This is a genomic window from Roseomonas elaeocarpi (assembly GCF_042433915.1).
In the GTDB taxonomy this organism is placed as follows: Bacteria; Pseudomonadota; Alphaproteobacteria; order Acetobacterales; family Acetobacteraceae; genus Roseomonas; species Roseomonas elaeocarpi.
Genome location: NZ_JBHLUN010000015.1, coordinates 165,520 through 266,872, shown reverse-complemented (window position 1 = coordinate 266,872; position 101,353 = coordinate 165,520). Strand labels below are relative to the sequence as shown.

Sequence of the window (101,353 nt, the reverse complement as noted above, 5' to 3'; positions counted from 1 at the left end):
CCGACACTTCGATGCGCGTCACACCGGCGGTGCGGCTGTTCTGCGCCGCCTCGGCAATGATCTGGCGCGCGCGGTCCGTCAGGTCCGAACGATCCCAGTCAAAGAACACGAGGTAGGTGCGGGCAGTCTGCTGCGGCGCGGCCTGCATCGGGGCAACCGGCGGAGCGGCGGCCACGACCGGCGGGGTGTACAGGGCGTAGCGCAGGCCCAGCATCGCCGAGTGGTTGTTGCCCGAGTCAACTTCGAACTTGCCGCGGCTGACCGTCTGGTTGGTCGGCGTGCGGACCTCGCCGTCGAAGTAGCGCTGCAGCGTGCCGAGGTAGCGGTACTCAACCGTGAGCGACAGGCCGGGGACCTGCGGGATCGGGAAGGCCAGACCGGCGATGCCCTGGTAGGCGAAGGAACCGCGCGTGTCGTCCAGCATCACCGAGTTGCCGTTCGGGTAGCGCGAGCCGCCCACGCCGTGCAGGTCGGTCCAGACGTAGCCGACGCCGCCACCGACGTAGGGAACGACGGGGATCGGCATCTGCGGGAACCAGGCCGGCAGCTGGAAGTCGTAATAGCCATTGGCCATCACGCCGTACTGCTCCTGCTGGCCGGTCGCGTCGTTGAACGCACCGTTCACGCCAGCGCGCGGAGCCTTGGAGGACCAGCCACCGACATGGCTGGCGACGTTGCGGCGGTAGTTGCCCTCGACCTCGGCGCGCAGGCCGTTGCCGAAGCCCCAACCCACGGCGACCTGGCCGCCCCAGCCTTCGCTGAACTCGACGTCGCCCTGACGGTTGTTCACCGTGTTGTCGAAGTAGGTGGCGTTGGCGCCCTTGGCGGTCAGGTTACGCTTGCTGGAGTGGTTCCAGCCGGCGCCGCCGGACACGTACAGGCCGGTCACCGGCTGCGCGACGGGGGTGGCCAGCCAGCTCGGCGGGGTCCACCAGGCGGACTGCGCCTGCGCGCCCGAGGCGACGAACGGGGTGGCAAGAAGCGTCGTGGCGAGCAACGCGTGACGGAACTTCATAATCGGGTCCTTCATCGGGGGGACGAATGAGTGTCAAAATGCACGCCCCGGTTTTTCGCGAAATTCACCAGCTTGCGAGGCAGACTTGCGGTCGGGCTGTTGGGGGGCACTGTTGCTGCCGAGCCACAACATAGGCCCGGAATCCGGCACAAAGAGGCCTGGGCGCGGTGATGGTGGGCTTGCGGGGCGCCGTATTCCCGTTTCCGCGCCCCGTTCGAATCGTCCGCGGCCGGCGCCGCGGACATTCTGTCGCAGTTCGTTCCGGCTTGTCCCGCGAATCCTAAGGCTTCAACCCGCTTTCGCGATTCGGCCCGCCGCGTCGATCTGCAGGGGCACGTCGAACCAGGTCACGCCTTCCGCCACGAGGTCGATGACCCAGCCCGTCGCATTGTGGCGATCCAGCTCGAACTCGACCTGCAGCGCCTCGCCGGGCGCGACCTCGTGCTGGCTCAGCCGCACGCGGCGGTAATCGCGCTCGGTGCCGCCTTCCGTCACGCGGCCGACGCCGAGGTTGACGCCGCCAGGGCCGCTGCCGCCCGGGAGCCAGCGATGTCCCCCGAGGTTGCGGACCGCGACCGTCAGCGCGAGCCTTTCGTTCCGGATCGATGCGGCGGTGAGCGAGAGCGCAGCCAGTGGCTTACCCTCGGCCTTGGCCGCCGCGATCTCCCGGCTGTCGGGCGTGCCGAAGGGCCGCGTCAGCGAAATGCAGCGCGTACCTTTGCCGATCGCCTGCTGCACGGAAGCGGCCAGGGCGCCGGGCAGCGGCTCACCACTGCCGGCGCGGTTGAAGGCCTCGATGTCCAGCGGCGCGAGCTCGGCCATGACCGGCAGAACCTGGCCGCCGGTGAAGCCGGCCTCGCGCGCAGCCTGCCACAGGTCCTCCAGCGGGACCTCGTGCTCGGCCAGGCCCGCCGCCCGCATCCTGGCCTGCGCCCCGGGTGCGCGGGAATGACCCGCCGCCTCGGCCACGAGCACCGCGATGCCGCCTTCCGTCAGGACCCGGAACATCTCCCGCAGGAGAGCGGCCTGATCGGCCACCTGGTGCAGCGACTGGAAGGCGATCACGCGGTCCACGGACTGGTCGGGCAGGGGAAGGCGCGGCCCGTCCAGCCTTGACAGCCGCACCAGCTTTGCCAGCTGCGGCTGATGCACCGCCAGGAAGGCCAGCCCCTTGTCGATCGCCCGCTGCGACGGATCGAGGCCGGTGACTTCCAGCCCCTGCTGCGCCAGCAGGCGTGACAGCCAGCCATTGCCGCAGCCGTAGTCCAGCACGCGCTGACCCGGTGCGGCCTGCAGGAGCTGCATCGCAGCGCTCAGCGCCGGCAGCGTGGCGCGCGTCGTGGCGGGATCGGCGAAGGGCAGGCGGAAGCTGCGGTCGCTCAGCGGCACGCCGTCGTGCAGGGCGTCGTGGCGCGCCGTGGCGCTCGCCCCGTCGGTGGCCGCCGCGAGCCGCGCTGGATCGATCAGCCCGTCGGCTCCCACGAAGGCTTCCGCTTCCTGCGACTGCCAGACGACCATGCCTGCTTCTCCGTTGCTGACCGGCCCGCATGGTGACGTTCCCCTGCTCAATCCGCAACGTCCCGCGACGTTGCCCGTTCGCGCGCGGGAGATGGCACGGATCGCCTCGCAACCTTGTTGCGCGAAGCGCCGCAGGAACGCTCGTTTCCGCAATGATGGCGTGTTCCCGCGCCCGCGAGGACGGGCTATGGTTGCGGGTGGATGAACCCGTTGTTCCTTAAACAGCCGACAGGAACCGAAAGGCAGCGTGACGGATGGTTGAGAGGGTCCGACCGTGGCGGGCGGCTACCGGCCCCCGGACGCCATGGACTGCTCCGGCGCCGCACGCCCCTGTCAGCCTGCTGACCGCCGCGTTGCGAGTTTCCTCCTTCAACCCACCCCGCGTTCCTCCCGCCGTTCCGCGGCAGCCGGAGGAGCGCCTGGCCCTGCGCGGGCCCGCCGGAGCCATAGCGTGAGTGCCCGCATCCTGGTGGTGGACGACATCGCCACCAACCTCCACCTCCTCGAAGCACGGCTGCGCGCCGAGTATTACGAGGTCGCCTCTGCCACTTCCGGGCCGGCAGCCCTGCAGCTGCTGGCAAGCTGGCGCCCCGACGTCGTGCTGCTGGACGTGATGATGCCGGGCATGGACGGCTACGAGGTCTGCGCCCGCATCAAGGGGGATCCCGCCACCAGCCACATCCCGGTGGTGATGATCACCGCGATGACCGAGGCCACCGAGCGCGTCCGCGGCCTCCAGGCAGGGGCGGACGACTTCCTGAGCAAGCCCGTGGACCACGCGACCCTGTTCGCGCGGCTGCGCGCGCTGCTGCGCACCAAGCAGGCGCAGGACGCGCTGCGGATCCGCGGCGCCACGGCCGGGGAGTTCGGGCTGAGCGTGCCGGCGCATCCCGGCAACGACGTGTCCGGAACCCGCGCGCTCGTGGTGACCGAGAGCCGCGACGAGGCGCGGGAGATCGACGACGCCCTGGCGGCTGACGGCGTGCAGGTGACGATAGCGCTGGAGCCTGCCGCCGCCTGGCGCAAGGCGGTGGAGGGCGGCTTCGACCTCGTGGTGCTCAGCCTGTCCTTCGATGCGGGGGATGGCTTGCGCTTCGCGTCGCGGCTGCGCGCCAACGAACCGACGCGGGAACTGCCGGTGGTGCTGATCGCCGACCTCGACCAGCGCAACCAGGTGCTGCGCGGCTTCGACCTGGGCGCCAACGACCACGCCCTGCGGCCGCTCGACCCGAACGAGCTGCGTGCCCGCGCCCGCAACCAGCTCCGCCGCAAGCTCTACCAGGACCGGCTGCGCGAGGAGCTGCAACGCTCCCTCGAGGAAGCGGTGACGGACGGGCTCACTGGCCTGCGCAACCGGCGCTACGCCGACCGGCACCTGGAGATGCTGCTGCAGAACGGCGACATCACCGTGCTGCTGCTCGACATCGACCACTTCAAGCAGGTCAACGACACGCACGGCCATGCCTGCGGCGACGCCGTGCTGAAGGAGGTGGCGCAGCGCCTGCGCAACGGCGTGCGCACGGCCGACGTGGTGGCGCGCTACGGCGGCGAGGAATTCCTGGTGATCATGCCCGACCGCGTGCTGCCTGACCTTCGCACCGTGGCGGAGCGTTTGCGGCAGGTCGTGTGCGACCGGCCCGTCTGGCTGCCGACCGGACCGGTCAGCGTGACCATCAGCATCGGCGGCGCGCGCAGCGGGCAGGACCGCAGCGCCGAGAACCTGGTGCGCCGGGCCGATGAGGCTCTCTATGAGGCAAAGCGCGCGGGACGGAACCGCTTCGCGGCCGGCAGGCTGGAGGCCGGCACCTGAGCGGGTGCCCGGGGCAGGAACGCCCCGGGTCGGCGGCGGAGTCGCCGCCTCGGGCAGGCCGGCGCGGGGCTGACGGGCGCGCGGGCCGCCGCCAGCCGGTGTCTGGGACCGTACCTGCCCGGTTTTCGGTTACTTGATCTTCGACTCGCGGAAAACGACGTGCTTGCGCGCGACCGGGTCGTACTTCTTGAGCTCGAGCTTGCCCTGGGCGTTCCGGGTGTTCTTCTTCGTGACGTAGAAGTAGCCGGTTTCGGCCGAGCTCACGAGCTTGATCTGGATGGTGTTGGACTTGGCCATGTTTCTATATCCGCAGCAGGCCCCGCGGGCAGGGCCCGGGCCGTTGAACGGCGCAACCTAGTCAGGGCCGCCCCGCCGTCAAGCCCTTGTTTCGCACGGCACCCCGACGAGGAGCCGGGCCGGCGGTTTTCTCAGCGCGGCAGGGCCGCCCGATAGGCTTCGGGGTGGTCCAGCAGCGCCGTGGCCACCTGGAGGTCGCTTTCACGCGCTTCCGCCGGCGGGCAGCTGTCGCGCAGCGCCACCACTTCGCTGGCTAGCACGGGGGCGCGCGCCGCGCGCAGGCGCTTGAGCACCGCGCCCATGGGGGCCTCGCCCCGTTCCAGCCGTTCCAGCGCGAGGCTGGTGTTCTCGGCGCCCAGGCTGGTGCACAGGGCCGGGATCACGCCCAGGGACTGCACGGGCCAGCCGTCGGGCGCCAGCACGCGTGACCAGGACAGCGACAGCTCCCCGCCGTTGGGCAGCGGCATCAGCACCTGGATCAAACCCTTGCCCATGGTGGCGCTGCCGATCACCACGCCGCGCCCGCGATCGCTGAGCGCGGCCGCGACGATCTCGGCCGAGGAGGCGGTGCGCCCGTCCACCAGCACGGCAATCGGCCGGTCCTGCGCCAGGTCGTCGCCGCGCCCCTCGAAACGGCGGCGGGCATCCGGGTGTCGGCCGTCGGTGCTTACCAGCAGGCCGCTGGGCACCAGCTCCTCCAGCACGGCCACGGCCTCGCGCAGGAGGCCGCCTCGATTTCCGCGCAGGTCCAGCACGACGCCGCGGAGGCTGTTGCGCGCGAGGCCCGTCGTCAGCGCCTCGGCCAGCTGCCCCGCGGTGTCGGCGGAAAAGGCGGTGATCCGCAGCAGCAGCAGGTCGCCCTGCTGCTCCGCCCGGACCGTGACCGGCGCGACCTGGGCCCGGCGGAGCAGCGCTGTCCTTGCCTGCCGCCCGCGGCGATAGTTCAGCCGCACCGAGCTGCCCGCGGCGCCGTCCAGCAAGGCCGAGACGGCCTCGCTGTCGGCGCTGCGCAGGGAGCGGCGATTGAGGCCGGTCAGAAGGTCGCCGGCCCGCAACCCCGCCGCCAGAGCCGGGCTGTCGGGCAGGACCTCGGCCACGCGAACGCCGTCGTCGCCGTTTTCCAGCACGAGGCCGACGCCCACCGTGCCCATGCGGCGGTCGCGCGCGGTGTCGGCGGTGTTGGCGGAGAGGTAGCGGCTGTAGGGGTCGAGGTGGTTGAAGATCTCGTCGAAGGTCGCTTCCAGCAGCCCGTCGGAGCCCGCCTGACGGACCGGGGGCGACACGTCCCAGGCCGCGCCGAACAGCCAGACCAGCGCTTCCGCGGCGCCGGCGCTGCCGTTGCCGATGGCGCGCCGCGCCACCTCCCGCCCGTTGCGGACGAGGCGCACCGCGTCGCCCTGCAACTCGACGTCCAGGGTGGGGTCCAGCGCCACGAGGCCACGGGCGCCCCAGAGCGCGAGATCGGCGGGGGCCGCTGCTTCGAGGTGCCGCTCCTCCACCGCGTTGAACCCCGCCTGCAGCGTGGCGAGCAGCAGGGTGCGCGGGAAGAAGGCTTCCGGCCGCGCCTGGGCCGCCACCGCCGGATCGGCCTGCGCGGAGGCCGGCGGCGGAAGCGTCAGCGCCGCGAGGAGTGCGACGCCCCCGATCGCGAAGCCGCGGAGCGCGACGCGGCCGACCGCGAAGCGCCTGACCGTGAAGCCCCCGACCGTGAAGCCACGGAGCGTGCCCCGCGCGGCCTCGCCCGCCCGCCGGGCGGGATCGGGCTGCCTTGCAGGAGGTGGAAGAACAGGCTTCCGGTCAGGGGAATGGCTTCCGCCAGCTGAAGCTCGACAGGCTGTGCCAGGGAGAAGACGAGGCCGGTATGCCGCCCCACCAAGCGCTGTGCGCCCGCATCGTGCTCCCATCGGTCATCCGGAAGTGAGCGCAGCGGGACGATTCCGCTGGCGCCGTTCTCATCAAGGGTGACGAACAAGCCCGAGCGTGTCACCCCGGAAACCCGCCCTTCGAATGTAGCGCCTACGTGATCGGCCATGAAGGCCGCGAGGTAGCGGTCCACCGCGTCGCGTTCCGCCGCGGCGGCGCGGCGCTCGGTGCGGGTGATCGCTTCCGCCGTGTCGGGCAGCGCCTCGGCCTCGGCGGGTGTGATGCCGTCACGCCCCAGCCGCAGCCCGGCGATGACGGCCCGGTGCACCACGAGGTCGGCGTAGCGGCGGATCGGGCTGGTGAAATGCGCGTAGCGGCTCAGCGCCAGGCCGAAATGGCCGATGTTGTCCGCGCTGTATTCCGCCTGCGACTGCGCGCGCAGCACGGTCTCGTCGACCAGCCGTTCCTCGGGCCGGTCGCGCACGGCGTCGAGGATGCGTGCGAAGTCGCGGGGCCGCAGCGCGTTGCCGGGAGGCAGCTCCAGCTCGAAGGCTTGGAGGAACTGCCGCAGCGCTTCCAGCTTCATGTCGGCGGGGCGATCGTGGACGCGGTAGAGGCAGGGCTGGTGCAGGCGCTCCAGCTCCTCCGCCGCGCAGACATTGGCGGCCACCATGAACTCCTCGATCAACCGGTGGCTGTCGAGGCGCGCCCGCGGCCGCACCGCCTCCACCCGTCCTTCGGCGTCGAGGAAGACGCGGCGTTCCGGCAAGTCGAGGTCCAGCGTGCCGCGCCGGTCGCGCTCGGCCGTGAGCGCCGCGAAGGCACCGTAGAGCGCGGCGAAGCGGTCCTCGCCGGCGTCGCGCGAGGCCTGCACCGCCTCGTAGGTCATCCGCGCGTGCGAGCGCATGATGCCGCGCCCGACGCGATGCGCGCGCTTCGTGCCGGCGGTGTCGAACTCCATCCGCACGAAGAGGCAGCCGCGATCCTCGTCGGGCTTGAGCGAGCACCAGCCGTTGCTCAGCGCCTCGGGCAGCATCGGCACCACGCGGTCGGGAAAGTACACGCTGTTGCCGCGCGCCCGCGCGGTGCGGTCCAGCGCGGAGCCAGGCCGGACGTAGTGCGCCACGTCGGCGATGGCGACGGTGACGGCCCAGCCATCCCCGGTCGCCTCGGCATGAACGGCATCGTCGAAGTCGCGCGCGTCCTCGCCGTCGATGGTGATCAGCGGCAGGTTCCGCAGGTCCTCGCGCCCTTCCGCGGTCACGGCGCGCGCGGCCTCAGCCTCGGCGATCGTGTCCGCATCGAAGCGGTCAGGGATGTTGTGCAGGTGGATGCAGACCAGCGACACCGCGCGCGGTCCACCCATCGGGCCCAGCCGTTCCACCACCCGCGCGGGGCGCAGGCCCAGCCGGTAGGAGGGCAGGGGTTCGGCCAGCACCAGCTCCCCGTTCGCGGCGTCGAGGCTCTCGCCTTCCGGTACGGTCCACTCGGCGCGGGCGCGGCGGTCCACCGGCAGGATGCGGCCGTCCTGGAAGACGCCGAGCACGCGGGAGGCGCTCTCGGCCGGCAATCGCTTGACGGTGCGGCCCTCGTAGCGGTCGCGGCCGATCGGCTTCAGCCGCGCCAGCACGCGCTCACCCGGCGCCAGGGCGGGCTGACCCTTGCGCTCCGGGTGCATGTAGATGATCGGGCGGCTCTCGCCCTGCCAGTTCACTGGGCGGGCGAGGGGATCGCCGTCGGGATCGGTGCCGAAGACCTCCACCACCGCGGTTTCCGGCAGGCTGGCCGCGTGGCGCAGCGAGCGGCGCCCGGCCGGGGCGGCCGTGCCTTCCCGCCGCAGCACGCGAAGCATTTCCCGCAAGGCGGGGCGCTGGTCCACATGGAGGCGGAAGTGGCGCACCAGCTCGCTCTTGCCGACCTTGCCGCCCGCGCCGCGGAGGTAGTCGCGCAGCTGCGCCTGCGTGGGCATCGGGGCAGGCTGGCCTGCGGTTCCGCCGGCGGTGTCCGGGGGAACCGGGACACCGTTGCCGATCCCGCCCGCCGCATCCGCCGCCACGCCGCCCGCCGGAACGAGCGGCGGCGCGCCGAGGGGCCGGTAGCGCAGGCGGTAGGGTCGCAACGGCGTCCTCAGCCCCCAGTCTTCGCGGGAGCCTTCCGGGCCTTGGCCGCCGCGGCCGGCTTGCGCGCCGGTGCCTTCTTGGCGGCCGTCGTGCTCTTGGCAGCGGCGGTCTTCTTGGCCGCCGTGGCCCGCGCCGGGGCCTTGCGGGCGGCGGGCTTCGGCGCTTCCGCCTCGGCGGCGGCCGCCTTGCGCGCGGGTGCCTTACGGGCGGCGGTGCGACCCTTGGCGCCACGCGGCGGAAGCTGCTTGCCCTTCTCGGCCAGCAGGGCCACCGCCTGTTCCAGCGTGAAGTCCTCGACCTCGACACCGCGCGGCAGGCTGGCGACCGTCTGCCCGTGCTGGGCATAGGGGCCGAAGCGGCCGCGGCGGATTTCCACCGGCGCCTTGTCCTTCGGGTGCTCGCCCAGCGGGACAGCGCTGGGCTTGGCGCCGGCCAGCAGCGTCACCGCGCGGTTGAGGCCCACCGTCAGCACGTCGTCGTCGCGGTCGAGCGACTTCGAGATCGTGCCCATCTTCAGGTAGGGGCCGAAGCGCCCGAGATTGGCGGTGATCTCCTCGCCGGTTTCCGGGTGGAGGCCCACGATGCGCGGCATCGACAGCAGCGCCACCGCGCGCTCCAGCGTCACGCCGTCGGGCTCCATCCCGCGGGGCAGGCTGGCGCGGCGCGGCTTGGTGGGCTTGCCCTTGCTGTCGGTGCCGCCCTCGCCGAGCTGCACGTAGACGCCGTAGGGGCCGCGCCGCATGGTCACCTGCTGACCATCGGGCGCTGCGCCCAGCTCGCGCACGCCATCGGCGAAGCCGCCGGCCTCCTCCGCGCCCTCGGCGCCCGGCGCCACCAGCGCGCGGGTGTAGCGGCATTCCGGGTAGTTCGAGCAGCCGATAAAGGCACCCGTCCGACCCAGCCGCAGCCCGAGCCGGCCGGTATGGCAGTTCGGGCAAAGACGCGGATCGCTGCCGTCATCGGCAGGCGGAAAGAAGTGCGGCCCCAGGTCCTCGTCCAGCGCGTCGATCACGTCGCTGATCTTGAGGTCCTTGGTGGCGGCCACGGCCTTGGAGAAGGCATCCCAGAACTGCGCCATGACCTCTCGCCAGTCAGCACGGCCACCACTGATGTCGTCGAGCTGTTCTTCCAGCGAGGCGGTGAAGCCGGTGTCCACGTAGCGCTCGAAGAAGCTCACCAGGAAGGCGGTGACGAGTCGCCCGCGGTCCTCCGGCTGGAAGCGCCGCTTCTCCAGCCTCACGTAGTCGCGGTCCTGCAGCGTTTGCAGGATCGAGGCGTAGGTGGAGGGGCGGCCGATGCCGAGCTCCTCCATCTTCTTGACCAGCGAGGCCTCGGAGTAGCGCGGCGGCGGCTGGGTGAAGTGCTGCTCGGGTGTCACCGGGCCGCGCTTGAGCGGGTCGCGCTCGGCCATGGGCGGCAGCACGCGGCTGTCCTCGTCGTCGCCCATCCCCGCCGGGGAATGCGCCGGCGCGTCGTCCACGTCCTCGCGATACAGCTTCAGAAAGCCGTCGAAGGCGATCACGGAGCCGGTGGCGCGCAGCCGCACCTTGTTGGGCGCGTCGGCAATGTCCACCGTGGTCTGGTCGAGCTCGGCCGAGGCCATCTGCGAGGCCACCGCGCGCTTCCACACCAGCTCGTACAGGCGGCGCTGCTCGGGGTTCAGGTAGCGCGCGACCGAGCCCGGCGTGCGACGAACGTCGGTGGGGCGGATCGCCTCGTGCGCTTCCTGGGCGTTCTTGGCCTTGGAGGTGTATTCGCGCGCCGAGGGCGGCAGGTAGTTGTTGCCGAATTCCTCGCGCACATGGCCGCGGATGGCGTCGATCGCTTCGCGCGACATCTGCACGCCGTCGGTTCGCATGTAGGTGATGAGACCCACGGTCTCGCCGCCGATCTCCACGCCCTCGTACAGCTGCTGGGCCAGGCGCATCGTCGCCTGTGCGCCGAAGCCCAGCTTGCGCGAGGATTCCTGCTGCAGCGTCGAGGTGGTGAAGGGCGCCTGCGGGTTGCGGCGGACGCGCTTCTTCTCGACCGAGGCGACCGTGAAGGACCCGGCCTCCACCGCCGCGACGGCGCGCTTGGCCGCGGCCTCGTCCGGCAGGTCGAACTGTTCGAGGCGCTTGCCGTCGAGATGCGTCAGCCGCGCGGTGAACTGCGCGCCGATCGGGGTGGCGAAGCGTGCCTCCACCGTCCAGTACTCGCGCGTCTTGAAGGCCTCGATCTCGGCCTCGCGCTCGCAGATCAGGCGCAGCGCCACGGACTGCACGCGCCCCGCCGAGCGCGAGCCCGGCAGCTTGCGCCACAGCACGGGCGACAGGGTGAAGCCCACCAGGTAGTCCAGCGCGCGGCGCGCCAGGTAGGCGTCGATCAGCGGCGTGTCGAGGTCGCGCGGGTGGTCGATGGCGTACTGCACCGCGCGCTTGGTGATCTCGTTGAAGGTGATGCGGTGGACCTCGACGCCCTTGAGCAGGCGCTTCTTGTCCAGCATCTCGCGCACGTGCCAGGAGATCGCCTCGCCCTCGCGATCCGGGTCGGTGGCGAGGAAGAGGCGCTTGGCCCCCTTCAGCGCGGCGGCGATCTCGCGCACCTGGCGCTCGCCCCGGTCTTCCGAGGTCCAGTCCATCGCGAAGTTCTCTTCCGGACGGACGCTGCCGTCCTTGGCCGGCAGGTCGCGGACATGGCCGAAGGACGCGATGACCTTGTAGCCGCCGCCGAGATACTTGTTGATGGTCTTCGCCTTGGCGGGCGATTCCACGACGACGACGTCGGTCATGTTGGCTCTTGGATACCCTCTCGGTCGCCCGCGGCGGACCGGACGATGCGGTTCCCGGGCAGCACCTCGACCTGCCCCGAGAGTTCGAGGTCGAGGAGAAGGGCTTGCGCGGCGGAAGGCGAGAGGTGGCAGCGGCGCAGCACTTCGTCAACCGCCACTGGCGAAGGCCCAAGAAGTTCAAGAAGTTGCGCCGCGTCACCGGTGGCTTCCGGCGCCCTTGCCGCCCGCTGGGCCAGCGTGGGCGGCGCCGGACGGGCCTCGAAGAGCGGTCCCGCAGCCCCCGCGCGGGGCGCCTCGGGCAGGTTGTTCAGCACGTCGGCCGCCGTTTCGCACAGGGTTGCGCCCTGCCGCAGCAGGTCGTTCGAGCCGCGGCAGCGCGGGTCGAGCGGGCTGCCCGGCACCGCGAAGACGTCGCGCCCCATCTCGGCCGCCAGCCGCGCGGTGATCAGCGTGCCGGAGCCCAGCGCCGCCTCCACCAGCACCACGCCCAGGCTGAGGCCGGCCACGATGCGGTTGCGGCGCGGAAAGTGCCGCTGCGTCGGCTGGGCCCGCAGCGGCGCCTCGGAGACGATGGCGCCACCCTCGGCGATGCGGGCCTGGAGCGCGGCGTTCTCGGGCGGGTAGGTCACGTCGAGGCCGCCCGGCAGCACCGCTACCGTGGAGGCGCCGCCGGGCTTCGCGGCCCGCAGCGCGCCTTCGTGCGCCGCGGCGTCCACCCCACGTGCCAGGCCAGAGGTGACCACCACGCCGGCCTTTGCCAATGCCTCCGCCAGTTCCCCGGCGATCCGCAGGCCACCGGCCGACGCGTTGCGGGCGCCCACCACGGCCACCTGCCGGCGCAGGAGCAGCGCCGGGTCGCCCAGCACCGCCAACACGGTCGGCGGGTCGTCGATGGTGCCCAGCAGCGGCGGGTAGCCGGGCTCATCCCAGTGGAGGAAGGTACCGCCGGCGCCCAGCACCGTGTCGTATTCCCGCCGGACCTCGGCGGGCGAGGGCGGGTGGAAGGGCTTGTTGCGCTTCGCCGCCCAGGCGGGCAGAGCCTGGAGGGCCGCCTCGGCGCTGCCGTCGAAATGCGCCAGCAGGTCGCGGAAGCGGACCGGGCCGATGCCGTCGGTGCGGGCGAGCCGCAACCGCGCGAGAGCCTCGGCCTCGCGCACCCCTAGAGTTGCCCCTCCGGCCCGGCGGCCGGCGTCTTGCCTTCGCCGATGCGCGGCTCGGTGCCGTTGAGCAGGCGGCGGATGTTGGAATGGTGGCGGGCGTAGACGTAGAGGGTGATGATCGTCACCGCGATCGCCACGGCCTCGGGCGCCAGCGCCCAGGCGGCCACGAGACCAACGGCCATGCCACCCAACGCGCCGGCCGAGGAGATGCGTGACAGCTTGGCCACGACGAGCCAGGCGAGCGCCGTGATCACGAAGATCGGCCAGCTCAGCGCCAGGAAGACGCCGAGCGAGGTCGCCACGCCCTTGCCGCCGCGGAAGCCCAGCCAGACCGGGTGGCAGTGGCCGAGCACCGCGCCCACCGCCGCGGCGGCCCCCACCGCCAGCAGACCCGAGGGGTCCAGGAGCAGCGGCGCGACCCAGACCGCCACGGCGCCCTTGAGGGCGTCGAGGAGCAGCGTCGCCGCCGCCACCTTCTTGTTGCCGGTGCGGAGCACATTGGTGGCGCCGATATTGCCGGAGCCGATGGTCCGGATGTCACCCATCCCGGCGGCACGGGTCAGGATCAGCCCGAAGGGAATGGAGCCGAGCAGGTAGCCCAGCAGCAGTGCCAGCAGCAGGATCACGGAAGGCTGCATCAGCCGAACACCCTCCGCCCCGCTTTCCAGGTTCCCAGCACCCGGCCTTCCAGCGCCCGCCCGTCGAAGGGGGAGTTCTGCGCCTTGCCCGGCAGCTTGCCGGCCTCGACCTTCCAGGCGCGTTCCAGCGCGAAGAGCACGAGGTCGGCCGGGGCGCCCGCCGCGAGCCGGCCGCAGGGCAGGCCGAGCAGGTCGGCCGGGTTGGAGCACAGCAGCGCCAGCGCCCGGAGCAGCGGCAGGTCGCCCGCGTGGACCCGCGCCAGCGTGACGCCCAGCAAGGTGGCGAGACCCGCGCCCCCGGCCTCGGCCTGGGCGAAGGGCAGGCGCTTGTCGTCGGCATCGCGCGGCTGGTGGTCGGAGGCGATGGCATCCACCGTGCCGTCCCTCAGCGCCGCCACCACCGCGAGCCGGTCGGACTCGGGCCGCAGCGGCGGGTTCAGCTTGGCGTAGGTGCGATAGTCGCCCACCGCCGTCTCGTTCAGGTCGAAGTAGGGCGGCGCGGTGTCGCAGGTGACGCGCAGCCCTTCGGCCTTGGCGCCGCGGATCAACTCCAGTGCCTCGGCGGTCGAGACGTGGGCGAAGTGGACGTGGCCGCGGGTGAGGCGGGCCAGCGCGATGTCCTGCGCCACCTGCATCGCTTCCGCCGCCGCCGGGACGCCCGGCAGGCCGAGGCGGGTGGCGAGTTCGCCCTCGGTCGCGGCGCCGCCGCGCGCCAGGCTGGGCTGGGCCGGGTGCTGCACCACGAAGGCGCCGAAGGTGCGGGCGTAGCTGAGGGCGAGGCGCATGGTGCGCGCATCGCCGATCGCGTGGTTGCCGTCGGTGAAGGCCACGGCGCCGGCCTCCCGCAGCAGGCCGAACTCGGTCATCTCCTTGCCCTGGCAGCCGCGCGTGGCGGCGCCGTAGGGCAGGATCGAGAGGCTGCCCGTCGCCTCGCCGCGGCGGAGCACGAACTGCAGCAGCGCCGGGTCGTCGAGCGCCGGCTCGCTGTCCGGCAGGGCGCAAAGGGTGGTGATGCCGCCCGCCGCCGCCGCGACGGCAACGCTGCTGATGGTTTCGCGGTGCTCGGCCCCGGGCTCACCCAGCGCGGCGCGCAGGTCCACGAGGCCGGGCGCCAGGCAGTCGCCGCCCAGGCGCAACACCTCGGCGCCTTCAGGAATGCCGGCGGGGCCGGACTGCACCACGTCGGCGATCAGGCCGTCGCGGATCAGCAGCGAGCCGGCAGTGTCCAGGCCGGTGGCGGGGTCGAGGAGGCGGGCCTCCGTGAGGACGGTGGTGCTCATCAACGGTTGCTCCGCCCCGGCACGCGCGACAGCGTGTCGAGCACCGCCATGCGCACCGCGACCCCCATCTCCACCTGTTCCCCGATCACGCTGCGGGCCGGGTCGTCGGCCACGGCGCTGTCGATCTCCACGCCACGGTTCATCGGGCCCGGGTGCATCACGATGGCGTCCGGCTTGGCGTGGCTCAGCTTCTCGGCATCCAGGCCGTAGAAGCGGAAGAACTCGCGCGCCGAGGGGACGAGGCCGCCCGCCATGCGCTCCCGCTGGAGGCGCAGCATCATCACCACGTCGGCGTCCTTCAGCCCTTCGCGCATGTCGTAGTGCACCTCGGGCCCCAGCCGCTCGGCCGCGGCCGGGATCAGCGTCGGCGGGCCCACGATCCGGACGCGGCAGTTCATGGCGCTCAGCAGGTGGATGTTGGAGCGGGCGACGCGCGAATGCAGCACGTCACCGCAGATCGCCACCGTCAGCCCTTCGAGCGTGCCCTTGTGGCGGCGGATCGTCAGCGCATCCAGCAGCGCCTGGGTCGGATGCTCATGCGTGCCGTCGCCGGCGTTGATGACAGCGGCATCGACCTTCTGGCTGAGCAGCGCCGGCGCGCCGGACTGGGCGTGGCGGATCACCAGCAGGTCGGTCTTCATGGCGTTCAGCGTGGCCGCGGTATCGAGCAGCGTTTCACCCTTGTTCACGCTGCTGTTGGACACCGACATGTTGATCACGTCGGCGCCCAGCCGCTTGCCCGCCAGTTCGAAGGAGGTGCGGGTGCGGGTCGAGTCCTCGAAGAACAGGTTGATCAGCGTTTGCCCGCGCAGCACGTCGCGCGGGGCCTTCCCGGTGCGGTTCAGCAGCGCGTAGTTTTCGGCCAGATCCAGCAGGTTGCCGATGTAGAGCGGGTGCAGCCCCTCGATGGCGAGAAGGTGTCGGGACGGGAAAGCGACCATGCCGGCGGAGGTTCCTTTTCGCGGCGGACCATAGGGGCGGGGAGGACGGGGCGCCAGAGTGGCCGCGCCGCCGGGCGAGGCGAAGGCTCGCAGGAGACGAGGGCCGGCGCCTCAGCCGGGCGCCTCGGGCCGGGTGGCGTCCAGGGCGGACTGCAGCATGTAGGCCGCGGCGGCCGCGTCCACCGCCTTGGCCCGCTTGCCGCGGCTGAGATCGGCCTCCGACACCAGCATCCGGTTCACCGCCGAGGAGCTGAGCCGCTCATCCCACAGCGCCGCCGGCAGGCCGGTCGCCTCGGACACGGCGGCGGCCCAGTCCTTGGAGGCCTGCGCCGCCGGGCCGAAGGAACCGTCGAGGCCGAGCGGCAGGCCGACCACCAGCCCACCGGCCCCTTCCTTGCGGGCGAGAGCCAGGATCTCGGCCGCGTTGGCGGCCAGCTTGCCGCGCGCGATGCCGCCCACCGGCGAGGCCAGCATCAGCAGCACGTCGGAAATCGCCACGCCCACGGTGCGGCGCCCGGGGTCGAGGCCGATCAGCCGGGCGTCGCGGCGGAGACTCGCGCGCAGCTCAGGCAGGGGAAGCAAGGGCATGGGCCGCCCATGGCGCCGCGCGGGCCACCCCGTCAAGCGTGACGACGACGGCTGCCGGCGCGGGCGAGGGCGAGGGCGAGGGCAGCGGAGCGTAAGCCATGCTCCGCCGCCACGCCTGGTGCCGCTACTGCGTGTTGCCCAGGGCGCTGGGCGGGGGCGAGGCCTTCCGCGCGCCCGAGCCGCCCTCGGTCAGGGCCGGCACCGCCGGTTCCTGGTCCTCGCGCAGCCGGGGCTCGGGCCGCGACAGGATGACGCCCTGCGACGGCACCGCGATCTGGATGCCTTCCTCCTGGAAGCGCATCTTGATCCGCCGGTTGAACTCGCGCTGCACGCCCCAGCGGCCGGTATCCTTGCACTTCATCTGGCCCAGCACCGTGGCGGTGGCGCCGTCCACCTTGTCCACGCCCCAGAGCGCGAAGTCGTCCAGGATGCTGTCGCGGAAGGCCGGGTCGGTGCGCAAGGCGGCGCCGATCTCCTTCAGCACCTCGCCCACCCGGTCGGTGTCCTCGTGATAGGCGACCGTCACGGACACGGCGGCATTGCCGACGCCGCGGTTGGTGTTGGTCACCGTGGTGACGGCGCTGAACGGCACCACGTGGACCGAGCCGTCGCCGGCGCGCAGTCGGATGGTGCGGATCGACAGCGCCTCCACCGAGCCCGACAGGCCCGAGACCGTCACCCAGTCACCCACCTGCATGGTGTTCTCCAGCAGCAGGAACATGCCGGTGATCACGTCCTGCACCAGCTTCTGCGAGCCGAAGCCCAGGGCCACGCCGATGATCGAGGCGCCCGCCAGCAGCGGCGCGATGTTCACGCCCAGCTGGCTCAGCGCGGTGAAGCCCACCACCACCAGGATCAGCGTCAGCAGCGTCGAGCGCAGCAGCGGCAGCAGGGTGCGCAGCCGGGCGGAACGGGCGAACTCGCCGCGCGCCACCATGCCGCTGATCTCGCGCTCGACCCAGCCATTGGCCAGTTCCCAGATCGCCAGCGCCACGGCCGCCGCGATCAGCACCACCAGCACCGAGCCCGCGACGCGCTCGCCCAGGCGGCCGTCCTGGAACCAGGCCAGGGCGTCGATGCCCCAGACCTGCAGCACGGCCAGGATGCTGATCACCGTCAGCAGCGTCGACACGAGGCGCCGCAGCAGCGGGTAGTAGCGGTTGGCCCGCGCTTCCAGGAAGGGCAGCTTTTCCGCCATCTCGGGCTGGATGCGGAACACGCGGTCCAGCAGCCCGATCACGCCGATGCCCACCAGCCGCGCTACCACCAGCACCAGGATCGTGGCGCCGAAGTAGCGCAGCAGCAGGCTGTAGCCGTTCTGGATCTCGACGGCCCAGACGAACCACAGCGCCAGCAGCAGGAAGACCGCCGCGATGTGCCAGACCGAGGCCAGGCGGTTGCGCACCCGCGGCCAGACGCCCGTGGCGCCGTGCGGTGCCGCGATGGCCTCGGCCACGCCGCGGCGGCACTGCAGCACCACCACGGCCATCAGCAGGTGGTTCACCAGCACCACCAGCCGGGTCGCGGCGATGTAGGCCGCCTCGTAGAGGCCGAGCACGCGGGCGATCTGCAGCACCGCGAAGCCGTAGATCGCGACGCGGCTGATGCGGGCGAGCCAGACCTCGGAATAGGCGGCCGTCTCGTCGGTCATGCGGAACAGCCGCAGCTCGTGGCAGTCCGGCGACACCAGCATCCGCCCGAAGGCCATGATCACGTGCTGGATGACGTAGGCGTTCACCGCCGCCAAAATCACCAGCGGCACCGTCCAGCCGTCGTTCAGAGGCGTCGCGAGCAGCAGGTTCCCTACGGCCGCGAAGACCGCGATGGGGATCAGCTCCAGGACCAGGCGCAGGATCGCCAGCGGAAAGCGGCGCAGGAAGCGCAGCTCCGCGCGGCTGGCCATGCTGTTCGCGTCGGGCACGACGCCGTCGTTCAGCGCCTTGATCCGCTGCCGTTCCTCCGCCTTGCCCCGTGCGCGTCTGATCAGCGCCGCCATCGGGCGCCGCAGGGCGCGCGAGGTGAGGCGCCGGGCGGTCCAGGCCAGCAGCAGCACCAGCGCCAGGCGCCAGCCCACGTTCAGCACCGTGCTCTGCGCGAAGGGGTTGGTGGCGGTCCGCACCACCCAGTCCCAGATCAGCGGAACATTGCTCAGTGCCCGCCCGGCCGCCGCCATCTGCGCGGAGATCGCGGTCAGCCAGCCCGACATGGCCAGCAGCAGCTGCGCCAGCAGGCCGTCGGCCCTCAGCGACACCTTGTCGGGATCCGCAGCGGCCGGGGCAGCGGCTGCTCCGGCCGCGGGCGCCGCTGCCGCGGGGGAAGGGGCGCCCGTCCCCGGCGCGGCGGCTGGTGTGCCGGCGGTCGGAGCCGCCGCACCCGCTGTTCCGGATGCGGTGGCAGGCGAGCTTGCCGCCGGGGCACTGGTTCCCCCGCTGGCTGGCGCGGTCTGGGCGATGGCCCGCAGCGCGTCGATGACCTCGCGCCGGCGGGCGTCGTTCTGCAGGACGTCGAGGGCACGACGGGCCTGATCGGCGGTCATGTTGCCGTTCTCGGCGGTCTGGGCCGGTGCGGCGGCCGGATGGGCGCTTTCCTGCGCCACGGAGAAGCGCGGAGGGACCAGCAGGACGAGGCTCAGCACCAGGAAAAACGATACCAGCCGGCGCGGGCGCGAAGCGGGCAAGGAACGCGCGTCGACGGTTGTATCGTTGTTTGGCTGCATGCAGATCGTCATCCTGAACGTTGAAATAGCTTGGTCGCCATCAGGTGCGGCAACGCAGCAAGGTCCAGAATGGGTGCTTCCCCCATCTGATGCGACCCGCAAATGCGCGAGCGTTACCTTTAGATGCCGCTTCGGTGCAGTGGCGGACGTTCTGGCCGGGCGAGGGACCGCGACCCGGACCTCCGCTGCCCGGGCCCCCGGCCATGCCGCTTCCCGCCGCCGGCCGGCTTCGGCCCGGCGGGTGGCCCAAGCGGATGGTCGCAGCGGATTGCCATCGCGGATGGCTCCGGCGGATGGCAGGGGCCTTGACTTCCGGCCTCCGCCTGGGCTCCTGAGGACTTCCGCGCGTTGTGCTATCTCTGTTTGAACTGGGGTTGTTTCCCGAACATGTCGCTCGATACCGCCACCGTCCGGCGCGTCGCGTCGCTCGCCCGCATCCACCTGGAGGAGGACGAGGTGTCGCGCCTGCAAGGGGAGCTCAACGGCATCCTGGCCTGGGTCGAGCAGCTTCAGGCCGTGGACACCACCGGGGTCGAGCCGATGGCCGGCGGCGGCATCGCGGCGCTGCGCATGCGCGACGACGTGGTGACCGACGGCGGCTACCCCGAGAAGGTCCTGGCCAATGCGCCGGACCGCGAAGGCTCCTTCTTCACCGTGCCCAAGGTCGTCGAATAATGCGCCCCACTGATTTCACGCTGCGCGGCGCCGTCGACGCGCTGAACGAGGGCGCGATCACCAGCGAGGAGCTGACTCGCTCGCACCTCGAAGCCATCGAGGCGCTGAACCCGCGCCTGAACGCCTTCCTGACCGTGACCGCCGATGCTGCGATGGAGGCCGCGAAGGCGTCCGACGCCAAGCGCCGGCGCGGCGAGGCCGGGCCGATCGAGGGCGTGCCGCTGGCGATCAAGGACCTGTTCTGCACCGCCGGCGTCCGCACCACGGCGGCCAGCAAGATCTTGGGCAACTTCGTGCCGCCTTATGAGAGCACCGTCACCGCCAACCTGTTGCGCGACGGCGCCGTGTTCCTGGGCAAGGTGAACCTCGACGAGTTCGCGATGGGGTCGTCCAACGCGACCTCTGCCTATGGCGGCGTGGAGAACCCGTGGACGCGCTCCAACGATCCGGACACGGCGCTGGTGCCGGGCGGTTCCTCTGGCGGCTCGGCCGCGGCGGTGGCCGCGCGGCTGGCGCTGGGCGCGACCGCGACCGACACCGGCGGCTCGATCCGCCAGCCCGCAGCCTTCTGCGGCATCGCCGGCATCAAGCCGACCTATGGCCGCTGTTCGCGCTGGGGGACGTTGGCCTTCGCGTCCTCGCTGGATCAGGCCGGGCCGGTGGCGCGCACCGTCGAGGACTGCGCGATCCTGCTCCGCTCCATGTCCGGGTTCGATCCTAAGGACTCCACCTCGGCCGACATTGCCGTGCCGGACTTCGCCGCCGCCTGCGCGCGGGGCGTGAAGGGCCTGCGCATCGGCGTGCCGCGCGAGTACCGCCTGGACGGCATGCCGCAGGAGATCGAGGCGCTGTGGCAGCAGGGCTTGGACTGGCTGCGTCAGGCGGGGGCGGAGATCGTCGATATCTCCCTGCCGCACACCAAGTACGCGCTGCCGACCTACTACATCGTGGCGCCGGCCGAGGCGTCCTCCAACCTCGCGCGCTACGACGGCGTGCGCTACGGCGAGCGCGTGGACGCGGGCGGCGACCTGAAGGACCTTTATGAGCGCACCCGAGCCGCGGGCTTCGGGGCCGAGGTCAAGCGCCGCATCATGATCGGCACCTACGTGCTGAGCGCCGGCTACTACGACGCCTACTACGTCAAGGCGCAGCAGGTGCGGGCGCTGATCAAGCGCGACTTCGACGAGGCCTGGGGCAAGGTCGACGCGATCCTGACGCCGGCCACGCCGTCGGCCGCCTTCGCGGCCAACGAGAAGCAGGACGATCCGGTGGCGATGTACCTGAACGACGTGTTCACCGTGACGGCGAACCTCGCGGGCCTGCCGGGCCTCGCGGTGCCGGCCGGGCTGGACGCGCGCGGACTGCCGCTGGGGTTGCAGGTGATCGGCAAGCCGTTCGACGAGGAAACCGTGTTCGCGGTGGGAACCGCCATCGAGCAGGCCGCAAACTTCACGGCGCTGCCGGGCGTGAGGGCTGGCGCGGCGTGACATGGCCGTTGATCTGACCAGCAAAAGCCTCGGCGACTTGCAGCAGATCATCGCCAATGCGGAAACGCGAGGCATGACGAGCCACCCTCTGTACCTTGCCGCTCAGGAAGAACTTGGGCGGCGGAGAGAGGGTGGCGACAAGCTCAATCTCGAACGGACGCGGGAAGCCGTGTTAGCGGCAGCCAAGCGCGAAGAGTTCCTGAGCTACCGGGATGTGGCTCATGCCAGCGGTCTCGAGTGGGGTGCATCGGTGCGTTCCCGTATGAAGGACCATCTGGGGGAACTCTGCCTGATATCTCACCGTCAAGGGCTGCCGCTGCTCTCGGCCATCGTGGTGAAGATGGAAGAAGTGCCCACAGGTAGTCTCAGCGGTCCGGCGCTCGAAGGCTTCCTTTCCCTTGCCAGGCGTCTCGGGTTCGAAACCGGCGCCACGGCTGCTGAAAACGAACGCTTCCTCAGAGCGGAACAGAAGAAGGTCTTCGCCTGGGCGAAGAAGGAAAGTCGATGACCTACACGATCGAGGGCCGTACCGGCCCGTGGGAACTGGTGATCGGGCTGGAAGTCCACGCCCAGGTCACCTCCGAGGCCAAGCTCTTCTCGGGCGCGGCGACCGCCTTCGGGGCCGAGCCCAACAGCCAGGTGTCCTTCGTGGATGCCGGGATGCCGGGCATGCTGCCGGTGATCAACCGGGAATGCGTGGCGCAGGCAGTGCGCACGGGGCTTGGCCTCAAGGCGCAGGTGAACCCGTGGTCGCGCTTCGACCGCAAGAACTACTTCTACGCCGACCTGCCGACCGGCTATCAGATCAGCCAGTTCCAGTTCCCGATCGTGGGCGAGGGCAAGCTCCAGATCGAGCTTTCCGACGGCTCCACCAAGGAGATCGGCATCACGCGCCTCCACCTGGAGCAGGATGCCGGCAAGTCGCTGCACGACCAGGACCCGTCGCGCTCGTTCATCGACCTCAACCGCGCCGGCGTGGCGCTGATGGAGATCGTGAGCGAGCCCGACCTGCGTTCGCCTGAGGAGGCCGGCGCCTACGTCACCAAGCTGCGGCAGATCCTGCGCTACCTCGGGACCTGCGACGGCAACATGGAGGAAGGCTCGCTCCGCGCCGACGTGAACGTGTCGGTCCGCAAGGCGGGCGAGGGCTTCCGCACCCGCTGCGAGGTCAAGAACGTCAACTCCATCCGCTTCGTGATGCAGGCGGTCGAGGCCGAGGCGCGCCGCCAGATCGAGGTCTGGGAGGACGGCGGTGAGGTCGTGCAGGAAACCCGCCTGTTCGACACGCAGCGTGGCGTGACGCGCTCCATGCGCTCCAAGGAGGACGCGCACGACTACCGCTACTTCCCCGATCCGGACCTGCCGCCGCTAGTGCTGGAGCCGGGCTGGATCGAGGAGCTGCGCTCGAAGCTTCCGGAACTGCCGGACGAGCGCCGCGCCCGCTACGTCAACGAGTACGGGCTGACGCCCTACGACGCGCACGTGCTGGTGCTGGAGAAGGAAACGGCGGCTTTCTACGAGGAAGTGGCGCGCGGCCGCGATGCCAAGCAGGCGGCGAACTGGGTGACCGGCGACTTCTTCGCGGCACTCAACCGCACCAAGCGCGACATCTCGGACTCGCCGGTCTCGGCGGGTGATCTGGGCGCGCTGCTGGACCTGATCGCGGACAAGACCTTGTCGGGCAAGCTCGCCAAGGAAGTGCTCGAGATCATGGTCGAGACCGGCAAGGCGCCCGGCGTGATCGTCGAGGAGCGCGGCATGCGCCAGGTCACCGACACCGGCGCTATCGAGGCGGCGGTGGACGATGTGATGAGCAAGAACGCCGATAAGGTCGCCGAATACCGCGGCGGCAAGGACAAGCTGTTCGGCTTCTTCGTGGGTCAGACCATGAAGGCCATGCAGGGCAAAGGGAACCCGGCCCTGGTGAACGAGGTCGTCAAGGCCAAGCTGGGCTGACCCACGTCCCGCCCCGCGCGTTCCGGCGCGCGGGGTGGGCGCGGCCGGTTCAGCGGCCGAGCAGCGCGATCAGCCGGTTGTTGTGGTCGCGCGTGATGCCGGGGATCAGGAAGGCGTCCACGAAGGCCCAGATCCCCACCACGAAGAAGCCGATCACGCCGACGCCCACGAAGCTCAGCGTGATCGAGACGAGCGTGATCACCAGCTGTGCCACGCCGCTGCCGGTCCGGCCCAGGTAGAAGCGGTGTGCGCCGAACCAGCCCAGAAAGAACCACAGCAGGTAGGCGATCAGCGTGGACTTCTTGTTGGCGTCGTAGCGCATCAGGGCCGTGGCGTCGCTGAGTCCCCCGGGCGCGGATGCGGCCGCCGCGGGCGGTGCCATCGTGGGCGGGACGGTCGTGGCCGGCGGCAGGGCGGCTGGTGGCGGCGTGCCGTTGCTGGTGGACAGGGCGTTCTCTCCTTCTGCCTTCGCGGGCCTCACGCTATCTTTCACGCCCTGCCAAAGCATGAAAGGCCGGCTCGATGATCGAGCTCCACACCTGGAACACGCCCAACGGACGCAAGATCAGCGTGGCCCTGGAGGAGATGGGTCTCCGCTACAGCGTAAAGACCGTGAACATCTCGAAGGACGAGCAGTTCACGCCGGACTTTCTGCGCATCAGCCCCAACAACAAGATCCCCGCCATCATCGACCCGGAGGGGCCAGGCGGCGAGCCGATCACGGTGTTCGAATCGGGCGCGATCCTGCTCTACCTCGGCGAGAAGACGGGCCGCTTCCTGCCGCGCGACCTGCGGGCCCGCGTGCCGGTGCTGGAATGGCTGATGTGGCAGATGGGCGGTTTCGGTCCCATGCCGGGGCAGGTGCATCATTTCCTGACGCAGCCGGAGGGCCCGGCCCGTGACTACGGCGTCGCCCGCTACGGCGCGGAAACCCGCCGCCTTTACGGCGTGCTGGACCGATGCCTCGCGGGCCATGACTTCGTGGCGACCGAGGGTGAGCCGAGCGTGGCCGACTTCGCCATCCTGGGCTGGGCCTGGCGGCACGAGAAGCATTTGGTCGCCTTTGACGCCTTTCCCCATGTCGGCGCCTGGTACGAGCGCATGATGGCGCGCCCCGCCACCCGGCGCGGCTTCGAGGTTGCCCTGTCCTGAGGAGGCGCCGCCGGGCCTGGGAACGGAATGCAGGCTTTCGCGTCCGGACGGTTTGACGGCGGGCGGTGCGCCCGCTAGAAGCAGCCCCGCAACGCCGTGTTGTTTTTCCACTCCTGCGGAGGGGTGGCCGAGTGGCCGAAGGCGGCGGTTTGCTAAACCGTTATAGGATGTCAAGTCCTATCGTGGGTTCGAATCCCATCCCCTCCGCCACTTACCGTTTCAGAGGCGCAGTCAGGACAGCCGAGCGAGTGCTTCCTCGCGTTACTGCGAACTGTCGGTGCCGCTTGACGCCTGTCTTCAGTCTTTTCCCGGCCGTTGAACATTGCTCCGCGGCAGGGTGAGGTTCGCACCTCCCTGCCGGCAAGCGCCGCCCGAGCCGCCCGGTTCGAACCCCGGGTTCCCCACGCCTCCCTTTTGACAGTCATACGCCCGAAGATCGTCAGTTCCTCCGAACGCTAAGGCTCGGAAGTGTTGCCGCCTCGACCCGGTTCGAGCGGATGCAGCTGCCAGGATCACTGCGACCGGCGGCGGCGAGTTCGCCCAGACTGCGGGCTGCAGTGACGCCAATGTCAGGGTACGACACTAGGCGGTATTTTATTGCGTCGTGTCACCTTCAGACTTTCCTGTTCCGCACATGGCAGCCAGAACCACTTGCGGCATCTTTCTCACCCCTTCGCAACTGTGCCCGGTTGTGGCGAGAGGGCAGTTGAGGGATAGGTTCCGCCGAGAAGAGCCGCACGAACAGGGAAGTCGCCAGATGTCCGAAGCCCGTTGGGACAAGTCCCGCCTGCCGAGCCGCCACGTCACGATCGGGCCGGAGCGCGCGCCGCACCGCTCCTACTACTACGCCATGGGCATGACGGCGGAGGAGATCGCGCAGCCGCTGGTGGGTGTCGCCACCTGCTGGAACGAGGCCGCGCCCTGCAACATCGCGCTCAACCGTCAGGCGCAGAGCGTCAAGCGCGGCGTGAAGGAGGCCTACGGCACCCCCCGCGAGTTCACCACGATCACCGTGACCGACGGCATCGCCATGGGTACGCAGGGCATGAAGTCCTCGCTGGCCTCGCGCGACGCCATCGCCGACACGGTGGAGCTGACGGTGCGCGGCCATTCGTACGACGCGCTGGTGGGGCTGGCCGGCTGCGACAAGTCACTGCCGGGCATGATGATGGCGATGGTTCGCCTGAACGTGCCGAGCGTGTTCATGTATGGCGGATCGATCCTGCCCGGGAAGTTCAAGGGCCGCGACGTGACCGTGGTCGACGTGTTCGAGGCGGTGGGCATGCACGCTGCCGGCAACATGTCCGACGACGACCTGCATGAGCTGGAATGCGCCGCCTGCCCCTCGGCCGGTGCCTGCGGCGGGCAGTTCACGGCGAACACCATGGCCACCGTCAGCGAGGCGATCGGCCTGGCGCTGCCGGGTTCCGCCGGCTCGCCCGCACCCTACGAGGAGCGTGACCGCTGGGCCGTGGAGTCGGGCAAGGCGGTGATGGAGCTGATCCGCCGCAACATCCGCCCGCGCGACATCGTGACCCTGAAGTCGCTGGAAAACGCGGCCGTCGTGGTGGGCGCCACGGGTGGTTCCACCAATGCCGGCCTGCATCTGCCGGCGCTGGCGCACGAGGCGGGCATCCGCTTCACCATGGACGACGTGGTGGCGATCATGCGCCGCACGCCCTACATCGCCGACCTCAAGCCGGGCGGAAAGTACGTGGCGCTCGACGTGCACAACGTCGGCGGCATCCCGATCATCATCAAGTCGTTGCTCGACGCCGGGCTGCTGCACGGCGACTGCCTGACGGTCACCGGCAAGACCCTGGCCGAGAACCACAAGGACGTGGTCTTCCCGACCGACCAGGACGTGATCTACCCGGTGTCGAAGGCGATCACGCCCACCGGTGGCGTGGTGGGGCTGAAGGGCAACCTCGCGCCCGACGGCGCCATCGTGAAGGTGGCCGGCATGAAGACGCAGCGCTTCGAGGGCACGGCGCTCTGCTTCGATTGCGAGGAAGACGCCTTCGCCGCGGTGGAGCAGCGCGCCTACAAGGCCGGCGACGTGATCGTCATCCGCTACGAAGGCCCCAAGGGCGGCCCGGGCATGCGCGAGATGCTGAGCACCACCGCCGCGATCTACGGTCAGGGCATGGGTGAGAAGGTGGCGCTGATCACCGACGGGCGCTTCTCCGGCGGCACGCGCGGCTTCTGCATCGGCCATGTGGGCCCCGAAGCGGCCGTGGGCGGCCCGATCGCGCTGATCCGCAACGGCGACCGCATCACCATCGACGCCGAGGCCGGCACCATCGACGTGGCGCTGACGGAAGCGGAGCTGGCCGAGCGCCGCGCCGCCTGGACGCCGCGCAAGACCGACTACAACAGCGGCGCGATCTGGAAGTTCGCGCAGCTGGTGGGTCCGGCGCACCTGGGCGCGGTGACGCATCCGGGTGGGGCGGCGGAAACGCACTCCTACCCCGACCTTTGATGCCGGAGGGCGACGCCGGACCTTCGGGTCCGGTGCCGCCCCGGGCTGCCCAACCGCATGAGGCGGGATGGCCCGGCTTCCACGATGCTGCCGCGTGACCTCCGCCGGCGGCTTGTTGCGCCGGCCCCGCCCGGGTGTCCGCGCCCCTGGCTGGGTCGGCCCCGGACACTTTTGCGATCGCCGCGACGCTGGGCAGCAATGTGGCCGTCGGCGATGTTCATTTCCGCCGCGCCGCGCCCAACTGTGGGGTGTGCAGGACGATTCATCTCCCCTCCCGCTGGCCCTGACCGTGGGCGACCCCGCCGGCATCGGCGGCGAGTTGACGCTGGCCGCCTGGCAGGCCCTGCGCGCCGGGATGGGGGAGGCCACGCGGATCGGCGGGAGGTCCCCGGTTTTCGTGGCGCTGGATGATCCGGATCGGCTGGACGCGCTGGCGCTTTCCCTGGGACGAGCCATTCCGATCGAGGTCGTGGAAAGCCCGGCCGCGGCCACCGCCGTCTTCGCACGCGCCCTGCCGGTGCTGCCCATCCCGCTGACCGCCAGGACAGTTCCCGGCACCCCGGACCCGGCCAACGCGCCAGCGGTGCTGAGCTCGATCGAAACGGCGGTGCGTCTCGCGCGGGCCGGGCAGGTGGGGGGCGTGGTGACCAACCCGATCAGTAAGGCGACGCTCTACCAGAGCGGCTTCCGCTTCCCCGGGCATACGGAATACCTGGGCGCCCTGTGCGACGTGGCCGAGGCGCCGGTGATGATGCTGGCCTCGCCGGAGCTCCGCGTGGTGCCGGTGACGATCCATGTTTCGCTTCGCCGCGCGCTGGCGGAGCTGACGACGGAGGAGATCGTGCGGACCGGCCTCGCCCTGGCGCGCGCCCTGCGGGAGGATTTCGGCGTGGCGCGCCCGCGACTCGCCGTGGCCGGGCTGAACCCCCATGCGGGCGAGAGCGGCAGCATGGGCGAGGAGGACGAGCAGATCGTCGCCCCCGCCGTGGCGGCGCTGCGCCAGGCCGGCGTGGAGGCGAGGGGGCCGCTGCCCTCCGACACCATGTTCACGCCCCGCGCGCGTGCCGGCTACGACGCGGCGCTGTGCATGTACCACGACCAGGCGCTGATCCCGCTCAAGACGCTGGACATGGACGGCGGCGTCAACGTCACCCTGGGATTGCCGATCGTGCGGACCTCGCCCGATCATGGCACCGCCTTCGACATTGCGGGCACGGGGCGGGCCGATCCGGGCTCGCTGCTGGCCGCCCTGCGGATGGCGAACGAGATGGCAACGCGACGCGCCCACCCTGGAGCCTGAAGACCCCATGAACCCGATTCGGCTGGGCGTGAACGTCGATCACGTCGCCACCCTGCGCAACGCCCGCGGCGGCACCCACCCCGATCCGCTGGCGGCGGCGCGCGTGGCGCTGGCGGCAGGGGCCGACAGCATCACCATCCACCTGCGCGAGGACCGCCGGCACATCCGCGACGCGGACCTGGCCACGATGCGGCGCGAGCTGACCGCGCCGATCAACTTGGAGATGGCGGCCACCGAAGAGATGGCGCGTATCGCCGTGGACGCGCGACCCCATGCCGCCTGCATCGTGCCGGAGCGCCGTGCCGAGGTGACCACCGAGGGCGGGCTCGACGCGGCGGGGCTGGAAGCGGTGCTGCGGCCGGTGGTGTCCGCCCTGCGCGGCGTCGGCACGCGGGTGTCGCTGTTCTTGGACCCGGACGCACGCCAGGTCGAGGCGGCCGCCCGGCTGGGTGCCGGAGCGGTGGAGCTGCACACCGGCACCTACTGCGAGCACAGCGGGGCGGCCCGGGCGGAGGAGCATCGCCGTCTGATCGAGGCGGCGCGGCTGGTCCAATCGCTGGGCATGGAATGCCACGCGGGTCACGGGCTGGACTACGATACGGCGGCGGAGCTTGCGCGTTGTTTCGACATCGTGGAGCTGAACATCGGCCACTTCCTGATCGGGCAGGCGGTGTTCGATGGCCTGGCGCCGGTGGTGGCGCGGATGAAGGCCGTGATCGAGGCGGCGCGGCGCGAGTCTGTGGCCGGGTAGCGGCCCGGCGCGGTCGTGCGAGTGACGGGCCGGCGGCACAGGTCGCCGGCGGGCGGACAACCAGGACAGGGACGATGGACGCGAAGGCGATGAGCGGCACGGAATCCGGGCGGGAGCCCGCCGGCGGCCCCGATGGGCAAGCGGCTGGGCAAGCGGCCGGCCCGCGCCACCCCGCGCTGGCCGCCGCTGTCGAAACGATCCGCGCGCAGGGCCATGCCTTCGTGGAACCGGCGGCGCTTCGCGAGGCTGCGGCCGGTCGACTGGAGGGCGAGGCCTGGGCGGCTTTCGCGCGGAGCTGGGACGATCTGCGCCCCGACACCTACATGGCCGATGGCGGGCGCTACCGCCTGCGCCGGCACGCGGCCTTCCACGCCGCCCCGGGCGGTGAGGTCGGGCGGCTGCCGGACCGGCCGCATTACCAGACCTTGCACCACAATCCCCTGAACGGCGGACTTGAGCGGTGGTTCGAGCCGGTGACCGAGGAGGTCGCGGGCGGCGAGGCGCTGAGGGCGCTGCTCGGGACCGCGCGCGCGGTGTTCGATCACCTGTCGCCCGGCGCGGAATGGCTGATCGAGATGCACCAGTTCCGCATCGAAGCGCGTGGCGAGGCCCAGGGCAAGCCGACGCCCGAGGGCATGCACCGCGACGGCGTGGACTACGTGTTGGTGACGCTGATCGGGCGCCACAACGTTCAAGGCGGCGTGACGGGCATCCGGGTGGACGGGCGCGCGGGCGAGGAAAGCTTCACGCTCGAACAGCCACTGGACAGTGTTCTGCTCGACGACCACCGGGTGTGGCACGGGGTGACCCCGGTGCTGCCCCTCGATCCTGCCCAGCCGGGGCACCGGGACGTGCTGGTGCTGACCTTCCGCCGGGAGGGTTGAGGCGGGCCGCGGCCGGGAGGGCGTCAGCGCCTGGCGTTCTGGCCACGCGGTGCCTGCGGCTCCGAAGCCCCGGCGGTGGCACAGCGCCTTGCCGCGGGGCAGGCAATGATGTTGCCGGCGGGGTGACGGGCCCCGTTGCGCCTCAGGTCCGGCGGTTCCGGACCGGAACCTGTTCCAGCTTCAGCTGCGGAACCGTGCCGGACTGCCAGGTATTGGCACCCGCGACCGGCTGCGGCGCGGCGATGTCCTCGCGGTTCTTCCGCTGCGCCATGAAGGACAGGTCGAAGCGCTTATCCCGGTCGTCGAGCATCCCCTGGGTGATCTGGCCATCGGCGGTGAAGCCCATCATCAGCTGCGGAATGCCCATCGGAAAAGCGGGATCGCGGTCGATCTGCCAAGTGTGCCATGTCTTGCCGTAGGTGGTGACGAGGTCCTTCATCAAGGCGTGCTCGGCGATGTCGGGAAGGCCCGGCGCGACGAGCTCGCCGGACCTCACCTCGTAGTCGTGGCTGTGCCAGAGCTTCTTCTCGTCTTCGGGAAGGGAGCGGAACACCTTCTCGCTGACGATGTACTCGATGCCGATCAGCTTCGCGTCGGGCTGGTTCGAGCTGAAGATGACGCACTGGTGGAAGTCTTCCGTCAGGTGCGTGCAGTAGTGGCTGGCCTCCACCTGCCGCCCCATGTCGTCGGCGTAGAAGTGGAAGCCGTTCAGGTAGGCGCTCATCGCGTCGAGCGGCGCCTTGCGCTGGAGCGCGTCGGCGCCGGTGTCGAGCACGTGGCTGCGCGTCGAGAGCGGGTCACCCGGTGGCGGCGCTTCCGGCCTGTTCTGCGCCTTCGCACCGCGGGTGCCGAACAGCGTGGCGAGTGGCGCCGCGACGGCCGTGGCCATCAGCGAGCCGCTGAAGCAGCGGCGGCAGGTCAGGCTGTGAAGCAGCGACATGGTGCGTCCTCCCCGGTGTCTTAACTCGGGGAGGAAGAACTCGCTTCGCGCCGCTGGGTGGTAAAAAAGCTCTGCCCCGGCGCCATGCCTGACCCGAGGCGCGGTGTCTCAGTCCCGCAGGTCGAACAGCACCGGCGCGTGGTCCGAGGGGCTTTCCTCCGACCTGGCTTCCTGATCGACGTGGCAGGCGGTCAGCCGCTCCGCCAGCTCAGCCGAGAGCAGGGCATGGTCGATGCGGAGCCCGCGGTTCTGCTCGAAGGCCGGGCCGTAGTCCCAGTAGGTGTAGAGGCGCTCGCGCGGGTGCAGGGCGCGCATGGCATCCGTCAGCCCGAGATTGGTCAGCCCCCGGAAGGCGGCGCGGCTCTCGGGGCGCACCAGCGCGTCGGTGGGCGACATGCCGCCGGGCGCGAAGTCCTCGTCGGTCGGGCAAACGTTGAAGTCGCCCAGGATCGCCAGCGGCGTGAAGCTGTCGAGGCGTTCCGCCGCCACGGCGCGCAGGCGCTCCATCCAGCGCAGCTTGTAGCGGTAGCCGGCGGCACCGCCGGAATTGCCGTTGGGCAGGTAGATGCCGACCGCGTTCAGCCCGGCCGCGCGGATCTCGATGAAGCGGGCATGGTCGTCGGCGGCCTCGGGCGGCTCCGGCAGTTCGGGCAGTTCCTCGCCCACCACCTCGAAGTCGATGCGGCCCAGCACCGCGACTCCGTTGCGCCCGCCGGGCTGGCCGACGGCGCGGACGCGGTAGCCCATGGCCTCGAACTCGGCCGCCGGGAACTCCTCGGTGCGGCACTTGAGTTCCTGGAGGAAGACGAGGTCGGGTTCGTGCCGCCGGAGCAGCCGGGCGAGATGCGGCGCGCGCTTGCGCGCCGAGTTCACGTTGAAGGTGCAGAGACGCAAGGGTCTGGGCGCCGCTTAACCGACCGAGAAGGAGACGCCGCAGCCGCAGCCCGACACGGCCTGCGGATTGCGCACCGCGAAGTGGGCGCCGATCAGCGCGTCGGTCCAGTCCAGCTCGGCGCCGCCCAGGAACTCCAGCGAAACCGGGTCGATGAAGACCGGTGCGCCGTCTTCCCCGGCGGCGATCACGGTGTCCTCGGCCTCGGGGGCATCGGCCAGCTCGAAGCGGTACTGCATGCCGGAGCAGCCGCCGGCCTCCACCGACAGGCGCAGGCCGGCACCGGGGCGGTTCTCGCGCCGGGCGATGGACGCGATCTCGCGCTGCGCCCGCGGCGTGGCGCGGAAGGCGGGGAGGGTGGGGGTCTGGCTACCGTCCGGCATGGTGTCTGGCACTCCGATCAACCTCGCAGATAGCGATTTCCGCCACCGTTTTCCACCAAGGCCGCGGAACCCGGCGCAGCCGGTGCTGGGCCGCGCCGGGAACATGGCCTGACCAGAGCGCACTTGCCGGCCGCGCGGCGCCGATGCTACGGCCCAACCCCTTTCCCAAGCCCGACGCGAGCAGACACCGTGCAGGACCAGCCAGCCGGGCCCAACCCCGAACATCGAGACGCGGCCGAGGCGGGCCTAACCGCCGGGCGTCAGGAGGGGGCGGGCGGCGTGCCGGCCGCCGCGCCGGCCTCCGGCCTGGCCCCCTGGGCGGTCGATCCGGCGCGCTCGCGCGGGCGGCTCCACCCGGAAGGCGATGGCGGCGCGCGCTCGCCCTATCAGCGCGACCGCGACCGGATCATCCATTCCACCGCCTTCCGACGGCTGCAGTACAAGACGCAGGTCTTCATCTATCACGAGGGCGATGCCTTCCGGACACGGCTGACGCACTCGATCGAGGTGGCGCAGATCGCGCGTTCCATCGCCCGGCAGCTGCGCCTGGACGAGGACCTGGCGGAAGCGCTGGCGCTGGCGCACGACCTGGGCCACCCGCCCTTCGGCCATGCGGGCGAGGAAGCGCTGAGCGGGCTGATGCGCCCCTGGGGCGGCTTCGACCACAATGCCCAGAGCCTGAAGGCCGTCACCACGCTGGAGCACCGCTACAGCCGCTTCGACGGGCTGAACCTGACCTGGGAAACCCTGGAAGGCCTGGCCAAGCACAACGGGCCGCTGCGCAAGCCCGCCGCTTTTATCGCCGAGTACGACGCGATGCATCCGCTGGACCTCACGACCCATGCCAGCGCCGAGGCGCAGGCGGCGGCGATCGCGGACGACATCGCCTACAACAACCACGACCTCGACGACGGGCTGCGCGCCGGGGTCTTCACGCTCGACGAGGTGGCGCAGCTGCCGCTGATCGGCGAGGCGCTGGCGGCGGCGCGGGCGGAGGCGCCGGCCGACGTGTCGCGGGGGCGGCTGGCGGCGGAAACGATCCGCCGCGTGATCAACGCCATGGTGATCGACGTGGTGGCCGAGGCCCGCCGCCGGCTCGACATCCTCAAGCCGCGAAGCGCCGACGACATCCGCAATGCCGGCGGCCCGGTGGTGGTGTTTTCCGCCCGCATGACCGCGCTGAACGAGGAAACGCGAAGCTTCCTGCGGGAGCGCATGTACCGCCACTGGCGCGTCAACCGCACCGCGGGCAAGACCAAGCGCGCCTTGCAGGTGGTGTTCGCCCTGCTGCACGGTGGTCCGGACATGCTGCCGCCCGAATGGCGCGCCCGTGCCGGGGTGCCGGGCAGTGCCGCCACCGCGGCGGTGGTTTGCGACTACATCGCCGGCATGACCGACCGCTTCGCGCTCGAAGAGCATCGTCGCCTGACCGACCCGAACATTCCCGGCTAGAGAAACTTCAAATGTCCCAGGATATCTTCCAGCTTCTGCGCGCCGAGGTGGTGTCGCAGCTCCAGCAGATCCTGCCGGAGCTGCCGGCGGACAGCTTCGCCCGCGTCCTGGTGGAGCCGCCGCGCGACCCCTCGCACGGCGACATGGCGACCAACGCGGCGCTGGTGGTGGCCAAGCTCGCCAAGATGCCGCCGCCGAAGCTGGCGGCCGAGCTGGCGGGGCGCCTCGCGGCTTCGGAGCTGGTGGCGGAGGCGACACCGGCCGGCCCCGGCTTCGTGAACATCCGCCTGCCCGAGGCGGTGATCCGCGCCCAGGTGCCGGCGGTGCTGGCCGCTGGCGAGGGCTACGGCGACAGCACGCTGGGCGGCAAGCGCAAGATCGACGTGGAATACGTCTCCGCCAACCCCACCGGGCCGATGCATGTGGGCCATTGCCGGGGTGCCGTGGTAGGCGACGCGCTGGCGAACCTCCTGCTCAAGAGCGGCTACAACGTCACCAAGGAATACTACGTCAACGACGCGGGCGCGCAGGTGCAGGCGCTCGCCTGGGCGGCCTACTGGCGCTACCTGCAGGCGCTGGGCACCAAGCTTTCGGATGAGGAGTTCGAGGCGCTGGTGCCCGGCGGCCTCCAGTACCGGGGCGAGTACCTGATCCCGGTGGGCGAGGCGATCAAGGCGGCGCACGGCGACGCGCTGGCACCGGGAGCGCTGCCGGCCGACCCGGCGCTGTGGCTGGCCGAGGTGCGCCGCGTCACCATCGAGAGCATGATGGCCGCGATCCGCGAGGACCTGGCGCTGCTCGGCGTCGAGCAGGACGTGTTCGTGAGCGAGGCGGCGCTGGTGCAGGCGGGCGTGGCGGACCGCGCGATCGCCGACCTTGCCGCCAAGGGGCTGGTCTATGAAGGCGTGCTGGAGCCGCCCAAGGGCAAGACGCCGGACGATTGGGAGCCGCGGCCGCAGACGCTGTTCCGCTCCACCCAGTTCGGCGACGACGTGGACCGGCCGCTGCGCAAGTCGGACGGCTCCAACACCTACTTCGCCAACGACATCGGCAACCACGCCGACAAGATCGCGCGCGGCCATGTCGAGCTGGTACAGGTCTGGGGCGCCGACCACGGCGGCTACGTGTCGCGCATGAAGGCGGCCACCGCGGCGCTGTCGGACAGCGCCGTGCCGCTGGACGTGGTGCTGTGCCAGATCGTCAAGGTGATGAAGAACGGCGAGCCGGTGCGCATGAGCAAGCGCGCCGGCACCTTCGTGACGCTGCGCGACCTGCTCGACGAGGTCGGGCGCGACGCGGTGCGCTTCACCATGCTGACGCGCAAGGCCGACGCGCAGATGGAATTCGACCTGGACAAGGTGGTCGAGCAGTCGCGCGACAACCCGGTCTTCTACGTCCAGTACGCCCATGCCCGCTGCCGCTCGGTGCTGCGCGCCGCCGGCGAGCCGGGGGTGGAGACGCTGGCGGCCACCGCGCTCGATGCCCTGCGCGACCCGGCGGAGCTTGGGCTGATCCGGCGCATCATGAGCTGGCCGCGCACGGTGGAGCAGGCCGCCCAGGCGCGCGAGCCGCACCGGATCGCGTTCTACCTGGGTGACTTGGCGGCCGACTTTCACCTATTGTGGAACCGGGGTCGCGATGACACGACTCTGCGCTTCATCCGGGAGGATGACCCGGCCGCCACCGCCGCGAGGCTCGCCCTCGTGGCCGCGACGGCCACGGTGATCCGTTCGGGCCTGCGCGTCATGGGGGTGACGCCAGTCGAGGAGATGCGGTGAGCGAGCTTTCGGCGCCTTCCTATCGCGTTCAGCGTCCGTCCTCGGGGGGCGGGTTCCCGTGGCGTATGACGGTGGTGGCGGCGGCCATCCTTGGGGCCATGGGCGTGGGTGCCCTGGCGGTCTGGGGGCTGACGCGCGCCGTGAGCAGCGGCGTGCCCACGGTCGAGGCCGACACGCGGCCGCTGCGCGTCAAGCCGGAGGACCCGGGGGGACTGCGCGTCGCCAACCAGGGCGAGCGCATCTTCGAAACCCAGAACCAGCCGCAGAGGCGCGGGACCACCCCGGCGGCGCCCGCGCAACCGCAGGTGGCGCCGGAGTTCGAGCGCCCTGACCTGAACGGTTTGCGCCAGGCCACGGTGGCGGCACGCCAGGCGGCACAGGCGCAAGCCCAGATGCAGCCACAGCCGCCGCAGAGCCCGCCGGCGCAGCCGTCGCCCGAGGCGCCCGCCGCAGCGCCCCAGCCCGGAACGGCGCCCGCCGCGCCGCGTGAGGCGGCTCCGGCCGTCAGCGCCCCGCCGCCCGCCGAGGCACCCCGCCCCACTGCGGCCGCCGCCCGCCCGCCCGAACCCGCCTCGCGCGCGGCCGAGGGCAGTGCCGTGGTGCAGCTCGGCGCCCTGGGCAGCGAGGAAGCGGCGCGCGCCGAGTGGGCGCGGCTGAAGGGCCGCCTCGGCGACCTCCTGGCCGATCGCCGTCCGCAGGTGATCCGCTTCGAGCGGGAAGGGCAGCCCACCATGTGGCGGCTGCGCACCGGCGGCTTCCGGGATCACGACGCGGCGCGCGCCTTCTGCGAGGCCGCCAAGACCAAGGGCGCGCCCGCCTGCGCGGCCATCGGCGGATGAGCCGTCCGGGTCTGCCGCCGCGGGCCGCCATCCTGGGGATCGCCGGAACGGAGCTGACGCCCGAGGAGCGCGAGCTCTTCCGGCGCAGCCCGCCGCTGGGCGTCATCCTGTTCGGCCGCAACATCGACCATCCGGCGCAGCTGCGTCGGCTGACCGCCTCGCTGCGTGAGGTGCTGGGCGAGGACGCGCCGATCCTGGTGGACCAGGAAGGCGGCCGGGTGGCGCGGCTGCGGCCGCCGCACTGGCCGGCATTTCCGGCCGCCGGCAGCTTCGGGGACGATCCCGAGGCGGTGGAGCGGAACTACCGCGCGCTCGGCGCCACCTGCCGGGCGGAGGGCTTCGACGTGGTCTGCGCCCCAGTGCTGGACCTGCGGCAGCCCGGTGCGCACGACATCGTGGGTGACCGTGCCTTCGGGGATGATCCGGCAACGGTCGCGCGGCTCGGCGCCCGGGCCGCGGCGGGGTTGCGGGCGGCGGGCTGCGTGCCGGTGCTCAAGCACATGCCGGGACACGGGCGCGCCCTGGCGGACAGCCACCTGACGCTGCCGCGCGTCGCCGCCGGCATTGAGGCGCTGGAGGCCGATTTCGCGCCCTTCCGCGCCCTGTGTGCCGCGGATGGCGGGCAAGGGTTCTGGGGCATGACGGCGCATCTGCTCTACGCCGCGCTCGATGAGCAACGGCCAGCCACGCTGTCGCCGCGCGTGATCAACGGGGTAATCCGGGGTGAGATTGGCTTCCGGGGGCTGCTGCTGACCGACGACCTCGCGATGCGGGCGCTCTACGAGGATGGCGGCGATCCGGCCTCGCTGGCCGTGGCGGCGCTCGACGCCGGCTGCGACGTGGCGCTGCACTGCCCTGGCATCCCGGCCGAGAACGCCGCGGTGCTGTCGGCCTGCCCGCCGGTGAGCGAGCGGGCGCTGGAAGCACTCGCGGCCTCGCGGCAGCGCTTGCGTCCCGCCGTCGCGGCGGGTGCCTGAACGCCATGCCCGACTGGCTTCCCGAGTTCCTGGCCGCGGCAATCGCGGCGATCCTGGCGATCACCCTGCACGAGGCGGCGCACGGCTTCGCGGCGCTCTGGCTCGGCGACGACACGGCGAGGCGCGCCGGGCGGCTCAGCATCAATCCGCTGCGCCACGTCGATCTCGTCGGCACCATCCTGGTGCCCGGCTTCCTGGTGGTGTCGCAGCTGCTGACGATCGGCACGATCCAGGTGATGTTCGGCTGGGCCAAGCCGGTGCCGGTGGATATCCGGCGCCTCAACAACCCGCGCTTCGGCATGGTCGGGGTGGCGGCCGCCGGGCCGCTGGTGAACGTGTTGCTGGCCTTCGTGGCGGCTCTGTTCGGTCACGTGGCGGACGACCTCTCCATGCCGCCCGACCTGGCGCAGTGGGTGTACCGCTTCCTGTCGCTCCTGATCCTGAGCAACCTCGTGCTCGGCTTGTTCAACCTGATCCCGATCCCCCCGATGGACGGGGGGCGCATCCTGGGCGGGCTGCTGCCGCCGCGGGTGGGCATCCCCTTTCTCCGGCTTGAGCGGGCCGGGCTGCTGCTGGTGATGCTGGTTCTTTTCGTGCTGCCGCAGCTGGTGCCCGCCTGGGCGCCGATGGACTGGCTGTTGCGCTTCGCCGTGCAGCCCGCCTTCGGGATTATCATGCGCGCGGCCGGCTACGCATGAGCGCCGCCTCCGCGCCCGTCCTGGTGCCGCAGGCGCTGCCCCCTGCGGCATCGGCCTCCCCACCGTCGCCCAGCGCGCTGCTGCTCCGGCTGGACGGCTACGAGGGGCCGCTCGACCTGCTGCTGGAACTGGCGCGGGCCCAGAAGGTGGACCTCGCCACCATCGACATCCTGGCCCTGGTGGAACAGTTCCTCGCCGTGATTGAGGGCGCCCGCCGCGTCCGGCTGGAACTCGCGGCGGAGTGGCTGGTGATGGCCGCCTGGCTCGCCTGGCTGAAATCGCGGCTGCTGCTGCCCGATCCGGAGCCGGACGAGGATGCGGTGGCGGCCACCACCTCGCTCACCGACCGGTTGATGGAGCTGGAAGCGGTGCGCGCCGGCGCGGCTTGGCTGCGCGCCCGGCCGGGGCTAGGCACCGACGTTTTTGCCCGTGGCGCACCGGAAGCCCTGGTGGAGCGGCGGGACGGGGAGCTCGACGCCGCCCTGCCGGCGCTGCTGCATGCCTGGGCCACCGCGCTGCGCCGTGCCAATGCCCGTCGGCCCTACGTGCCCAAGGTCCGCCGCTTGTGGACGGTGGCCGAGGCCATGGTCCGGCTGCGGCAGCTGCTCGGCGAAATCGGGCCGGACTGGGGGGAGCTGCAGGGCTTCCTGCCGGCAGGCCCGGTGATCGACCCGGTGGAGCGCCGCGCCGCCCTGGCTTCCACGCTGATCGCCAGCCTGGAGCTGGCGCGCCACGGCGGGCTGGAACTGCGGCAGGAACACGGCTTCGGCCCGATCCATCTGCGCGCCACGCGGCTGGGCGGCGCAGGGGATGGAGAACAAGCCCATGGAAACTGATCGCGCGCTGCGCCTCGCCGAGGCCCTGCTCTTCGCCGCGGACCGGCCGGTGACGGTGGCGCAGCTGGCGCAGGCGCTCGGCAATGCCGGCACGGAGGCGGGCGCGGCCGGCGACCTGCTGGACATCGACCCGCGGGCGCTGCTGCAAACGCTGCGCGACCGCTATGCCGGGCGCGGCGTCGAGCTGCGCGAGGTCGCGGGCGGCTGGGCCTTCCGCACCGCGCCCGACCTCGCCCCCGCGCTGACGCGGGTGATCGAAACGCCCAAGCGCCTGCCGCGCTCGGCCATGGAGGCGCTGGCGGCGATCGCCTGGCGCCAGCCGGTCACGCGCGCCGAGATCGAGGAGCTTCGCGGCGCCTCGCTGGGGCAGAACACCCTCGAGGCGCTGCTCGAGGCCGGGCTGATCGCGCCGCGCGGGCGCAAGGAGTCGCCCGGCCGGCCGGTGCTTTGGGGCACCACGCCGCGCTTCCTGGAACAGTTCGGGCTGCGTTCGTTGGCGGAACTGCCCCGGCGCGAGGAACTGGTGGGGATGGACGCGGCGCCGCTCACCCGGGGCTGATCACCTGGGGCTGAGCGGCGTGGTCGCCGCACCCTTGCCTGATCGTACTGGCCGTCTCCCGCCGGGAGGGGCCCTTCCGGCCCGGGGGCCGGCGTCCTAGATGGAAGGGATGTCCGCGCATTGGCGGGCCGGGGCGTTCCTGCTAACGGGGATGGCCCCAAGGGCTTGGCCAGGGCCTCGGCTGGTTCCGGGTCCGATTTGCATGGGGGCTTGAGCGGAGAAGCATGTTCGACCTCGCCTGGTCCGAGATCGCCGTGATCGTCGTCGTCGCGGTGGTGGTCATCGGCCCCAAGGATCTCCCCGACACCATCCGCACCGTCGCCAAGGGCATCGGCAAGCTGCGCCGCATGGCCGGCGAGCTTCAGGGCCACCTCGACGAGGTGGTGCGCGAAGCGAAGCTGGAGGACGTGCGCGACCAGATCCGCGACATCCGCAACTTCGACCTCAAGGGCGAGATCCAGCGCACGGTCGATGCCGACGGTTCGCTGAAGAAGACCTTCGAGGAGAACCCGCTGCGCGACGACCCGTTCCGGGCGCAGCCGCCGACGCCCTCTGCCGATGTGGCGCCCGCCACCCCGGCGGTGCCGGTGGCCGAGGCGCCCGCCGCGGCGGGAACGGACGCGACCGCCGTGGCCGCTGACCCGGACCCGGCGCGCGTCGCCGCCAACCTGCCGACGGAAGCGGCGCAGCCGGCCAGGGGGCTCGATCCGCTCGCGCCCTCGGCCACCGTGCCGTCCACGCCCGTGCCTCCGGCCGCTTCGGTGGCCGCGGCACCGGCGCCGGTTGAACCGGTTTCCGCGCCAGCCACGACGGCGCCGGTTGTTCCCGAAGCGCCATCCGCGGCGGCCTGGTCGCTCCCGCCCCTGGCACCGGAGGAGGTGCAGACCGCCGCCCCGGCCGCGGGTACCGCGCCGGCGCCAGCCGCACCCCCCGCAAGTCCTCCCGCCGCCCCCGCTGGTACGGTTGCGCGCAACCCGGCCAGAGCGGCCGACGACATCCACACCGCCTGAACCATGGGTGGCGAAGCCCGCTTCCCCGCCCCTGATCCGGCCTTCCACCTGACCGCGCCCGCCGTGCCGCCGGCTTCCTCGCCGGCCGCGGCCGCGCCCTAGACACAAAGACCGACAGTGGCCCGCGACCCGGACGATACGATCGACGACAAGCCTATGCCGCTGATCGAGCACCTGCTCGAACTGCGCACCCGGCTGCTCTGGTCACTCGGCGCTTTCCTGATCGCCTTCGCGGTCTGCTACTACTTCTCGGTTCAGATCTACGGCTTCCTGGCGCGGCCGCTGGCCGACATCCTGCAGCACCAGGGTGGCGGTGAGCGGCGGATGATCTTCACCGCGCTCTACGAGGCCTTCTTCACCTACCTGAAGGTTGGCTTCTTCGGCGCGGTGTTCGTCAGCTTCCCCATGTGGGCGACGCAGCTGTGGCTGTTTATCGCGCCCGGCCTCTACAAGAGCGAGAAGCGCACGATTGCGCCTTTCCTGATCGCCTCGCCGATCCTGTTCGTGGCGGGCGCGGCGCTGGCCTACTACTTCATCTTCCCGCTGGCTTGGCGGTTCTTCATCTCCTTCGAGACGCCCACCGGCGCCGGCGGGCTGCCGGTGCAGCTCGAAGCCAAGGTGAGCGAGTACCTTTCGCTCGTGATGCACATGATCCTGGCCTTCGGCGTGGCCTTCCAGCTGCCGGTGGCGCTGACGCTGCTGACCAAGGTCGGTATCGTGTCGGTGGATCAGCTCCGGCGTGGCCGGCGCTACGCCGTGGTGGGCATGTTCATCGCGGCCGCCGTGCTGACGCCGCCCGACGTGATCAGCCAGGTCGGCCTCGCGGTGCCGCTGCTGGCCCTGTACGAGCTTTCGATCGTGGCGTCCGTCTGGATGAACCGCCCGGCCAAGCCCAAGCCGCCCGCTAAGGTCTGATTTCATGCACGACATCCGCGCCGTGCGCGCCGATCCCGCCAGCTTCGACGCCGCCATGGCCCGGCGTGGCCTCCAGCCCGTGGCGGACAGCATCCTCGCGATCGACACGGCTCGCCGCTCCGCCACCACGGCGGTCGAGGAAGCCCGCGCCGTTCGTAACAAGAAGAGCCGCGAGGTTGGGCAGCTCAAGGCCGCCGGGCAGCACGAGGAAGCGGAGCGGATGATCGCGACGCTTGCGGCGACCGACAAGATCGCCGGCGACGCGCTGGCTCGCACCGACGAGGCCCTGCGGAAGGCGCTGGCCGAACTGCCGAACCGCCTGGACGACGACGTTCCCGACGGGACCGACGAATCCGACAACGTGGTGCTGCGCCAGCACGGCGCCCAGCCGAACCTGCCCTTCACGCCCAAGCAGCACTTCGAGTTGGGCGAGGCGCTGGGGATGATGGACTTCGCCACGGCGGCCAAGCTGGCGGGGGCGCGCTTCACGGTGCTGCGCGGCCCGCTGGCGCGGCTGGAGCGTGCGCTCGGGCAGTGGATGCTCTCGGTTCACACGGACCGGCACGGGTACACCGAGACCACCGTGCCGCTGCTGGTGAACGACGAGACGATGTTCGGCACCGGGCAGCTGCCGAAGTTCGAGGAAGACCTGTTCCGCACCACCGACGGGCGCTGGCTGATCCCGACCGCCGAGGTGCCGCTGACCAACACCGTGGCGGGCGAGATCCTGCCCGAGGCGGCGCTCCCCGTGCGGCTCGCCTCGCTCAGCCCGAGCTTCCGCTCCGAGGCCGGCTCGGCCGGGCGGGACACGCGCGGGATGCTGCGGCAGCACCAGTTTCCCAAGGTGGAGATGGTCGCGATCACCCGGCCCGAGGACTCGGATGCCGAGCACGAGCGCATGACGGAATGCGCCGAGCACATCCTGACCGAGCTCGGGCTGGTGTGGCGGCGCGTGGTGCTATGCTCCGGCGATACCGGCTTCTCGGCCGCCAAGACCTTCGACCTGGAGGTCTGGCTGCCGGGGCAGGGGGCGTGGCGGGAGATTTCCTCCTGCTCCAACACCCGCGACTTCCAGGCGCGCCGTATGAACGCCCGCTATCGCCCGCGCGAGGAAGCCGGCGCGAAGAAGCCCGCCGCGCCGGCTTTCGTGCACACCCTCAACGGATCCGGCGTCGCGGTGGGTCGCGCCCTGATCGCGGTGATGGAGATGCACCAGGCGGAGGATGGCTCGATCACCGTGCCCGAGGTGCTGCGCCCCTGGATGGGTGGGATCACCCGCATCGCGGCGGGCTGACCTCGCGGACCGCGGCCCGTCCGTGCGGTGAGACATCTGGCCTGGGCGAGGCAGCTTCGGCCTTAGGCCGGAGCCGGATGTTCAAATCGCAGGAGGTCATCAGGCTGCCCGGCAGCCTTCACGCTGGCACATCACGGGCGTCGCCTCGCAGGCGCGCGGCCTTGCGCGGCGCTCCGGCAGCCCATAGGTTCCGCCGCATCCGGCGCTGCTCGCAGTGTCGGCGCCGTTCCGGCTCGGGGCGTGGCGCAGCCTGGTAGCGCGCCTGTTTTGGGTACAGGAGGTCGTGGGTTCGAGTCCCGCCGCCCCGATTCCGGAAGCACGCGCGCCGCGCGCAGCGAAGCCTTGCCACCGTTTCCACGCCCGCACGGACACCACGCCCCATGAGCAAGGCCCGCATCTTCAACCCGCCCAAGAGCGCGACGCAGTCCGGGCAGTCACGCAGCGACGGCTGGGTGCTGGAGCACGCGCCCAAGGTGCCCAAGCGCATCGATCCGCTGACCGGCTGGTGGGGCAGCACCGACATGAGCCGCGAGGTCAGCCTCCACTTCGAAACGCTGGAGGCCGCGGTCGCCTACGCCAAGGCCGAGGGACTCGACTACGAGGTCGAGGCGCGGCCGCAGGTGCCGGCGATCCAGCCCAAGTCCTATGCCGACAACTTCCGCACCGACCGGCGCCAGAACTGGACGCACTGAAGCGCCGGCTGCGAGCCGTGGGTTTGCTGCGGAAGGTGCAGTTGGCGGCCTGAGGCACGGTCGAGCACGGCGGTTTACCGGGCTGGCCGATCTGCGTTAAAGCTCCGGCGACGGGTCTTCAGCCCGGCCCCGGGCGTCCTTAGCTCAACTGGACAGAGCAACCGGCTTCTACCCGGTTGGTTGGGGGTTCGAGTCCCTCAGGGCGCGCCAGGTCGTTCTCCGCCTCATCGTCGGGAGCCCGGATTTGCCGGACAGCAGCTTGCCGCCCGGCGGCGTTTCCCGTGACGGCAATCGCGCTGGCAACGATCATCCAGGCAATCACCAGCCTGGCGACGATCCCGCGCGCAACAATCAGGCACCGATCCTGATCGGCTCCGAGATCTACCGTGGCTCGACCTATGGCGGAAAGCACCCCCTGGCGATCCCGCGCGTCTCCACCGCACTCGACCTTATCCGCGCCATGGGCTGGCTGGACGAGGCGCGCTATCGCGACAGCCCCCTCGCCACGCCGCAGCAACTCACCCGCTTCCACACCGCTGACTACGTCGCCGCCCTCGAGGCCGCGGAGCGCGACGGGGGCGTGAGCGACGCCGTGCGCGAGCGTCACCACCTGGGCGCCCACGGCAACCCGATCTACCGCGAGGTGTTCCGCCGCCCGGCCACCGGTGCGGGCGGCGCGATCCTGGCCGCCGCCCTGGTGCGCGACGGCGGCGTGGTGCACGTTCCCGGCGCCGGAACCCACCATGCCATGCCGGACCGGGCCAGCGGCTTCTGCTACCTCAACGACGTGGCGCTGGCGCTCTTCGCCCTGGTGGATGCGGGCCTCACGCGGGTCCTCTACGTTGATATCGACGCCCATCACGGCGACGGCGTGGAACATGCCTTCCGCGACGACCCGCGGGTCTTCACGCTTTCGGTGCACGAGGCCGGCCGTTGGCCCCGAACGGGCCTGCTCGACGACCGCGCCGGTGGGTATGCCCGGAACCTGCCGGTGCCCGAGGGCTTCAACGACACCGAGATGGATTGGGTGCTGCGGCACGCCATCCTGCCGGTCGCCCGGCACTTCCGGCCTGAGGCCGTGGTGCTGCAATGCGGCTCCGACGCCGTGGAAGAGGACCCGCTGGCGCGGCTTTCACTGAGCAACAACAGCCACTTCGCGGTGGTGGAGGCGCTGCGAGCGGTCTCGCCCCGCCTGATCGTCACGGGCGGCGGTGGCTATAATCCCTGGACGGTGGCGCGTTGCTGGGCTGGGGTCTGGGCCACGCTGAACAGGCTCCCGATCCCGCCGCGCATTCCACCCGCTGCCGAGGCGGTTCTGCGCGGGCTCGATTGGTTTCGTGCCGCCGGCCGGTCCCCGCCGGAGCACTGGTTCAGCACGATCCGCGATGCGCCTCGGCCGGGTCCCGTTCGGGCGGAGATCCGGCAGATCTGCGCGCGCACTTTGGATGACCTTCCACCAACCAGCTAAGTATTCTAAATAAGGGAACGTATCGTCAGGCAGAATTAAAGCTTCGGTAAGCATTGCCTGTACCTTTGCGACACACCTCACGGGTTTTCTCGCAAAGATTGCAGCTGCCGTAACCTTATCGCTCTACACAGCGTAACTGTAATGATACTGCTACCTCCCACCCCCGTGATGAATGATCCGGGCGGTCGTGTTCAGGGGAAGGTGCGTGTCGTCTCTCATCGATCGGATTGTTCCCAGCGAAACGAATCTCAGCCGACCCGAAACAGATGAGCTGCGACGTCTGGCCGACGTGGCCCGTGACCGCGGCGAGTGGGCGGAAGCAGCCCGCGGCTACGCCGACTACCTTCGTGTGCAGCCGGACGACGCGGCGATCTGGATCCAGCTTGGCCACGCGATGCTGCAGCAGAACCAGTTGAGCGACGCGCGGGACGCTTACCGCCATGCTTCACGGCTGCGGCCGGATGATGCCGACGCTCGTGTCCAGATGGGCCGTGCGCTTCGCCTGACCGGGGCGGAGGCACAGAGCATCCAGGAGTTCCGCCGCGCGCTTCAGCTTGCCCCCTCGAAAGACGCCTACCGGGAGCTTCTCGGCGTCGGAGAGTTGGAGCTTGCCAGGAGCCTGATGGCGCGGTGGGAGGAGGTTGGCTCGTCAGACACCGTGTACCTCGAAGTGAACGACTTATTCTGCTTCCTGCGAGTGCATCGGACGCTTACCGGCATACAGCGCGTTATGGTCAACATTCTTGAGCAGCTGCTGAGTCTGCCGAGTGACGATGGCGCGCGCTTCCGCTTCGTGACCGGCACTGCCGAGGAACCGCTACGCCTGGTCGACGGCGCGTCGCTGGACCGCCTCCTGCGCTACGCCTCGTCGGAGAAGGTGGACCAGGACCATCTTCGCGGTTTGATCGAGAAATGCGAGGCGGGCGCGCAGACGGCGAAGCCCCTGGCAGGCCAAACTTACCTAGCTCTGGGTGCATTCTGGGCAGTTCCCGATTTCCACCTGCGCTGTGCCTGGATGAAGGAGGCGGGTCTGCGGGTCGGCGTTTACCTGTACGACTTGATCCCGATTACGCACCGCGAGTTCTGCGAAGCTTCCCTATCTTGGTATTTCAGCTTGGCACTGGGCGACGCCCTGCTGAACTTCGACTTCGTGCTTGCAATTAGTGAGCATACGGCAGGGGAGGTCCGGACGCTTCTCGATCAGGTTGGCTTGTCCGCCATGCCGGTCAGGACGCTGCCGCTTGCCCACACGCTCAAGCCGCCGCAGCCAGGGGCGCCGCGCTGGTCACCGGCCATCCGCTTTCTTCGCGACACCCGCTTCGTGCTGTCGGTGTCCACGATCGAGGTGCGGAAGAACCACGCCTACCTGTTCCGCGCCTGGCGGGAAATGATCCAGGCCGGCGAGGACGTGCCGGATCTGGTGATCGTCGGCAGGCCCGGCTGGCGCGTGAACGACCTGATGGCGCAGTTCCGTGACACCGACTACCTCGACGGCCGCATCCATGTCCTGCACGGGCTGACGGATGACGATCTGGCAACGCTCTACCGCTCCTGCCTCTTCACCGCCTTCCCGTCCTTCACCGAGGGCTGGGGCCTGCCGGTGGGCGAGAGCCTTGCTTATGGCACCCCTTGCGTCGCGTCCCAGGTGGCTTCGATCCCGGAGGTTGGCGGCGATCTCATTCACTACATCGACCCTCATAACCTCCAGTCAGGGCTGGAAACGATCCGTCGCCTGGTGAGTGAGCCCGAGCACCTCGAGGAAAGCCGCAGGAAGATCGCGCAGAGGTTTCGACCCAGGACCTGGGAGGCGGTCACCACAGAGCTGTTGTCACTGCTGGATGAGCTGACGGGCGACGACTCCACGGTGAACCCGCCCCGCGTTCCTGAACTGATAAGCGCCGAAGTGTTCGAGCCGTCCGAGCTCAGGGCCGGACAGCCACCGCGACGGGACTACCTGCAGCGCCCGCTGCGCGCGATCATGGCGGCGCGCTGGTACGACGCGGAGAACTTCGGCGCCTGGATGCACGGCGAAGAAGGCCGGCTGCGCTTCCGAGCGAGTGGCGTGGGGCGCAAGCCCGTGATCGTCTACCTGCAGATGACCGGGGCGCCGCATGTTGAGGAGCATCATCTGACGGTCTCCGCCTGGGAGCACTCGCACCGGCGCGCGACGGCGAAGGTGGACAATCCCCGCCTGCGCAAGGTGAGGCTCCACCCCAACGCACCGGTCACGATCCGCATTCTGGCCGAGCCAGGGCCGGATGATGTGGTGGACCTGCGGCTGCAGATCGACCGCGAGGTGGGACATTTCCAGCAGGATCCCCGCCGGATGATCGTCGGGCTGATGCGCCTGGGCTGGGCCAGGGCCGACGACGCGGTGGCGCGGCAGGAGGTTACCGAGCGCTTCCTCCTTGATCCCTTGCGGTCCTGACGGGAGCGCGTTGGTTGCCGCCGTCCTTATCCGCCGGGGGTTCCGTGTCCGCGGAAACCCCGATCGCCGTCATGTCCTTCAACCGGCCACAGCTGCTGCGACCGGTGCTCGAAAGCCTGCTGCAGCAGGTGCCGCCACTCGATCCCGTTCGGCTGCACCTGTTCCAGGACGGCGCCTTGCCCACGGCTGACGGAGCGACGGCCGAGGACGCGCCGGTTTCGGAATGCGTGAGCGTCTTCCGGGAACTGGTGCCTGCGGGCACGGTTCACCTGGCCGAGCGGAACCTCGGCGTCGCGTTCAACTTCGATCGGGCCGAGCGATACCTGTTCCAGGACCTCGACTCCGACCTGGGCTACTTCTTCGAGGACGACATGGTGGTGTCGCCCCACTACCTCGCAGCCCTCGACCAGTTGGCAGCCTATGCGCTTACGGAGGAGCGCGTCGGCTATGTCGCGGCCTATGGCAATCATCACGCCACGTTGGAACAGCAGCGGGCCTGGCGTGGCAGGGTGGAGCGGATGCACCACCATTGGGGCTTCGCGCTGCCCCGGCGTCAATGGCTGCGTCAGCGGCCGGTGGTGGACGGGTACCTTCGGCTGATCGCGGATGTTCCTTACCGTTCCCGACCCCATAAGCAGATTAGGGAGTATTACCGGGAACTGGGGATGCCTTTCGCGGTCACCTCACAGGACGGCGCCAAGCAGTTCGCGGGCATGCTGCTCGGCACGGCGCGTATCATGTGCTCTGCCGTCTACGGGCACTATGTTGGTAAGCAGGGCCTCCACTACACTCCGGAGATCTACGATCAGCACGGCTTTGGTGGGACGGTGATATGCCCCGACCCGCCAGCAGTGTTCGACTTTCCCGATGATGAGGCCCTCGCACGTCTCATCGAAGAGGATCGGCAGGAAGCCGCTAAATTCTACGCCACAGTTGTCGGAAAGCCGGTGCCAGTGAATGCCGTGCCGGCAAGTGGTAAACCTGCATCCTTGCTGCCAGATGATGTGATCTCCGCCTTGTACCGAGGTATCCTTGGCCGCGAGCCAGATCCGAATGAGCTGCGCAGTCATTCCGACTCACTGAGTAGCGGCAGGCTTTGGTTGGATCAGATCGTTCGCTCCATGATCGATGGGTCCGAGTTCCGGAAGCGTTGGGCTGAGGCAACAACGGGCAGTGAGAAGCCCGCCAGCCTCGTACCCCACATGCAACCCGTCGAGCTTGCACTATTCCGGCGGGAACTCGGCCGGCCCTGGCGAAACTATCTCGAGTTCGGCATCGGCGGCTCCACCGTGGAGGCGGCGCGCCTGGGACGGGGCGACATCGTCTCGATCGACACCGACGCGAGTTGGATCGAGCGCGTCGCGAAGGACGGCGATGTCGCGGCCGCGCTGGCGGCCGGACGGCTGCGGATGCTCCATGCCGATATCGGTAAGGTCGGCAACTGGGGCCTGCCGTTGAACCCGAACGACCGGGCAGCCCTGGGGAACTACCTTGCCACCATCCTGCCCGTGCTGGAGGGCGCGCAGCCCTTTCCCGACCTGATCCTTGTGGACGGACGCTTCCGGGTGGCGTCCTGCCTCGCAGTGGCGCTGTGCTGGAACGGCAGCGGCCCGCCGCCGCGTGTCATGATGCATGACATGGGGGCGGAGCGTCCGCACTACGCCCCCATCCTGGACCATTTCGAAGTCCGGGACTGTGCCGAGTCGCTGGTGGTGCTGGAACCGCGGCTGCCGAAATCCGCCAGCCTCCTGTCCGCCCTCCTGCAGCATCAGTTCGATCCGCTCTAGCGGAACGAGGTTTGCCGGTGCGGCCAAGAGGAAATGGCAGCCGGAAAGGTCGACTGGGCGAGCCGGGGAGCGACGCTCCCCGGTCCGGCATCCTCAGTCCTCCGGCAGCAGCACCGACACCGCGGCCTGGGCGGCGATGCCCTCGCCACGGCCGGTGAAGCCCAGGCGCTCCGAGGTGGTGGCCTTCACCGACACGCGTCCGAGCGGGATGCCCATCAGCTCCGCCAGCCGGGCGCGCATAGCCGGTGCGTACGGGGTGATCTTGGGGCGCTCGCAGATCAGGGTGACGTCGGCATTGGCGATGATGCCGCCACGCTCCGCCACGCGGGCGGCGGCGTGGCGCAGAAAACGGGCGCTGTCGGCGTCCTTCCACTGGTTTTCGGAGGGCGGGAAATGCCGGCCGATATCGCCGTCGGCCATGGCGCCGTAGATCGCGTCGCACAGGGCGTGGATGCCCACGTCGGCGTCGGAATGCCCGTCGAGGCCGAGCTCGTGCTCGATCGTGACGCCGCACAGGATCATGGGCCGGCCTTCCACCAGCCGGTGCACGTCGTAGCCGGAGCCGCTGCGGGGCAGCAGCGTGGCACGGCGGAGCTGTTCCAGCCGCGCGAGATCCTGGGGAATGGTCACCTTCACGTTCTCCTCGGCGCCGGGAATGATCGCGACCCGCTCGCCTGCCGCTTCCAGCAGCGAGGCGTCGTCGGTGGCCCCGAGGTGGCCGGCGCGGTGCGCCGCCAGCAGCACGGGAAAGCGGAAGGCCTGTGGCGTCTGGGCGCGGTAAAGGCCGTCGCGCGGCACCGTCGCCTCGATGGCGTCGCCGGCGCACCGCTTGAGGGTATCAGTGACGGCGAGAGCCGGGATGGCGCCAGGGGCGCTGTCCAGCGCCGCGATCAGGGCGGCGACGGTGCCGCGCGGCACCACCGGGCGGGCAGCGTCGTGCACCAGCACCAGCCCGGGCGTGTCGGACCTGGCCAGGGCTTCCAGCCCGCGGCGCACGCTGTCCTGGCGGGTATCGCCACCGGCCACCGGCGGGCGGGCGGGCAGGCCAGACAGGATCGCCGCCACGCGCGCCGCGTGCTCCGGGGCGCAAACGGGCTGCAACTCGTCGACCAGCCCTTCCTGCAGCAGCGCCTCGGCCGCGTGCCGAAGCAGCGGCCTGCCGCCGAGGGTGAGAAACTGCTTGGGCTCCGCTGCGCCGAAGCGCTGGCCGCTGCCGGCGGCCAGGAGCAGCGCCGTGACGCGCATCCTGTTGGTCCTCGTCGGGTGATGTTTGGAACCCCATCCTTTAGGACAGATCACGGAGCATCGCACCGGGCCGCCACGGGATTTCCCATCTGCGGATCAGGCTGCTTCCTGCCCGCGGAGAGATCAGAAGCGGTTTGCTTCCCGAGCAGGTCTGCCCTTCGGTTGAGCCACGTTGATGCGAGCCGTGATCCTTGACGCTGCACCTGCACAAGGGTTAGGCATCTACCATGGATGGTTTCTCCCCGATCATGCCGGAGGCCGGGTCACCGCCCGGGCCTGCCCATGCTGAAGGCAGCCGGAGCCCGGCTCCTGTTCAACCCCGGCTGAAGCCGATCGACCTCGGCGGTGTGCGGATCGAATGCCCGGTGATCCTGGCGCCGATGTCAGGGGTCACCGACCTGCCGTTCCGCCGGATGGCGCGCGGGCTCGGCGCCCCCATGGTGGTGAGCGAGATGATCGCGAGCCAGGCCATGGTGCGCGAGAACCGGCAGACGCTGAAGATGGCGGAGGTGGACGGCTTCGGCGGCCCCGCGTCGGTGCAGCTTGCCGGCTGTGACCCGCAGGTGATGGCCGAGGCGGCGCGGCTGGCGGTGGACCATGGTGCCGCGATCGTGGACATCAACTTCGGCTGCCCGGTGAAGAAGGTGGCGCTGGGACAGTCCGCGGGCTCTGCCCTGATGCGGGACGAGGTCGCGGCGGCGCGCATCCTGGAGGCGACCGTGCGGGCGGTGTCGGTGCCGGTGACGCTGAAGATGCGCATGGGCTGGGACCACAAGAGCCTGAACGCTCCGAACCTCGCCCGCATCGCCGAGGCCTCGGGCATCCGTATGGTGACGGTACACGGGCGCACGCGGCAGATGTTCTACACCGGCACGGCCGATTGGGGCTTCGTGGCGCAGGTCAAGGCGGCCACGGCGCTGCCGGTGATCGTGAACGGCGATATCCTCAACGCGGCGGACGCGGCGGAAGCGCTGCGGCTTTCGGGCGCGGACGGGGTGATGATCGGGCGCGGCGCCTACGGGCGCCCCTGGCTGCTCGGGGCCGTGGCCGCGCGCCTCAACGGTCAGGCCCCGGCGCCCGGCGAGATGGTGGCCGAGGAAGAGCCGCCGCTGGCGCGCCGCTACGAAATCCTGTTGCAGCACTACGAGGCGATGCTGAGCTACCACGGGCGCGACCCGGGGATGCGCCTCGCCCGCAAGCACCTCGCCTGGTATTCTTACGGCCTGCCGGGCAGCGCCGAGTTCCGCTCGCAGGTGAACCGCGCCGATACGGAAGAAGCCGCGCGCGAAGCGCTGCGCGCCTTCTGGGAGCCGCTGATCGAGAGCGGCGCACAGCCCAGCAGCGGCCGAATGGTGGCGAACGATGCCGCCGGGCGCGGCGAGGAGGCGGCATGAGCGGCGCGGTTTCCGCCCTGATCCGCAAGGTCACGCCCCGGGCAAACAAGACGGCGCGCGTGGCCGCGGCCCTGCCGCCAGAGGCCACTGTGATCCTGGCCGCGATCCCGGCGCCCGTGGTGGTGCTGGACGAGGCGGACCGCTTCCGCTTCGCTAATCCCGCGGCCGAGCTGTTCTTCCAGCTCTCGGCGCAGTCGCTGTCGCAGATCTCGCTGCGCGACCTCTTGCCCGAGGGAAGCCGGCTGCTGTCGCTGGTGGCGCAGGTGCGGGGGCTGGACGCGCCGGTGGCGGACCACGACCTGCTGCTGGAAAGCCCGCGCCTGCACCGCAGCGACGTGTCTGCCCACGGCGCGCCGCTGCCCGAGGTTCCGGGCGCCGTGGTGCTGACGCTGCAGGATGGTTCGGCGGCGCAACGGCTCGACCGGCAGCTGAACTTCCGCGGCGCCGCGCGCGGTGCATCGGCCATGGCGGCGATGCTGGCGCACGAGGTGAAGAACCCGCTCTCGGGCATCCGCGGCGCGGCGCAGCTGCTGGAACAGGCCGCCAGCGAGGGTGACCGGGAACTCTGCACCCTGATCCAAGACGAGGTGGACCGTATCCGCGACCTGGTGGAGCGGATGGACATGTTCAGCGAGCGGCCGGTGGAGCGCGGCCCGGTGAACATCCACGAGGTGCTGGGCCATGTCCGCCGGGTGGCCGGCACGGGCTTCGCCGCCCACCTGCGCCTGGTGGAGGATTACGACCCCTCGCTGCCGCCGGTCTTCGGCAACCGGGATCTGCTGGTGCAGGTGCTGCTGAACCTCGTGAAGAACGCCGCCGAGGCGGTACACCCGGTTGAGGGCGAGATCGTGCTGTCCACCGCCTATCGCCACGGCGTGCGGATCGCGGTGCCGGGCAGCGAGGAGCGGGTGCACCTGCCGCTGGAAGTCAGCGTCCGCGACAACGGTCCCGGCATTCCCGAGGAAGTCCGGGCAACGCTGTTCGAGCCTTTCATCACCACCAAGCGCGGCGGGCAGGGGCTTGGCCTCGCGCTGGTGGCCAAGCTGGTGGCCGATGCCGGCGGGCTGATCGCCTGCGAGAGCCGCCCCGGCCGCACGGTGTTCCGCCTGGCCTTGCCGATGCCGCCGACCGGCGCGCATGGGGCCGCCAAGCACCCGACGACCCGCTCCGCTCAACCCGGCGATCACCACCCCGGCACTGGGGAAGAGCACGGCGCGAGGAGCCAGGGCCGGAAGGCGCAGGCCCCGTCAGCCGATCACAGCGACAACATTCCTGCCGTCGAGGACAACACCGTATCGTGAGTGAGCAGACCATCCTGATCGCCGACGACGATCGGGCTATCCGTACCGTGCTGTCCCAGGCGCTCGGCCGCGCCGGCTACAATGTCCGCGCCACCTCCTCCGCCTCCACGCTGTGGCGCTGGGTGGAGGACGGCGAGGGCGACCTCGTGATCACCGACGTGGTGATGCCCGACGAGAACGGGCTGGACCTCCTGCCGCGCATCAAGCGCATCCGGCCCGACCTGCGGGTGCTGGTGATGTCGGCGCAGTCCACCTTCACCACCGCCGTGAAGGCCGCCCAGCGCGGCGCCTTCGAGTACCTGCCCAAGCCCTTCGACCTGAAGGAGCTGCTGGCAGTTGTGGGGCGCGCCCTGACCACGCCGCCCCCGGCCGCAGTTCCGACGGAGGAAGGCGAGGGTGAGCGGCTGCCGATCATTGGCCGTTCCGCCGCGATGCAGGAGATCTATCGTACCGTCGCGCGTCTCACGACCACCGACCTGACCGTGATGATCACGGGCGAGTCGGGCACCGGCAAGGAGCTGGTGGCGCGCGCCCTGCACGACTACGGCAAGCGCCGGACCGGGCCCTTTGTGGCGATCAACATGGCGGCGATCCCGCGTGAGCTGATCGAGGCGGAGCTGTTCGGCCATGAGCGCGGCGCCTTCACCGGCGCCCTGGCGCGCGGCGTCGGGCGCTTCGAGCAGGCGGCGGGGGGAACGCTCTTCCTGGATGAGATCGGCGACATGCCGCCCGAGGCGCAGACCCGCCTCCTGCGCGTCCTGCAGGAAGGCGAGTTCACCACGGTGGGTGGACGCCAGCCGATCAAGGCCAATGTCCGCATCATCGCCGCGACCCACCGTGACCTGCGTCAGGCGATCCGCGCGGGATCGTTCCGCGAGGACCTGTTCTACCGCCTGAACGTCGTGCCGATCCGCCTGCCGCCGCTGCGCGAGCGGCTGGAGGACATCCCGTTGCTGGCCCGTCACTTCCTGGAGCGCGCCCGCGCCTCCGGCCTGCCGGGCAAGACGCTGGACGAGGACGCGATGGAGCGCCTGAAGGCGCATTCCTGGCCGGGCAACGCGCGCGAGCTCGAGAACCTGATGCGGCGGCTGGCGGCCCTTTACCCGCAGGAGGTGATCGGCGCCGACGCGGTGGCGGCGGAACTGTCGGAAACCGAGGCCGCGGTCCCCGTGGCTGGCGAGGCCCGGGCGCCCGAAACGCTGGAACAGGCGGTGGAGCGGCACCTGACGAGCTTCCTGGGTGCGCATCGCGACGGCATGCCGGTGCGCGACCTTTACGAGCGCGTGGTGGCCGAGGTGGAGCGTCCGCTGATCCGGCTGGCCCTGGCGGCGACGCGGGGCAACCAGATCAAGGCCGCCGCCATGCTGGGGCTGAACCGCAACACGCTGCGCAAGAAGATCCGGGAACTGGAACTGCCAGTGGTGCGCGGCCTGTCCTGACCGGTCGCTCCTCCGGCGCTGGGGCCGGCGTGCGATCGGGGCATCACAGGCCGGGATGATCCGTTCTAGGATAGCCCGGCATGACCTCCGACCGACCTCGCCGTAACCTCGCCCGGCGCCTGAGCGACGCGCTGCTCGGGCGGGCCATGACCCTGGGACTGGCCCTCGGTGCCCTGCTGCTGGGCATCGGCACCTTCACGCTGCTGTCCGGCGGCAGTCCCTTCGGCCCCACCAAGCCGGGGCAGGTCGCGGCCATGGTGATGGTCAACGCGGCCTTCCTGTTGCTCCTGCTGGCCTCGCTGGCGGCGCGGCTGGTTCGCGTCTGGGTGGAGCGTCGTAAGGGCAGCGCGGGCTCGCGCCTCCACGGGCGGCTGGTGCTGCTGTTCGGCGTGGTGGCCGTGGTGCCGGCCCTGCTGGTCGGCATCTTCGCGGCGGTGTTCTTCAACCTCGGCATCCAGGCCTGGTTCAGTGACCGCGTCCGCTCCACGCTCGAAGCCAGCCTCGTGGCATCGCGCGCCTACCTGGATGAGCATCGCAACGCCATTCGTGCCGACGCACTGGTGATGGCCGCCGACCTGAACCGTGCCAGGGCGACCCTGCAGGACAACCCACAGGCCTTCGCTCGGCTGCTGGCGACCCACACCGCCATGCGCGGGCTGACCGAAGCCGTGGTGTTCGAGCCGGTACTGGGCCAGGTCATCGCCCATGCCGGCTTCACCAGCACGTCGATCGTGCAGCTGCCCGAGGCCTGGGCCATGGAGATGGCGCGCTCCGGTGAGGTGGTGGTGCTGCCCAACGAGGATGACCAGGCGCGGGTGCAGGCGCTGGTGATGCTCGATATCCAGCCCGGCCTCCTGCTGCAGATAGGCCGGCCGGTGGACTCCGGCGTGCTGGAGCACATGCGTGCCACCGAGCGTGCCTTCGCGGCCTATAACCAGCTCGACAGCAACCGGTCCTGGCTGCAGATCACCTTCGCGATGATCTTCGCCATCGCGGGGCTGCTGGTGCTGATGGCGGCGGTGCTGATCGGCCTCGTGATCGCCAACCAGATCGTGCGGCCCATCGCGGGGCTGATCACCGCGGCCGAGCGCGTGCGGGGCGGCGACCTGTCGGTGAAGGTGCAGGAAGGTGAGCACGACGACGAGGTCGCCTCGCTGTCGCGTGCCTTCAACCGCATGACCAACCAGCTGGCGGCGCAGCGCTCCGAGCTGATGGAAGCCTATCGACAGATCGACGAGCGCCGGCGCTTCACTGAGACGGTGCTCTCGGGCGTCTCGGCCGGCGTCGTCGGTCTCGACGCGGAAGGGCGGGTGAACCTGCCCAACCGTTCCGCCTCGGAGCTGCTGGGACAGGATCTTGAGGCCGCGGTGGGCCGGTCGCTGCCGGAGGTCGTGCCCGAGTTCGGCGCGCTGGCAACCGCGGCCGCGGCCGCGCCGGAGCGCCCGCAGACGGCGGAGATCCGGCTCGCCAATTCCCGCCGCACGGTGATCGCCAGGCTGGGGGCGGAGGTGCAGAACGGCGCGGTGGCGGGCTACGTGCTGACCTTCGACGACGTGACGGAACTGCTCTCGGCGCAGCGCAAGGCCGCCTGGGCCGACGTGGCGCGCCGTATCGCCCACGAGATCAAGAACCCGCTGACCCCGATCCAGCTTTCGGCCGAGCGGCTGAAGCGCCGCTACCTCAAGGAAATCTCCTCCGACCCTGACACGTTCCGCATCTGCACGGACACCATCGTGCGGCAGGTGGGCGACCTGCGACGCATGGTGGATGAGTTCTCGGCCTTTGCCCGCATGCCGCAGCCGGTGATCCGGCCGGAGGACCTTTCGCGCGTGGCGCGGGAGGCCGTCGTGCTCCCACGCGATGCCCACCCTGGAATCCACTACCGCACCGAGTTCCCGGAGAGTGGACCGGTGGTGCCATGCGACCGCCGGTTGCTGAACCAGGCCATCATCAACCTGCTCCAGAACGCGGCCGACGCGATCGTGATGAGGCCGGAAGGCGAGGCGGGAGGCGAGATCCGCTTCACCTTGACGCAGCAGGGCGACTGGGCAGCCTTGGTGGTCGAGGACAACGGTGTAGGCTTGCCGTCCGGGGACGAACGGGAACAGCTCACGGAACCGTACGTAACCCACAAGGCGAAAGGAACGGGGCTGGGCCTTGCCATCGTGAAGAAGATCATGGAGGACCATGGTGGCCGGCTGACGCTGGCCGACCGTGCGGAAGGGCAGGGCGCCAAAGCCTCCCTTCTCCTGCCGCTGCAAGTCGCCGGAGAGAAACCGGTGACAGAGCGGCCGGACGCTCCGGCCAGCACGGACAACAACTCCAGGGAAACGGAGATCCTGCGTCATGGCGCATGACATCCTGATCGTGGATGACGAGCCCGACATCCGATCCCTGATCGAGGGCATCCTCTCCGACGAGGGCTACGAGACTCGCTCGGCGCGCAACTCCGACGAGGCGCTGGCCTCGTTCCGGCAGCGGCGGCCGAACATGGTGATCCTAGACATCTGGCTGCAGGGCTCGCGCCTCGACGGCCTCGGCATCCTGCAGGCGATCCACGGCGAGGAGCCGCAGGTGCCGGTGGTGATGATCTCGGGCCACGGCACGATCGAGACCGCGGTGCAGGCGATCCAGGAAGGCGCCTACGACTTCATCGAGAAGCCGTTCCAGTCGGACCGGCTGCTGCTGATCGTATCGCGCGCGCTGGAGGCAGCCCGCCTCAAACGCGAGAACAGCGAGCTGCGGCTGCGCTCCGGCGCCGAGGCCGAGCTGACGGGCGTGTCCTCCGCCATCGCGCAGCTGCGTCAGGGGATCGAGCGCCTGGCGCCGACCGGGTCGCGCGCACTGATCACCGGCCCGGCCGGTTCGGGCAAGGAAGTGGCGGCGCGCATGATCCACGCGCGTTCCCGCCGCGCCGCCGAGCCCTTCGTCGCGCTGAACTGCGCGACGCTGAACCCGGCGCGCTTCGAGGAAGAACTCTTCGGCGTCGAGGGCGGCATCGATCCCGTGACGCAGCCGCGGCGCGCCGGCGTGCTGGAGCGCGCCCACGGCGGCACGCTGCTGCTCGACGAGGTTGCGGACATGCCGCTGGAAACTCAGGGCAAGATCGTTCGTGCCTTGCAGGAACAGGGGTTCGAGCGCGTCGGCGGTTCCACGCGGGTGAAGGTGGACGTGCGCGTGCTGGCCACCACCAACCGTGATCTCACCGCCGAGATCGCCGGCGGCCGCTTCCGCGAGGACCTGTTCTACCGCCTGGCCGTGGTGCCGCTGCGCGTGCCGCCGCTCCGTGAGCGTCGCGAGGACGTGCCGGTGCTGGCGCGCTCGCTGATGGCCCGCTCCGCCGAGGTCGCCGGCATTCCGCCGCGCGAGATCAGCGAGGACGCGATGGCGGCGATGCAGGCCTACGAGTGGCCGGGCAACGTGCGCCAGCTGCGCAACACGGTGGACTGGCTGCTGATCATGGCACCGGGCGGCCCCGGCGAGCCGATCCGGCCCGAGATGTTGCCGCCCGAGATCAACTCCTCCGCGCCCGCCATGCTCAAGCTCGACCGGTCGAGCGAGATCATGACGCTGCCGCTGCGCGAAGCGCGCGAGCTGTTCGAGCGTCAGTACCTGGAAGCACAGCTGCTGCGCTTCTGCGGCAACATCAGCCGCACCGCGAACTTCGTGGGCATGGAACGCTCGGCCCTGCATCGTAAGCTGAAGTTCCTGGGGGTGAGCGCCGACGACCGAGCCGCCGCCACCGCAAACGCTTAAGGACCCCTATGTCGCGCATCGCCTACGTGAACGGCCGCTACGTGCCGCAGTCCCAGGCCACGGTGAACATCGAGGACCGCGGCTACCAGTTCGGGGACGGCATCTACGAGGTGGTGCACATCTTCGACGGCCGCTTCATCGACGAGGACCGGCACCTCGCGCGGCTGGAGCGCTCGCTGCGCGAGATCCGCATCGATATGCCGATGCCGATGACGGCGCTGCGCTCGGTGCTGCGCGAACTCGTACGGCGCAACCGGGTGCGGGAAGGGCTGGTCTACATGCAGGTCACGCGCGGCGTGGCGAAGCGGGACCACGTGTTCCCGAGCACGCCGGTGCCGCCGGCCCTGACCATGACGGTCAAGCGCATCGCCGCTTATCCGAAGAGCGTGGACAGCTGGGGCATGAGCGCGATCACCGCGCCCGACCTCCGCTGGGCGCGGCCCGATATCAAGACGGTGAACCTGCTGCCCAACGTGCTGGCGCGCCAGGACGCGAAGGAGCAGGGCGCCGGCGAGGCGATCCTGTATGACCGCACCACCGGCGAGGTGACGGAAGGCGCCGCCACCAGCTTCTGGATCGTGGACGAGAACGGCGTGATCCGCACGCGCCACCTCGACCAGTCGGTGCTGCCGGGCTGCACCCGCGCGGCCCTGATGGCCGAAATGGCGGAAGCGGGCATCGCGATGGAGGAGCGCGCCTTCACTCGGGACGAACTGCTCCGGGCACGGGAAGCCTTCATCACCTCGGCCACCTCCTTCGTGAAGCCGATCCTGAAGATCGACGGCGCGCCGGTGGGCGATGGGATGCCCGGCCCGATGACGCGCAAGCTGTTTGATCTTTTCGCCCGCCACGTGAAGGGCGGCGTTCCGAACGCGGCCTGAGGGCATTGGAACGATGCCGGGCTGACACCATCTGGCTTGGCTGATGGCGGAAGGCCCGGTTGCGACGCGGATCACGTCCGGGCGCTTCGCGCCGTGCTTCCTCGTTCCATCGATGCTGATGATGAGTCGTTTCCCTGGTTGAAACATGAAGGGTCGGCCGCTACGCCCTTGCATCCGGACGAAGCTTGCGCTGAACCTGCCCGATACTTGCCGCGGACGTTTGGTTCCGCGGCCGCCTTTCAGGCGAGGGGTGGCTCCTGCCGCCCTACCCCAACAAGAAGGATGAGCCGATGGCCGCCGAGAAGTCCCAGAACGTTCAGGATGTCTTCCTGAACCATGTCCGCAAGAGCAAGACGCCCGTAACCGTGTTCCTGGTGAACGGCGTAAAGCTGCAGGGCATCATCACCTGGTTCGACAATTTCTCCATGCTGCTGCGCCGGGATGGGCATACGCAGCTGGTCTACAAGCACGCCATCAGCACCGTGATGCCGGGCGCGCCGATCCAACTCTTCGACGGCACCGCCGCCGGGCAGCAGGCACCTCAGGGCGCCGCACCGGGAATGCCGGAACAGCCCCAGCGCGTGCTGCGCGAAACCACCATGACCTTGCAACGGGAGCCGCAAACTGTCGGCAGCAACGACTGAAACGCGCGGCGGGCCGACGCTCGCCGCCGTTATCCTGCCTTGGGAGAAGCCCGGGCGCGCAGTCCACGAGATGGCGGGCACCACTCGGGCCTCCGACGCCCGCCTGGGCGAGGCTATCGGGCTCGCCGCCTCCATCGGCGTGACCGTGGTCCACAGCGCTGTCCTGCCGCTTCGCGCCCGCCGCCCCAGCACGCTGCTGGGTGAGGGGCAGGTCGAGGGTGTGGCCGAAGCGATCCGCGAGCATCACATCGCCGTCGTGGTGGTGGACGCGGCGCTGACCCCGGTGCAGCAGCGCAACCTTGAGCGCGCCTGGAACTGCAAGGTCATCGACCGTACCGGCCTGATCCTGGAAATCTTCGGTGAGCGCGCCCGCACGCGGGAAGGTTCGCTGCAGGTGGAGCTCGCACATCTCGAGTACCAGCGCACGCGCCTCGTGCGGTCTTGGACCCACCTTGAGCGTCAGCGCGGTGGCTTCGGCTTCCTCGGCGGCCCGGGTGAGTCGCAGATCGAGATCGACCGCCGGCTGATTGGGGAGCGGATCGTCAAGCTCAAGAAGGAGTTGGAACAGGTCCGCCGCACCCGTGGCTTACACCGCCGCGCCCGCGAGAAGGTGCCGCATCCCGTGATCGCCCTCGTGGGCTACACCAATGCCGGCAAGTCGACGCTGTTCAACGCCCTGACCGGCGCCAGCGTCTACGCGCAGAACCAGCTCTTTGCGACGCTGGATCCAACCATGCGGGCCATTGAGCTGCCCAGTGGGCGGACGGTGATCCTGTCCGACACGGTGGGCTTCATCTCGGAACTGCCGACGCAGCTGGTGGAAGCCTTCCGCGCCACCCTGGAAGAGGTGGCTGCGGCCGACGTCATCCTCCATGTCCGCGACGTGGCGCATCCGGATTCCGCGGCGCAGCGGGCCGATGTGCTGAAGGTGCTGGCCGAGATGGCCGAGGGCGCGGATGCGTCGCTCGATCCCGACTGGTCGCTGCGCGTGGTGGAGGTGCTGAACAAGGCCGACCTCCTGGGCGGTCTCGACGAGGCGGCGCAGCGGGGTGCGGGCGAGGCCGTGGCGGTCTCGGCGCTGACGGGTGAGGGGCTGGAACGGCTCCGGCAGGTCCTAGACGCGCGCCTGTCGGCCGATACGGTGACGGTGGACCTGGCGGTTCAGCCCTCGGACGGGGCGGCGCTTGCTTGGCTGTACCAGAACGGTGACGTTATCGCCCGCCAGGACGAGGAGGAGGCAATCCGTCTCAAGGTCCGGCTGACCGAGGCCAATCTGGGCCGTTTCGAGGGGCGTTCATGAACCTTTCCGCCAATGCCGCCGGGGGCATCGCGCAACTCCTGCGGGATGCCGCCCGGGCCGAGATCATGCCGCGTTTCCGTCGCCTTGCGGCGGGCGACGTACGGACCAAGACCGGTCCGCTCGATATCGTGACCGAGGCGGACGAGGCGGCGGAGCGGCAAATCACCCGCGAACTCCAGGCGCGCTTCCCGGGTTGCGTCGTGGTGGGGGAGGAAGCGACGGCGGCCGATCCCGGCCTGCTGGACCGGCTGGCGGATGCGGATCTGGCCTTCGTGGTGGACCCGGTGGACGGGACCTCGAACTTCGCGGCCGGCCTGCCGCTGTTCGGCACCATGGCCGCGGCCTTCCGCCGGGGCGAGGTGATCGGCGCCTGGATCCATGATCCGCTGGGCGACGACACCGCCGTGGCGCTGCGGGGCGAGGGGGCGTGGATCGAGGGTCCCGACGGTGCGCGGGGTCAGGCAATGCAGGTCGCTGCCCCGGTCGAGGTCGAGCGGATGGTGGCCTCCGTGTCTTGGACCTACCTGCCAGGCGAGATGCGCGCCGTCGTCGCGACGCGGCTGCCGCGCTTCGCCTCGATCACCCAGTTCCGCTGCGCCGCGCACGACTACCGCCTGCTGGCCACCGGGCACATCGACCTCAGCTTCTACAACCGGCTGATGCCCTGGGATCACGCCCCCGGCTGGCTGCTGCACCGGGAGGCGGGCGGCTACTCGGCACAGTTCGACGGACGGGCCTACGATCCGGCCCGGGTGCGCGACGGCGGGCTGATCAACGCACCGGACCGGGCTTCCTGGGAAGCCGCGCGCGAGGCCCTGATCGGCGCTGCCTGAGAGCAGCCCGTGGCGGGTCAGCCTTCGTGCCGATCCCGTTCTGACGGGCCTGACTCGCTCTTCTCGGCACGCTTCGCGGCCTGCCAGAGCTCCTCCATCTCCGTCAGTGTCGCATCTGCAGGGGAACGGCCTGACTCGGCCAGACCCTGCTCGATGGCACCGAAGCGCCGGCGGAACTTGCGATTGCTGCCGCGCAGGCATTGCTCCGGATCAAGGTCGAGCTTCCGGGCCAGGTTGGCCAGCACGAAGAGCATGTCACCGACCTCATCGGCCAGGCGCGCCGGGTCGGCCGCGGGCAGTTCGGCGCGCAGCTCGGCGACTTCCTCATCCAGCTTCTGTAGTACCGAGTCAGCATCCGGCCAGTCGAAGCCGACCCGGCCGGCGCGGCGGGTTAGCTTAGCCGCCTCGGTCAGGGCGGGCAGGTTGCCGGGAACGCCGGCAAGGGTACCGGTCTCGCCGCGGGCCGCACGTTCGGCTGCCTTACGGCGCTCCCAGGCCTCGGTCTGGGCTGCCGCGTCGCGGATCTCGCCGGACGCGAAGACGTGGGGATGCCGGGCCAGCATCTTGTTGCCGATGGTCTCGGCCACGTCGCTGAAGCGAAAATGGCCGGCTTCCTCGGCCATCCGCGAGTGGTAGACCACCTGGAACAGCAGGTCGCCGAGCTCGTCCCGCAGGTCCACCCAGTTGCCGCGGTTAATCGCGTCCTCGACCTCGTAGGCTTCCTCGATCGTGTAGGGCGCGATGGAGCGGAAATCCTGCACCTGATCCCAGGGGCAACCGTCGGGGGCGCGCAGCCGCACCATGATCCCGAGAAGGCGGGCGAGGCTCGCCGTCTCATCATGTCTGGGCTCGGAGGAGGCGTCGGCAGGAGGGGTCACGCGCTCAGATCCTCAAACTCGATAATATATATTATGTAAAATAAACTCAGGGGCAGAGGAGCCGCATCCCGTCATGGGCCGCCTCGATCCCGTCCGGCAGGTTCGCCGCCATCCAGGCCCAGTCGAGGTCGGTTCCCATATGCGTCAGCACCGTGCGACGCGGCCGCAGGCGCTCCACCCACCCCGCCACCATCTCGACATGCGCGTGCACCGGATGCGGGCTGCGGCTGAAACAGCCGACCACCCAGGTGTCGAGGCCGTGCAGCTGCTCCAGGCTCTGCTCCGAGAAAGCCACCACGTCGGTGGAATACGCGAAGTCTCCGATCCGCAGGCCCAGGGTCTCGGTCACCTTGTGATCCTGCGGAAACAGCTGGATGTCGACGCCCAGGATCTCCAGCCGGTCCGTCGAGCGCACGGTGGTCGGCGTCAGCGCCGGGCGGAAGAAGCCTGGCGTGGGTTCCCGGAACGCGTAGTCGAAGCGGCGCTGCACGTCGGCCAGGGTCGCCTCGGCCCCGAGGCACGGGATCGCATGGCCCTGCAGCCGGTTAAGCTGCCGCACATCGTCCAGGCCCATGACGTGATCCGCATGGGCGTGAGTCAGCAGGATGGCATCGACCGAGGCGATGCCGCAGGCCAGGAGCTGTTCCCGCAGGTCCGGTCCGGCATCCACCAGCAGCCGCCGGCCGTCCGGCGCTTCCACGGCGATGCTGGAACGGCTGCGGCGGTTGCGCGGCTCACGGGGGTCGCAGCGGCCCCATTCGCCCTGCCCGTCCGCACCGCCAATCAACGGAACCCCGCCCGAGCTGCCGCATCCGAGTATGGTGACCTGCAGCAAGGCGGCGCTCCTTCAGCGGATCTTGGGGAAAAGTCGGTCCACGTTGCGCGAGGTCAGCGCCGCGAGCTCTTCCAGCGACAGGTTGCGGACCTTGGCCAGGGCCTCCGCCGTGTAGGCGACGAAGGCAGGTTCGCACCGCTTGCCGCGCCTGGGAACCGGCGCGAGGTACGGTGAATCCGTTTCCACCAGGATGCGCTCCGCCGGCAGCGCCGCCGCGACCTCTCGGATATCGTTGCTCTTCGGGAATGTCAGGATGCCCGAGAAGGACACGTAGCCGCCATCCGCCACGACCTCTTCCGCCAGGGCGCGACCGGACGAGAAACAGTGCAGCAGTGCCGTGAAAGCGCCGCCCGACTCACGCTCCTCGCGCAGGATCCGGGCCGTGTCGGCGTCAGCGTCGCGGGTGTGGACGGCAACCGGCAAACCGGTCCGCTGCGCGGCACGAATATGATTGCGGAAGCTTTCGGCCTGCTTGGCCGCGTGCTCGGCATCGTAGTGGTAGTCGAGGCCGGTCTCGCCGATCGCCACCACACGAGGGTGACGAGTCAGGGCGACGATCTCCTCCACCGAGGCGACCGGCGCGTCCTTGACGCTGAGCGGATGGACGCCGACGGTTCCCCAGACATCCGGAAAGCGCTCAGCCAGGGCCTGGACCTTCTGCGCTTGCGCGACCTGGGTGCCGATCGTGATCATGCGGCTCACCCCCGCCGCGCGGGCGCGGGCGACGACCTCCTCGATCTCCCCATCCTCGAAGTAGTCGAGGTGGCAATGGCTGTCGGTCAGCATCGGCTCAGGCGTCGGCCTCGATCTTGCGGAACAGCGGCGTCGGCGGCGGCAGCGGCGTGCCGTCCGGCAGGGCCTTGAGGGTCGAGAGCGTCCGCTCCCCCTCGCCCACGCCGAGCTGGTCCAGCATCGCGCCCATGGTGGCGGGCATGAAGGGCTGCAGCACGGTGGCCAGCATCCTCAGCGTGGTGTGAAGAACGCGCAGCACGGCGTTCATCCGCTCAGGATCGGTCTTCTTCAGCGACCAGGGCTTCTGGGCATCGATCCAGCTGTTGCCCAGCCGCACCACGACCCAGATGCGCTCCAGAGCCTCGTGGAAGGCCTGACGGTCGAGCGCCTCGCCCACGCTTTGCGGCAGGCTGGCCATCGCTTCCAGGATTTCGCGGTCATCCTCGGTAGGCGGGGTCAGCGCCGGCAGACGCCCCTCGCAGTTGCGCTGGATCAGCGACAGCGTGCGCTGCGCCAGGTTCCCAAGATCGTTTGCCAACTCATTGTTCAGGCGGGAGATCAACGCGCGCCGGCTGAAGTCACCATCGTTGCCGAAGGGAACCTCGCGCAGTAGGAAAAAGCGCACGGGGTCGAGGCTGAACTCCTCCACCAGGGCGACCGGGTCGATGACGTTGCCCAGCGACTTCGAGATCTTCCGCCCTTCGTTGGTCCACCAGCCATGGGCGAAGACGCGCCGGGGCGGCGGCAGGTCAGCCGCCATCAGGAAGGCCGGCCAGTAGATCGCGTGGAAGCGCAGGATGTCCTTGCCCACGAGGTGCAGGTCGGCCGGCCACCAGGGCGCCGCGTCCGGATACCCGGCGGCCGTCAGGTAGTTGGTGAGCGCGTCGAGCCAGACATACATCACGTGGCTCTCGTCGCCCGGCACCGGCACGCCCCAGCGGAACGAGGTGCGCGAGATCGACAGGTCCTGCAGCCCGGCGCGGACGAAGCTCAGCACCTCGTTCCGGCGGGACTGCGGCGCGATGAAGTCCGGGTTGGCCTCGTAGAAAGCCAGGAGCTTCTCGCCCCATTCGCCCAGGCGGAAGAAGTAGGACGGCTCCTGCGTCCACTCGACCGGCGCGCCGGAGGCGATGGCGAAGCGGCCGCCATCGCGTTCCTCGATCTCGTCGGGACCGTAGAAGGCCTCGTCGCGAACGGCGTACCAGCCCTCATAGTGGCCGAGGTAGATCTGCCCCTTCTCCACCAGCCGCTGCCAGAGGGCGGCGCAGGCGCGCTTGTGGCGCTCCTCGGTGGTGCGGATGAAGTCGTTGTTGCTGAGGCCGTCAAGCTTCGTGAGGTCGCGGAAGGCCTCCGACACGCGGTCGGTGAAGCGCTGGGGGTCCTCGCCGGCGGTCTCGGCCGCCTTCTCGACCTTCTGGCCGTGCTCGTCGGTTCCGGTGAGGAACAGGACGTCGTAGCCCGACATGCGCTTCCAGCGCGCCAGCACGTCGGCGGCGATGCCGGTATAGGCATGGCCGATATGCGGCTTATCGTTCACGTAGTAGATCGGGGTGGTCACAAAGAAGCGCTGCGCTTCGCTCATCCGTCGCGTTCCCGTTGCTCGCGCTGCGTCAGGGCGGCGGGCACGGAGCGCCGCATCGCGTCAGCGGGGTGCGTCCGAACCGGCCAGCGCGCCAAGACCCACCAGGATCGCCTGCTTGCGATCGAGGTTCAGGGCCTCCGTCTCATCCGCCGTTCGGCCCAGGGTGTCCCACAGCGTGGCCCAGTCCGCAAGCGGTCGGGCGCCGAGCCAGGCCGGCGCCGGGCCCCCTCGCCCGGCCTGCCGGATGGCGCCGGCGATGGCAGCGCGCAGCAGCGCCAGGAAGGTGGTGAAGCTGCTGCCATCGCGCTTCGCCGCCAAGCGATCCGCCAGGCCGTGCAGCCCGCGCGGCGACGGGTTCGGCAGGCTGTTGAGAAAGGCCTCGACCTCGGCTTGTAGGGCCAGCGCTTCCCCTTCCACGAGGCGCAGCGCGCGGCCCGGTGAGCCGGCGGCCATGGTGCGCAGGGTCGCGCGTTCCGCCTCGGGCATCTCCGGCCACCAGCGGGCCAGCAGCGGGTCCATCGCCTCGTCGGTTAGGGGCACGAGGTCCAAGCGGCGACACCGCGAGCGCACCGTGGGCAGCAGCCGATCCGGGGCCTCGGTGGCCAGCAGCAGCACGGCGCGGGCGGGCGGCTCCTCCAGCGTCTTAAGTAACGCGTTCTGCGCCTCGGTGTTCAGCGCGTGCGCCTCGTCCACCACGACCACGCGCCAGCCACCCTCAGCCGGCGTCATGGACAGGAAGCGCGGCACGGCGCGCGCTTCGTCCACCGAGATCTGCCGCTTGACCTTGCCCTCGGCGACCTCGGGCGACAGCGTCCGCAGGTCGGCATGGGCGCCGTTGGCCACGCGGGAGAACACCGGGTCAGCGGGGGCGAGTTCCAGAGGCACCCGGGCCTCCGGCGCACCGGCCAGCAGCCAGCGGGCGTAGCGGAAGGCCAGCGTCGCCTTGCCCACGCCCTGGGGCCCAGCCAGCAGCCAGGCGTGGTGCGGCCGCCCGGCGCCGGTGGCATCGCGCAGCGCGAGGGCCGCCCCCTCCTGCCCGACCAGCTCCGGGTTGGCACGGGGCTCGGGAGGCTGACTCATGACGCCTGCAACAGGCGGTCCAGTGCCACGCGAGCCTGTTCCAGCACCTCCTCGACCGGGCGGGAGGCATCGATCACGGTGCAGCGCCCGGGCTCATCCGCGGCGATCCGCAGGAAGGCCTGCCGGACACGCTCGTGAAAACCCAGCGGCTTGTCCTCGAAGCGGTTGGTCTCGCCGCGCTGCCGGGCGCGGGCGGCGCCGAGCTCCACCGGCAGGTCCAGGATCAGCGTCAGATCGGGCCGGACCTGCCCCAAGGCCAGTGAGGTCAGCAGCCGGCAGCGTTCCGCGCCCACTCCCTCGGCATCGCCCTGGTACGCCATGGTGCTGTCGGCGAAGCGATCCGAGATCACCCAGCGCCCGCCATCCAGCGCGGGCTCGATGGTCTTGCGCAGGTGCTCGCGACGGGCGGCCGACATCAGCATGGCCTCGGCCAGCGGGTCCCAGCCGCCGCGGCCCAGCACCAGCTCCCGGATCGCTTCCGCACCCGGGGAACCCCCGGGCTCGCGGGTGCGCAGCACGGTGTGGCCGGCCTGCTCCAAAATGGTGGCAAGACCGCGCGACAGCGTGGTCTTGCCGGCACCTTCGCCGCCTTCCAGCGTGATGAAGCGACCGCGTGCTGTCATGCCCAGGGCCTGGCCGGGTGGTGACTCAGGACCCCGAGACCCAGTGACTGATCACCGCCGGGATGCGCGACACGATGTTCATGCGCCCCACATCGGCGCCGGCGATCAGCGGCAGCGTCATCTCCGGCACGCCCTGCCCGGACACGTTGATGCGGCCGACCTCCGCCCCCTTGGCGACCGGCGCCTTGAGGGGCGAGTCATAGCTGACCTTGACCTCCAGATTGCGGCGCCAGGAGCGTGGCAACGTCAGGATCAGGTCGCGCCCGCCCACCAGCGGCACCGTCGGGCTGTCACCCAGGTAAACGGGCGCGCTTTCCACCGTATCGGCGGCGCGGAACAACGCGACGTTGTCGAACTCGCGGAAGCCCCATTCCAGCAGGCGCTCGCCTTCCTCGCCGCGCGACTTCATGGTCGGCAACCCGTTGACCACCAGCAACAGCCGGCGGTCACCGCGCTTGACCGTCCCCACGAGGCCGTAGCCGCCGTCCTCGGTGTGGCCGGTCTTGAGGCCATCGGCACCCGCCATGCGCGACAACAGCGGGTTGCGGTTCTCCTGGTTAATGCCGTTCCACTTGAAGGAACGCTCGTTGTAGTACTGCGCTTCCTGCGGGAAGTCGTTCAGGAGCTGCCGCGCCACGATCGTGATGTCGCGGGCGGTCATGTAGTGGTCCGCATCCGGCCAGCCGGAGGAGTTGCGGAAGTTGGAGCCCTTGAGGCCGAACTTCTTGCCATAGTCGTTCATCAGCGAGGCGAACTGCTCCTCGCTGCCCGAAATCGCCTCGGCAAAGACCACGCAGGCGTCGTTGCCGGACTGCACGATCACGCCTTGGATCAGGTTCTCGACCGAAACCTGCGAACCCAGCTCCACGAACATCTTGGAGCCGCCCATCCGCCAGGCGCGCTCGCTGACCGGCAGCGTCTGATCCAGCTTCAGGCGGCCCTGCTTGAGCATGTCGAAGACGATGTAGGCCGTCATCAGCTTGGTCATGGAGGACGGCGTCATGCGCTCGTCCGCGTTCTTGTCCAGCAGCGTCGCGCCGGTGGTCGTGTCGATCAGGATCGCCTGCTTCGCGATCGTGTCCACCGGGCCGAGCGGGGTGGAGGCCGGCGAGGTCGGGACCGGCGGCGGGGCCGGGGCACGGTGCGCCGGAGCGCGCCGCTGTGCCAGCGCATCGCCGGCATGGACCGTCAGCCCCATCAGGGCCACGGCACCGAGTAGTTCGCGGCGGTTCGGCATGATTTCTGGTCCCCCAAAGCCCGGCGCCCCCCGCCGGGATGTGCCGGTCCTCAGTCGACCAGCACGCGTGCCTCCGATACGCCGGACCGTAGCACCTGCTCAAGGGCACGGTCGGTCGATGTTGCATCCGGAAACGGACCGAGGCGCACGCGCCATTCGGGGCGGCGGCCGGGACCGAAGGGTTCCGCCCTCGCAGCGGGCACGCGCGCAGCCTGCCGGCGCGCCGCGTCCGGGGCGGCGAAGGTGCCGAGCTGGATAAACAATCGCCCCGGCATGGCCAGCCCCTGCGTCACCTGTTCCGGCAGCCTCGGCGGCGGTGGCGGCGCCTCGGCCCGGATCGCCACGGCGGGCGCCGCCGCGCTGAGGGCCGGACCGGCGGTGCCACGGGCGCCGGGCGGCGGCGGCAGGCTTTCGCGGCCCACGGCGGCGGTCTGCACCGTGGCGATCTGCATGGCCGGCGCTTCCCCCGCCGCCTGCGGCAGCGAGGCCGCCAGGGCGCGGGAGGGCTCCGCCTCGACCTGAACCCGGACCTGTGCCGTGCCGTTCTCGGCGATGCCCAGCAGCGCCGCCGCGCGACGCGACAGCCCCACCACGCGCCCCGGGTTTTCCGGCCCCCGGTCGTTGGCGCGCACCAGCAGGCTCCGGCCGTTTTCCAGGTTGGTCACGCGCAGGATGGCCGGCAGCTGCACCGTGCGGTGGGAGGCCATCAGCACGGCGGGGTCGAAGACCTCGTCATCCGTGGTGCGCCGGCCCACCTTGTTGTCGGCGATCACCGCGGCCAAGCCGGTCTCGTCCAGACCGTAGTTCTCGCGCGGATAGTACCACAGCGCGCCGAGCCGGTAGGGCTGGCCCACCAGCTGCTTCGGCTGGGCGGCGGGCGGCGGGGGCGGCTTGGGCGCGCAGGACGCCAGCACCAGCGCGAGCATCGCCCCGCAGGCCGCGGCCGGAAGGACCCGGGCCGGCGACCGTATCGCCCGCCGGCCTGCCGCGCCGCCCACGGCTCCGCCGCGCCCCCGGCTCACGCCACGCGGTCCGCGAGCATCCCCACCGCCAGGGCGTAGAAGTCGGACGGGTTGTAGCGGCGGATGGCACCGAAGTTCTGGTACACCACGAAAGCCTGACCGTTGCCGCCGCTGGGCACCACGATGGCGGCTGGCTGGTCATACATCGGCAGCGGTGAGCCGTCGGCTTCGCGCACGCCCATGCGGGCCCATTCGCCCAGCGGGCGCTTCACGTCGCGGCCCAGCCCTCCGGTGTCCATGGAGGCCGGTAGCAGCACCTCCCTGCCCCAGCGCTCACCGCCCTGCCAGCCGCTCTTGCTGAGGTAGTTGGCAATCGAGGCCAGGGCGTCGGCGCGGTCGTCCCAGATGTCCTTGCGGCCGTCGCCGTCGAAATCCACCGCGAGGCGGTTGAAGCTCGACGGCATGAACTGCGGCTGGCCCATGGCGCCGGCGTAGGAGCCGCGCATGCGCTCGAAGCTGACATGGCCGGCATCGAGCACCTTCAGCGCCGCGATCAGCTCACCCCGGAAGAACTTGGCGCGCCGACCCTCCCAGGCGAGCGTCGCCAGGGCCTCGATCACGTTGAAGTTGCCGGTGAAGGCGCCGTAGTTGGTTTCCAGCCCCCAGATCGCCACCACCACGCGGGCGCTGACGTTGTAGCGGGACTCGATCTGCTGCAGCAGCGGCAGGTTCTCGGCCACCAGCTGGCGACCGCGGTTGATGCGCGTGTCGCTGAGGCGCCCGTCCCGGTACTGCGCCCAGGTCAGCGTGAACTCGGGCTGCTTGCGGTCGAGTTCGACCACCTTGTCGTTGGGCCGCAGCCCGTTCAACGCGGTGTTGAGCGTCCCGTCCGACACGCCAGCACGGCGCGCCTCGGCCCGCAGGCCCGATAGGAAGGAGGGGAAGCTTTCCTGCGCCCGGGCGAAGGAAGCGGGAAGCCCGGCGGCGGCCAGGGCTGAGAGGAGGATACGACGTGTGGCCGGCATGACCGCAGAGGTGGCACGCGGCGCCGTACTCGGCAACGCATTGCCAGCAACCGGCTTGGTAACATTCCAGCCCGCTGACGACCGGATGGGTGGCTTGCCTCCGCGCCCGTGCCGGAGCATGGAGAAACCCCTGGACGGGTGGCCGAGTGGTTTAAGGCAGCGGTCTTGAAAACCGCCGTAGGTGTAAGCCTACCGTGGGTTCGAATCCCACCCCGTCCGCTCCCGATCGCGGTGGCGGCTCAGAGCCCCGCGAGGGTCCGCTGCAACTGCTCGATCAACGCCACGAAAGCCGCGCCGGTGATGGGCTTGCCGGCTGCCTGTGCGGTCGCGATGCGCAGTGCCAGGTCCGCCGTATGGCCCGATTCGTGCGCCAGAAGGGGCGAGGACCGCGCTGCCCGCGGCTCAGGAACCGGCGACGGCGGAGCCGACACAACGGGCTCAGCCGTCGGGGTGGCAATCTTCCGCGCGCGGCGCGTGCGTGCGGGTCTCGCGGCGGCTGCCGTGTCAGTGTCCGTGCCATCGTCCCGTGCCATTGTCTCCTGCGCGACAGCCGGCGCCGGGGACTGTTCAACAGGCACGTCAGGCGGTGCCACGGTGGGCGACGGCGAAGCGCTGGCATCCCGCGACGCCTCGTTCCCTGCAGCCTCGCCCGGCGGCGCGCCTTCCTGCGCCGCAGCCTCGTGCTCGAACCGGGCGATCAGCTGCGCCAGCGTGCCCGCGGTTTCCTGGAAGCCGGTGGAGCGGCGGGCAATGAAAGGCTGCTCATCGATCCAGAAGATCCGCCGCTGCATCGAAAGGCGCTGGACCTCGCTGGCGGAGGCGGGCTCGAACTGCGAACCGCCCCGCTGGGCGGCCGAGACTTGCTGAGGCGAAAGCTTCAAGGAACGGGACTCGGGCAAAAGCGGCGAGGAGACGGTTCCTGACCAGTGGCCAGGAACAGGAGCCTCGGACCGGAACGGGCTGCCCCGTCCGCGGCCCTCGGCCGGAACGCTTAGTTCTCGTCGTCTTCCTCGCTGTCGACGATCGGCACCAGGAACACGATCACCGAGCTTTCGCCCTCCTCGTCTTCCTCGTCCTCGAGATCGTCGTCCTCGAATTCCTCGGTCTCGTCCTCGACCTGGTTGAACTCGTCGATCTCGGCCTGGGTGGCGGGGCGGACGGTCAGGGCTGCCACACCGTCCCAGAGTGGGCCGTCCTCGCTTTCCAGGCGCGCCAGGTCGGAACGGAACTCTTCACCGTCCAGGAGGCGCTTGGCCTCATCCTCGGAGGCATCGGTGACGGCGATCGCTTTGCCGCCGATCTCGAAGGTGAACATCGTGAAGCCTCTCGGTGTTGCTGGCCCCGGAACTGCGCGGCTCCCGCGCCGGGGCCAGCGGCGGGTGCCCTGTGAAGCGGCGGTATAGAGGGAGCAAGCGTCAGTGTCAGCCTCGGGTTGCGCGAAGGTCTCGCGAGGCGAAAACCTGCCTCGGTCACGCCGTTCCCGCCGGGCAAGGCGGGGGAGACTTCCCGCGGCCCGGCAAGGCGGTCTAATCGCGCATGCAGGCCCAGCGGACAGCGTCGCCCGGCGCTTCCTCCGCACGGAGGGCCGATCCAGGGAAGAATCCATGCGCCGCATCGCCATCTATCCGGACCTCGCCGGCAAGAGCGTTTTCATCACCGGGGGTGGCAGCGGCATCGGCGCCGCGCTGGTGGAGGCATTCGTGGCGCAGGGTAGCCGGGTCGGTTTCGTGGACATCGCCGAAGCCCCGAGCCGCGCCCTGGTGGAGCGCCTGTCCGAAAGGGCCGACCACGCGCCGCTGTTCATCCCCTGCGACATCCGCGACATCGCAGCGCTCCGCCGCGCCGTGGCCGAGGCCGCGGAGCGCAACGGCGAAATCGGCGCCCTGCTGAACAATGCAGCCAACGACCAACGGCACGATCCGGACACCGTGACGCCGGAATACTGGGACGACCGCATGGCCATCAACCAGCGGCCCATGTTCTTCGCGGCGCAGGCGATCTGGCCGATGATGCGGCGGCTGGGCGGCGGCTCGATCGTGAACTTCGGCTCCGTGTCCTGGCGCGTCGCACAGGGCGGGATGCCGGCCTACACCATGGCCAAGGCTTCGGTGCACGGCCTGACCCGCGGGCTGGCGCGCGACCTCGGGCCCAGCAACATCCGGGTGAACACCCTGCTTCCCGGCTGGGTGATGACGGAGCGCCAGGTCGAGCTGTGGCTGACGCCTGAGGCCGAGGCGCAGCTGCGCAAGGACCAGTGCCTGCCGGACAAGGTCATGCCGGGCGACATCGCCGACATGGCGCTGTTCCTGTGCTCCGACAGCAGCGCCCGCTGCACGGCGCAGGAGTTCATCGTCGACGGCGGCTGGGCGCACTGAGCCAACGGTCGGACCGATCCGCCGAGAACGTGCGCCGGATGATCGCATCGCCAAGGGGTGTCCCGAGGGAGCGCCTCGGCCGGCATCCTGTGGAACAGCAGGCGGGCAGCGCTGCTTTCCTGCCCGTTCAGGCGCTTCCGGCGTTTTCCCGGGGCTTCGCATCACCTAGATTGAGCTCGTGAACATCCTTGTCCCTCCGCGCGCGCGCCTGCCGGTCGACGTGGTCTTCGACCTGGTGTGCCCCTGGTGCTTCCTGGGCGTGCGCCGGCTGCAGCGTGCCCTGCGGATGCGGCCGGACTTCCTGGTCGAGATCTCCTGGCGACCCTTCCTGCTGAACCCGGAGGTCGGCAGCACCACGCGCGGCGAGCATCTCGGGCGGCGCTTCGGCGGCGAGGAGCGGACGCGACGCCTCCATGCCACGCTGACCGAGCTCGGCCGGGTCGAGGGTATCGAGTTCCGCCTCGACCTCCTGCGCCGGGTCCCGTCCTCGCTGGATGCCCACCGGCTCGTCAGGCTGGCGGCGCGCGAAGGCCGGGCGGACGCGGCGGTGGACCTCCTGTTCGAGAGCTACTTCTCGCGCGGCCTCGACATCAGCTCCGACGAAACGCTTGTCGCGCTGGGCACCTCGCTCGGCCTCGACCCGCTGGTCACCCGCCGTTTCCTGGCGAGTGGCGCCGAGGTCGAGGCCATTCACGCCGAGAACCTGCGCGCCCACCGCCTCGGCATCAACGGCGTGCCCTGCTTCGTGGTGGCGGAACGCCATGCCATCGCCGGCGCGCAGGAGCCGGAGGTGCTGGAGCGGCTGCTCGACGTGGCGCTGGCGGAAAGCGCCGCCGCCTACTGACGGGGCCGCCGGCGTCAGGCGGCGCCGGCACGATGGCCGCTCACCGCCGCGGCGGCGTCCCGGCGCAGGCCGAAGCCGTCCACCAGCCCCGCCAGGGTCAGCAGCGCGGTGAACAGGAAGGCCAGGCGGAAATCGGACAGCATCGGCTGGTCGTGGCCATGGATCATCTGCCCGAGCCGCAGCACGATGGCACCCAGCGCGATGCCCACGCCCACGGCCATCTGCTGGAGCATGCTGAACAGGCTGTTGGCCCCGCTCATCTGCGCCGGTGGGACCTCGGCGAAGGCCAGCGTGTTCAGCACCGTGAACACCATCGAGCGCGCCAGCCCGCTGACGAAGAGCACCACCACCATCACGGGCACGGGCGTCGCGGGCGTGAAGAAGGCGCAGGCGAAGTAGCAGCAGGCCGCCACGGTGGCGCTGCCCAGCAGCACCGTGCGGAAGCCGAAGCCCCGCAGGATCGGCATGGAGACCGGCTTCATCAGGATGTTGCCCGCGAACACCGCCAGCACCAGCAGGCCGGCGTTGAAGGCATCCAGCCCGAAGCCCAGCTGAAACAGCAGCGGCAGCAGAAAGGGCGTCGCGCTGATCGCCGCCCGGGTCACCGAGCCGCCCGCCAGGGTCACCCGGAAGGTCTGGATGCGCAGCGCCGAGAAGTCGAGCATCGGCCGCTCCGTCCGCCGGGCGTGCCAGACCGCGACCAGCCCCACCCCGAAGCTGAGCAGCAGGAGCAGCGCACCCAGGCCAAGCGCCCCCTCGCCCTGCCCTACCAGCTCCAGCCCGTACATCAGCGAGAAGGCGGCAAGGCCGGTCAGCAGGAAACCCGGCGCATCGAAGGGCCGCCGCTCCGTCCCCCCGCCCGGCACCAGGCGCCACGCCATCACGAGCGCCACGAGGCCCAGCGGCAGGTTGAGAATGAAGATCCACCGCCAGTCGGCGTAGGTGGTGATGAAGCCGCCCAGCGGCGGCCCCAGCACCGGCGCGGCGAGGCCGGGCCAGGTGATGGTGGCGATGCGCCGCACGAGGTCTTTCTTCTCGGTGTTGCGCAGGACGGCCAGTCGCCCCACCGGCACCATCATGGCACCGCCGATGCCCTGGAAGACGCGCGCGGCGGTGAAGCTCCAAAGGCCGTCGGCCAGCGCGCAGAGGGCCGAGGCCAAGGTGAAGATCGCGATCGCCAGGGTGAAGACATTGCGCGCGCCGTAGCGGTCGGCGAGCCAGCCGCTGCCCGGGATCAGCACCGCCAGCGTCAGCAGGTAGGCCGACATGCCGATGTTGAGGTCCACCGCCGCCACGCCGAAGGACTGCGCCATCTGCGGCAGGGCGGTCGCGATCACGGTGCCGTCCAGGTTCTCCATGAAGAAGGTGCCGGCCACCAGCAAGGCGACCAGCAGAGAACGGCGTGCGTCGATCGACATGTCTTTGAGGGTCCCCCGCCACCGCAGGCTAGGCCCGCCCGGCGCAACGGGGAACCCGTCAGAACCTCAGGCGGCCGGGATCTCCGCCACCACCTTGGCCAGCCCGAGCAGGATGCCGCGCGCCGCCTTGACCCGGGCGCTGAGCTCCATCTCCCGCACCAGGGCCAGCTTGTGGTCGGGGCGCAGCTTGATGGTGCCCTTCTGCGCCGCCACCCAGTTCACCAGCCCGCCCGGGTTGCTGAAGCGGTTGCGGCGGAAGGTGACCACCACCCCCTTGGGCCCGGCATCGAGCTTCTCCACGCCGGTCTCGCGGCACAGGCGCTTGAGCGAGACGACCTGGAGGAGGTTGTCCACCTCCTCGGGCAGCGGGCCGAAGCGGTCCACCAGCTCCGCCGCCATCGCCTCGACCTCCGCCTCGGAGGCCAAGCCGCCGATGCGGCGGTACAGGCCCAGCCGCACCGGCAGGTCCTGGACGTAGTTGTCGGGGATCAGCACCGGCAGGCCCAGGTTGATGTTGGGCGTCCAGTCGCGGTCCTCCTCGGCCTCGCGGCGCCGGCGGCCCTTGTTGCGGTTGCGGACCTCCTGCACCGCGTCTTCCAGCATCTGCTGGTAGAGCTCGATGCCGACCTCGCGGATCTGGCCCGACTGTTCCTGGCCCAGCAGGTTGCCGGCGCCGCGGATGTCGAGGTCGTGGCTCGCCAGCGTGAAGCCGGCGCCCAGGTTGTCCAGCGTGTTCATCACCTCCAGCCGCTTCTGCGAGGCGGCGGACAGGCGATGCGCCGCGGGCCAGGTGAGATAGGCGTAGCCACGCTGCTTGCCGCGTCCCACCCGCCCGCGCAGCTGATAGAGCTGCGCCAGCCCGAACATGTCGGCGCGGTACACGATCAGGGTGTTGACCGCCGGCATGTCGAGGCCGGACTCGACGATGTTGGTGGCCAACAGGATGTCGTACTTGCCGTCGCCGAACTCGGTCATCACGCGCTCGAGCTCGGTGGGCGAGAGGCGGCCATGCGCTTCCACCGTGCGCGCCTCGGGCACGATTTCCTTGAGGCGCTCCGCCATCTTCGGCATGTCTTCCAAGCGCGGCACCACGCAGAAGATCTGGCCGCCGCGGAAGCGCTCGCGCTGGATGGCCTCGCGGATCACCACACTGTCGAAGGGCGAGATAAAGGTCCGCACCGCGAGACGGTCCACCGGCGGCGTGGCGATCACGCTCATCTCCCGCACGCCCGACAGCGCCAGCTGCAGCGTGCGCGGGATCGGCGTCGCGGTCAGCGTCAGCATGTGGACGTCGGTCTTGAGCGCCTTCAGCCGCTCCTTGTGGGCGACGCCGAAGTGCTGCTCCTCGTCCACGATCACGAGGCCGAGGTCGGCGAACTCCACCCCCTTGGCCAGCAGCGCGTGGGTGCCGACCACGATGTTGACGGTGCCGTCCTTGAGGCCGGCACGGGTCTGGTTGGCCTCCTTGGGCGTGGCGAGGCGGGAGAGCTGCGCCACGTTGACCGGCAGCCCCTCGAAGCGCTTGGAGAAGGTGCGGAAGTGCTGACGGGCGAGAAGCGTGGTCGGCACCACCACCGCGACCTGGGCGCCGGTCATGGCCACCAGGAAGGCGGCACGCAGCGCCACCTCGGTCTTGCCGAAGCCCACGTCGCCGCAGATGAGGCGGTCCATCGGGCGGCCTGAGGCCAGGTCCTCCACGATGTCGGCGATGGCGCGCTGCTGGTCCTCGGTCTCGGCGAAGGGGAAGCGGGCGGCGAACTCGTCCCAGGCGCCCTCGGGCGGCACGGCGGCCCTGCCCTCCTGCACCTTGCGCTCGGCGGCGGTGCGGATCAGCTCGCCCGCCATGTCACGGATGCGCTGCTTGGCCTTGGCCTTGCGGTTCTGCCAGGAGGCGCCGCCCAGCTTGTCCAGCGACACGCCCGCAGTTTCGGAGCCGAAGCGGGTGAGGACCTCGATGTTCTCGACCGGCAGGAAAAGCCGGTCGTTGCCATCGTAGAGCAGCCGCAGGCAGTCATGCGGAGCGCCGTTGACCTCGATGGTCACCAGCCCGTCGTAGCGGCCGATGCCGTGATCGGCATGCACCACGAGGTCGCCTTCCGCGATCTCGGTGGCGTCGGCGATGAACTGGTCGGCACGCTTGCGCCGCCGCGGCGGCCGGGCGATGCGCTCGCCCAGCAGGTCCTGCTCGCCGGTGACGACGATCCCCGCATCCTTGCGCAAGCCCGTGGTGCCGACGCCGCCCACGGCCGGGCCGGTGAAGCCTCGCTCGATCCCCATGATCGCCAGCGCCACCGCGCCGGGCGCCAGCTTCTGCGCCGCCCCCCAATGTTCCACCGGCTCAGCGGCGACGTTGTTCTCGCGCAGGAGGTTGGCCAGCCGCTCGCGCGAGCCGCGGGTCCAGGCGGCCACCACCGGCCGGCGCCCCTGCCCCGCCAGCGCCTCGGCATATTCCTTGTAGGCGGCGAAGACGTTGCCACCGGAGGTGCGGACGTCGCTGAACAGCTTGCCCGGGCGCCCGCCTGCGTCGGGGCCGTCCTCACCCGCGAAGGGCGAGAAGTGCGCCAGCGGCCCGCGCGACAGCATCCGGTTCCAGCCGGCCCGATCAAGGAAGAGGGTGCGCGGCGGCGCCGGGCGATAGGGCGTCTCACCCTCGCGTGGCGGCAGGCGGCGGGCCTCGTAGTGGTCCTGGATCATCTCCAGCCGGGCGTCGAGGACGTCCTCCGCCTGATGATCGAGGCTGACCTCGGCACCGGGCAGGTAGTCGAGGAGGACGGCCATCTCCTCCTGGAACAGCCCGGCCCAGTGCTCCATCCCAGGATGCCGCCGACCGGCGGAGATGCTGACGTAGAGCGGGTCCTCGGTCGCGGCCATGCCGAACAGGTCGAGGTATTCCGCCCGGAAATGCGCGATGGCGTCGGCGTCGAGGCAGACCTCGCCCACCGGGCGCAAGGTCAGGCCCTTGAGCGTGTCGGAAGAACGCTGCGTCTCGGGGTCGAAGTGGCGGAGGCTCTCGATCTCGTCGCCGAACAGGTCGAGGCGCACCGGCTGCGCCTCGCCGGCCGGGTAGAGGTCCACGATGCCGCCGCGCACCGCGTATTCGCCCGGCTCCATCACCGTGCCGGTGCGGCCGTAGCCGTTGGCCTCCAGGAACTCCGTTAGCTTGGCGGGCGACACGCGGCCGCCCTTGCGCAGCTCCAGCGTCGCGCCGTCGAAGACCGAGCGCGGCGGCACCTTCTGCACCAGGGCGTTCACGGTGGTCAGCACGATGCGGGGCTTCGCGTCGGGCTCGATGAGGCGCGCCAGCGTGGCCACGCGCTCGGCCACGATCTCCGGATTCGGGGAGACGCGGTCGTAGGGCAGGCTGTCCCAGGCCGGGAAGCGCAGCACCTCGACGCCGGGGGCAAAGAAGCTCAGCGCCTCGGCCATTCGGGCCATGCGCGCGTCGTCGCGGCAGGCATGGAGGAGCGGCTTGTCGATCTCGGCCCGGCGCCGGGCCAGCAGCAGCGCGTCGAAGCCTTCCGGGGCGCCGTAAACCGTGGCGCCGACGAGTTCGCGTTCCGCGACGGCGCTCAAGCGCCACGCTCCGGCGTTCGCAGTTCCGTGGGCAGGCCGGCACCGCTCTGGGCGCACTCGCGCGCCATCCAGTCCAGCATGGGGCTGCAGTGGGCCTCCGGGATGGGACGGCGGCCGGACAGCCATTCCTGCATGTCCACGTCCAGGTGCTCCAGCACGGTTTCGAGCTCGTCCAACTGGTCCTCGGTGAAGGCGGCGATGTGACGGGCCACGAAGTGTCCGACCATGAGGTCGGTTTCCTTGGTGCCGCGGTGCCAGGCGCGGAACAGCAGCCGCTTGCGGCGCGGCGGCAGTTCCTCAGGCGTGGAGGAGGTCTGGTTCGATGGGGCGTCGGACATATGGGGCACACCGGCTCAGGCGCGGCCGGCGGGCGGCCAGGGAAGCGGGCGGAGGGGGGTTCGCCCTTCGTTCGTGTTGCCATATAGAGCCGGCCTTCCCCCATGTCAGCCCAACCCATCCCCACGGCAGTTCCCTTGGCCGATTCCCTGCTTTCGCCGCTGGAAACCCTGCCCGGCCTGGGCGAGAAGGCCGGCCGCCTGGCCGAGGCCGTGGGCGGCGGCCGGGTGATCGACCTGCTGTTCCACATCCCCGAGCGCTACGTGGACCGGCAGCGGGTGCTCTCGCTGCGCGAGGCCAATGATGGCGACGTGGCGACGATCCCGGTGGAGATCGACAGCATCTCCTCGCCCGGCACGCCGTCGCGCCCCTGGGTGGTGCGCTGCCGCTCCGAGGGCTGGGAGGTGGAAATCCCCTACTTCCTGCGCGCCCGCTGGGTCGGCCCCTGGCTGGCGCGCAGCTTTCCCGAGGGCGCCGAGCGCACCCTGTCCGGCCGGGTGCGGCGCAACGGCAACCGCTGGCGGATGGAGCCGCCCGAGTTCATCAGCCCGCCCGACGAGATCCCGCCCCTCCAGGCGGTGTGGCCACTGGTGAAGGGGCTGTCGGGCAAGGACGTGGGCAAGGCCATGGCCGCGGCGCTGCCGCTGCTGAGCGGTGTCGGCGAATGGGGCGACCGGACGCTGCTGCAACGCCGCCGCTGGCCGGGCTTCACCGAAGCGTTGCGGCTGCTTCAGGCGCCGGAGGTGATCCCCGGGCACGAGCCGCTGGACCGGCTGGCCTATGACGAGCTGCTGGCCGGGCAGCTGGCGATCGGCCTCGTGCGCCGGGCGGCGCAGACGCGGCCCGGGCGGTCGCTGCTGGGCGACAACAGCCTGCGCGAGGTGGCCATGGCTGCCTTCGGGCACCAGCCCACCGGCGCCCAGGCGCACGCCATCGCGGAGATTGACGCCGACCTCGCGGCGCCGCACCGGATGCTCCGGCTGCTGCAGGGCGACGTGGGCTCGGGCAAGACGCTGGTGGCGCTGATGGCCATGCTGCGCGCGGTGGAGGCCGGAACCCAGGCCGCGATCATGGCGCCCACCGAGATCCTGGCGCGCCAGCACCTGCGCACCTTCGCCAAGCTCGCCGGCGCCGCCGGGGTCGAGGTCGCGCTGCTGGCCGGCAGCGTGAAGGGCAAGGAACGCAAGCGGGTGCTGCTGGGCCTCGCCAGCGGCTCGATCCCGCTGGTGGTGGGCACGCACGCCCTGTTCCAGGAAAAGGTGGCCTTCCGCGACCTCGGCCTCGTGGTGGTGGATGAGCAGCACCGCTTCGGCGTGGCGCAGCGCCTGGCACTCGCCGGCAAGGGCGCCGACACCGACATGCTGGTGATGACCGCGACGCCGATCCCGCGCACCCTGCTGCTGACCCAGTGGGGCGAGATGGCGGTGTCCCGCCTGGCCGAGCGGCCGGCCGGGCGCAAGCCGATCGTGACCCGCATCGTGTCGCGGGAACGGCGGGAGGAGGTTCTGGACGCCCTGCGCCGCGCCTTTGCCCGCGGTGACCGCGCCTACTGGGTGGTGCGCGCCGTCGAGGAAGGCGAGCAGCACGACAATGTCGCCGCCGAAACCACCTTCGCCGCGCTGCGTGAGATCTTCGGCGAGGAGGTGCGACTCGCCCACGGCGCCCAGGCGCTCGACGTGCGGGAAGCCTCGCTGAAGGACTTCGCCGCCGGCCGCGCCAAGCTACTGGTGGCCACCACCGTGGTCGAGGTGGGCGTGGACGTGCCCGAGGCCACGATCATGATCATCGAGCAGGCGGAGCGCTTCGGTCTTGCCGCCCTGCACCAGCTGCGCGGCCGTGTGGGCCGGGGCGACGCGCAATCCTACTGCCTGCTGATGCCCTCGGCCGACCTGAACGATGGCGAGAAGCGGCGCCTCGCCGTGCTGCGCGACACCGAGGACGGCTTCGTGATTGCCGACGAGGACCTGAACCACCGCGGCGGCGGCGACGCGCTGGGCACCCGGCAGGCCGGGCTGCTCGGGCGTCGGCTGGCGGACCCGCAGCGGCACGGGCCACTGGTGCGGATGGCGCACCAGGATGCGACGCTGCTGCTGGAAAAGGACCCGCACCTCGACGCGACGGAGCGCGGCCGGGCGGCGGCGCGCTGGCTGCTGCCCTTCTTCGGGCACGACACCAGCCTGGAGCTTCTGCACGCGGGCTGACGGCGACGGCCTGAGACTATCACGGGCGCTTCAAGGCCGAGCCTGATGCGCCGCAGCGCGACGGGGGTTTGCCTGCTGCCTCGTGATCTGGCGCACCGCTTCGCGGCAGGACTTCGAGCGCCGCTTCACGGCGGCGGCGGGATAGAGGATGGTGCGCCCGTCATCATCCCCGGGGGAGCCAACGGTGAAGCAGGCCTATGCCGCGACGGTCGTATTCAACACCCTGGAGGGCGTCGAGGAGGTTGAGCGCTTCGCCCTGTCGATCATCATCGACATCAACCCGAAGAAGGCGGAGCAGCGCGCGATCCAGACGGTTCAGCGCAACGAGAACAACCCGCGCATCCGCAACGTCATCCTCCTGCCGCTCGACATTCCGCGCATCCAGCAGGAACTCGCCAAGCCCTGACTGAACCGGGCCCTGACCGGATCAGGCCGGCCGGAATGAGCCGTCCGGACCGGGGCATCCGAAACGCAGCTTGCGCCGATGTCACACTCCGGAACGGGCGCGGGTCTTGCCTTGCGGCGGGCGGCGGCTAAACCCGGAAGCGCCTGACTGGAACGGGGACCGGCGTTGCCGAGCGAGACCTCCGCGCTGATCGAGATCGATCGGCTGACCAAGCAATTCGGCACCTTCACCGCGGTGGACGACGTGTCGTTCCGGGTCGATCGGGGTGAGGTCGTGGGCTTCCTGGGCCCCAACGGTGCCGGCAAGTCCACCACCATGAAGATGCTGGCGGGCTTCGTGACGCCCACCGCCGGCACGGCGCGCATCCTGGGTGAGGACGTGGTGGACCGCCCCGTGGCTGCCAAGCGCCACCTGGGTTTCCTGCCCGAGGGCGCGCCCACCTATCCCGAGATGACGGTGGAAGGCTTTCTCGGCTTCATCGCCAAGATCCGCGGCTTCCGGGGTGCCGAGCGGCGCGACCGCGTGGCGCGCGCGCTGGACCTGACCACGCTGCACGGCGTGCGGCTGCAGCCGATCGAGACCCTGTCCAAGGGCTTCAAGCGCCGCGTCGGCCTGGCGCAGTCGCTGCTGCACGACCCGCCGGTGCTGGTGCTCGACGAGCCGACCGACGGCCTCGACCCCAACCAGAAGCGCGAGGTCCGCGACCTCCTCACCCGCATGGCGCCGGAAAAGGCCATCGTGATCTCGACCCACCTGCTGGAGGAGGTTTCGGCCATTTGCACCAGGGCGGTGGTGATCGCCCAGGGCCGCGTCGTGGCCGACGAGACGCCGGCGCAGCTCGCGGCGCGGGGGCCGAACCTTGATGCGGTGTTCCGCGACCTGACCCTTCCCGCCGCTGAGGCCGCCTGATGCGCAACATCCTCGCCGTCGCCGGGCGCGAGCTCGGCGGCTACTTCGCCACGCCCGTGGCCTACGTGTTTATCGTGATCTTCCTGGTACTATCGGGCACGCTGACCTTCTCGCTCGGCGGCTTCTTCGCGCGCGGCACGGCAGACCTCACGCCCTTCTTCCAGTTCGTGCCCTGGCTGTTCCTGTTCCTGGTGCCGGCCATCACCATGCGCCTCTGGGCCGAGGAGCGTCGGCTGGGCACGATCGAGCTGCTGCTGACGCTGCCGATCGCGCAGTGGCAGGCGGTGCTGGGCAAGTTCCTGGCGGCCTGGGCCTTCTGCGCCATCGCACTCGCCCTCACCTTCCCGCTGGTGATCACCGTCAACGTTCTGGGGTCCCCCGACAACGGCGTGATCGCGGCGGGCTATCTCGGCTGCCTCTTCGTGGCCGGCGCCTACCTCGCGGTCGGCTCGGCGCTGAGTGCCGCGACCAAGAACCAGGTGATCGCCTTCGTGCTCGCGGTGGCGGTGTGCTTCCTGTTCGCGGCCGCCGGGTCGCAGATCGTGGGCGACTTCCTGGACCGCAACCTGCCCGCCCTGTCCGAGGTCGCGCGCGGCGTTTCGGTCACCGACCGTCTCGCGGGCTTCTCGCGCGGCGTCATTTCCGCCCGCGACGTGATTTTCTTCCTGAGCTTCATGGGCTTCTGGCTCTTCGCCAACAGCCTCATCGTCGACAACCGCAAGGCGGCCTGAGGGGAGCATGTCCGTGGTGAACGAACCCGCCTCCCCCGACACCCGACCGGCCCCGAGGCCGGCGCCGCGACGCGCCTGGCTCGCCGCCGGTGCCATCGTGGCGGCGCTGGCACTCGCCGTCGGCGTGAACATGATCGCCGACCGCACCCTGTCGCGCGCCCGCGTCGACCTGACGCAGCAGCACCTCTACACGCTGAGCAGCGGCACCCGCAGCGTGCTGGCCAAGCTGCGCGACCCGATCACGCTGCGGCTGTTTTATTCCCGCTCGCTCGGCGCCAGCGTTCCGGTCTTCGGTGCCTATGCCGACCGCGTGCGGGAGATGCTTCAGGAATACGCCGCGCTGTCGAACGGCAAGCTGAAGCTGGAATTCCTGGATCCCGAGCCCTTCAGCGAGACCGAGGACCGCGCCGTGGCCTACGGCCTCCAGGGCGTTCCCGTGGATCAGGGTGGGGAACCGGTGTATTTCGGCTTGGCCGGCGTGAACCTGCTCGATGACGAGCGCACGGTGCCCTTCTTCCAGCCGGACCGGGAACGCTTCCTCGAATACGACCTGACGCGCCTGATCTACGAGCTGTCGAACCCGCAGCGCCCCGTGGTGGGCGTGATGTCCTCGCTGCCGCTGAACGGCGACCCGCGCGCGATGATGATGCGCATCCCCGGTGCCGGGCAGCCCTACGCCGCGATGAACCAGCTGCGGCAGTTCTTCTCGGTGCGCGACGTGCCGACCGACGCCACCGCCATCGACCCGGCGGTGCAGGTGCTGATCGTGGCGCAGGCACAGGAGCTGAGCGAGAACACGCTCTACGCCATCGACCAGTTCGTGATGCGCGGCGGCAAGCTCTTCGCCATGACCGACCCCTACAGCGAGAGCCAGGTCGGCCATCCCGATCCCGGCGGCCGGCCGCCGGCCAGCACCTCCTCCACCCTGTCGCGCCTGCTGGACGCCTGGGGCGTGGAAGCGCCGTCGGACAAGGTGGTGCTCGACCTGCGTGGCGCCTGGCGGGTGCGCGCCAGCCCCAACGACCGGGTGCAGGCGGTGGACTACGCCGCCTGGTACAACCTCCAGGGTGACAGCCTGAACCGCACCGACGTGGCCACGGCCGACCTCAACCAGGTGACGGTCGCCTCCGCCGGTGAGCTCCGCCAGAAGCCCGGCAGCGGCATCGAGTTCACGCCGCTGCTGACATCCTCGGACCAGTCGATGCTGGCCGACGTCGCCGCGGTGCGCGACAACCCGAACCCGGCCGCGATCCTGGCCGGCTTCAAGCCCGACGGGCAGCGCCACGTGCTGATGGCCCGGGTGCGCGGCGTGCTGCACAGCGCCTTCTCCGGCCCGCCGCCGCTGGCGGCCGGTCAGGCGAGGCCCGCCGACTTCCCGGCCTACCGCGCGCAGACCGACGGTCCGGTGAACCTCGTGGTGGCCAACGACGCCGACATCCTGGAGGACCGCTTCTGGGTCCGGCAGCAGGACTTCTTCGGACAGTCCGTGGCGACACCCTTCAGCGACAACGGCGCGCTGGTGACCAACCTCGCCGACACGCTGGCCGGCGGGGATGAGCTGATCTCGCTCCGCTCACGCGGCGAGTCGATCCGCCCCTTCACCGTGGTGGATGACATGCAGGCCCAGGCCGAAACGCGCTACCGGCAAACCGAGCGCGACCTGCAGAGCCGCCTCGATGCCACCGAGCGTCGCCTGCGCGAGCTGCGCCAAGGCGGTGCCGGCGGCCCGCAGGCGCCGGGCACCGAGCGCAACACCCAGACCATCATCACGCCCGAGCAGCGCGCCGAGATCGACAAGGCCCGCGCCGAGATCGTTGCCACCCGCGGGCAGCTGCGCGCCGTACAGCTCGACCTCCGGCGCGAGATCGAGGGGCTGGAAACCTGGCTGCGCGTGCTGAACATCGTGGCCGTGCCGGTGGTGGTGACCGTGGTGGCGGGGCTGCTGGCCCTGCTGCGTGCCCGCCGCCGCAACGCGGCCCGGGCCTGAGGGGGGACGGGAACGATGAACCGACGCGCCCTCCTGGGCCTCAGCCTGCTGGCCGTGGCGGCGGTGGGCGGCGGCGTGCTGCTGACACCGCGCGACGCCGCCCCGCCCGATCCTGACCAAGCCGGGCTCGCCTTCCCGAACCTTGCGCCCCGCCTCGCCGCCGCGGCCCGCATCGAGATCCGCCACGGCGACGACACGCTGACGCTCCAACGTGGCGCCGGGGAAGCCTGGGTCCTGCCCGCAAAGTCCGGCTATCCCGCCCGCGCCGACCGCGTGCGGGAAGTCCTGGTGGGGCTGACCGAGCTTCGCTTGGTGGAACGCCGCACCGCCAATCCGGAGCTTTTCGCGCGGCTGGGCGTCGAGGACCCCGCCACCCCCGGCGGAACCGCCTACGGCATCCGCGTGCTCGACGCCGGCGGCATCCCGATCGCCGAGCTGATCACCGGTCACCGACGGGTCCGCACCCAGGGCGACCGGCCGGAAAGCATTTATGTCCGCAGACCGGGCGAGGATCTGGCCTGGCTGGCCGAGGGCCGGCTGAACATCGACAGCGACGTGCAGCTCTGGATCGACCGGGACGTGGCCAACCTGCCGCATGACCGCGTGCTGGCCGTGACGATCCGGCGCGACGATCAGGTGACCGAGTTCCGTCGCAGCGGCGATCCGGACGGGGTCCTGACCGTCACCGCCCCGGCGGATGCCGGCACCCTCGACCCCAACGCGGTGGAGGATATCGGCCGCGGCTTCGAGTTCCTGACCTTCACCGACGTGCTGCCCGAAGCGCAGCTCACCGCCGAACCCGTGGGCGAGGCGAGCTTCACGTTGACCGAGGGGCTGGTCATCACGGTGCGGACCGGCCGCAAGGACGAGAACATCTGGGTCCGGCTCGGCGCCACCGGCAGCGACGAGGCGAAGCGCCTCGACGCCCGCTGGCACGGCTGGGCCTATCAGGTCGGCGCCTGGAAGGAGAAAGCCTTCGCGCCGCGCCTGGTGGACCTGCGGGAACAGCCCGCCGCGACGCAGCAGCCCGGCGAGCGGCCGCCGGTGCTGCCGCCCGGCGCACCGGCCCCGCCGCCGTGACGCCCTCCCGATGACGGAACGGCACTATCCCGAGCGGCCCTGGGTCGGCATCGGCTGCGTGGTGCTCCGCGGCGAGGACGTGCTGCTGGTCCGCCGGGCAAGGCCGCCGCTGCAAGGGAGCTGGACCATTCCCGGCGGTGCTCAGTCCCTGGGCGAAACCATGGAGGAGACCGCGCGGCGGGAGCTGCGCGAGGAGGCCGGGATCGAGGTGGGTCCCCTTTCCCTCGCCGTGGTGGTGGACGTCATCGACCGCGACGAGGCCGGCCGCATCCGCTTCCAGTACAGCATCGTCGACTTCTGCGCGCGCTGGCTCTCGGGCGCGCTCGTCGCGGGCGACGACGCCTCCGAGGCCCGCTTCTTCAGCCCCGCCGAACTGGAGTCACTGGAACTCTGGAACGAAACCCGCCGCGCCATCGCGGTGGCCCGCCAGCGCCTCGCGGAACGCTGACGGGACGCCGGGCGCGGCGCCTCAGGCGTAGAGGCGCTCGTTCTGCAGGTTGGTGTAGAGGCTGGCCACGGTGTCGCCGTAGCCGTTGAAGATCTGCGTCGGCACGCGCTCGCCGCTACCCAACAGGCGCTCCGTGGCCTGGGACCAGCGAGGGTGTGGTACGGCCGGGTTCACGTTGGCCCAGAAACCGTACTCGCTGTCCTGCAACTGCTGCCAGAAGGATACCGGGCGCTTGTCGGTGAAGGTGACCTTCACCACCGACTTGCCGGACTTGAAGCCGTACTTCCACGGAAACAGGATGCGGATCGGACCACCGTTCTGCGGCGGCAGCGGCTTGCCGTACATGCCGGTGGCCACGAAGCCGAGCTCGTTGCCCGCCTCCTCGATGGTGCAGCCCTCGATATAGGGCCAGGAATACCAGATCGCCCGCAGCCCCGGCATGTTACCCGGCTGCTGCGCCGTCTCGAACACCACGTACTTCGCACCCGCTTTCGGGGCGCCGAGCCGCACCAGCTCCGACAAGGGGAAGCCGGTCCAGGGCACCGTCATGGCCCAGGCCTCGACGCAGCGGTGCCGCAGCACGCGCTCCTCCAGCTTGACCTGGCGGAGGATGTCCTCGAGCCCCATCTCGCGCGGCTGGTCGGTCATGCCCTCGAAGCGGACGGACCAGGGATCCATCTTCAGCTTCTGGGCTGCCGGATAGATGCCCTTGCTGTCACCGAATTCGTAGAAGTTGTTGTAGGTCGTGGCGTCCTTCTCGGGCGTCACGTCACGGCCGGGCTGGAAGCGCGGGTTGCGGGCGACCGCGCCGTCGGGCGCCTGGGCCAGGGCGGGGCTCAGCACGGATCCCCCGATCAGCCCTGCCCCGAGGCCGGCCATCAGCCCCAGGCCCTTTCGGCGGTTCATCACCAGGGATTCCGCCGTCGCCGCGCTTTCGGGCAGCTCCCAGCTACGGCGGATCTTGATGAGCATCGAAACGTCCTCCTGCGACCCTGCACATCTCCGACCGATCCCTCGATCCTTCAAGGGCGTGTTGGTTTCGGTAACATGACGGCTGCGCCGACGGGCGGCGCCGTGACCCGGTAAAGCCGGTAAAGCTCCGCCTCCACACCGCCGCGACTACGGGCCACGAGGCCCGGCAGCTCCTGCGCACCCGGCCACGGCGGCGGCCCGTCGCCGCGCCGCGTGCTGCGGACCAGCAGGCCGGTTCCTGCAACGGGTGCCGCCGGCAGGTCGAAGAGGCCCCAGCGGTCGCCGATCGCCACCACCGGCGCCTCGGCCGGAAGGCGGAAGCCCAGCTCGCTCGCCAACCCGTACTCCTCGCTCGCCACGAAGGTGGCGCCGTACTGCCGCCGGGCGAACTCCACCGCGGTGGCGAAGCCGTCCCAGCCGCCCAGGCGCGCCAGCGTCGGGTCGTTGCGGCGCGGCAGCGGAAACGGCGCGGCCGCCGCCTGCAACAGCACCAGTCCCGACATCACCACGCCGAGCGCCAGGGCGGGACGCTGCCAGCGAAGCCACCGGCCACCGAGGCAGGCCGCTGCGACCGCCGCCGTCGGGTACAGGATCGCGGGCCAGTTGGCCTGAACCCGGCTGCCGGTCGCCTGGAACAGGAACAGCAGTGCCGCCGGCACCGTGAGCGTCACCAGCAGCCCGGCTGCGGCATCACGCCTGCGCAGCCATGCCGCCACCGCCAGCGCCACGCCCAGGACGCAGAGCAGGAAGATCAGCGGCGTGGCAAGGCCGAGCTGCCCGCCGAGCAGTTCCCCCAGGTAGCGGAGCGTGAAGCCGCCCTCCCGCGTCCCGGCGCGGCCGCCCTGCTTGGCGAAGGAGGCCCAGCCGTGTTCGGCGTTCCACCACACGGTGGGCGAAAAGATCGCCGCGGCCAGCACGCCGCCGGCCCAGAGGCGCCAATCGCGCAGCCAACGCCGCGCCGAAGGCTCCAGCACCAGCCAGAGCACCAGCCCCGCGCCGAACAGGGCGGCCGTGTACTTGGACAACAGCGCCGCCCCGGCGAAGATCCCGGTCGCGAGCCACCACCAGCCGTTGTTGCGCGCCCGCGCCTCGGCCACGGTCCAGAGCGCCAGGCACCAGAACACCAGCAGCGGCGTGTCGGGCGTGATCAGCACCGCCCCCGCGTTGACCATCAGGGTCGCGTTGAACAGCGCCGCCGCCGTCAGCCCGGGCCTGCGCGCCGGGAACAGCAGATTGGCCGCCCGCACCAGCGCCAGCGTTGCCGCCACCAGCCCCAGGACCGCCAGCAGGCGCAGGCCCAACGGTGTTTCGCCCAGCAGCAGCGTGCCGGCCCGGATCCAGAGCGCCACCATGGGTGGGTGGTCGTAGTAGCCCGGCGCCAGGCTGTGCGACCAAACCCAGTAATAGGCCTCGTCCGGGGAAACCGGGATTGCCGCCGCGGCGATCAGGCGTGCCGCGGTCAGGGCGAGGAAGGCCGCGATCCAGACCCTCACCGGGCGCGCCACACGAGCGTCGAGGACATGGCATAGTTCCAAACTGCCGTGATCAGGGCGCCCGCCGCGCCCGCCAGCCCCCAGGCCAGCCCCTCCTCGCGCAGCAGGAGGCGCGCGACGCCGACATTGGCAGCCGCACCGATGCCGCAGACCAGGTAGAAGAGCAGCAACCCGCGGCGCAGCGCCGGCCCCCGTAGCCGCACGTCGCGATAGGTGACGCGGTTGTTCAGGAAGAAGTTCACGGTCATCGCCCCGAAGGTGGCGATCCATTGGGAGGTAGCGAAGCCCAGCTGCCCGGCCTCGGCCAGGATGGCCAGGATGCCCAGGTGCACCGCGATGCCAATCAGTCCCACGGCGAGGAACGACAGGAAGCGCCAGGGCAGCACGCCGCCCAGGGCCTTGTCCATCAGCAGGCCCAGGAACTCCATCATCACCGTGGCGTCGAGCTTGGATTCCCCCGCTTCGCGCGGTCGGAACCGGTAGGCGAACTCCTCCACCCGCAGGGGCCGGCGAACCGAAAGCAGGATGTCGAGCAGGATCTTGAAGCCCCGGCCCGAAAGCTGGGGGGCGACATCCTCGAAGAGGACCCGTGGCAGCAGGAAGAAGCCGCTCATCGGGTCGCGCACCTTGGTGGGCAACAGGGCGGCCGAGAGCGCGGCGCCGGCCTCGCTGATCCGTGCGCGCAGCGGCGAGAAGCCGCTGTTCTTCTCGCCACCCTCGACGTTGCGCGAGCCGATGGCGATGTCGGCCCTGCCGGAGCGGACGGCCTCGAACATGGTGGGCAGCAGGGTCTCGTCGTGCTGCAGGTCACCGTCGATCACCGCCACGAAGCGCGCCGACGAGGATAGCGCGCCTTCTATGCAGGCGGAGGCCAGGCCACGCCGCCCGATCCTGCGCAGGCAGCGGACACGGGGGTCCAGCACGGCGAGGCTCCGGGCCACGGCGTGGGTTCCGTCGGGGCTGTTGTCGTCGACGAAGATCGCTTCCCAGGCGATGTCACGCAGGCAGGCGTCGAGGCGCTCCACCATCGGGCGGACATTCGCGGCTTCATTGAAGCAGGGGATGACAACGGAAAGTTCGGGGGGCACCGCTGCCCATTAGCGAAGCCGCTGAGGTGGCGAAAGAGGCAGCGCCGGATGGCGCGGGAGACCTTGTTACAACCGCCGCGATTGGTGCGCCCGCTGGGGCTCGAACCCAGGACCCCAAGATTAAAAGTCTCGTGCTCTACCGACTGAGCTACAGGCGCATCGCCACCGCCGAAACAACACCGGCGGCGGGAAGTCAAGCCGGCGGAGACGAAGGTCTCCGCCGTGGCGGAAGGCTTACTGGCCTTCCGGCACGTCGGCCGCGACGCGCATCTTCAGGATGTGGTCGGGATCGCGCACCGTGCCGCTGGAGCCGGAACCGCGCTTGATCTTGTCCACGGCCTCCATGCCCGACACCACGCGGCCCCAGATCGTGTACTGGCCATCCAGGCTCGCCGCCGGGGCAAACATGATGAAGAACTGGCTGTTGGCGCTGTTCGGGTCCATCGTGCGGGCCATGCCGCACACGCCGCGCAGGAAGCGCGCCTTGGCGGGCGGGCTGAACTCGGCCGGCAGGTTCGGCAGGTCGCTGCCGCCGGTGCCGGTGCCCGTCGGGTCACCGCCCTGCGCCATGAAGCCCTCGATCACCCGGTGGAACACCGTGTTGTCGTAGAACCCCTTGCGGGTCAGTTCCTTGATGCGCTCGACGTGCTTGGGCGCGAGGTCGGGGCGCAGCTCAATGGTGACACGACCGTCCTTGAGGTCGAGAAACAGAGTGTTCTCGCGATCCGTCGGCGTCTGCGCCTCGGTGGTTTCGCTCATCAGCATTCCTCCGGCAATCAGCGTGGTGGCAGTCAACAGCGTGCGTCGCTGCATGCCTTCATACTCCCGTGTTATTCCGGACACGGACCAGGGTCCGCTGCAGCGTGAGTGGCGGCACGAAGGACGCCACATCCCCACCCAGCCGGGCGATCTCCTTCACGAACCGGGAGGAGATGAACTGGTTGCGTTCGCTGGCCATCAAGAACACCGTCTCGACGTCGCTGTCCAGGCGATGGTTCATACCCGCCATCTGGAACTCGTAGTCGAAATCCGACACCGCACGAAGGCCGCGGATGATCATACCGGCGCCGACCTCGCGCGCGAAGCTGATCAACAAGCCGTCAAATGGCCGGACCTCGATCACGGCACCGGTCTGGGCCGCCACCGCCGCCACCTCGTCGCGCACCAGCTCCACCCGCTCCTCGAGCGGGAAGAGCGGCCCCTTCCCCACATTCGTCGCCACCCCGACAACCAGCCGGTCCACGAGGCGCGCGGCGCGCGTGATGACGTCGAGGTGCCCGTTGGTGATCGGGTCGAAGGTGCCGGGATAGAGCCCGGTGCGCTCAGCCATCGCCATCGTCCACCACCGGGAAGCAGGACGTCACGCGCTCGTCGTCGTCGAGGCGAAGCAGCGTCACGCCCTGCGAGGAACGACCCGTGACCCGCACCTGGTCCACCGGCAGGCGGATCAGCCGCCCGTTGTCGGTGACCAGCATCACGTCGTCGCCAGGCTTGGCCGGGAAGGTCGCCACGACCTCGCGCCCCGTGCGCTTGCTCAACGTGATGTTGGCGATGCCCATGCCGCCGCGCCCGGAGACGCGGTACTCGTAGGCGGAGGATCGCTTGCCGAAGCCCTGGTCGGTGACCACCAGCAGCAGCTCCTCGGCCGCCTCCATCTCCGCGATCCGCTCGTTCGAGAGCGTCAGCTCCTCGGCTTCCTCGGCGACGTCATCGGCCGCGGGGTCGCCACGTCCGACGACCTCCTCCGCCACCGCCTCCGGATCCTCGACGCTGTTGCGCCGCCGCTCCGCAGCCCCCTTGAGGTAGGCGACACGCTCGGCATTGCTGGCCTCCACGTGGCGCAGCACCGAGAGGGCGATCACCCCGTCGCCATCCGCCAGCTTCACGCCGCGAACGCCGGTGCTGTCGCGGCCGGCAAAGACGCGCAGCGTGTCGCTGTCGGCCATGAAGCGGATGCAGCGGCCGGTGCGGGTCGCCAGCATCACGTCGTCGCCCTCGCGGCAGGTCTGCACGCCGATCAGCCCGTCACCCTCGTCCAGCTTCATGGCGATGAGCCCGGAAGAGCGGACGTTGCGGAAGTCCGACAGCCGGTTGCGGCGGACATTGCCGCTGGCCGTCGCGAAGACGAGGTGCAGGTTGTCCCAAAGCGTCTCGTCCTGCGGCAGCGGCAGCACGGCGGTGATGTGCTCGTCCTGCTGCAGCTGCAGCAGCTGGCGCAGCGACCGTCCGCGCGCCGTCGGGCTGGCAAGCGGCAGCTTCCACACCTTTTCGCGGAAGGCCATCCCGCGCGAGGTGAAGAACAGGACCCACTGGTGCGTGTGCGCGTTGAAGGAGCGCACCACCACGTCGTCCTCGCGCGTGCCAGCGGCGGAACGCCCGCGGCCGCCACGGTTCTGGGCGCGGAAGCTTTCCAGCGTGGTACGCTTGACGTAGCCGTCGCGCGTCAGCGTCACCACCATCAGCCCGGGCTCGATCAGGCTCTCGTCGTCCTGGTCGAGGACGCCGTCCACGATCTCGGTGATGCGCGGCGTGGCGATCTGGGCGCGGACCTCGGCCAGTTCCTGCGCCATCAGCTCCAGCCGGCGCGGGCGGCTGGCCAGGATGTCCAGCAGCTCGCGGATGCGGCCACCGACCTCGTCCAGCTCGGCGATGATCTTGTCGCGCTCCAGGCCGGTCAGGCGCTGGAGGCGCAGCTCCAGGATGCCGCGCGCCTGGGTTTCCGTCAGGTGCACGGTGTCGTTGATGACCACGTTGCCACTGTCGTCCACCAGCGCCAGCAGCGAGGCCACGTCGCCCGCCGGCCAGGCACGCGCCATCAGCGCCTCGCGCGCCGCGTTGGCGTCGGGGCTCTGCCGGATCAGGCGGATGACTTCGTCGATATTGGCCACCGCGATAGCCAGGCCGATCAGCAGGTGCCCGCGCTCACGCGCCTTGTTCAGGCGGAAGCGGGAGCGCCTGAGGATCACGTCCTCGCGGAAGTCGATAAAGGCGCGCAGCGCGTCCTTCAGCCCGAGCTGCCGCGGGCGGCCGTGATCCAGCGCCAGGATGTTGGCGGCAAAGGAGATCTGCAGCTGCGTGAAGCGGAAGAGCTGGTTCAGCACCACCTCCGGCGTTGCCTCGCGCCGCAGCTCGATCACGATGCGCATGCCGGAACGATCGCTCTCGTCCCGCAGGTCGGAGATGCCCTCGACCTGCTTCGAGCGCACCAGCTCCGCGATGCGCTCCAGCAGCGTGGTTTTGTTCACCTGATACGGGATCTCGGTGACCACGATGGCGGAGCGGCCGCCGCGCATCTCCTCGATCGCCGTGCGGGCCCGCAGCGGAATGGCACCGCGCCCGGTCTCGTAGGCGTTGCGGATGCCGGCGCGGCCCAGGATCAGCCCCGCGGTCGGAAAGTCCGGTCCCGGCACGATCTGCATCAGATCCTCGAGCGAGATCTCGGGCTCCCGGATCATCGCCAGGGTCGCGTCTATCACCTCGCCCGCGTTGTGCGGCGGGATGTTGGTTGCCATGCCGACGGCAATGCCGTTGGCGCCGTTCACCAGGAGGTTCGGGAAGGCCGCCGGCAGGACGCGCGGCTCGCTGGCGCTCTCGTCGTAGTTGGGCTGGAAGTCGACCGTGTCCTCGTCGATGCCGGCCAGCAGCGCCGCGGCGGACTTCGCCAGCCGCGCCTCGGTGTAGCGCATCGCCGCCGGCGGATCGCCGTCGATCGAGCCGAAGTTGCCCTGCCCGTCGATTAGCGGCAGGCGCATGGAAAAGGGCTGCGCCATGCGAACCATGGCGTCGTAGATCGCCGAGTCACCGTGCGGGTGGTACACACCCATCACGTCGCCCACCACGCGGGCGGACTTACGGTGCGGCTTGTCGGGCGTGTAGCCGGCCTCGTGCATCGCATACAGGATGCGCCGGTGCACGGGCTTCAGCCCGTCGCGCGCATCCGGCAGGGCACGGGATACGATCACGCTCATGGCGTAGTCGAGATAGGAGCGTCGCATCTCCTCCTCGAGCGCCACCGGCGTGCCGGTCAGCGCCGGCTCGTCTCCGCCGCCGGGAACGCCGTCCTCAGTCTCGCTCACGCTGTTATCCTAAGATCAGAACGGAATGTCGTCGTCGAGGTCGCTCTTGGGCGCATCCCAGCCGCCGCCCCCACCACCGCCGCTGCCGCCACGGGGCGAGCGCCCGCCGCCGCCGTTGCCGCCGCCGAAGCCGCCACGGTCGCCACCGCGGCCACCGCCGCCGAAGCCACCACCACCGCCCGAGCCGCCACCGCCGTAGCCGCCGCCATCGCCCATGTCGTCACCGCCGCCACCGGCGCCGCCGCGGCCGCCGATCATGGTCAGCTCGCCGCCGAAGTTCCGCAACACGATCTCGGTGGTGTAGCGGTCCTGGCCGTCCTTGTCCTGCCACTTCCGGGTTTCGAGCTTGCCCTCGATATACACCGTGGAGCCCTTGCGCAGGTACTTCTCGGCCACCTCGCCCAGGCGCTCGTTGAAGATGGCGATGGAGTGCCACTCGGTGCGCTCCTGCCGGTTACCTTCACGGTCCTTGTAGGTCTCGCTGGTGGCGATGCGCAGGTTCACGACCTTGCCGCCATTCTGGAAGTTGCGGACCTCGGGGTCGCGCCCCAGATTTCCGACAACGATTACCTTGTTCACACTGCCGGCCATCGCGTCCACCTTCTCGCCGTTCGGGAGCGTCCCCGTCTTCGAGGACGACGCACCGACTCGTATACCCCGCGCGGCGTCGGCCGGCAGGGGCAGGAAACTTAAACCCCGGAGGCGGCGCTAGCCACCCCCGGGGAAGTTGCGGTCCGGAGCGCCCCCCGGCAACCCCTTTCCGCAGGGGGGATATGGTGCCACATAGCGGCGAACACAATGTGAACTTCCTGGCAAAAACCCGCGAAAAGCCGTTTTCCCGGGGATAGAGGACAGGCCTTGCCCGACACGCTACCCCCCCACCGCACCCGCTCTACTGAGCCCTCCACGCCACGCGTGGCGCCTGCTGGCGTGGAATCCGCCGGTGCTTCCCAGCTGCCGCCGGCCCGCTCGGGACGCGGCGAGGCCGGCCCGCCGGCCATCCGGGTGCGCGGCGCGCGCCAGCACAACCTGAAGAACGTCGACCTCGACATCCCCAAGGACACGCTGACGGTGATCACCGGGCTGTCCGGCTCGGGCAAGTCGTCCCTGGCCTTCGACACGATCTACGCCGAAGGGCAACGCCGCTACGTCGAGAGCCTGAGCGCCTATGCGCGGCAGTTCCTGCAGCTGATGGGCAAGCCGGACGTGGACAGCATCGAGGGGCTGAGCCCGGCCATCTCGATCGAGCAGAAGACCACCTCGCACAACCCGCGTTCCACCGTGGGCACGGTGACCGAGATCCACGACTACATGCGCCTGCTCTGGGCCCGTGTGGGCGTGCCCTATTCCCCCGCCACCGGCCTGCCGATCGAGGCACAGACCGTGTCCATGATGGTGGACCGGGTGCTGGGCATGGGCGACGGCAAGCGCCTCCTGATCCTGGCGCCCATCGCCCGCGGCAAGAAGGGCGAGTGGAAGAAGGAGCTGGCGGAGCTCCAGCGCCGTGGCTTCGAGCGCGCCAAGATCAACGGCACGCTGTACCGCCTGGATGAGGCGCCGAACCTCGATAAGAAAAAGAAGCACGACATCGAGGCGGTGGTGGACCGCATCGTGGTGGGCCCGGGCATGGAAACGCGCCTGGCCGACAGCTTCGAAACGGCCCTGGGGCTGGCCGACGGCGTGGCCTATGCCGACGATGCCGATAGCGGCGAGCGGACCGTGTTCTCTTCCCGCTTCGCCTGCCCCGAGAGCGGCTTCACCATCGAGGAGATCGAGCCCCGCCTCTTCTCCTTCAACTCGCCGCAGGGCGCCTGCCCGGTCTGCGACGGCCTGGGCACCGAAAGCTTCTTCGACCCCGCCCTGGTGGTGCCCGACGACCTGCGCCCGATGGCCGAGGGCGCAGTGGCGGCGTGGACCGGCGGCTCCTCCTCGGAATACTACGACCAGACGCTGGAAAGCCTGGCGCGCCACTACAAGGTCTCGATGAAGACCCCGTGGGGCGAGCTTCCCGCGGCGGTCCGCAAGGGCATCCTGCACGGCACCGGCGAGGTGGTGACGCTGCGCTACAAGGACGGGCTGCGCGCCTACGAGATCAAGAAGAGTTTTGAGGGCGTGATCCCGGCGCTGGAGCGCCGCCTGCGCGAAACCGACAACCCCTGGGTGCGCGAGGACCTGGAGCGCTACAAGGCCGACCGCCCCTGCAAGGCTTGCCAGGGCGCGCGCCTGAAGCCGGAATCCCTGGCGGTGAAGGTCGCCGGCCTCCACGTCGCCCAGGCTTCGGAACTGTCGATCCGCAAGGCGATGGAATGGTTCGGCAACGTCCACGGCACGCTGACCACGCAGCGCCAGGAGATCGCCGGCCGTATCCTGCGCGAGATCAACGAGCGGCTGCGCTTCCTGGTGGATGTGGGCCTGGACTACCTGAGCCTGTCGCGCTCCTCCGCCACGCTGTCGGGCGGTGAGTCGCAGCGTATCCGGCTGGCGTCGCAGATCGGGTCCGGCCTGACCGGCGTGCTGTATGTTCTGGATGAGCCCTCGATCGGTCTGCACCAGCGCGACAACGAGCGTCTGCTCGGCACGCTCAGGCGTCTGCGCGACCTCGGCAACACCGTGCTGGTGGTGGAACACGACGAGGACGCGATCCGCGCCGCCGACCACCTGATCGACATCGGCCCCGCGGCCGGCAAGGGCGGCGGCAACGTCATCGCCCAGGGCACGCCCGACGAGGTCGCGGCGAACCCCAACAGCGTCACCGGCGCCTACCTGTCGGGCCGCCAGCGCATCGAGGTCCCGGCGGAGCGCCGCCCGGCCGACCCGAAGCGGATGCTCCGGGTCATCGGCGCGCGCGGCAACAACCTCAAGGACGTGTCGGCCTCGATCCCACTCGGCACCTTCACCTGCGTGGCGGGCGTCTCTGGCGGCGGCAAGTCCACGCTGGTGATCGAGACGCTCTACAAGGCCGCGGCGCGCCGGCTGATGGGCACCTCCACCGTCCCTGCCCCGCACGAGCGGATCGAGGGGCTGGAGCAGCTCGACAAGATCATCGACATCGACCAGTCGCCGATCGGCCGCACCCCGCGCTCCAACCCCGCGACCTACACTGGGCTGTTCGCGCCGATCCGCGACTGGTTCTCGGAACTGCCCGAGGCGCGGGCGCGCGGCTACAAGCCGGGCCGCTTCTCGTTCAACGTCAAGGGCGGCCGCTGCGAGGCCTGCCAGGGCGACGGCGTGCTCAAGATCGAGATGCACTTCCTGCCCGACGTTTACGTCACCTGCGACACCTGCAAGGGCAAGCGCTACAACCGCGAAACGCTGGAAGTGCGCTTCCGCGAGAAGAGCATCGCCGACGTTCTCGAGATGACGGTGGACGAGGGCTGCGAGTTCTTCTCCGCCGTGCCGGCCATCCGCGACAAGCTGGTGGTGCTGCGCGAGGTCGGGCTCGGCTACATCCACCTGGGCCAGCAGGCGACGACGCTCTCGGGCGGCGAGGCGCAGCGCATCAAGCTGGCCAAGGAGCTCGCCCGCCGCGCCACCGGCCGCACGCTCTACATCCTCGACGAGCCGACCACTGGCCTGCACTTCGAGGACGTTCGCAAGCTGCTGGAACTGCTGCAGGCGCTGGTGAAGCAGGGCAATACGGTTCTCGTGATTGAGCACAACCTGGAGGTCATCAAGACCGCCGACTGGGTGCTCGACCTGGGCCCCGAAGGTGGCGAGGGCGGCGGCCGCATCGTGGCCGAGGGCACGCCGGAAGAGGTCGCAGCCAACCCGGAAAGCCACACCGGCCACTTCCTCAAGGCCCTGCTGCCGGCGCCGGCGGCCACGAAGCCCCGGCGCAAGCGCGCCTGACGCACCGTGCCGTGCAGCCCCTCACCCGGGTTGCACGGCGGGGCGTTGCCCCCTCAGGCCGCGGCGGCGGCCTGGATGCGGTAGCGTTCCTCCTCCGTGAGGTCCAGCGCCGTAAGCTCGCTGTCGAGCGGGTAAACGGCGCCGCCCGGCACCGTCACCGCGGCGGCCAGGTTCTGCGACGGATCGACCCAGAGGGGCTGCGCCTTGCGCGGCATGGTCCAGAGCCGCGGCCTCGCCTTGGGCGCGGTCCGCACCGACCAGCCCTGACGGGTCGGGTCCACCCGCACCACCATCGGCGTCAGCACCGCGCCCGACATGGCCGCCACGTCGCGGCGGGCCCGGCCGGCCTGGATCGGCACCAGGATGCAGCCGAACAGCAGCAGCACCATCGCCACCACCGCGCCCAGCATCGTGAGCAGCCGGCTGCGGAGGTTGTCCAGGCCGAGATCCGTGGTCGCGAGGTCCGGGCGGCTCGGGTCGCCCATCACCACCACGTCGTAGTCGCCCAGGTGCGGGTCGGCGAAGAGGTAGTGCATCCGGTGGGTCACCGCGTTGCCGCTCTTGTTGCCGGTGACCACCACGGTCACCTCGCAGTCCTGTAGGAAGCCGAACTTGCTGCGGCAGCGGCCGTCCTCGATGCGCCCCTCAATCGGCACCGCGTGGTCCTGGATGCGGTAATCGCTCAGCAGGTCCGGCGCGATGGCCGAGGCAAGGTAGAAGCCGAAGCCCCCGAACAGTACGATCCCGACCAGCATCACCAGCCAGGGCTTGGCCGAGCGCCTCGGCGTCCGAACCTCGATCGGTCGCGTCGGAAAGGCACTGAGCAGTGCTTGGGTCGTCATCTGGTTCGCGTTTCCCGTTGTTGCGCAGCAGGAATACGCAGGATTGTTGGAGTCTCGTAACCGCCCCGGGGCGTCGCCGCCGTTACAATTTTCCGCGCAGTCCCGCCCAGGAAACCGCCAGCCGGTCCCCGGCCCCGCGCGGCACCGGCGGCCAGTCCGGGGTTCCCCGCGCACTCAGCCGCCGGAGGTCGCGCGCCGCCAGGACCAGCGGCAGCACCGCCGCCACCGCCCCGCCGGGCAGCGCGCGCAGCTGCTGGCGGACCGCCTCGACCCGCGGCAGCGCCTCGGTGGCGAGCTGCCGCACCACGGCCGCAACCTCGTCGGAAAAGGGTTCGAAGACCTCGCCCGGCAGCATCTCGCGCGGAAGGAGGCAGCGCTCCTGGGCGGCCTGCGCCGGCAGGCTGCGCATCACCCCGGCCAGGCCGTAAAGGGCACCCGCCTCCTGCACCGCCGGTAGCGTGGCGACGGGCGCGTCCAGCACCCGCGCCATCGCCACCGCGAGGCCGCCCGCCGTGCCGCGGAGATAAGCGTCGAAGCCGGCGCGGGTCTCGATCTCCTCAGCTTCCGCTTCCCGCGCGTCGATCAGCGGCAGGAGGTCCTCCGCCGCCAACGTGCCCGAGCGCAGCAGGGCGGCCAGTGGCTCGGCCACCTCGTGCCGGCGGGCGGGGCGGCCCGCCGCGACCTCGGCAATCATGTCGCGCCACCACTGGAGGCGGATCAGCGCCAGGGTCGGCTGGCTGACCACCTCGCGCGCCCGGGCGAGCTCGTTGTTGAAGGCGAGGAGGCACCACAGCGCCTCGCGCTTGTTCGGCGGCGCAAACAGCGTGCAACGGAAGCGGTCGGGGTCGCTGCGCTGCGCCAGCACGCCCGTCGCTGAAAGTTCACCCATGGCCGCCGCTTCTGCTTGAGCGCGCCTTCTGCTTGAGCGCACCGTGGCGCGCAAGCTTGCGCGGCCCCCCGGTTGACCTCCTTCCCGGTGCCGCCCAACTTCCCGCCACACCGTCAACCGGAGAGTCGTCCCATGCCCTTCAGCCTCCCGCCCCTGCCCTATGACCCCGGTGCGCTGGCCGCGCGCGGCATGCAGCAGGAAACGCTGGAACTCCACCACGGCAAGCACCACCAGGCGTACGTCACGGCGCTCAACGGCCTGATCGAGAGCAAGGGCCTCGCCGGCAAGACGCTGGAAGAGATCGTGGCCGAAGCTGGCAAGGGCGGCGCCGACAGCCAGCCCGTGCTGAACCAGGCCGGCCAGCACTGGAACCACATCCTGTTCTGGCAGGTGATGTCGCCCACCGGCGGCGACGACAAGATCCCGGGCGCGCTGGCCTCCAAGATCGACAGCGACCTCGGCGGCCTGCAGAAGTTCAAGGACGACTTCAAGGCCGCCGGCGTCGGCCAGTTCGGCTCCGGCTGGGCCTGGCTGATCCAGGATGCCTCGGGCAAGCTCAAGATCACCAAGACCCCGAACGGCGCCAACCCGATCTCCACCGGCGAAGGCACCCCGCTGCTGGGCGTCGACGTGTGGGAGCACTCCTACTACCTGGACTTCCGCAACCGTCGCCCGGACTACCTGTCCAACTTCCTCGATAAGCTGGTGAACTGGGAATACGTGGCCAGCCTGCTGCAGAGCGGCGGCCTGAAGTCCGGCCAGTCGGCCTGACACGGGTTTCCCCGGAAACGGGAAAGGGCGCCGGGATCTCTCCCGGCGCCCTTTTTCTTGCGCGAATGGCGGCGAAACCTGCGCCCCGCCGCCTCGGCCCCTGTTCGCCTCAGCTCTTGGCCGGTACCGTGTCGTTGGCCGCCACGGGGCGCACCACGCTGCTGACCGTGCCGCGCAGCACCGTGACGCGCACGTTCGGCGCGATCTCGACCTCGAGCTCGTCGGAGCCTTCCTTGACCCGGGTCACGGTGCCCAGGATGCCGCCGGCCGTGATGATGCGGTCGTTGCGCTTCAGCGCGCCCAGCAGCGCCCGGTGCTCCTTGGCCTTCCGTTGCTGCGGTCGGATCAGCACGAAGTAGAACACCACGAAGATCAGGATCATGGGCGCGAACTGCATCACGGTGCTGGTGGCACCGCCGAGGGCGTCCTGCGCGTAGGCAGGGCTGATAAGCATGGGTGTGGAGCCTTCCCGGCTTGCGGATGATGGAGGCGGAACCTAGCCTCCGCCCCCCGCCCGTCAACCCATCCGCTGCCGGGCATCGGACCAAGGCCGGAGGCCATCGCATTTCTACCCTTTCCGCCTCCACCCCGGCTTCGGAACACGACCTCCTGCCGGTGCTGCGCCGTATCGCCGAGGCGCTGGAACGCATGGCACCCGCCGTGGCCCCGCCGCTGACGCTCGAAGGGGCCGACGCCTTTGTCTGGCACCCGGGCCCGCCGCCGGCGCTCTCGCCCGTGCCGCGGGTGGCCGCGGTGGAGGGCGAGCTGCTGCAGGGCATCGAGGGGCAGCGCCGCCTCCTGGGCGACAACACGCTGCGCTTCGCGCGCGGCCTGCCGGCCAACAACGCCATGCTCTGGGGCGCGCGCGGGATGGGCAAGTCCTCGCTGGTCAAGGCCGCCCACGCCGCGGCCAATGCCGAGCGGCCCGGCAGCCTCGTTCTGATCGAGATCGCGCGCGAGGATATCG

General features: G+C 70.4%; 86 protein-coding genes and 5 tRNA genes (1 of these 91 cut by a window edge). 49 read left to right on the top strand and 42 right to left on the bottom strand.

Annotated elements, in window-relative coordinates; genetic code table 11:
* A partial coding sequence (locus ACFFGY_RS20340; protein WP_377046352.1) for a P44/Msp2 family outer membrane protein occupies nucleotides 1-1,015 on the bottom strand: 1,015 nt, incomplete at its 3' end.
* 288 nt (nucleotides 1,016-1,303) lie between these two features.
* Nucleotides 1,304-2,533, bottom strand: coding sequence for a class I SAM-dependent methyltransferase (locus tag ACFFGY_RS20335; RefSeq protein WP_377046351.1), 1,230 nt, complete (start codon nucleotides 2,531-2,533; stop codon nucleotides 1,304-1,306).
* 451 nt (nucleotides 2,534-2,984) lie between these two features.
* Between ACFFGY_RS20335 and ACFFGY_RS20330 the strand changes: the two genes are divergently transcribed.
* Nucleotides 2,985-4,343 carry a PleD family two-component system response regulator gene (locus ACFFGY_RS20330; protein WP_377046350.1) on the top strand — a complete coding sequence of 453 codons (1,359 nt, stop codon included), beginning with the start codon at nucleotides 2,985-2,987 and terminating at the stop codon, nucleotides 4,341-4,343.
* Nucleotides 4,344-4,472: 129 nt separating this feature from the next.
* Here ACFFGY_RS20330 and rpmG read toward each other — a convergent pair whose 3' ends face one another.
* The 10 genes from rpmG to ACFFGY_RS20280 form a co-directional block, all read right to left on the bottom strand.
* Nucleotides 4,473-4,640, bottom strand: a complete 168-nt coding sequence (gene rpmG, locus ACFFGY_RS20325; protein ID WP_377046349.1) for a 50S ribosomal protein L33 — start codon at nucleotides 4,638-4,640, stop codon at nucleotides 4,473-4,475.
* Between the two features lie 131 nt (nucleotides 4,641-4,771).
* A complete protein-coding gene (locus ACFFGY_RS20320) occupies nucleotides 4,772-6,217 on the bottom strand; it encodes a S41 family peptidase (RefSeq protein WP_377046348.1) in 1,446 nt (481 codons plus the stop codon).
* 38 nt (nucleotides 6,218-6,255) lie between these two features.
* Complete coding sequence (gene rnr / locus ACFFGY_RS20315) at nucleotides 6,256-8,622, bottom strand: ribonuclease R (RefSeq protein WP_377046347.1); 2,367 nt, start codon at nucleotides 8,620-8,622, stop codon at nucleotides 6,256-6,258.
* Nucleotides 8,623-8,630: 8 nt separating this feature from the next.
* Entirely contained in the window at nucleotides 8,631-11,393 is a 2,763-nt protein-coding gene (gene topA / locus ACFFGY_RS20310) for a type I DNA topoisomerase (RefSeq protein WP_377046346.1), read from the bottom strand.
* The gene (gene dprA / locus ACFFGY_RS20305; RefSeq protein ID WP_377046345.1) at nucleotides 11,390-12,550 is read right to left on the bottom strand and encodes a DNA-processing protein DprA; all 1,161 of its coding nucleotides are present in this window, start codon (nucleotides 12,548-12,550) and stop codon (nucleotides 11,390-11,392) included. The genes topA and dprA overlap by 4 nt, the downstream gene beginning before the upstream one ends.
* Nucleotides 12,551-12,552: 2 nt before the next feature.
* Nucleotides 12,553-13,191, bottom strand: coding sequence for a glycerol-3-phosphate 1-O-acyltransferase PlsY (gene plsY / locus ACFFGY_RS20300; protein WP_377046344.1), 639 nt, complete (start codon nucleotides 13,189-13,191; stop codon nucleotides 12,553-12,555).
* The gene (pyrC, locus tag ACFFGY_RS20295; protein WP_377046343.1) at nucleotides 13,191-14,471 is read right to left on the bottom strand and encodes a dihydroorotase; all 1,281 of its coding nucleotides are present in this window, start codon (nucleotides 14,469-14,471) and stop codon (nucleotides 13,191-13,193) included. Before pyrC ends, plsY begins: the two co-directional genes overlap by 1 nt.
* Entirely contained in the window at nucleotides 14,471-15,412 is a 942-nt protein-coding gene (locus tag ACFFGY_RS20290) for an aspartate carbamoyltransferase catalytic subunit (protein WP_377046342.1), read from the bottom strand. Before ACFFGY_RS20290 ends, pyrC begins: the two co-directional genes overlap by 1 nt.
* A 111-nt stretch (nucleotides 15,413-15,523) precedes the next feature.
* Nucleotides 15,524-16,000: a Holliday junction resolvase RuvX gene (gene ruvX / locus ACFFGY_RS20285; protein WP_377046341.1), complete on the bottom strand. Its 477-nt coding sequence runs from the start codon at nucleotides 15,998-16,000 to the stop codon at nucleotides 15,524-15,526.
* A gap of 124 nt (nucleotides 16,001-16,124) precedes the next feature.
* Nucleotides 16,125-18,716: a mechanosensitive ion channel domain-containing protein gene (locus ACFFGY_RS20280; RefSeq protein ID WP_377046340.1), complete on the bottom strand. Its 2,592-nt coding sequence runs from the start codon at nucleotides 18,714-18,716 to the stop codon at nucleotides 16,125-16,127.
* 387 nt (nucleotides 18,717-19,103) lie between these two features.
* Between ACFFGY_RS20280 and gatC the strand changes: the two genes are divergently transcribed.
* Genes gatC through gatB form a run of 4 tightly spaced genes read left to right on the top strand, consistent with a single transcriptional unit; the run spans nucleotide 19,104 to nucleotide 22,834 of the window.
* Nucleotides 19,104-19,391 (top strand): Asp-tRNA(Asn)/Glu-tRNA(Gln) amidotransferase subunit GatC, encoded by a 288-nt coding sequence (gene gatC / locus ACFFGY_RS20275; protein WP_377046339.1) that lies wholly within the window; start codon nucleotides 19,104-19,106, stop codon nucleotides 19,389-19,391.
* Nucleotides 19,391-20,878: an Asp-tRNA(Asn)/Glu-tRNA(Gln) amidotransferase subunit GatA gene (gene gatA, locus ACFFGY_RS20270; RefSeq protein ID WP_377046338.1), complete on the top strand. Its 1,488-nt coding sequence runs from the start codon at nucleotides 19,391-19,393 to the stop codon at nucleotides 20,876-20,878. The genes gatC and gatA overlap by 1 nt, the downstream gene beginning before the upstream one ends.
* A gap of 1 nt (nucleotide 20,879) precedes the next feature.
* Complete coding sequence (locus tag ACFFGY_RS20265) at nucleotides 20,880-21,386, top strand: hypothetical protein (RefSeq protein ID WP_377046337.1); 507 nt, start codon at nucleotides 20,880-20,882, stop codon at nucleotides 21,384-21,386.
* A complete protein-coding gene (gene gatB / locus ACFFGY_RS20260; protein WP_377046336.1) occupies nucleotides 21,383-22,834 on the top strand; it encodes an Asp-tRNA(Asn)/Glu-tRNA(Gln) amidotransferase subunit GatB in 1,452 nt (483 codons plus the stop codon). Before ACFFGY_RS20265 ends, gatB begins: the two co-directional genes overlap by 4 nt.
* A 49-nt stretch (nucleotides 22,835-22,883) precedes the next feature.
* Here the strand turns inward: gatB and ACFFGY_RS20255 are convergent, their stop codons facing one another.
* Nucleotides 22,884-23,315, bottom strand: coding sequence for a TM2 domain-containing protein (locus ACFFGY_RS20255; RefSeq protein ID WP_377046335.1), 432 nt, complete (start codon nucleotides 23,313-23,315; stop codon nucleotides 22,884-22,886).
* Nucleotides 23,316-23,356: 41 nt separating this feature from the next.
* On the opposite strand from ACFFGY_RS20255, the gene ACFFGY_RS20250 reads away from it, so the two are divergent.
* From ACFFGY_RS20250 to ACFFGY_RS20225, 6 genes are all read left to right on the top strand, one after another.
* The gene (locus ACFFGY_RS20250; protein ID WP_377046334.1) at nucleotides 23,357-23,986 is read left to right on the top strand and encodes a glutathione S-transferase family protein; all 630 of its coding nucleotides are present in this window, start codon (nucleotides 23,357-23,359) and stop codon (nucleotides 23,984-23,986) included.
* Between the two features lie 117 nt (nucleotides 23,987-24,103).
* A tRNA-Ser gene (locus ACFFGY_RS20245) sits at nucleotides 24,104-24,196 on the top strand.
* Between the two features lie 547 nt (nucleotides 24,197-24,743).
* Nucleotides 24,744-26,468 (top strand): dihydroxy-acid dehydratase, encoded by a 1,725-nt coding sequence (gene ilvD / locus ACFFGY_RS20240; protein WP_377046333.1) that lies wholly within the window; start codon nucleotides 24,744-24,746, stop codon nucleotides 26,466-26,468.
* Between the two features lie 250 nt (nucleotides 26,469-26,718).
* Nucleotides 26,719-27,768: a 4-hydroxythreonine-4-phosphate dehydrogenase PdxA gene (gene pdxA / locus ACFFGY_RS20235; RefSeq protein WP_377046332.1), complete on the top strand. Its 1,050-nt coding sequence runs from the start codon at nucleotides 26,719-26,721 to the stop codon at nucleotides 27,766-27,768.
* A 7-nt stretch (nucleotides 27,769-27,775) separates the two neighbouring features.
* Entirely contained in the window at nucleotides 27,776-28,519 is a 744-nt protein-coding gene (locus tag ACFFGY_RS20230) for a pyridoxine 5'-phosphate synthase (RefSeq protein ID WP_377046331.1), read from the top strand.
* 74 nt (nucleotides 28,520-28,593) lie between these two features.
* A complete protein-coding gene (locus ACFFGY_RS20225) occupies nucleotides 28,594-29,403 on the top strand; it encodes a 2OG-Fe dioxygenase family protein (RefSeq protein WP_377046330.1) in 810 nt (269 codons plus the stop codon).
* 142 nt (nucleotides 29,404-29,545) lie between these two features.
* On the opposite strand, the gene ACFFGY_RS20220 is transcribed toward ACFFGY_RS20225, so the two are convergent.
* From ACFFGY_RS20220 to ACFFGY_RS20210, 3 genes are all read right to left on the bottom strand, one after another.
* A complete protein-coding gene (locus ACFFGY_RS20220) occupies nucleotides 29,546-30,343 on the bottom strand; it encodes an OBAP family protein (protein WP_377046329.1) in 798 nt (265 codons plus the stop codon).
* 108 nt (nucleotides 30,344-30,451) lie between these two features.
* Nucleotides 30,452-31,237 carry an exodeoxyribonuclease III gene (locus tag ACFFGY_RS20215; RefSeq protein ID WP_377046328.1) on the bottom strand — a complete coding sequence of 262 codons (786 nt, stop codon included), beginning with the start codon at nucleotides 31,235-31,237 and terminating at the stop codon, nucleotides 30,452-30,454.
* 15 nt (nucleotides 31,238-31,252) lie between these two features.
* Nucleotides 31,253-31,618, bottom strand: coding sequence for a HesB/IscA family protein (locus ACFFGY_RS20210; protein WP_377046327.1), 366 nt, complete (start codon nucleotides 31,616-31,618; stop codon nucleotides 31,253-31,255).
* A gap of 279 nt (nucleotides 31,619-31,897) precedes the next feature.
* Between ACFFGY_RS20210 and ACFFGY_RS20205 the strand changes: the two genes are divergently transcribed.
* From ACFFGY_RS20205 to ACFFGY_RS20130, 16 genes are all read left to right on the top strand, one after another.
* Nucleotides 31,898-33,070, top strand: a complete 1,173-nt coding sequence (locus tag ACFFGY_RS20205) for a deoxyguanosinetriphosphate triphosphohydrolase (RefSeq protein WP_377046326.1) — start codon at nucleotides 31,898-31,900, stop codon at nucleotides 33,068-33,070.
* 11 nt (nucleotides 33,071-33,081) lie between these two features.
* Entirely contained in the window at nucleotides 33,082-34,848 is a 1,767-nt protein-coding gene (gene argS / locus ACFFGY_RS20200) for an arginine--tRNA ligase (RefSeq protein ID WP_377046325.1), read from the top strand.
* On the top strand, nucleotides 34,845-35,687 hold the full coding sequence (locus tag ACFFGY_RS20195; protein WP_377046324.1) for an SPOR domain-containing protein: 843 nt from the start codon (nucleotides 34,845-34,847) through the stop codon (nucleotides 35,685-35,687). The genes argS and ACFFGY_RS20195 overlap by 4 nt, the downstream gene beginning before the upstream one ends.
* Complete coding sequence (nagZ, locus tag ACFFGY_RS20190; RefSeq protein WP_377046323.1) at nucleotides 35,684-36,664, top strand: beta-N-acetylhexosaminidase; 981 nt, start codon at nucleotides 35,684-35,686, stop codon at nucleotides 36,662-36,664. The genes ACFFGY_RS20195 and nagZ overlap by 4 nt, the downstream gene beginning before the upstream one ends.
* 5 nt (nucleotides 36,665-36,669) lie before the next feature.
* Nucleotides 36,670-37,362, top strand: coding sequence for a site-2 protease family protein (locus tag ACFFGY_RS20185; RefSeq protein ID WP_377046322.1), 693 nt, complete (start codon nucleotides 36,670-36,672; stop codon nucleotides 37,360-37,362).
* Nucleotides 37,359-38,198: a segregation and condensation protein A gene (locus ACFFGY_RS20180; protein WP_377046321.1), complete on the top strand. Its 840-nt coding sequence runs from the start codon at nucleotides 37,359-37,361 to the stop codon at nucleotides 38,196-38,198. The genes ACFFGY_RS20185 and ACFFGY_RS20180 overlap by 4 nt, the downstream gene beginning before the upstream one ends.
* The gene (scpB, locus tag ACFFGY_RS20175; RefSeq protein ID WP_377046320.1) at nucleotides 38,188-38,757 is read left to right on the top strand and encodes an SMC-Scp complex subunit ScpB; all 570 of its coding nucleotides are present in this window, start codon (nucleotides 38,188-38,190) and stop codon (nucleotides 38,755-38,757) included. The genes ACFFGY_RS20180 and scpB overlap by 11 nt, the downstream gene beginning before the upstream one ends.
* A 224-nt stretch (nucleotides 38,758-38,981) precedes the next feature.
* On the top strand, nucleotides 38,982-39,767 hold the full coding sequence (gene tatB / locus ACFFGY_RS20170; RefSeq protein ID WP_377046319.1) for a Sec-independent protein translocase protein TatB: 786 nt from the start codon (nucleotides 38,982-38,984) through the stop codon (nucleotides 39,765-39,767).
* 117 nt (nucleotides 39,768-39,884) lie between these two features.
* Nucleotides 39,885-40,682, top strand: a complete 798-nt coding sequence (gene tatC / locus ACFFGY_RS20165; RefSeq protein WP_377046318.1) for a twin-arginine translocase subunit TatC — start codon at nucleotides 39,885-39,887, stop codon at nucleotides 40,680-40,682.
* Nucleotides 40,683-40,686: 4 nt separating this feature from the next.
* Nucleotides 40,687-41,976 (top strand): serine--tRNA ligase, encoded by a 1,290-nt coding sequence (serS, locus tag ACFFGY_RS20160; RefSeq protein WP_377046317.1) that lies wholly within the window; start codon nucleotides 40,687-40,689, stop codon nucleotides 41,974-41,976.
* Nucleotides 41,977-42,210: 234 nt separating this feature from the next.
* Nucleotides 42,211-42,284, top strand: a tRNA-Pro gene (locus ACFFGY_RS20155).
* Nucleotides 42,285-42,356: 72 nt separating this feature from the next.
* On the top strand, nucleotides 42,357-42,668 hold the full coding sequence (locus tag ACFFGY_RS20150; protein WP_377046316.1) for an ETC complex I subunit: 312 nt from the start codon (nucleotides 42,357-42,359) through the stop codon (nucleotides 42,666-42,668).
* 133 nt (nucleotides 42,669-42,801) lie between these two features.
* Nucleotides 42,802-42,878 (top strand) — tRNA-Arg (locus ACFFGY_RS20145).
* A 34-nt stretch (nucleotides 42,879-42,912) separates the two neighbouring features.
* On the top strand, nucleotides 42,913-44,136 hold the full coding sequence (locus tag ACFFGY_RS20140; RefSeq protein WP_377046315.1) for an acetoin utilization protein AcuC: 1,224 nt from the start codon (nucleotides 42,913-42,915) through the stop codon (nucleotides 44,134-44,136).
* A 205-nt stretch (nucleotides 44,137-44,341) separates the two neighbouring features.
* A complete protein-coding gene (locus tag ACFFGY_RS20135; protein ID WP_377046314.1) occupies nucleotides 44,342-46,564 on the top strand; it encodes a glycosyltransferase family 4 protein in 2,223 nt (740 codons plus the stop codon).
* A gap of 71 nt (nucleotides 46,565-46,635) precedes the next feature.
* Nucleotides 46,636-48,351, top strand: a complete 1,716-nt coding sequence (locus ACFFGY_RS20130) for a hypothetical protein (protein ID WP_377046313.1) — start codon at nucleotides 46,636-46,638, stop codon at nucleotides 48,349-48,351.
* A 93-nt stretch (nucleotides 48,352-48,444) separates the two neighbouring features.
* Here the strand turns inward: ACFFGY_RS20130 and ACFFGY_RS20125 are convergent, their stop codons facing one another.
* Nucleotides 48,445-49,596, bottom strand: a complete 1,152-nt coding sequence (locus ACFFGY_RS20125) for a bifunctional 2-C-methyl-D-erythritol 4-phosphate cytidylyltransferase/2-C-methyl-D-erythritol 2,4-cyclodiphosphate synthase (protein WP_377046312.1) — start codon at nucleotides 49,594-49,596, stop codon at nucleotides 48,445-48,447.
* A 248-nt stretch (nucleotides 49,597-49,844) separates the two neighbouring features.
* Between ACFFGY_RS20125 and dusB the strand changes: the two genes are divergently transcribed.
* From dusB to ACFFGY_RS20080, 9 genes are all read left to right on the top strand, one after another.
* Entirely contained in the window at nucleotides 49,845-50,990 is a 1,146-nt protein-coding gene (gene dusB, locus ACFFGY_RS20120; RefSeq protein WP_377046360.1) for a tRNA dihydrouridine synthase DusB, read from the top strand.
* On the top strand, nucleotides 50,987-52,291 hold the full coding sequence (locus tag ACFFGY_RS20115) for a two-component system sensor histidine kinase NtrB (protein WP_377046311.1): 1,305 nt from the start codon (nucleotides 50,987-50,989) through the stop codon (nucleotides 52,289-52,291). The genes dusB and ACFFGY_RS20115 overlap by 4 nt, the downstream gene beginning before the upstream one ends.
* The gene (ntrC, locus tag ACFFGY_RS20110; protein WP_377046310.1) at nucleotides 52,288-53,730 is read left to right on the top strand and encodes a nitrogen regulation protein NR(I); all 1,443 of its coding nucleotides are present in this window, start codon (nucleotides 52,288-52,290) and stop codon (nucleotides 53,728-53,730) included. Before ACFFGY_RS20115 ends, ntrC begins: the two co-directional genes overlap by 4 nt.
* An 80-nt stretch (nucleotides 53,731-53,810) precedes the next feature.
* The gene (locus ACFFGY_RS20105) at nucleotides 53,811-56,087 is read left to right on the top strand and encodes a sensor histidine kinase NtrY-like (RefSeq protein WP_377046309.1); all 2,277 of its coding nucleotides are present in this window, start codon (nucleotides 53,811-53,813) and stop codon (nucleotides 56,085-56,087) included.
* The gene (gene ntrX, locus ACFFGY_RS20100; RefSeq protein WP_377046308.1) at nucleotides 56,077-57,486 is read left to right on the top strand and encodes a nitrogen assimilation response regulator NtrX; all 1,410 of its coding nucleotides are present in this window, start codon (nucleotides 56,077-56,079) and stop codon (nucleotides 57,484-57,486) included. Before ACFFGY_RS20105 ends, ntrX begins: the two co-directional genes overlap by 11 nt.
* Nucleotides 57,487-57,494: 8 nt before the next feature.
* A complete protein-coding gene (locus ACFFGY_RS20095; protein WP_377046307.1) occupies nucleotides 57,495-58,367 on the top strand; it encodes a D-amino-acid transaminase in 873 nt (290 codons plus the stop codon).
* 290 nt (nucleotides 58,368-58,657) lie between these two features.
* The gene (hfq, locus tag ACFFGY_RS20090; RefSeq protein ID WP_377046306.1) at nucleotides 58,658-59,011 is read left to right on the top strand and encodes an RNA chaperone Hfq; all 354 of its coding nucleotides are present in this window, start codon (nucleotides 58,658-58,660) and stop codon (nucleotides 59,009-59,011) included.
* Nucleotides 59,012-59,081: 70 nt separating this feature from the next.
* Nucleotides 59,082-60,311 carry a GTPase HflX gene (gene hflX, locus ACFFGY_RS20085; RefSeq protein WP_377046305.1) on the top strand — a complete coding sequence of 410 codons (1,230 nt, stop codon included), beginning with the start codon at nucleotides 59,082-59,084 and terminating at the stop codon, nucleotides 60,309-60,311.
* A complete protein-coding gene (locus ACFFGY_RS20080; protein ID WP_377046304.1) occupies nucleotides 60,308-61,144 on the top strand; it encodes an inositol monophosphatase family protein in 837 nt (278 codons plus the stop codon). Before hflX ends, ACFFGY_RS20080 begins: the two co-directional genes overlap by 4 nt.
* Before the next feature lie 17 nt (nucleotides 61,145-61,161).
* Here ACFFGY_RS20080 and mazG read toward each other — a convergent pair whose 3' ends face one another.
* The 9 genes from mazG to ACFFGY_RS20035 form a co-directional block, all read right to left on the bottom strand.
* The gene (mazG, locus tag ACFFGY_RS20075) at nucleotides 61,162-62,022 is read right to left on the bottom strand and encodes a nucleoside triphosphate pyrophosphohydrolase (RefSeq protein ID WP_377046303.1); all 861 of its coding nucleotides are present in this window, start codon (nucleotides 62,020-62,022) and stop codon (nucleotides 61,162-61,164) included.
* Nucleotides 62,023-62,068: 46 nt separating this feature from the next.
* Nucleotides 62,069-62,854 (bottom strand): MBL fold metallo-hydrolase, encoded by a 786-nt coding sequence (locus ACFFGY_RS20070; RefSeq protein WP_377046359.1) that lies wholly within the window; start codon nucleotides 62,852-62,854, stop codon nucleotides 62,069-62,071.
* 15 nt (nucleotides 62,855-62,869) lie between these two features.
* On the bottom strand, nucleotides 62,870-63,643 hold the full coding sequence (locus ACFFGY_RS20065; protein ID WP_377046302.1) for a TatD family hydrolase: 774 nt from the start codon (nucleotides 63,641-63,643) through the stop codon (nucleotides 62,870-62,872).
* A gap of 4 nt (nucleotides 63,644-63,647) precedes the next feature.
* On the bottom strand, nucleotides 63,648-65,171 hold the full coding sequence (gene metG, locus ACFFGY_RS20060; protein ID WP_377046301.1) for a methionine--tRNA ligase: 1,524 nt from the start codon (nucleotides 65,169-65,171) through the stop codon (nucleotides 63,648-63,650).
* A 60-nt stretch (nucleotides 65,172-65,231) separates the two neighbouring features.
* On the bottom strand, nucleotides 65,232-66,251 hold the full coding sequence (locus ACFFGY_RS20055; RefSeq protein ID WP_377046300.1) for a DNA polymerase III subunit delta': 1,020 nt from the start codon (nucleotides 66,249-66,251) through the stop codon (nucleotides 65,232-65,234).
* The gene (tmk, locus tag ACFFGY_RS20050) at nucleotides 66,248-66,874 is read right to left on the bottom strand and encodes a dTMP kinase (RefSeq protein WP_377046299.1); all 627 of its coding nucleotides are present in this window, start codon (nucleotides 66,872-66,874) and stop codon (nucleotides 66,248-66,250) included. The genes ACFFGY_RS20055 and tmk overlap by 4 nt, the downstream gene beginning before the upstream one ends.
* Nucleotides 66,875-66,899: 25 nt before the next feature.
* A complete protein-coding gene (locus tag ACFFGY_RS20045) occupies nucleotides 66,900-68,111 on the bottom strand; it encodes a D-alanyl-D-alanine carboxypeptidase family protein (RefSeq protein WP_377046298.1) in 1,212 nt (403 codons plus the stop codon).
* Nucleotides 68,112-68,161: 50 nt separating this feature from the next.
* On the bottom strand, nucleotides 68,162-69,037 hold the full coding sequence (locus ACFFGY_RS20040) for a septal ring lytic transglycosylase RlpA family protein (protein WP_377046297.1): 876 nt from the start codon (nucleotides 69,035-69,037) through the stop codon (nucleotides 68,162-68,164).
* A gap of 92 nt (nucleotides 69,038-69,129) precedes the next feature.
* The gene (locus tag ACFFGY_RS20035) at nucleotides 69,130-70,098 is read right to left on the bottom strand and encodes a lytic murein transglycosylase (protein ID WP_377046296.1); all 969 of its coding nucleotides are present in this window, start codon (nucleotides 70,096-70,098) and stop codon (nucleotides 69,130-69,132) included.
* 132 nt (nucleotides 70,099-70,230) lie between these two features.
* On the opposite strand from ACFFGY_RS20035, the gene ACFFGY_RS20030 reads away from it, so the two are divergent.
* A tRNA-Ser gene (locus ACFFGY_RS20030) sits at nucleotides 70,231-70,317 on the top strand.
* 20 nt (nucleotides 70,318-70,337) lie between these two features.
* On the opposite strand, the gene ACFFGY_RS20025 is transcribed toward ACFFGY_RS20030, so the two are convergent.
* On the bottom strand, nucleotides 70,338-70,979 hold the full coding sequence (locus ACFFGY_RS20025; RefSeq protein WP_377046295.1) for a hypothetical protein: 642 nt from the start codon (nucleotides 70,977-70,979) through the stop codon (nucleotides 70,338-70,340).
* 110 nt (nucleotides 70,980-71,089) lie between these two features.
* Nucleotides 71,090-71,413, bottom strand: a complete 324-nt coding sequence (locus ACFFGY_RS20020) for a hypothetical protein (RefSeq protein WP_377046294.1) — start codon at nucleotides 71,411-71,413, stop codon at nucleotides 71,090-71,092.
* Between the two features lie 289 nt (nucleotides 71,414-71,702).
* Here ACFFGY_RS20020 and ACFFGY_RS20015 point away from each other — a divergent pair, with 289 nt between their 5' ends.
* Nucleotides 71,703-72,473, top strand: coding sequence for an SDR family NAD(P)-dependent oxidoreductase (locus tag ACFFGY_RS20015; RefSeq protein ID WP_377046293.1), 771 nt, complete (start codon nucleotides 71,703-71,705; stop codon nucleotides 72,471-72,473).
* Between the two features lie 178 nt (nucleotides 72,474-72,651).
* Entirely contained in the window at nucleotides 72,652-73,317 is a 666-nt protein-coding gene (locus ACFFGY_RS20010) for a DsbA family oxidoreductase (RefSeq protein ID WP_377046292.1), read from the top strand.
* A 14-nt stretch (nucleotides 73,318-73,331) separates the two neighbouring features.
* Here the strand turns inward: ACFFGY_RS20010 and ACFFGY_RS20005 are convergent, their stop codons facing one another.
* From ACFFGY_RS20005 to ACFFGY_RS19995, 3 genes are all read right to left on the bottom strand, one after another.
* Complete coding sequence (locus tag ACFFGY_RS20005; RefSeq protein WP_377046291.1) at nucleotides 73,332-74,735, bottom strand: MFS transporter; 1,404 nt, start codon at nucleotides 74,733-74,735, stop codon at nucleotides 73,332-73,334.
* 66 nt (nucleotides 74,736-74,801) lie between these two features.
* Nucleotides 74,802-78,308, bottom strand: coding sequence for a transcription-repair coupling factor (gene mfd, locus ACFFGY_RS20000; RefSeq protein WP_377046290.1), 3,507 nt, complete (start codon nucleotides 78,306-78,308; stop codon nucleotides 74,802-74,804).
* Nucleotides 78,305-78,646, bottom strand: a complete 342-nt coding sequence (locus ACFFGY_RS19995) for an FAD assembly factor SdhE (protein WP_377046289.1) — start codon at nucleotides 78,644-78,646, stop codon at nucleotides 78,305-78,307. Before ACFFGY_RS19995 ends, mfd begins: the two co-directional genes overlap by 4 nt.
* Before the next feature lie 102 nt (nucleotides 78,647-78,748).
* On the opposite strand from ACFFGY_RS19995, the gene recG reads away from it, so the two are divergent.
* The 7 genes from recG to ACFFGY_RS19960 all read left to right on the top strand — a co-directional run bounded on the left by recG (nucleotide 78,749) and on the right by ACFFGY_RS19960 (nucleotide 86,406).
* Nucleotides 78,749-80,845, top strand: coding sequence for an ATP-dependent DNA helicase RecG (gene recG / locus ACFFGY_RS19990; protein WP_377046288.1), 2,097 nt, complete (start codon nucleotides 78,749-78,751; stop codon nucleotides 80,843-80,845).
* A gap of 184 nt (nucleotides 80,846-81,029) precedes the next feature.
* Nucleotides 81,030-81,251 (top strand): hypothetical protein, encoded by a 222-nt coding sequence (locus ACFFGY_RS19985; protein WP_377046287.1) that lies wholly within the window; start codon nucleotides 81,030-81,032, stop codon nucleotides 81,249-81,251.
* A gap of 165 nt (nucleotides 81,252-81,416) precedes the next feature.
* A complete protein-coding gene (locus ACFFGY_RS19980) occupies nucleotides 81,417-82,160 on the top strand; it encodes an ABC transporter ATP-binding protein (RefSeq protein ID WP_377046286.1) in 744 nt (247 codons plus the stop codon).
* Nucleotides 82,160-82,891: an ABC transporter permease subunit gene (locus ACFFGY_RS19975; protein ID WP_377046285.1), complete on the top strand. Its 732-nt coding sequence runs from the start codon at nucleotides 82,160-82,162 to the stop codon at nucleotides 82,889-82,891. The genes ACFFGY_RS19980 and ACFFGY_RS19975 overlap by 1 nt, the downstream gene beginning before the upstream one ends.
* Nucleotides 82,892-82,898: 7 nt before the next feature.
* Nucleotides 82,899-84,878 (top strand): GldG family protein, encoded by a 1,980-nt coding sequence (locus tag ACFFGY_RS19970; RefSeq protein ID WP_377046284.1) that lies wholly within the window; start codon nucleotides 82,899-82,901, stop codon nucleotides 84,876-84,878.
* A gap of 15 nt (nucleotides 84,879-84,893) precedes the next feature.
* Nucleotides 84,894-85,958: a DUF4340 domain-containing protein gene (locus tag ACFFGY_RS19965; RefSeq protein WP_377046283.1), complete on the top strand. Its 1,065-nt coding sequence runs from the start codon at nucleotides 84,894-84,896 to the stop codon at nucleotides 85,956-85,958.
* Nucleotides 85,959-85,968: 10 nt separating this feature from the next.
* Nucleotides 85,969-86,406, top strand: a complete 438-nt coding sequence (locus ACFFGY_RS19960; RefSeq protein ID WP_377046282.1) for an NUDIX hydrolase — start codon at nucleotides 85,969-85,971, stop codon at nucleotides 86,404-86,406.
* Nucleotides 86,407-86,427: 21 nt separating this feature from the next.
* Here ACFFGY_RS19960 and msrP read toward each other — a convergent pair whose 3' ends face one another.
* The 8 genes from msrP to ssb form a co-directional block, all read right to left on the bottom strand.
* The gene (gene msrP, locus ACFFGY_RS19955) at nucleotides 86,428-87,378 is read right to left on the bottom strand and encodes a protein-methionine-sulfoxide reductase catalytic subunit MsrP (RefSeq protein WP_377046281.1); all 951 of its coding nucleotides are present in this window, start codon (nucleotides 87,376-87,378) and stop codon (nucleotides 86,428-86,430) included.
* A 50-nt stretch (nucleotides 87,379-87,428) separates the two neighbouring features.
* The gene (locus ACFFGY_RS19950) at nucleotides 87,429-88,871 is read right to left on the bottom strand and encodes a glycosyltransferase family 39 protein (RefSeq protein ID WP_377046280.1); all 1,443 of its coding nucleotides are present in this window, start codon (nucleotides 88,869-88,871) and stop codon (nucleotides 87,429-87,431) included.
* On the bottom strand, nucleotides 88,868-89,959 hold the full coding sequence (locus ACFFGY_RS19945; RefSeq protein WP_377046279.1) for a glycosyltransferase: 1,092 nt from the start codon (nucleotides 89,957-89,959) through the stop codon (nucleotides 88,868-88,870). The genes ACFFGY_RS19950 and ACFFGY_RS19945 overlap by 4 nt, the downstream gene beginning before the upstream one ends.
* Before the next feature lie 82 nt (nucleotides 89,960-90,041).
* Nucleotides 90,042-90,117: transfer RNA gene (locus tag ACFFGY_RS19940), tRNA-Lys, on the bottom strand.
* Nucleotides 90,118-90,193: 76 nt separating this feature from the next.
* On the bottom strand, nucleotides 90,194-90,772 hold the full coding sequence (locus ACFFGY_RS19935) for a peptidylprolyl isomerase (RefSeq protein ID WP_377046278.1): 579 nt from the start codon (nucleotides 90,770-90,772) through the stop codon (nucleotides 90,194-90,196).
* A 4-nt stretch (nucleotides 90,773-90,776) separates the two neighbouring features.
* Complete coding sequence (gene coaD / locus ACFFGY_RS19930; RefSeq protein WP_377046277.1) at nucleotides 90,777-91,289, bottom strand: pantetheine-phosphate adenylyltransferase; 513 nt, start codon at nucleotides 91,287-91,289, stop codon at nucleotides 90,777-90,779.
* A complete protein-coding gene (gene gyrA, locus ACFFGY_RS19925; protein WP_377046276.1) occupies nucleotides 91,282-94,035 on the bottom strand; it encodes a DNA gyrase subunit A in 2,754 nt (917 codons plus the stop codon). Before gyrA ends, coaD begins: the two co-directional genes overlap by 8 nt.
* A gap of 15 nt (nucleotides 94,036-94,050) precedes the next feature.
* On the bottom strand, nucleotides 94,051-94,626 hold the full coding sequence (gene ssb / locus ACFFGY_RS19920; protein ID WP_377046275.1) for a single-stranded DNA-binding protein: 576 nt from the start codon (nucleotides 94,624-94,626) through the stop codon (nucleotides 94,051-94,053).
* A gap of 363 nt (nucleotides 94,627-94,989) precedes the next feature.
* Between ssb and uvrA the strand changes: the two genes are divergently transcribed.
* Nucleotides 94,990-97,884, top strand: coding sequence for an excinuclease ABC subunit UvrA (gene uvrA, locus ACFFGY_RS19915; protein ID WP_377046358.1), 2,895 nt, complete (start codon nucleotides 94,990-94,992; stop codon nucleotides 97,882-97,884).
* Between the two features lie 53 nt (nucleotides 97,885-97,937).
* On the opposite strand, the gene ACFFGY_RS19910 is transcribed toward uvrA, so the two are convergent.
* Together ACFFGY_RS19910 and ACFFGY_RS19905 are read right to left on the bottom strand one after the other, a co-directional pair.
* The gene (locus ACFFGY_RS19910; RefSeq protein ID WP_377046274.1) at nucleotides 97,938-98,726 is read right to left on the bottom strand and encodes a hypothetical protein; all 789 of its coding nucleotides are present in this window, start codon (nucleotides 98,724-98,726) and stop codon (nucleotides 97,938-97,940) included.
* 82 nt (nucleotides 98,727-98,808) lie between these two features.
* Complete coding sequence (locus ACFFGY_RS19905; RefSeq protein WP_377046273.1) at nucleotides 98,809-99,615, bottom strand: phytoene/squalene synthase family protein; 807 nt, start codon at nucleotides 99,613-99,615, stop codon at nucleotides 98,809-98,811.
* Between the two features lie 132 nt (nucleotides 99,616-99,747).
* Here ACFFGY_RS19905 and ACFFGY_RS19900 point away from each other — a divergent pair, with 132 nt between their 5' ends.
* Nucleotides 99,748-100,386, top strand: a complete 639-nt coding sequence (locus ACFFGY_RS19900) for a superoxide dismutase (RefSeq protein WP_377046272.1) — start codon at nucleotides 99,748-99,750, stop codon at nucleotides 100,384-100,386.
* Nucleotides 100,387-100,495: 109 nt separating this feature from the next.
* Here ACFFGY_RS19900 and yajC read toward each other — a convergent pair whose 3' ends face one another.
* Complete coding sequence (gene yajC, locus ACFFGY_RS19895; RefSeq protein ID WP_377046271.1) at nucleotides 100,496-100,840, bottom strand: preprotein translocase subunit YajC; 345 nt, start codon at nucleotides 100,838-100,840, stop codon at nucleotides 100,496-100,498.
* Nucleotides 100,841-101,034: 194 nt separating this feature from the next.
* Here yajC and ACFFGY_RS19890 point away from each other — a divergent pair, with 194 nt between their 5' ends.
* A protein-coding gene (locus ACFFGY_RS19890) for an ATP-binding protein (protein WP_377046357.1) crosses the window boundary here: on the top strand, nucleotides 101,035-101,353 show its 5' portion. The gene runs 488 nt beyond the window's last position; 319 of the gene's 807 nt are visible here — the first part of the coding sequence; the start codon lies at nucleotides 101,035-101,037; its stop codon lies beyond the right edge, outside the window.

Coding starts and splice junctions, on each gene's coding strand:
- ACFFGY_RS20290 (WP_377046342.1), bottom strand. CDS start 15,412: ATGGTCGCTTTCCCGTCCCGACACCTTCTCGCCATCGAGGGGCTGCAC.
- msrP (WP_377046281.1), bottom strand. CDS start 87,378: ATGCTCATCAAGATCCGCCGTAGCTGGGAGCTGCCCGAAAGCGCGGCG.
- ntrX (WP_377046308.1), top strand. CDS start 56,077: ATGGCGCATGACATCCTGATCGTGGATGACGAGCCCGACATCCGATCC.
- ACFFGY_RS20225 (WP_377046330.1), top strand. CDS start 28,594: ATGGACGCGAAGGCGATGAGCGGCACGGAATCCGGGCGGGAGCCCGCC.
- ACFFGY_RS19905 (WP_377046273.1), bottom strand. CDS start 99,615: ATGGGTGAACTTTCAGCGACGGGCGTGCTGGCGCAGCGCAGCGACCCC.
- ACFFGY_RS20210 (WP_377046327.1), bottom strand. CDS start 31,618: ATGCCGGACGGTAGCCAGACCCCCACCCTCCCCGCCTTCCGCGCCACG.
- ACFFGY_RS20230 (WP_377046331.1), top strand. CDS start 27,776: ATGAACCCGATTCGGCTGGGCGTGAACGTCGATCACGTCGCCACCCTG.
- ACFFGY_RS20335 (WP_377046351.1), bottom strand. CDS start 2,533: ATGGTCGTCTGGCAGTCGCAGGAAGCGGAAGCCTTCGTGGGAGCCGAC.
- tatB (WP_377046319.1), top strand. CDS start 38,982: ATGTTCGACCTCGCCTGGTCCGAGATCGCCGTGATCGTCGTCGTCGCG.
- ACFFGY_RS20180 (WP_377046321.1), top strand. CDS start 37,359: ATGAGCGCCGCCTCCGCGCCCGTCCTGGTGCCGCAGGCGCTGCCCCCT.
- scpB (WP_377046320.1), top strand. CDS start 38,188: ATGGAAACTGATCGCGCGCTGCGCCTCGCCGAGGCCCTGCTCTTCGCC.
- ACFFGY_RS20150 (WP_377046316.1), top strand. CDS start 42,357: ATGAGCAAGGCCCGCATCTTCAACCCGCCCAAGAGCGCGACGCAGTCC.
- ACFFGY_RS19935 (WP_377046278.1), bottom strand. CDS start 90,772: ATGCAGCGACGCACGCTGTTGACTGCCACCACGCTGATTGCCGGAGGA.
- metG (WP_377046301.1), bottom strand. CDS start 65,171: ATGAGCGAAGCGCAGCGCTTCTTTGTGACCACCCCGATCTACTACGTG.
- tmk (WP_377046299.1), bottom strand. CDS start 66,874: ATGACAGCACGCGGTCGCTTCATCACGCTGGAAGGCGGCGAAGGTGCC.
- ACFFGY_RS20015 (WP_377046293.1), top strand. CDS start 71,703: ATGCGCCGCATCGCCATCTATCCGGACCTCGCCGGCAAGAGCGTTTTC.
- ACFFGY_RS20040 (WP_377046297.1), bottom strand. CDS start 69,037: ATGCTCGCGCTGGTGCTGGCGTCCTGCGCGCCCAAGCCGCCCCCGCCG.
- ACFFGY_RS20185 (WP_377046322.1), top strand. CDS start 36,670: ATGCCCGACTGGCTTCCCGAGTTCCTGGCCGCGGCAATCGCGGCGATC.
- hfq (WP_377046306.1), top strand. CDS start 58,658: ATGGCCGCCGAGAAGTCCCAGAACGTTCAGGATGTCTTCCTGAACCAT.
- ACFFGY_RS19975 (WP_377046285.1), top strand. CDS start 82,160: ATGCGCAACATCCTCGCCGTCGCCGGGCGCGAGCTCGGCGGCTACTTC.
- gatC (WP_377046339.1), top strand. CDS start 19,104: ATGTCGCTCGATACCGCCACCGTCCGGCGCGTCGCGTCGCTCGCCCGC.
- ACFFGY_RS20265 (WP_377046337.1), top strand. CDS start 20,880: ATGGCCGTTGATCTGACCAGCAAAAGCCTCGGCGACTTGCAGCAGATC.
- recG (WP_377046288.1), top strand. CDS start 78,749: ATGTCAGCCCAACCCATCCCCACGGCAGTTCCCTTGGCCGATTCCCTG.
- topA (WP_377046346.1), bottom strand. CDS start 11,393: ATGACCGACGTCGTCGTCGTGGAATCGCCCGCCAAGGCGAAGACCATC.
- ssb (WP_377046275.1), bottom strand. CDS start 94,626: ATGGCCGGCAGTGTGAACAAGGTAATCGTTGTCGGAAATCTGGGGCGC.
- ACFFGY_RS19910 (WP_377046274.1), bottom strand. CDS start 98,726: ATGACGACCCAAGCACTGCTCAGTGCCTTTCCGACGCGACCGATCGAG.
- ACFFGY_RS19970 (WP_377046284.1), top strand. CDS start 82,899: ATGTCCGTGGTGAACGAACCCGCCTCCCCCGACACCCGACCGGCCCCG.
- ACFFGY_RS19995 (WP_377046289.1), bottom strand. CDS start 78,646: ATGTCCGACGCCCCATCGAACCAGACCTCCTCCACGCCTGAGGAACTG.
- ACFFGY_RS20250 (WP_377046334.1), top strand. CDS start 23,357: ATGATCGAGCTCCACACCTGGAACACGCCCAACGGACGCAAGATCAGC.
- ACFFGY_RS19965 (WP_377046283.1), top strand. CDS start 84,894: ATGAACCGACGCGCCCTCCTGGGCCTCAGCCTGCTGGCCGTGGCGGCG.
- ACFFGY_RS20005 (WP_377046291.1), bottom strand. CDS start 74,735: ATGTCGATCGACGCACGCCGTTCTCTGCTGGTCGCCTTGCTGGTGGCC.
- coaD (WP_377046277.1), bottom strand. CDS start 91,289: ATGGCTGAGCGCACCGGGCTCTATCCCGGCACCTTCGACCCGATCACC.
- ACFFGY_RS20020 (WP_377046294.1), bottom strand. CDS start 71,413: ATGTTCACCTTCGAGATCGGCGGCAAAGCGATCGCCGTCACCGATGCC.
- yajC (WP_377046271.1), bottom strand. CDS start 100,840: ATGCTTATCAGCCCTGCCTACGCGCAGGACGCCCTCGGCGGTGCCACC.
- hflX (WP_377046305.1), top strand. CDS start 59,082: ATGGCGGGCACCACTCGGGCCTCCGACGCCCGCCTGGGCGAGGCTATC.
- ACFFGY_RS20045 (WP_377046298.1), bottom strand. CDS start 68,111: ATGCCGAACCGCCGCGAACTACTCGGTGCCGTGGCCCTGATGGGGCTG.
- ACFFGY_RS20280 (WP_377046340.1), bottom strand. CDS start 18,716: ATGCAGCCAAACAACGATACAACCGTCGACGCGCGTTCCTTGCCCGCT.
- ACFFGY_RS20095 (WP_377046307.1), top strand. CDS start 57,495: ATGTCGCGCATCGCCTACGTGAACGGCCGCTACGTGCCGCAGTCCCAG.
- ACFFGY_RS20035 (WP_377046296.1), bottom strand. CDS start 70,098: ATGCCGGCCACACGTCGTATCCTCCTCTCAGCCCTGGCCGCCGCCGGG.
- ACFFGY_RS20130 (WP_377046313.1), top strand. CDS start 46,636: ATGTCCTTCAACCGGCCACAGCTGCTGCGACCGGTGCTCGAAAGCCTG.
- ACFFGY_RS19960 (WP_377046282.1), top strand. CDS start 85,969: ATGACGGAACGGCACTATCCCGAGCGGCCCTGGGTCGGCATCGGCTGC.
- ilvD (WP_377046333.1), top strand. CDS start 24,744: ATGTCCGAAGCCCGTTGGGACAAGTCCCGCCTGCCGAGCCGCCACGTC.
- ACFFGY_RS20115 (WP_377046311.1), top strand. CDS start 50,987: ATGAGCGGCGCGGTTTCCGCCCTGATCCGCAAGGTCACGCCCCGGGCA.
- ACFFGY_RS20220 (WP_377046329.1), bottom strand. CDS start 30,343: ATGTCGCTGCTTCACAGCCTGACCTGCCGCCGCTGCTTCAGCGGCTCG.
- ruvX (WP_377046341.1), bottom strand. CDS start 16,000: ATGCCCTTGCTTCCCCTGCCTGAGCTGCGCGCGAGTCTCCGCCGCGAC.
- argS (WP_377046325.1), top strand. CDS start 33,082: ATGTCCCAGGATATCTTCCAGCTTCTGCGCGCCGAGGTGGTGTCGCAG.
- rpmG (WP_377046349.1), bottom strand. CDS start 4,640: ATGGCCAAGTCCAACACCATCCAGATCAAGCTCGTGAGCTCGGCCGAA.
- plsY (WP_377046344.1), bottom strand. CDS start 13,191: ATGCAGCCTTCCGTGATCCTGCTGCTGGCACTGCTGCTGGGCTACCTG.
- gatB (WP_377046336.1), top strand. CDS start 21,383: ATGACCTACACGATCGAGGGCCGTACCGGCCCGTGGGAACTGGTGATC.
- ACFFGY_RS19900 (WP_377046272.1), top strand. CDS start 99,748: ATGCCCTTCAGCCTCCCGCCCCTGCCCTATGACCCCGGTGCGCTGGCC.
- ACFFGY_RS20065 (WP_377046302.1), bottom strand. CDS start 63,643: ATGCTGACCGACAGCCATTGCCACCTCGACTACTTCGAGGATGGGGAG.
- serS (WP_377046317.1), top strand. CDS start 40,687: ATGCACGACATCCGCGCCGTGCGCGCCGATCCCGCCAGCTTCGACGCC.
- ACFFGY_RS20105 (WP_377046309.1), top strand. CDS start 53,811: ATGACCTCCGACCGACCTCGCCGTAACCTCGCCCGGCGCCTGAGCGAC.
- ACFFGY_RS20055 (WP_377046300.1), bottom strand. CDS start 66,251: ATGAGTCAGCCTCCCGAGCCCCGTGCCAACCCGGAGCTGGTCGGGCAG.
- ACFFGY_RS20080 (WP_377046304.1), top strand. CDS start 60,308: ATGAACCTTTCCGCCAATGCCGCCGGGGGCATCGCGCAACTCCTGCGG.
- pyrC (WP_377046343.1), bottom strand. CDS start 14,471: ATGAGCACCACCGTCCTCACGGAGGCCCGCCTCCTCGACCCCGCCACC.
- gatA (WP_377046338.1), top strand. CDS start 19,391: ATGCGCCCCACTGATTTCACGCTGCGCGGCGCCGTCGACGCGCTGAAC.
- ACFFGY_RS20125 (WP_377046312.1), bottom strand. CDS start 49,596: ATGCGCGTCACGGCGCTGCTCCTGGCCGCCGGCAGCGGCCAGCGCTTC.
- nagZ (WP_377046323.1), top strand. CDS start 35,684: ATGAGCCGTCCGGGTCTGCCGCCGCGGGCCGCCATCCTGGGGATCGCC.
- dusB (WP_377046360.1), top strand. CDS start 49,845: ATGCCGGAGGCCGGGTCACCGCCCGGGCCTGCCCATGCTGAAGGCAGC.